94 protein-coding genes, 3 tRNA genes and 2 pseudogenes are annotated in these 115,343 nt (G+C 37.6%); 29 read left to right on the forward strand and 70 right to left on the reverse strand.

Annotated elements, in window-relative coordinates:
• The 3 genes and pseudogenes from ACFIKQ_RS02580 to ACFIKQ_RS02590 all read right to left on the reverse strand — a co-directional run.
• Window positions 1–76 (reverse strand): annotated as a pseudogene (locus ACFIKQ_RS02580) (elongation factor Tu); the annotation flags it as partial.
• A 180-nt stretch (window positions 77–256) separates the two neighbouring features.
• A tRNA-Gly gene (locus ACFIKQ_RS02585) sits at window positions 257–330 on the reverse strand.
• A 31-nt stretch (window positions 331–361) separates the two neighbouring features.
• Window positions 362–445 (reverse strand) — tRNA-Tyr (locus ACFIKQ_RS02590).
• Between the two features lie 205 nt (window positions 446–650).
• Here ACFIKQ_RS02590 and ACFIKQ_RS02595 point away from each other — a divergent pair.
• Window positions 651–1,481, forward strand: a complete 831-nt coding sequence (locus tag ACFIKQ_RS02595) for an RNA methyltransferase (protein WP_026500346.1) — start codon at window positions 651–653, stop codon at window positions 1,479–1,481.
• Between the two features lie 3 nt (window positions 1,482–1,484).
• On the opposite strand, the gene ACFIKQ_RS02600 is transcribed toward ACFIKQ_RS02595, so the two are convergent.
• The 6 genes from ACFIKQ_RS02600 to ACFIKQ_RS02625 all read right to left on the reverse strand — a co-directional run bounded on the left by ACFIKQ_RS02600 (window position 1,485) and on the right by ACFIKQ_RS02625 (window position 7,464).
• On the reverse strand, window positions 1,485–2,210 hold the full coding sequence (locus ACFIKQ_RS02600; RefSeq protein ID WP_375636474.1) for a rhomboid family intramembrane serine protease: 726 nt from the start codon (window positions 2,208–2,210) through the stop codon (window positions 1,485–1,487).
• A gap of 885 nt (window positions 2,211–3,095) precedes the next feature.
• The gene (locus ACFIKQ_RS02605) at window positions 3,096–3,521 is read right to left on the reverse strand and encodes a DUF2155 domain-containing protein (protein ID WP_375644920.1); all 426 of its coding nucleotides are present in this window, start codon (window positions 3,519–3,521) and stop codon (window positions 3,096–3,098) included.
• 89 nt (window positions 3,522–3,610) lie between these two features.
• Complete coding sequence (locus ACFIKQ_RS02610) at window positions 3,611–4,009, reverse strand: NADH:ubiquinone oxidoreductase subunit NDUFA12 (protein WP_012755018.1); 399 nt, start codon at window positions 4,007–4,009, stop codon at window positions 3,611–3,613.
• A 181-nt stretch (window positions 4,010–4,190) separates the two neighbouring features.
• Window positions 4,191–5,690 carry an Asp-tRNA(Asn)/Glu-tRNA(Gln) amidotransferase subunit GatB gene (gatB, locus tag ACFIKQ_RS02615; protein WP_375644893.1) on the reverse strand — a complete coding sequence of 500 codons (1,500 nt, stop codon included), beginning with the start codon at window positions 5,688–5,690 and terminating at the stop codon, window positions 4,191–4,193.
• Window positions 5,691–5,818: 128 nt separating this feature from the next.
• Complete coding sequence (gene tig / locus ACFIKQ_RS02620) at window positions 5,819–7,246, reverse strand: trigger factor (protein ID WP_375636480.1); 1,428 nt, start codon at window positions 7,244–7,246, stop codon at window positions 5,819–5,821.
• 135 nt (window positions 7,247–7,381) lie between these two features.
• Window positions 7,382–7,464 (reverse strand) — tRNA-Leu (locus tag ACFIKQ_RS02625).
• A gap of 134 nt (window positions 7,465–7,598) precedes the next feature.
• Between ACFIKQ_RS02625 and trmFO the strand changes: the two genes are divergently transcribed.
• Window positions 7,599–8,993 (forward strand): methylenetetrahydrofolate--tRNA-(uracil(54)-C(5))-methyltransferase (FADH(2)-oxidizing) TrmFO, encoded by a 1,395-nt coding sequence (trmFO, locus tag ACFIKQ_RS02630; RefSeq protein ID WP_375644894.1) that lies wholly within the window; start codon window positions 7,599–7,601, stop codon window positions 8,991–8,993.
• A gap of 1,118 nt (window positions 8,994–10,111) precedes the next feature.
• On the opposite strand, the gene ACFIKQ_RS02635 is transcribed toward trmFO, so the two are convergent.
• The 8 genes and pseudogenes from ACFIKQ_RS02635 to ACFIKQ_RS02670 all read right to left on the reverse strand — a co-directional run bounded on the left by ACFIKQ_RS02635 (window position 10,112) and on the right by ACFIKQ_RS02670 (window position 21,294).
• Entirely contained in the window at window positions 10,112–10,390 is a 279-nt protein-coding gene (locus ACFIKQ_RS02635; RefSeq protein ID WP_012231443.1) for an HU family DNA-binding protein, read from the reverse strand.
• A gap of 231 nt (window positions 10,391–10,621) precedes the next feature.
• Entirely contained in the window at window positions 10,622–13,048 is a 2,427-nt protein-coding gene (gene lon, locus ACFIKQ_RS02640) for an endopeptidase La (protein ID WP_375644895.1), read from the reverse strand.
• Between the two features lie 183 nt (window positions 13,049–13,231).
• On the reverse strand, window positions 13,232–14,506 hold the full coding sequence (gene clpX, locus ACFIKQ_RS02645) for an ATP-dependent Clp protease ATP-binding subunit ClpX (protein ID WP_012755013.1): 1,275 nt from the start codon (window positions 14,504–14,506) through the stop codon (window positions 13,232–13,234).
• A 183-nt stretch (window positions 14,507–14,689) separates the two neighbouring features.
• Window positions 14,690–15,322: an ATP-dependent Clp endopeptidase proteolytic subunit ClpP gene (gene clpP / locus ACFIKQ_RS02650; RefSeq protein WP_012755012.1), complete on the reverse strand. Its 633-nt coding sequence runs from the start codon at window positions 15,320–15,322 to the stop codon at window positions 14,690–14,692.
• Between the two features lie 146 nt (window positions 15,323–15,468).
• Window positions 15,469–16,275: pseudogene (locus ACFIKQ_RS02655) on the reverse strand (hypothetical protein).
• A 10-nt stretch (window positions 16,276–16,285) separates the two neighbouring features.
• The gene (gene trkA, locus ACFIKQ_RS02660; RefSeq protein ID WP_375655838.1) at window positions 16,286–17,662 is read right to left on the reverse strand and encodes a Trk system potassium transporter TrkA; all 1,377 of its coding nucleotides are present in this window, start codon (window positions 17,660–17,662) and stop codon (window positions 16,286–16,288) included.
• Window positions 17,663–17,666: 4 nt separating this feature from the next.
• Window positions 17,667–19,025, reverse strand: coding sequence for a sigma-54 dependent transcriptional regulator (locus ACFIKQ_RS02665; RefSeq protein ID WP_012755009.1), 1,359 nt, complete (start codon window positions 19,023–19,025; stop codon window positions 17,667–17,669).
• 1 nt (window position 19,026) lies between these two features.
• Window positions 19,027–21,294 (reverse strand): ATP-binding protein, encoded by a 2,268-nt coding sequence (locus ACFIKQ_RS02670; protein WP_375636489.1) that lies wholly within the window; start codon window positions 21,292–21,294, stop codon window positions 19,027–19,029.
• Window positions 21,295–21,466: 172 nt separating this feature from the next.
• On the opposite strand from ACFIKQ_RS02670, the gene rirA reads away from it, so the two are divergent.
• Genes rirA through ACFIKQ_RS02685 form a run of 3 tightly spaced genes read left to right on the forward strand, consistent with a single transcriptional unit; the run spans window position 21,467 to window position 23,610 of the window.
• On the forward strand, window positions 21,467–21,910 hold the full coding sequence (rirA, locus tag ACFIKQ_RS02675) for an iron-responsive transcriptional regulator RirA (RefSeq protein ID WP_273788340.1): 444 nt from the start codon (window positions 21,467–21,469) through the stop codon (window positions 21,908–21,910).
• A 24-nt stretch (window positions 21,911–21,934) separates the two neighbouring features.
• Entirely contained in the window at window positions 21,935–23,125 is a 1,191-nt protein-coding gene (locus tag ACFIKQ_RS02680) for a bifunctional 2-C-methyl-D-erythritol 4-phosphate cytidylyltransferase/2-C-methyl-D-erythritol 2,4-cyclodiphosphate synthase (protein ID WP_375644921.1), read from the forward strand.
• Entirely contained in the window at window positions 23,122–23,610 is a 489-nt protein-coding gene (locus tag ACFIKQ_RS02685; RefSeq protein WP_375655840.1) for a CinA family protein, read from the forward strand. Before ACFIKQ_RS02680 ends, ACFIKQ_RS02685 begins: the two co-directional genes overlap by 4 nt.
• A 540-nt stretch (window positions 23,611–24,150) precedes the next feature.
• Here ACFIKQ_RS02685 and ACFIKQ_RS02690 read toward each other — a convergent pair.
• The 13 genes from ACFIKQ_RS02690 to tpiA form a co-directional block, all read right to left on the reverse strand.
• Complete coding sequence (locus ACFIKQ_RS02690) at window positions 24,151–24,612, reverse strand: type II toxin-antitoxin system RatA family toxin (RefSeq protein ID WP_273788342.1); 462 nt, start codon at window positions 24,610–24,612, stop codon at window positions 24,151–24,153.
• Window positions 24,613–24,614: 2 nt separating this feature from the next.
• Entirely contained in the window at window positions 24,615–25,577 is a 963-nt protein-coding gene (lipA, locus tag ACFIKQ_RS02695; protein ID WP_273723360.1) for a lipoyl synthase, read from the reverse strand.
• A 67-nt stretch (window positions 25,578–25,644) separates the two neighbouring features.
• Window positions 25,645–27,105: a dihydrolipoyl dehydrogenase gene (gene lpdA, locus ACFIKQ_RS02700; RefSeq protein ID WP_375655842.1), complete on the reverse strand. Its 1,461-nt coding sequence runs from the start codon at window positions 27,103–27,105 to the stop codon at window positions 25,645–25,647.
• 222 nt (window positions 27,106–27,327) lie between these two features.
• Window positions 27,328–28,671: a pyruvate dehydrogenase complex dihydrolipoamide acetyltransferase gene (locus ACFIKQ_RS02705; protein WP_375655844.1), complete on the reverse strand. Its 1,344-nt coding sequence runs from the start codon at window positions 28,669–28,671 to the stop codon at window positions 27,328–27,330.
• 14 nt (window positions 28,672–28,685) lie between these two features.
• A complete protein-coding gene (locus ACFIKQ_RS02710; protein WP_375652973.1) occupies window positions 28,686–30,050 on the reverse strand; it encodes a pyruvate dehydrogenase complex E1 component subunit beta in 1,365 nt (454 codons plus the stop codon).
• A 16-nt stretch (window positions 30,051–30,066) separates the two neighbouring features.
• Window positions 30,067–31,107: a pyruvate dehydrogenase (acetyl-transferring) E1 component subunit alpha gene (gene pdhA, locus ACFIKQ_RS02715; protein WP_273788346.1), complete on the reverse strand. Its 1,041-nt coding sequence runs from the start codon at window positions 31,105–31,107 to the stop codon at window positions 30,067–30,069.
• A gap of 135 nt (window positions 31,108–31,242) precedes the next feature.
• On the reverse strand, window positions 31,243–31,554 hold the full coding sequence (locus tag ACFIKQ_RS02720) for a septum formation initiator family protein (protein WP_012754998.1): 312 nt from the start codon (window positions 31,552–31,554) through the stop codon (window positions 31,243–31,245).
• 915 nt (window positions 31,555–32,469) lie between these two features.
• On the reverse strand, window positions 32,470–32,877 hold the full coding sequence (locus ACFIKQ_RS02725) for a TM2 domain-containing protein (protein ID WP_012754997.1): 408 nt from the start codon (window positions 32,875–32,877) through the stop codon (window positions 32,470–32,472).
• A 111-nt stretch (window positions 32,878–32,988) separates the two neighbouring features.
• Window positions 32,989–34,260, reverse strand: a complete 1,272-nt coding sequence (gene eno, locus ACFIKQ_RS02730) for a phosphopyruvate hydratase (protein ID WP_375655846.1) — start codon at window positions 34,258–34,260, stop codon at window positions 32,989–32,991.
• Window positions 34,261–34,331: 71 nt separating this feature from the next.
• Entirely contained in the window at window positions 34,332–35,168 is an 837-nt protein-coding gene (gene kdsA, locus ACFIKQ_RS02735; protein WP_375655848.1) for a 3-deoxy-8-phosphooctulonate synthase, read from the reverse strand.
• 36 nt (window positions 35,169–35,204) lie between these two features.
• A complete protein-coding gene (locus tag ACFIKQ_RS02740) occupies window positions 35,205–36,833 on the reverse strand; it encodes a CTP synthase (RefSeq protein WP_375655850.1) in 1,629 nt (542 codons plus the stop codon).
• 127 nt (window positions 36,834–36,960) lie between these two features.
• Entirely contained in the window at window positions 36,961–37,413 is a 453-nt protein-coding gene (secG, locus tag ACFIKQ_RS02745) for a preprotein translocase subunit SecG (RefSeq protein ID WP_375647562.1), read from the reverse strand.
• An 82-nt stretch (window positions 37,414–37,495) separates the two neighbouring features.
• The gene (tpiA, locus tag ACFIKQ_RS02750; RefSeq protein WP_375655852.1) at window positions 37,496–38,260 is read right to left on the reverse strand and encodes a triose-phosphate isomerase; all 765 of its coding nucleotides are present in this window, start codon (window positions 38,258–38,260) and stop codon (window positions 37,496–37,498) included.
• Between the two features lie 152 nt (window positions 38,261–38,412).
• Here tpiA and ACFIKQ_RS02755 point away from each other — a divergent pair, with 152 nt between their 5' ends.
• Window positions 38,413–40,302: a peptidyl-prolyl cis-trans isomerase gene (locus ACFIKQ_RS02755; protein WP_375655854.1), complete on the forward strand. Its 1,890-nt coding sequence runs from the start codon at window positions 38,413–38,415 to the stop codon at window positions 40,300–40,302.
• Window positions 40,303–40,940: 638 nt separating this feature from the next.
• Here ACFIKQ_RS02755 and ACFIKQ_RS02760 read toward each other — a convergent pair.
• The 9 genes from ACFIKQ_RS02760 to tatA form a co-directional block, all read right to left on the reverse strand.
• Window positions 40,941–41,807 carry a phytoene/squalene synthase family protein gene (locus tag ACFIKQ_RS02760; RefSeq protein ID WP_375655856.1) on the reverse strand — a complete coding sequence of 289 codons (867 nt, stop codon included), beginning with the start codon at window positions 41,805–41,807 and terminating at the stop codon, window positions 40,941–40,943.
• Window positions 41,808–42,686: 879 nt separating this feature from the next.
• Window positions 42,687–43,073 (reverse strand): Mth938-like domain-containing protein, encoded by a 387-nt coding sequence (locus ACFIKQ_RS02765; RefSeq protein ID WP_012754989.1) that lies wholly within the window; start codon window positions 43,071–43,073, stop codon window positions 42,687–42,689.
• Between the two features lie 461 nt (window positions 43,074–43,534).
• Window positions 43,535–43,987, reverse strand: a complete 453-nt coding sequence (gene yajC / locus ACFIKQ_RS02770) for a preprotein translocase subunit YajC (RefSeq protein ID WP_375644901.1) — start codon at window positions 43,985–43,987, stop codon at window positions 43,535–43,537.
• 688 nt (window positions 43,988–44,675) lie between these two features.
• Window positions 44,676–45,857: a peptidoglycan DD-metalloendopeptidase family protein gene (locus ACFIKQ_RS02775; RefSeq protein ID WP_375636509.1), complete on the reverse strand. Its 1,182-nt coding sequence runs from the start codon at window positions 45,855–45,857 to the stop codon at window positions 44,676–44,678.
• A gap of 155 nt (window positions 45,858–46,012) precedes the next feature.
• Window positions 46,013–46,672 (reverse strand): protein-L-isoaspartate(D-aspartate) O-methyltransferase, encoded by a 660-nt coding sequence (locus tag ACFIKQ_RS02780; RefSeq protein ID WP_375636528.1) that lies wholly within the window; start codon window positions 46,670–46,672, stop codon window positions 46,013–46,015.
• 133 nt (window positions 46,673–46,805) lie between these two features.
• A complete protein-coding gene (serS, locus tag ACFIKQ_RS02785; protein WP_375636511.1) occupies window positions 46,806–48,083 on the reverse strand; it encodes a serine--tRNA ligase in 1,278 nt (425 codons plus the stop codon).
• Between the two features lie 61 nt (window positions 48,084–48,144).
• A complete protein-coding gene (gene tatC, locus ACFIKQ_RS02790; protein WP_375636512.1) occupies window positions 48,145–48,927 on the reverse strand; it encodes a twin-arginine translocase subunit TatC in 783 nt (260 codons plus the stop codon).
• Entirely contained in the window at window positions 48,924–49,328 is a 405-nt protein-coding gene (locus ACFIKQ_RS02795; RefSeq protein ID WP_375647555.1) for a twin-arginine translocase subunit TatB, read from the reverse strand. The genes tatC and ACFIKQ_RS02795 overlap by 4 nt, the downstream gene beginning before the upstream one ends.
• Window positions 49,329–49,383: 55 nt before the next feature.
• Window positions 49,384–49,695, reverse strand: coding sequence for a twin-arginine translocase TatA/TatE family subunit (gene tatA, locus ACFIKQ_RS02800; RefSeq protein WP_375636516.1), 312 nt, complete (start codon window positions 49,693–49,695; stop codon window positions 49,384–49,386).
• A 1,641-nt stretch (window positions 49,696–51,336) separates the two neighbouring features.
• Between tatA and ACFIKQ_RS02805 the strand changes: the two genes are divergently transcribed.
• From ACFIKQ_RS02805 to pgsA, 3 genes are all read left to right on the forward strand, one after another.
• A complete protein-coding gene (locus ACFIKQ_RS02805; protein ID WP_375644903.1) occupies window positions 51,337–52,200 on the forward strand; it encodes a 23S rRNA (adenine(2030)-N(6))-methyltransferase RlmJ in 864 nt (287 codons plus the stop codon).
• Between the two features lie 397 nt (window positions 52,201–52,597).
• Complete coding sequence (uvrC, locus tag ACFIKQ_RS02810; protein ID WP_375644904.1) at window positions 52,598–54,577, forward strand: excinuclease ABC subunit UvrC; 1,980 nt, start codon at window positions 52,598–52,600, stop codon at window positions 54,575–54,577.
• Window positions 54,578–54,649: 72 nt separating this feature from the next.
• The gene (pgsA, locus tag ACFIKQ_RS02815; protein ID WP_375647554.1) at window positions 54,650–55,231 is read left to right on the forward strand and encodes a CDP-diacylglycerol--glycerol-3-phosphate 3-phosphatidyltransferase; all 582 of its coding nucleotides are present in this window, start codon (window positions 54,650–54,652) and stop codon (window positions 55,229–55,231) included.
• A 297-nt stretch (window positions 55,232–55,528) separates the two neighbouring features.
• Here the strand turns inward: pgsA and ndk are convergent, their stop codons facing one another.
• From ndk to bafA (ACFIKQ_RS02835), 4 genes are all read right to left on the reverse strand, one after another.
• Window positions 55,529–55,951: a nucleoside-diphosphate kinase gene (ndk, locus tag ACFIKQ_RS02820; RefSeq protein WP_375628682.1), complete on the reverse strand. Its 423-nt coding sequence runs from the start codon at window positions 55,949–55,951 to the stop codon at window positions 55,529–55,531.
• Between the two features lie 391 nt (window positions 55,952–56,342).
• Entirely contained in the window at window positions 56,343–58,913 is a 2,571-nt protein-coding gene (gene bafA / locus ACFIKQ_RS02825) for a BafA family autotransporter (protein ID WP_375655858.1), read from the reverse strand.
• A 407-nt stretch (window positions 58,914–59,320) separates the two neighbouring features.
• Window positions 59,321–61,885, reverse strand: a complete 2,565-nt coding sequence (gene bafA, locus ACFIKQ_RS02830) for a BafA family autotransporter (protein WP_375655860.1) — start codon at window positions 61,883–61,885, stop codon at window positions 59,321–59,323.
• A gap of 362 nt (window positions 61,886–62,247) precedes the next feature.
• Complete coding sequence (gene bafA / locus ACFIKQ_RS02835; RefSeq protein ID WP_375655862.1) at window positions 62,248–67,812, reverse strand: BafA family autotransporter; 5,565 nt, start codon at window positions 67,810–67,812, stop codon at window positions 62,248–62,250.
• Between the two features lie 563 nt (window positions 67,813–68,375).
• On the opposite strand from bafA (ACFIKQ_RS02835), the gene ACFIKQ_RS02840 reads away from it, so the two are divergent.
• Window positions 68,376–69,665, forward strand: coding sequence for an MFS transporter (locus ACFIKQ_RS02840; RefSeq protein WP_375636532.1), 1,290 nt, complete (start codon window positions 68,376–68,378; stop codon window positions 69,663–69,665).
• Here the strand turns inward: ACFIKQ_RS02840 and ACFIKQ_RS02845 are convergent.
• From ACFIKQ_RS02845 to ACFIKQ_RS02855, 3 genes are read right to left on the reverse strand one after another with little or no spacing between them, the layout of a single operon-like run.
• The gene (locus tag ACFIKQ_RS02845) at window positions 69,662–69,925 is read right to left on the reverse strand and encodes a hypothetical protein (protein ID WP_375636533.1); all 264 of its coding nucleotides are present in this window, start codon (window positions 69,923–69,925) and stop codon (window positions 69,662–69,664) included. The genes ACFIKQ_RS02840 and ACFIKQ_RS02845 overlap by 4 nt on opposite strands.
• Window positions 69,915–70,109: a hypothetical protein gene (locus ACFIKQ_RS02850; protein ID WP_155914974.1), complete on the reverse strand. Its 195-nt coding sequence runs from the start codon at window positions 70,107–70,109 to the stop codon at window positions 69,915–69,917. The genes ACFIKQ_RS02845 and ACFIKQ_RS02850 overlap by 11 nt, the downstream gene beginning before the upstream one ends.
• On the reverse strand, window positions 70,091–70,537 hold the full coding sequence (locus tag ACFIKQ_RS02855) for a DNA polymerase III subunit chi (RefSeq protein WP_375636534.1): 447 nt from the start codon (window positions 70,535–70,537) through the stop codon (window positions 70,091–70,093). The genes ACFIKQ_RS02850 and ACFIKQ_RS02855 overlap by 19 nt, the downstream gene beginning before the upstream one ends.
• A 398-nt stretch (window positions 70,538–70,935) precedes the next feature.
• Here ACFIKQ_RS02855 and lptF point away from each other — a divergent pair, with 398 nt between their 5' ends.
• The 6 genes from lptF (at window position 70,936) to rsmA (ending at window position 78,475) form a co-directional block, all read left to right on the forward strand.
• Window positions 70,936–72,126, forward strand: coding sequence for an LPS export ABC transporter permease LptF (gene lptF / locus ACFIKQ_RS02860; protein WP_375647011.1), 1,191 nt, complete (start codon window positions 70,936–70,938; stop codon window positions 72,124–72,126).
• Entirely contained in the window at window positions 72,123–73,214 is a 1,092-nt protein-coding gene (gene lptG / locus ACFIKQ_RS02865; protein ID WP_375636537.1) for an LPS export ABC transporter permease LptG, read from the forward strand. Before lptF ends, lptG begins: the two co-directional genes overlap by 4 nt.
• Window positions 73,215–75,575, forward strand: coding sequence for an LPS-assembly protein LptD (locus ACFIKQ_RS02870; RefSeq protein WP_375652960.1), 2,361 nt, complete (start codon window positions 73,215–73,217; stop codon window positions 75,573–75,575).
• Window positions 75,576–75,684: 109 nt separating this feature from the next.
• Window positions 75,685–76,641 carry a SurA N-terminal domain-containing protein gene (locus ACFIKQ_RS02875; protein ID WP_375644909.1) on the forward strand — a complete coding sequence of 319 codons (957 nt, stop codon included), beginning with the start codon at window positions 75,685–75,687 and terminating at the stop codon, window positions 76,639–76,641.
• Entirely contained in the window at window positions 76,641–77,654 is a 1,014-nt protein-coding gene (pdxA, locus tag ACFIKQ_RS02880; protein WP_375644910.1) for a 4-hydroxythreonine-4-phosphate dehydrogenase PdxA, read from the forward strand. Before ACFIKQ_RS02875 ends, pdxA begins: the two co-directional genes overlap by 1 nt.
• Window positions 77,645–78,475: a 16S rRNA (adenine(1518)-N(6)/adenine(1519)-N(6))-dimethyltransferase RsmA gene (gene rsmA / locus ACFIKQ_RS02885; RefSeq protein ID WP_273788483.1), complete on the forward strand. Its 831-nt coding sequence runs from the start codon at window positions 77,645–77,647 to the stop codon at window positions 78,473–78,475. The genes pdxA and rsmA overlap by 10 nt, the downstream gene beginning before the upstream one ends.
• Window positions 78,476–78,505: 30 nt before the next feature.
• Here the strand turns inward: rsmA and gmk are convergent, their stop codons facing one another.
• From gmk to ACFIKQ_RS02920, 7 genes are all read right to left on the reverse strand, one after another.
• Entirely contained in the window at window positions 78,506–79,183 is a 678-nt protein-coding gene (gene gmk / locus ACFIKQ_RS02890; protein WP_375644911.1) for a guanylate kinase, read from the reverse strand.
• A gap of 299 nt (window positions 79,184–79,482) precedes the next feature.
• Complete coding sequence (gene mltG, locus ACFIKQ_RS02895) at window positions 79,483–80,592, reverse strand: endolytic transglycosylase MltG (protein WP_375644912.1); 1,110 nt, start codon at window positions 80,590–80,592, stop codon at window positions 79,483–79,485.
• Window positions 80,593–80,688: 96 nt separating this feature from the next.
• Window positions 80,689–81,951, reverse strand: a complete 1,263-nt coding sequence (gene fabF / locus ACFIKQ_RS02900) for a beta-ketoacyl-ACP synthase II (protein WP_375636547.1) — start codon at window positions 81,949–81,951, stop codon at window positions 80,689–80,691.
• A 101-nt stretch (window positions 81,952–82,052) separates the two neighbouring features.
• Window positions 82,053–82,289, reverse strand: a complete 237-nt coding sequence (locus ACFIKQ_RS02905) for an acyl carrier protein (protein WP_004860281.1) — start codon at window positions 82,287–82,289, stop codon at window positions 82,053–82,055.
• Window positions 82,290–82,550: 261 nt separating this feature from the next.
• A complete protein-coding gene (fabG, locus tag ACFIKQ_RS02910) occupies window positions 82,551–83,288 on the reverse strand; it encodes a 3-oxoacyl-[acyl-carrier-protein] reductase (RefSeq protein WP_375644913.1) in 738 nt (245 codons plus the stop codon).
• Window positions 83,289–83,307: 19 nt separating this feature from the next.
• Window positions 83,308–84,252 carry an ACP S-malonyltransferase gene (gene fabD / locus ACFIKQ_RS02915; protein ID WP_375655864.1) on the reverse strand — a complete coding sequence of 315 codons (945 nt, stop codon included), beginning with the start codon at window positions 84,250–84,252 and terminating at the stop codon, window positions 83,308–83,310.
• Window positions 84,253–84,329: 77 nt separating this feature from the next.
• Complete coding sequence (locus tag ACFIKQ_RS02920) at window positions 84,330–84,917, reverse strand: undecaprenyl-diphosphatase (protein WP_375644915.1); 588 nt, start codon at window positions 84,915–84,917, stop codon at window positions 84,330–84,332.
• Window positions 84,918–85,249: 332 nt separating this feature from the next.
• On the opposite strand from ACFIKQ_RS02920, the gene rpsF reads away from it, so the two are divergent.
• The 9 genes from rpsF (at window position 85,250) to ACFIKQ_RS02965 (ending at window position 94,155) form a co-directional block, all read left to right on the forward strand.
• Window positions 85,250–85,657 (forward strand): 30S ribosomal protein S6, encoded by a 408-nt coding sequence (gene rpsF, locus ACFIKQ_RS02925; RefSeq protein ID WP_273788489.1) that lies wholly within the window; start codon window positions 85,250–85,252, stop codon window positions 85,655–85,657.
• Window positions 85,657–85,905, forward strand: a complete 249-nt coding sequence (gene rpsR / locus ACFIKQ_RS02930; protein ID WP_012754957.1) for a 30S ribosomal protein S18 — start codon at window positions 85,657–85,659, stop codon at window positions 85,903–85,905. Before rpsF ends, rpsR begins: the two co-directional genes overlap by 1 nt.
• A 150-nt stretch (window positions 85,906–86,055) precedes the next feature.
• Window positions 86,056–87,036 carry a hypothetical protein gene (locus tag ACFIKQ_RS02935; protein ID WP_375655866.1) on the forward strand — a complete coding sequence of 327 codons (981 nt, stop codon included), beginning with the start codon at window positions 86,056–86,058 and terminating at the stop codon, window positions 87,034–87,036.
• A 25-nt stretch (window positions 87,037–87,061) separates the two neighbouring features.
• Entirely contained in the window at window positions 87,062–87,658 is a 597-nt protein-coding gene (gene rplI / locus ACFIKQ_RS02940; RefSeq protein WP_375636556.1) for a 50S ribosomal protein L9, read from the forward strand.
• A 593-nt stretch (window positions 87,659–88,251) separates the two neighbouring features.
• Window positions 88,252–89,742 carry a replicative DNA helicase gene (locus ACFIKQ_RS02945; RefSeq protein WP_375636558.1) on the forward strand — a complete coding sequence of 497 codons (1,491 nt, stop codon included), beginning with the start codon at window positions 88,252–88,254 and terminating at the stop codon, window positions 89,740–89,742.
• A 6-nt stretch (window positions 89,743–89,748) separates the two neighbouring features.
• Window positions 89,749–91,125, forward strand: coding sequence for a DNA repair protein RadA (gene radA / locus ACFIKQ_RS02950; protein WP_375644917.1), 1,377 nt, complete (start codon window positions 89,749–89,751; stop codon window positions 91,123–91,125).
• Between the two features lie 127 nt (window positions 91,126–91,252).
• Window positions 91,253–91,834 carry a CvpA family protein gene (locus tag ACFIKQ_RS02955; RefSeq protein ID WP_375636561.1) on the forward strand — a complete coding sequence of 194 codons (582 nt, stop codon included), beginning with the start codon at window positions 91,253–91,255 and terminating at the stop codon, window positions 91,832–91,834.
• 75 nt (window positions 91,835–91,909) lie between these two features.
• Complete coding sequence (purF, locus tag ACFIKQ_RS02960) at window positions 91,910–93,403, forward strand: amidophosphoribosyltransferase (RefSeq protein WP_375628701.1); 1,494 nt, start codon at window positions 91,910–91,912, stop codon at window positions 93,401–93,403.
• Window positions 93,404–93,405: 2 nt separating this feature from the next.
• Window positions 93,406–94,155 carry an SDR family NAD(P)-dependent oxidoreductase gene (locus ACFIKQ_RS02965; RefSeq protein ID WP_375655933.1) on the forward strand — a complete coding sequence of 250 codons (750 nt, stop codon included), beginning with the start codon at window positions 93,406–93,408 and terminating at the stop codon, window positions 94,153–94,155.
• Between the two features lie 70 nt (window positions 94,156–94,225).
• On the opposite strand, the gene pssA is transcribed toward ACFIKQ_RS02965, so the two are convergent.
• The 5 genes from pssA to cysS all read right to left on the reverse strand — a co-directional run bounded on the left by pssA (window position 94,226) and on the right by cysS (window position 100,115).
• The gene (pssA, locus tag ACFIKQ_RS02970) at window positions 94,226–95,065 is read right to left on the reverse strand and encodes a CDP-diacylglycerol--serine O-phosphatidyltransferase (RefSeq protein ID WP_375636563.1); all 840 of its coding nucleotides are present in this window, start codon (window positions 95,063–95,065) and stop codon (window positions 94,226–94,228) included.
• A gap of 8 nt (window positions 95,066–95,073) precedes the next feature.
• On the reverse strand, window positions 95,074–95,772 hold the full coding sequence (locus ACFIKQ_RS02975; protein ID WP_375636564.1) for a phosphatidylserine decarboxylase: 699 nt from the start codon (window positions 95,770–95,772) through the stop codon (window positions 95,074–95,076).
• 117 nt (window positions 95,773–95,889) lie between these two features.
• Window positions 95,890–97,773 (reverse strand): ABC transporter ATP-binding protein/permease, encoded by a 1,884-nt coding sequence (locus tag ACFIKQ_RS02980; RefSeq protein ID WP_012754947.1) that lies wholly within the window; start codon window positions 97,771–97,773, stop codon window positions 95,890–95,892.
• A 116-nt stretch (window positions 97,774–97,889) separates the two neighbouring features.
• Window positions 97,890–98,561: a DUF421 domain-containing protein gene (locus ACFIKQ_RS02985; protein ID WP_375636566.1), complete on the reverse strand. Its 672-nt coding sequence runs from the start codon at window positions 98,559–98,561 to the stop codon at window positions 97,890–97,892.
• A 45-nt stretch (window positions 98,562–98,606) separates the two neighbouring features.
• Entirely contained in the window at window positions 98,607–100,115 is a 1,509-nt protein-coding gene (gene cysS, locus ACFIKQ_RS02990; RefSeq protein ID WP_375644918.1) for a cysteine--tRNA ligase, read from the reverse strand.
• 498 nt (window positions 100,116–100,613) lie between these two features.
• Between cysS and ACFIKQ_RS02995 the strand changes: the two genes are divergently transcribed.
• On the forward strand, window positions 100,614–100,982 hold the full coding sequence (locus ACFIKQ_RS02995) for a TIGR02301 family protein (protein WP_208439587.1): 369 nt from the start codon (window positions 100,614–100,616) through the stop codon (window positions 100,980–100,982).
• Window positions 100,983–101,394: 412 nt separating this feature from the next.
• Here ACFIKQ_RS02995 and ACFIKQ_RS03000 read toward each other — a convergent pair whose 3' ends face one another.
• Window positions 101,395–102,723 carry a dihydroorotase gene (locus ACFIKQ_RS03000; RefSeq protein WP_375636570.1) on the reverse strand — a complete coding sequence of 443 codons (1,329 nt, stop codon included), beginning with the start codon at window positions 102,721–102,723 and terminating at the stop codon, window positions 101,395–101,397.
• Window positions 102,724–102,787: 64 nt separating this feature from the next.
• Between ACFIKQ_RS03000 and ACFIKQ_RS03005 the strand changes: the two genes are divergently transcribed.
• Window positions 102,788–103,660 (forward strand): YgfZ/GcvT domain-containing protein, encoded by an 873-nt coding sequence (locus ACFIKQ_RS03005; RefSeq protein WP_375655868.1) that lies wholly within the window; start codon window positions 102,788–102,790, stop codon window positions 103,658–103,660.
• Window positions 103,653–104,270 (forward strand): YfbR-like 5'-deoxynucleotidase, encoded by a 618-nt coding sequence (locus tag ACFIKQ_RS03010; protein ID WP_375636574.1) that lies wholly within the window; start codon window positions 103,653–103,655, stop codon window positions 104,268–104,270. Before ACFIKQ_RS03005 ends, ACFIKQ_RS03010 begins: the two co-directional genes overlap by 8 nt.
• Window positions 104,271–104,713: 443 nt before the next feature.
• On the opposite strand, the gene panB is transcribed toward ACFIKQ_RS03010, so the two are convergent.
• The 11 genes from panB to rpoZ form a co-directional block, all read right to left on the reverse strand.
• The gene (gene panB / locus ACFIKQ_RS03015) at window positions 104,714–105,529 is read right to left on the reverse strand and encodes a 3-methyl-2-oxobutanoate hydroxymethyltransferase (RefSeq protein ID WP_375655870.1); all 816 of its coding nucleotides are present in this window, start codon (window positions 105,527–105,529) and stop codon (window positions 104,714–104,716) included.
• The gene (gene panC, locus ACFIKQ_RS03020; RefSeq protein ID WP_375655871.1) at window positions 105,526–106,386 is read right to left on the reverse strand and encodes a pantoate--beta-alanine ligase; all 861 of its coding nucleotides are present in this window, start codon (window positions 106,384–106,386) and stop codon (window positions 105,526–105,528) included. The genes panB and panC overlap by 4 nt, the downstream gene beginning before the upstream one ends.
• Before the next feature lie 23 nt (window positions 106,387–106,409).
• Window positions 106,410–107,156, reverse strand: coding sequence for a DNA repair protein RecO (gene recO / locus ACFIKQ_RS03025; protein ID WP_375655873.1), 747 nt, complete (start codon window positions 107,154–107,156; stop codon window positions 106,410–106,412).
• Between the two features lie 25 nt (window positions 107,157–107,181).
• The gene (gene era, locus ACFIKQ_RS03030) at window positions 107,182–108,087 is read right to left on the reverse strand and encodes a GTPase Era (RefSeq protein WP_375655875.1); all 906 of its coding nucleotides are present in this window, start codon (window positions 108,085–108,087) and stop codon (window positions 107,182–107,184) included.
• Window positions 108,080–108,787, reverse strand: a complete 708-nt coding sequence (gene rnc / locus ACFIKQ_RS03035) for a ribonuclease III (RefSeq protein ID WP_375644889.1) — start codon at window positions 108,785–108,787, stop codon at window positions 108,080–108,082. The genes era and rnc overlap by 8 nt, the downstream gene beginning before the upstream one ends.
• Entirely contained in the window at window positions 108,768–109,580 is an 813-nt protein-coding gene (gene lepB / locus ACFIKQ_RS03040) for a signal peptidase I (RefSeq protein WP_375635832.1), read from the reverse strand. Before lepB ends, rnc begins: the two co-directional genes overlap by 20 nt.
• Before the next feature lie 79 nt (window positions 109,581–109,659).
• Entirely contained in the window at window positions 109,660–110,061 is a 402-nt protein-coding gene (acpS, locus tag ACFIKQ_RS03045; RefSeq protein WP_375635690.1) for a holo-ACP synthase, read from the reverse strand.
• A gap of 20 nt (window positions 110,062–110,081) precedes the next feature.
• Window positions 110,082–110,672: a DUF2062 domain-containing protein gene (locus tag ACFIKQ_RS03050; RefSeq protein WP_375647025.1), complete on the reverse strand. Its 591-nt coding sequence runs from the start codon at window positions 110,670–110,672 to the stop codon at window positions 110,082–110,084.
• Between the two features lie 93 nt (window positions 110,673–110,765).
• A complete protein-coding gene (pyrE, locus tag ACFIKQ_RS03055) occupies window positions 110,766–111,344 on the reverse strand; it encodes an orotate phosphoribosyltransferase (protein WP_375655935.1) in 579 nt (192 codons plus the stop codon).
• 16 nt (window positions 111,345–111,360) lie between these two features.
• Complete coding sequence (locus ACFIKQ_RS03060) at window positions 111,361–113,586, reverse strand: RelA/SpoT family protein (protein WP_375655877.1); 2,226 nt, start codon at window positions 113,584–113,586, stop codon at window positions 111,361–111,363.
• A 127-nt stretch (window positions 113,587–113,713) separates the two neighbouring features.
• Entirely contained in the window at window positions 113,714–114,112 is a 399-nt protein-coding gene (gene rpoZ, locus ACFIKQ_RS03065; protein WP_273791104.1) for a DNA-directed RNA polymerase subunit omega, read from the reverse strand.
• 546 nt (window positions 114,113–114,658) lie between these two features.
• On the opposite strand from rpoZ, the gene ACFIKQ_RS03070 reads away from it, so the two are divergent.
• Window positions 114,659–115,339, forward strand: coding sequence for a uracil-DNA glycosylase (locus ACFIKQ_RS03070; protein WP_375635834.1), 681 nt, complete (start codon window positions 114,659–114,661; stop codon window positions 115,337–115,339).
• Window positions 115,340–115,343 lie beyond the last annotated feature (4 nt).

Consider the following 115,343-nt stretch of genomic DNA (forward strand, 5'->3'; position numbering starts at 1 on the left):
TCTTCCCATGATCAACGTGACCAATCGTACCAATATTAACATGCGGTTTTGTTCGTTCAAACTTGCTCTTCGCCATCGCTATTAATCTCTTGTTTTATTCCCTATTCTTGTTAGCACCTAGGGACAGTCCTGCAAAACTCAATCCGACTAGGCTGTAACCAGCTCAATCACCACAACTCTTAGACGGAAAACCCCACCCAATCTATAAATGGAATAGCCTCCATCATACCTATTTGCCCAATCACCAACAACTATTTGGAGCGGGTAGCGGGAATCGAACCCGCATATTCAGCTTGGAAGGCTGCTGCTCTACCATTGAGCTATACCCGCATGACCCACATACTAACTCTCCTTCGATGAATGGTGGAGGGGGTTGGATTCGAACCAACGTAGCATACGCAACGGATTTACAGTCCGCCCCCTTTAACCACTCGGGCACCCCTCCATTACACCGGTAAAGTCGCGCAATGAGACATTACGAAAACCATCTTGAATACCCATTCAATTCAATCTGATTGCGAAGTGGTTATGACGATTACTATTGTATCTGTCAACAGAATAAATACAATTCTGTACAAATTTCCTGCTCATAACTTTAAATCACAGATTTTTTCTCTCTATTTTTCTTATTAACACGCTATAAAGAAGCTATGAAAGAAAAAACATCACAAAATTCTCATTATGCTCGTTTACGTCGCCGATATCGCGATACAAAAGGCTCTCCTTCTCGATCTTTTACACACCTAAAGAAGAAAGCTGCTTCTTTACAGCAAGGGATCATCCATCTTTATGGCATTCATTCTGTTCAGGCAGCTTTAGAAAACCCAAAAAGAATTTTAAAATGTCTTTACGTTACACAAAATGCCTTAAAACGATTAAATATATCCGAATCAGATTATCCTTGCTCTGTTACATTATGCACCCCCAAATATCTTGATTCGCTTGTTGGAAGTGAGGCTGTTCATCAAGGTATTGTTTTGGAAACTTTACCCCTCAAACCATGCAAACTTTCGGAACTAACCAATACTGATCTGGTCATTGTCATGGATCAAATTACCGATCCGCATAATGTTGGCGCTATTATGCGCTCTGCAGTTGCATTGAAAGCTAAAGCGCTTATTACAACTTGCCGTCACTCTCCCCACGAAAGCGGTGTTCTTGCGAAAGCGGCATCTGGAGCTCTGGAAATGATTCATTATATTACCGTACGAAACCTCGCTGAAGCTCTTCAAGAACTTCATCAAACAGGTTTTACAAGCTTTGGTCTCGATTCAGAAGGGGACAAACCTCTAGAAACAGCATTAACAGGGAATAAAATTGCTCTTGTTTTAGGAGCAGAAGGTAAAGGTTTACGTAAAAAAACACGTGAAACCGTTTGCGCTTTAACACGCCTTGATATGCCTGGAAATATTAAATCATTAAATGTTTCAAATGCAGCAACAATAGCGCTTTATGTGGCACATAAATATCTTAGATTCTAGTTTTTAATTTTTTTGTGAAACATCAAAAAAACCAACCAACAAAAAACCCGCAAGAAACCCGCCAATATGAGCTTCCCATGCTATTGAGATGCCATTTTCTTCAAACAAAATAGAAGAAATACCTATGATAAAATCAGCCGTCAGCCATACACTCATATAAACAAGTACCCCCTTAGAACACAGAGCTTTTTTGACGGACAATAAAGGTCCCAAAAAATTTTCGTTCTGCGCATTAACAGATAGATAACCACTAGAAAAACCGTAACGTGCAATAGCTCCCATCATTCCAGATACGGCACCTGACGCCCCAATAAGTGATATGGTACTTTCTTGATGAAATGTAAAATAAGTCAAAACAGAAATAACTGCCGTTAACACCCAAAAAATTAAAAAACGTAAAACACCAAAATGCCTTGCTAAAGGAGAGCCAAAAACCAAAAGCCAAACCATATTAAGAGCAACATGTTTAAAACTACTATGCATAAATGAATAACTCACCATGGTATAACAGAGTGCTACAGGATCCCTCTTAAACAATGCTGGTATAAATGAAAAAAATTCAAGACTTTCAACATAAACCTTATGAGAAAAAAAATACTGAGAAATGCAATAAAGACAAAAACAAAATGCTATCAAAACAACTATAATAAATGGAACATTCAACAAGGGTTCTTTAGGTTGTTTCGGTAATCGAGAAACATTATTATGTTGGTGACTAGAAACTTTCATTTTATAAAATCTCGTATTCTTTAGAGAATGGGTTATTCTTTATACAAAATAAATATACCACTCCCAGTGATGCAGAATCTTTTCAACGCCTCTTCGAAGCCCCTTTTTAAATTTTCAATAGCTCTACATGAAAACACGTGTATTTTATACAAAAGATTTTAAAAAGCACGGATATCAAGAATATGATTTACAAACTTAGCGGTATCCTGCTTATTTAAATGTGAAGTTATCATGTAATATACAAGAACTTACGAATAGACAAACTCACTTATGAGGTGGTGTATAATAAAAATATATAAACATTGTTTTTTTACTAGAAACATACTGATCATTGCATTTTATAACCAAACTATACTTCGATTGATAAACTTTAAATAATCTTAAATCTCAATTTTTCCATTAATATAGCTTGCATTGCTTCTACTCTTTGAATGAAAAACAACATCTCTATGAGAAAAAACTGTCAACACATCTTTCTCTAGATATACTCATTGGTGTTTTATGATGAACTACTCACTTGGTAGTCTGTTTCCCTCATAAATGTAAAAGCTTCAGTTCATCTCTTTAACAAATATCAACAAGCCTTTCATTTCAACCTCTAACAAATATAATTCAAGAACTGTCTCCTATGAAACACTGCAAAATATGTTGATTTTAATGATGCATCTTTGAATTTAAACAGTTCATGAAGGAAATTTTTATTCCTTATCTTAGAGAATCTTATCTGCACATCCGACACTTGTAATGCGCAAGAGAATAATTTGGATTAATTCAATATAGAAAAATTTTAAATGAGGCAATCATAGGAAATTGAACCTCTTATTAAGTTGTAAAACGATAAAGGACCATTATAAATCAATGTATTATAAATAGATAACACACTAATCATTGAAGAGGAAGATCTTGAGAATTCTGCTTGCAATCCTTTAACCACACATCATAAATAGGATGCTCAACAGCGTTCAAACCAGGACTATCTGCAAACATCCATCCTGTAAAAATACGCCGTACTTTTTTATCTAATGTCACTTCATTGACTTCAACAAAACCAGTTGTACGCGTTGGTTCATCTTTAGAGCTCGTATAACACGCACGTGGCGTTACCTGTAATGCACCGTACTGATAAATTTTACCAAGAGTAACTTCAAAACGTGTGGTCCGCCCCGTGATTTTGTCAAGACCTGCAAAAACAGCAATTCCATTGCTAATACGCTCAGCCCGCACTCCACTATTTAAGGATAAAAATACTAAAACTCCCATTAAAGAAATATATATAAAATGCTTCACCCCTAACAATAAAAAAAATCTCATCATATCAAAATCAATCGCATCTTAAAAAATAATTCTTTTCATAACATAGAGTCAAATAAGACAAAAATACACGCACACACTAAAATCTTTTATTTTTTAGGTGACCACGCATCATAATCTTCATGCACACAAGAACGCTCTCCATTGGAGGTGATAGCCCCCTTTGGTCGATAGTCCTCACTTGTTCCTGTCATATTTGCAACATGAGGCTTTTCCCATTCATAAGGATGATAATCCTCCTGTGTTGGTGGGCACTCACAGCGATGATGAATCCAGCCGTGCCAACCTGGTGGAATAGTAGAGGCCTCAGAATAGTCTTTATAGATAACCCAACGGTGCGGATAACCATCCTTATGAAGTCCCCCTTCATAATATATATTTCCAAATTGATCTTCCCCTATCCGCTTACCTTTGCGCCATGTGAAAAAACGCGTACCAATGGTATTGCCATTCCACCATGTGAAGATTTGCTTAAAAAAACGAGCCATCTGCTATTCCATTCATTTAGTGCGCTCATGAAATTAATCGTTGGAATAAAACTGTTAACGATTGAAATTACCGAAAAAGTTACTAGTAAATTCAGCTACAATTCCAATTGATAGGATAACGTGCTATCCCTTAATTTCAAGAAGATATCATATGTATGGCTTCTTCTCCACCCCATAAAATTTAATCTATGCCAAGTTTCATCTTAACCAATTCATTAACAGCTTGAGGGTTTGCCTTACCACCTGTTGCTTTCATTACCTGTCCAACAAACCAACCAGCTAAAGCGGGTTTCTGTTTTGCTTGCGCAACTTTATCAGAATTATTAGCAATGATTTCATCAACGGCTCTTTCAATTGCCTTTGTATCTGTCACCTGCTTCATATTTCGCTCTTCTACAATTTGGCGTGCATCTCCCCCCTCATTCCAAATAATCTCAAAAAGATCTTTGGCAATTTTTCCAGAAATAACTCCTTCTTTTATGAGATCAATAATGCTTCCCAATTGATTTGGCGATACCGGTGACTCTTCAATCTCACAATTATCTTTATTTAAAGCCCCTAAAAGGTCATTAATCACCCAATTGGCAACTATTTTGCCATCACGCCCACGTGCTACTTCTTCAAAATAATCAGCAATAGCCTTTTCTGTCACAAGAATGGAAGCATCATACACTGTCAATCCCATTTCCTTAACAAAACGTGCTTTTATAGCGTCAGGCAATTCTGGTAAGTCTGCTGCCAAAGCATCCACAAACGCTTGATCAAATTCTAATGGTAAAAGATCAGGATCAGGAAAATAACGATAGTCATGTGCTTCTTCTTTTGAGCGCATAGAGCGCGTTTCACCTTTAGCCGCATCAAAAAGCCGAGTCTCTTGATCTATGACGCCTCCATCTTCTAAAATTGCGATCTGACGACGCGCTTCATACTCAATGGCTTGACCAATAAAGCGAATAGAATTAACGTTTTTAATTTCACAGCGCGTTCCAAAATTTTCACCAGGACGACGAACAGATACGTTGACATCTGCACGCATAGAACCTTCATCCATATTGCCATCGCAAGTGCCCAAATAACGAACAATCGTACGCAATTTTGTCATATAGGCTTTGGCTTCATCTGATGAGCGCATATCAGGTTTGGAAACAATTTCCATAAGAGCAACACCAGAACGATTAAGATCTACAAAAGACATCGTTGGATGTTGATCGTGCATCGATTTTCCAGCATCCTGTTCAAGATGCAACCTCTCAATTCCTACTTCAATATCCTCAAATTGGCCATTCGAATCTGGACCAACAGATATGATAATCTTTCCCTCTCCTACAATGGGATAGCGAAATTGAGAGATCTGATACCCCTGCGGTAAATCTGGATAAAAATAATTTTTGCGATCAAAAACAGATTTTAAATTAATATGCGCCTTTAATCCTAACCCCGTTCGAACCGCTTGACGGACACATTCTTGATTAAGAACAGGCAACATACCTGGCATGGCTGCATCAATAAGTGATACATGATTGTTTGGCTCTGCACCAAATTTGGTTGATGCTCCTGAAAAAAGTTTTGAATTTGATATGATTTGCGCATGAACTTCCATGCCAATGATGACTTCCCAATCACCTGTAACTCCAGAAATAAAACGCTTAGAATCAGGAGTACGCGTATCAATGATGCTCATTGCCAATCCACTACCAATATTTTAAAATATACTCATGGCTTATCTAAAACCATTCTCTCAGTGCAATCCTAGGATATAAATCTTACAAAAAGCCCGATTCTATCGGGCTTTTTCTGTTTGCATAAATATTAAGCTTTTTTAGGAGCTTTTTTCTTAGCTGATGTTTTCTCTGTAGACGTTTCTTTCACTGCAGACTTTTTCTTTGCCGGCTTTTCTTCAGGGACATCTGATTCGTCATATTCTTTCATCAACTCTTCAACCGTCACTTCTTTATCTGTGACTTTTATCTGTGCTAATAAATGATCAATGACCTTTTCTTCAAAAATCGGAGCACGTAGATTTTCAACAGCTTCCGGAGTCCTGCGGAAAAAATCCATAATCTCTTTCTCTTGTCCAGGATACTGGCGAACCTGATCAAAAACGGCTGCTTTTAGCTCATCCTCACTAACTTTAACACCAACCTTCATTCCAATTTCAGAAAGCACCAAACCAAGACGAACACGACGTTGCGCAAGGACACGATATTCCTCCCGTGCCTTTTCTTCTGTAATACCTTCATCTTCAAAACTGCGCCCAGCCTTTTTCAAATCATCATTAACCTGAGCCCATATATTGTTAAACTCAATCTCTAAAAGTTCCTCAGGAATCTCAAAATTATAATCAGCATCTAAAGCATCAAGAATTTGACGCTTAACTTTTTGACGTGTCACTGAACCATATTGGCTTTCAATCTGCCCACGAACGACCTCACGTAAGCGATCTAGAGACTCTAAACCAACTTTTTGTGCTGCTTCATCATCAATTTTTAATTCATCTGGTTTAAAGACAGCTTTGACAGTAATGTCAAACTCTGCTTCCCGTCCGGCCAAATGTGCTGCACTGTAATCATCAGGAAATTTAACAAAAATCGTTTTTGCATCCCCAGCTTTCACACCAACCAATTGCTCTTCAAAACCAGGAATAAATTGTTTTGATCCAAGAATCAGTTGTGCATCACTATCTGCCCCACCTTCAAATGGAACGCCTTCAAGCTTACCTTGATAATCTATGGTAATACGATCACCTTCTTCAGAAGCCCCCTCTTTTAGGGAATAATTACGCGTAGAAGAAAGGACGCGATTGATTTGATCATCAATATCCTGTTCAGGAATAGTTGCAATTTCACGGATAACCTTAATATGTTCAAAATCTTTAATTTCAATTTTTGGTAAAACTTCATACTTTAAACTAAAAGTAAAATCAGCTTTGCCATCTAGAATTTTTTCATCTTCATCTATATCAATTTTTGGCTGCATCGCTGCACGTTCATTGCGATCTGCTAAAATAGACCGAGGCGCATCACTGAGTATCTCATTGAGAATCTCCGCCATAAAGGATTTACCATACATTTTTCGCAAATGCCCACTAGGCACTTTACCGGGACGAAAACCATTAAGCTTGATTTTTCCCTTGGTATCATCCAATCTTTCATTCAGCTTTTCTTCTAAATCTTTCGCTGGAACCACGATCTTAATTTCGCGCTTCAGTCCTTCATTAAGCGTCTCGGTAACCTGCATTAAACACCTTCATTTTCCTAAGGAGAGGGATAAACCCACTCTAATAATCATTACATTCTAACACTTCAAGTGTTACATTTACCATGAAGCGGAATTTCAGACACGTAGAAATCCGTAGCACTTAAGGGATTGCTTTGGTGCGGATGGAGGGACTCGAACCCCCACGGTCTCCCGCCAGAACCTAAATCTGGTGCGTCTACCAATTTCGCCACATCCGCTCAAACTTACAAGCTAATAACCTTATACAAGCGGCGTCTCTATACCATTAATTACGGGAAAAAAGCAAACAAATATATTAAAAAAAACAAAATCTATGCTTTTCATACATAACTGCTTACGCTAAAAGTCAATTATGTTAAAGACATTCGATATCCCAATTCATATCATCGGTGGTGGTCTTGCGGGGTGTGAAGCAAGCTGGCAAATCGCTCAATCAGGAATTCCTGTTGTTTTGCATGAAATGCGACCCGAAAAAAAATCCGATGCCCATAAAACCGATAATTTGGCAGAACTGGTTTGTTCAAATTCATTTCGTTGCGATGATTCATTAACAAATGCCGTAGGGCTTTTACATGCTGAAATGCGATTAGCGAAATCGTTAATTATGAAAGCTGCTGATGCCAACAAAGTTCCCGCAGGTAGTGCCCTTGCTGTTGACCGTGATGGATTTTCAAAAACCGTTACGACAGCAATCGAAAACCATCCTCTTATAACAATCAAACGTGAAGAAGTTCAAGAAATTCCTAAAGCTTGGAAACATGTTGTCATTGCAACGGGTCCCCTTACATCACCTGCACTTGCTCAAGAATTACAAGCAATAACCGGTATAAAAGCTCTTTCTTTTTTTGATGCGATTGCACCTATTATCCATACCGATAGTATTGATATCAACATTTGTTGGTATCAGTCTCGCTATGATAAAATTGGTCCTGAGGGAACAGGAAAAGATTATCTTAATTGTCCCCTCAACAAAGAACAATATAAAACATTCGTTGAAGCATTAAAAAATGCTGAAAAAACAGAGTTTCGTGACTTTGAAAAAACGCCCTATTTTGATGGATGCCTCCCCATTGAAATTATGGCTGAGCGCGGACTTGAAACGTTAAGACACGGTCCTATGAAACCTATGGGCTTAACCAATGCCCATAACCCTACAGTTAAACCCTATGCTGTCGCTCAATTACGCCAAGATAATAAACTTGGAACGCTTTACAATATGGTCGGCTTTCAAACAAAACTGAAATATGGTGAACAAATTCGCATTTTTAGAATGATTCCCGGTCTTGAAAAAGCAGAGTTTGCGCGTCTTGGTGGTCTTCACCGCAATACCTACCTCAACTCGCCAATTATTCTTGATCAAACCCTTCGTTTAAAACAAAAAAAACAACTACGCTTTGCAGGGCAAATTACCGGATGTGAAGGTTATGTAGAATCAGCGGCAATAGGGCTTCTTGCTGGACGTTTTGCTGCTGCCGAATATCATCATATTTCCCCTTGCCTACCCCCACAAACGACAGCATTCGGAGCCCTTTTGAATCATATTACAGGGGGACACATCATAGATGAAAAAGCAGAAACACAGTCCTTTCAGCCAATGAATATCAATTTCGGACTCTTTCCCCCTATTGCTTCTATTAGACATTCAGGAAAACGCTTAGCAAGTAAAGAAAAAAAATTAGTAAAAAAACAAGCCATCACAGCAAGAGCTCTCAATGATTGTACTCAGTGGTTAGCAGATAAAGAATAAAAGAGTTCCTTATAAAAATACACGATTCGCCTCTCATCTACTGAATAGATCTTTATGACTTTCGTGAAAAAATCATTCTAAAGCCTTTTAAAGACTGTCTCCCCCAATCAATAAATACTACTCTACGTTTCATCATTTATTTAATTATGTAGGTGCTTGTAAAATAACTTTTGGCTATAAAAAACCTTTACCGCTATCAACAATTTAATATGATTTAATGACTAAAAATAAAATAATCATATCAATATATTATAAATAATAAAAAATTAAATAGATGGAAAATAAACAAGCAATACTGTATTATCTCTATTAATATTTTTTATATTACGTAATATACATTATTTTATAAGAGTAATTTTTCTGTTTTTTAACTTCCTCCATCAAAATTTGTGATATTCTCTCACTTTAACTCTTGTGTGATGAAGAAAAAACGCTCGCTTGCATACCACAAGTGAAATAGGGATATGGAAAAAATATTTGTAGGATAGAGCTGGATCTATCTCTTCCCTCTCAAATGCCAAGAAAAATCAAAATATTGAAAGTGAAATCTGAATATCATAAGATTCTTTCATTTCAGAATCTCTTATAATAAATCAATAAAAATTATTCTCTTGGTGCGTCACAAGCAAGGTTGGCGTATAAGTAAAAGAATAAAACTATCCCTTATACACTCGTCTCAGATATTGAGGGCTAATTGCAACATTATAGGAACTGAGAAAAACAGTACGGCGGCACCAACATGCACTTTTATTAAGCGTAAATGGTGGTATATAATAACTTTTATAGAGTTTACAGAGTTTTTTGCCTCATACTATTTACGGATCTTGTTTTGAAATAAATACCGTAACACTTCAGCGTAATAAAAGTTAACATTACATTTTATAAGCCACACTGGTACTGCATTAATACAGTGCAATATTTTACTGAAAAGGCTAAAAAATATATTTTAAGCTGACAGTATTTTATACAACACTTAAAATTATTTTCAAAAATACAAGTAATACATGAAAATAAAAAATATCGCAAAGATCTCAACGTGTTATATGAAAAATGGGCATAATACATGTGTTAAAAAAAACCCGCTTATAAATAAATCGGGTTTTTTTATGTAGCTTAAATTATTTTTTATTAACTGCTTCTTTAAGGCTTTTTCCTGCAGAAAATTTGGGTACAGAACGTGCCGGAATATCGATTTCAGCACCAGTTGAAGGATTACGCCCCTTTGTTGCAGCACGATGAGAAACTTCAAAAGAGCCAAAACCTGGAAGACGAACATCTCCCCCTGAAGCCAAAGCTTCTGTTACAGAAGCCATAAAAGCATCAACAACAGCACCAGCTTGCGCTTTCGAAACACCTGCCTTTTCAGCAACGGAGCTAACCAATTCACTTTTATTCATAAAATATTTCCTTTCCCTATATTACCTGACAACATGACTTAATCATGTTATTGGTCAGTTTATTGAAAAGTACAGCAAACAGAAGTCTTATTTTTATCCAAAACATTGTTTTTTTAGCAATAATCACAGTTATTCACGGAATTTTTCACTTTTTCCAACAAAAAACAGAATAATAACCTCAACAACGCCTTCTGCCACCTAAAAAATGCCGTTATAAATGAGATAAGTGAATCAGTGTGCAATCTGTATTCCTTCACTATCACTTCCCTCTGACCGGATTGGGACAGCCACCGTAGAGGGTTCTTTCCATTCAATAGTGTCTGGAAAACGAACCAAAGCGTGTTTCAAAACTTCACTCACATGATTTACCGGAATAATTTCCATATTATTTTTGACATCGTCAGGAATATCAACCAAATCTTTTGCGTTTTCTTCAGGAATAAGTACCTTTTTTATCCCTCCTCGAAGAGCTGCTAGGAGTTTTTCTTTTAATCCACCAATTGGTAAAACGCGTCCACGTAAAGTAATTTCACCAGTCATTGCAATATCTTTATGCACAGCTACTCCTGTAAGAACCGAAACAATTGCTGTCACCATTGCAATCCCAGCAGATGGGCCATCTTTTGGCGTAGCACCCTCTGGAACATGAACATGGATATCGCGTTTTTCAAAAAGTGGAGGTTCAATACCAAAATCAACAGCACGAGAACGTACATAAGATGCTGCCGCTGAAATGGACTCCTTCATAATATCACGTAAATTTCCAGTTACAGTCATCTTACCTTTGCCGGGCATCATAACTCCTTCAATGGTCAATAACTCTCCACCGACTTCTGTCCACGCAAGGCCTGTCACAACACCAATTTGATTTTCTCCTTCAATCTGATTGTAATGATAACGTTTAACACCCAAGAAATCATGAATATTACTTTCTGTAACTTTTACAGATTTTTGATGCGTTTTGAGAATTTTTGTAACAGATTTGCGGGAAATTTTCATGAGTTCACGCTCAAGGTTACGAACGCCTGCCTCACGTGTATAAAACTGAATAATTGACCTTAGTGCTCCATCAGAAATACTGAGTTCTTTTTTAGACAAACAGTGATCTTTTAGTGCCTTTGGTAAAAGATGCTGTTTAACAATTTCCATTTTCTCACATTCAGTATAACCAGCAATACGAATAATTTCCATACGATCCATTAACGGACCTGGAATATTAAGCGTATTGGCAGTTGTGATAAACATGACATCAGAAAGATCATATTCAACTTCCAAATAGTGATCAATGAATGTACTATTTTGTTCAGGATCAAGAACTTCTAATAAAGCGGATGAAGGATCTCCACGAAAATCTTGTCCCATTTTATCAATTTCATCAAGCAAGAAAAGAGGATTAGATTTTTTTGCTTTTTTCATAGACTGGATAATTTTTCCAGGCATCGAACCAATATATGTTCGACGATGTCCGCGAATTTCTGCTTCATCCCGCACACCTCCCAATGAGATACGAACATACTCACGCCCCGTCGCCTTTGCAATAGAGCGCGCTAATGATGTTTTCCCTACACCAGGAGGACCTAACAAACAAATAATGGGACCTTTTATCTTTGACGCGCGACTTTGTACAGCCAAATATTCAATAATTCGCTCCTTAACTTTTTCAAGACCGAAATGTTCATTATTCATGACCTTTTCAGCAAAATCTAAATTGTTTTTAATCTTAGATTTTTTACCCCAAGGCATTGCTAATAACCAATCAAGATAGTTACGGACAACTGTCGCTTCTGCAGACATAGGAGACATATTCCGTAATTTTCTCAATTCTGCCCCAGCTTTTTCCTGTGCTTCCTTGGATAGTTTTGTATTCTTGATACGTTCTTCTAATTCAGAGAGTTCATCTCGGCTATCATCACCTGCCCCTAACTCTTTTTGAATAGCCTTCATCTGCTCATTGAGATAATATTCTCGTTGGTTTTTTTCCATTTGCCGTTTAACATGCGAACGAATACGTTTTTCAACCTGCAAAACAGAAATTTCTCCTTCCATGAAGGACAAAACACGTTCAAGACGGGCCCGTACAGGTAAGAGCTCTAATATTTCCTGTTTTTCTGCAAGTTTAATCATCAAATGAGAAGCAATCGTATCAGCAAGCTTAGAAGGATTATCAATCTGACCAATCGCATTAACAACTTCAGGAGAGATTTTTTTATTAAGCTTTACATAGTTTTCAAAATAAGCAATCACTGACCTTGAAAGAGCTTCAATCTCAACATCACCCTCTCTAGATTCTTCTGTAACAGTCGCATATGCCTGATGATAACCTTCACTTAAAGCAAATTGACTAATTTTTGCACGTGCAGTTCCTTCAACCAAAACCTTTACAGTACCATCAGGAAGCTTTAAAAGTTGAAGAATATTAGCAAATGTACCAATATGATAAATATCCTCTGATTTTGGATCGTCATCAGAAGCATTTTTTTGTGTCACCAATAGTATTTGCTTGTCAACCGCCATCGTTTCTTCAAGAGCACGAATTGATTTTTCGCGGCCCACAAAAAGTGGAACAATCATATGGGGGAAGACTACAATATCACGAAGAGGTAAAACAGCATAAACCCCATCTCTTACTTCATCTGTCTTTTCATCAATATATTGCATAACTCTCCTTTCTGGAGCCTATGAGCTATCTACAACAACCAGCCCACCTTTAGAAAACCTCAGCTCTTCACAATACATGAAGTGGTAATTACTAATACATAAATCAAGCATTATAATGATATTATTATAAACACCCATCAAATACCGTTCATTACCACCTTTCATATTGTGCTTAGCACAATATCATGCTGATACATTTTCTTTATCTTCTGCACGTTCTGAGTAAATATAAAGAGGGCGCGCTTTCCCATCAACGACATCACTCGAAATAACCACTTTTTGAACGCCTTCAAGAGCCGGTAGCTCAAACATCGTCTCAAGAAGGATCTTCTCCATAATAGAACGTAAACCACGAGCACCAGTTTTACGTTCAATTGCTTTCTTCGCAATAACACGTAAAGCATCTTCATGAAATGATAACTCGACATTCTCCATTTCAAAAAGACGCTGATATTGCTTTACTAAAGCATTTTTAGGTTGTGATAAAATTTGCATAAGGGCGTTAACATCTAAATCCTCTAAGGTAGCGACTATAGGAAGGCGCCCAATAAATTCTGGTATTAAACCAAATTTTATAAGATCTTCAGGCTCTAAATCACGAAAAATTTCACCGACACAACGCTCATCAGGAGCCTTAACGGTCGCAGAAAAACCAATAGAAGTTTTTTCACCACGCCCTGAAATAATTCGTTCTAAACCAGCAAAAGCTCCCCCACAAATGAATAAGATGTTTGTGGTGTCAACCTGAAGAAACTCTTGTTGCGGATGCTTACGTCCACCTTGAGGAGGAACAGAAGCAATCGTTCCTTCCATAATTTTTAATAACGCTTGCTGAACTCCTTCCCCCGAAACATCTCTTGTAATAGAAGGATTGTCTGCTTTACGAGAAATTTTATCGACCTCATCAATATAAACAATGCCACGTTGTGCACGTTCAACATTATAGTCAGCAGCTTGAAGAAGTTTCAAAATAATATTTTCTACATCCTCACCTACATAGCCTGCTTCCGTCAAAGTGGTCGCATCCGCCATCGTAAAAGGCACATCAATAATACGTGCTAATGTTTGTGCAAGATAAGTTTTACCACAGCCCGTTGGACCAACAAGAAGAATATTTGATTTAGCCAACTCAATATCATTGCTTTTAGACTGATGCGCCAACCGTTTATAATGATTATGAACAGCAACAGAAAGAACACGCTTTGCATGCTGCTGACCAATAACATAATCATCAAGAACTGTTATAATTTCCTGTGGCGTAGGAACACCATCACGCACCTTAACCCCAGAAGACTTATTTTCTTCCCGAATAATATCCATGCAAAGCTCTACACATTCATCACAGATAAATACAGTAGGCCCCGCAATGAGCTTACGCACCTCATGCTGACTCTTGCCGCAGAACGAGCAATAGAGAGTATTTTTTGATTCGTTCCCGCTATTGCTAATTTTGCTCATTTTTCTTTCCTTTCACCACGATATATGAATACTTTGCCTTTTCAAAGGAAGCTTTTCATCATGAAAACTAAAAGACATATAGAAAACCATGCATGTCTCAATATTTTTAGGTGTTTCTCTTATTTTGCGATATTTTTTATAAAACTCTGTGATTTAAAGTAGCTGTTTTTTCTATAAAAATTCTTAATCTTTTTCTTCTTTTTCAGTTTCTGCACGATATTGTATAACATCATCAACTAAGCCAAACGCTTTGGCTTCTTCTGCTGTCATAAAATGATCGCGATCGAGAGTTCTCTCAATAATCTCATAATCTTGACCTGTATGTTGAACATAAATTTCATTTAAACGCCGTTTCATCTTTATAATGTCTTGCGCATGTCGCTCAATATCTGAAGCTTGACCTTGAAAACCACCAGATGGTTGATGCACCATAATACGTGCGTTTGGCAATGTAAAACGATGACCTTTTGCTCCAGCTGTTAACAATAAAGACCCCATAGATGCCGCCTGCCCCATGCAAAGCGTAGAAACAGGAGGGCGAATAAACTGCATAGTATCATAAATAGCCATACCAGATGTTACGACACCACCTGGAGAATTAATATAAAGACTAATTTCTTTTTTAGGATTTTCCGCTTCTAAGAAAAGCAATTGTGCACAAACAAGCATTGCCATACCATCTTCGACAGGACCATTAATAAAAATAATCCGCTCCTTTAAAAGACGGGAAAAAATATCATAGGCCCGTTCACCACGATTGGTTTGTTCAATAACCATAGGAACAAGGCTTAATGCTGTTTTCATTGGATCACTCATATTTTTACTTTCCGTTCATATAACAACCGCTTTTTACACATTCAATGTTTTTATCCATACGTTAACATTACTCTCTTGCGCAAGCTACAATCAAGAGCTGTTTAAGATAGATTAAAATCCCAATAGTTAAAATAGCAATAATAACTCTACTTAAACAAATGATGAACATCAGGAATGCGAGATACCGCCCAATGGTAAAAACTTCCTTCCTGAGGTCTTTTCGTGGTCTTTGTCTTTCTGTGAATATGAAAGCCTATCAAGCGTGAATCTGTAAGCGGCTTTACGCCAAAAGCTGGTTCAAAATACGTTCAGCTTTTCGCCCAGTCCAATAATAAAAAGTTTCCTTTTCCTTTGCTTCATGAAAAAAACCATATCGTTTTGCTAATCGCGAAATACCATCATTGCCAAATATCGTAACGCCAAGACTTCCCGGCAAAATCGGCATTTTTTCCTCTTTAACCAGAACGGTCTCCAAACACGACGCTTAAACCCAAGCCAATGAGGAATAATTTCTGTGCCTGCCCAATAATCTTCAAATACTTTTATAATAGGGTTATTAGGCGGAAAATAAAGTGCAGAAACGCCTACTCTTGTATTATTTTCTCTTGCCAACCAAACCTTATCCGCATCTGGATGAAATTGTTTAACAAGGTAAACATCTGTATCTAACCAAACTCCTTGTTGATATTTCATCAGCATAACACGAAAAAAATCCGAAAACTGAACAATTGTGACCCTGGTTTGTCATCAGAAAAATCGGGGTCAAGGCGATAAATTGCTGAGCGTGGTAAAATTGATTCGGCTTCATGCAACTCAACACCGGCAGGAAGATTATCTATTTTTTTATCACAACTAAAAAGCTTAACGCGCTGTCCAGTTTTAACCATTGAGGACACACAAAGCCTATCCACCAATCTTAATTGTCCACTATACCAAAAAGTACAAATATCCATAGATAATATATCAAAAATATTCTAAACTTACGCGAAAGAGTTGTTCAACATCACGAACCCTATCAGCAAGAGCAAAAATCACTATTCTATCACCAGACAAAATGCGCGTATCTGCCGAAAGCTGTATTATTGTCTTATTGCGATAAATTGCACCAATTCTCAAACCATCTGATAAATTGAGCTCTGATAATGACTTACCAACCAATGAAGATGTTTGCATCACTTCAGCTTCAATAATTTCTGCTCGGCCATTAAAAACTGAATGAACAGAACGAATACGTCCACGGCGCATTTGTTGCAAAATTCTCGATATTGTAACGCTATGGGGATTAAGATATGCATCCACACCAACAGCACGACTAAATTCTTGATAGGCAACATTATTAATCAATACCATATTGGCTTTGCAGCCCAATCTTTTAGCAATAATAGCGCTTAAGAGATTAACCTGATCTTGATTGGTCAAGGTAATCATTAAATCGGACTGATCAATTCTCGCATCTTGAAGAATCACTGGATCTAACACGTTACCGTATAAAACTGTTGTTTTTTCAAGCTGATCAGCAATCGTGAGAGCTCTTTCTCTATGCGATTCTATAATCTTCAATTTTAATTTATGGAAACGCTTTTCAATAGCCTGTGCAACATAAAGGCCAATGTGACCGCCTCCTGCAATAATCATGCGGTGGGCATCTTGTTCTTTATGACCAAAAAGCCCAACAGCACGGCGCATTTGATCACGAGCAACAACAAGATAGGTTATATCACCAACGCGTAATTGCGTTTCTGAATGTGCAACCAATAATTCCGTACCACGTTTAATAGCGGTAACCGTCGTATGAAGATCTGGAAAAAGCTCTGTTAATTGACGCAAAGGTGTATTAATAACTGGACAATCTTCCATACATTCCAAGGCTAGCGCAACAATATCATCATTACAAAAATAAAGGACATCTATCGCACCAGGTAAGGCAATACGGCGCAAAACCATTTCCCCAACTTCAACTTCTGGCGAAATAACCACATCAATGGGAATATTCTCTCTGGAAAAAAGCGTCTTATAACGTGGTTCTAAATAAGATTGTGAACGAATACGAGCAATTTTTGTGGGCACATTAAATAATGAATGTGCTACTTGACAAGCTACCATATTGACTTCATCAAACAAAGTGACAGCAATCAACATATCGGCTTTATCTGCATCTGCAGCCAAAAGAACTTCAGGACGTGAACCGTGACCAACAAAACCTCTCACATCCAATGTATCGCGAATCTTTTCAATTAATCTCGTTTCAATATCAATAACAGTAACATCATGATTTTCAGCAGCAAGACGCTCTGCTATCCCATAACCAACCTGTCCTGCTCCGCAAATAATAACACGCATCGCTTTAAGAAACTCCAAGCGCTTTAAGTTTACGGTGCAAAGCTGAACGCTCCATGCCTATAAATTCAGCAGTACGTGATATATTTCCACCCAAACGCCCAATCTGTGCCACTAAATATCTCTTTTCAAACAATTCTCGTGCTTCACGTAACGGCAAATCCATTATACTTTCATCTGAATCCATTTGAAGACGTGGCAAAGAATCACTTACTTCACTGGGAAGAAAGTCCGCTGTTATAGGACCATCACCATCCCGCACAAGAATAAGAAGACGCTCAATATTATTACGTAATTGCCGCACATTACCCGGCCAAGCATGCGTTTGCAAAATAGCAATCACATCATCACTGATTGCACGCGGTTTAATCCCAACCTGCTGTGATATTGTTTTTACAAAATGATGTACAAGTTCTGGAATATCTTCACGACGCGCTGAAAGGGGCGGAACAGCAATAGGAACAACGGAAAGACGGTGGAAAAGATCTTCTCTAAAGCGCCCATCGGAAATGAGGTTTTCAAGATTTTGCGCTGTCGAAGAAATAATACGGACATCCACCTTAACACGTTTTGTGCCGCCAACTCTTTCAAATGTCTGCCCCGTTAACACCCGAAGAATCTTACCTTGAGTCTCACGTGGCATGTCAGCAATTTCATCAAGATATAATATACCGCCATGAGCTTCCTCTAAGGCACCGATCTTGCGCTCTCTTCCTTCCATTTCACTACCAAACAGCTCTATTTCCATTCTTTCCGGAGTAATCGTTGCAGCATTTATTGTAACAAATGGCCCATTCGAACGCGTTGAGAGCGCATGAATAGTTCGTGCAACAGTCTCTTTTCCTGCCCCTGAAGGACCTGTTATCATGACGCGACTATTGGTTGGTGCTACTTTTTCTATGATTTGACGCAAATTTTTTACAACTGTCGATTTTCCGAGCAACTCTAATGTCTCGTTCGAACGCTTTCGCAATTCTAAAAGCTCACGTTTTAAATTTGAGTTTTCAAGTGTTCTCTCTGCAACCAATACAAGTCTATCAGCTTTAAAAGGTTTTTCAATGAAATCATATGCCCCTCGCTTTATAGCGGAAACAGCCGTCTCAATATTACCATGACCAGAGATCATAACGACCGGAAGAGCCGGATATTGCGTTTTAATTTCATCAAGCAGTGCTAAACCATCAAGACGACTACCCTGTAGCCAAATATCCAAAAAAATGAGCTTTGGAATACGCTCACTAATTTGAGCCAATGCTTCATCAGAGTTACAAGCAACACGCGTTTCATAACCTTCATCATCTAAAATACCAGCAACAAGCTCACGAATATCTGCTTCATCATCAACAATCAAGATATCTGATACCATACTATTCCCCTATCTTATGATTTATGGCTTGTATAATACTACCCTGCTTACCCCCATCCGCCGGAAACATCAAACGAATCATCGCACCACGACCTTCATAAAAACTCTCCGGTGCATCATGAAGCTCCATGGAACCACCGTGATCTTCAATAACTTTGCGCACAATGGCTAACCCGAGCCCTGTTCCTTTTTCCCGCGTTGTTATATAGGGCTCTAATAACTTTTGTCTTTGCTCTTTAGGAAGTCCTTTCCCATTATCAACAACATCCACAACCACCCATTCCTCTTGACGATAAGAACGGATAAGAATATGACCGTGAATATTTTCCTCTCGCATAACTGAATCTATGGATTCGCTCGCATTTTTGATCACATTGCAAAAAGCTTGTACAATGAGACGGTTATCAAATGCACCCATAAGTGGTAGACTTCCTAAATCTTGCTCAAAATGAATATCATGTCGTGTCACTTCTATCAAGAAACATGCTTCGCGCAACAATTCTCGTATATCTAAAATATGCATTTGTGGTTTGGGCATACGTGCAAAAGAGGAAAACTCATCAACCATACGCCCAATATCTCCAACCTGTCGAATAATTGTCTCAATACACCGCTCAAAGACCTCTCTATCTTGTGTAATAACTTTGTTATAACGTTTACGAATGCGTTCAGCGGATAACTGAATGGGTGTGAGAGGATTTTTTATTTCGTGTGCAATACGCCGTGCAATATCCGCCCACGCCGCTGTACGTTGTGCTGCAACAAGGTCTGTAATATCATCAATTGTTAGGACCCAAGATTGCCCCTGTCCATCATCCTCTTCCATCGTAACTTGGACATTACAGACACGCTCTTTTCCTGCAACGTTTAAAGTAACCTGCTCACGATGATTTTTACGATCCAATGAACGTGCAAACTGAAAAACCTGCCAAATTTCAGCACTTAAAGATAAAAGACTTTGTCCAACAACGTGTTCAGAGCGAATATCAAACATCGCTTCAATAGATCGATTAATAATTGTAATATCACCATTATCATCTATACCCGCTACTCCTGCTGTTACACCCGATAACACTGCTTCAGAAAAACGCCGTCTCTCATCAATTTGATCACGTACTGCAATCAACTCATTGCGCCGACTTTTCAATTCACTGACCATGTAATTAAAAGTTTTGGATAATTGCCCAATATCTCCGTCCTTCGCGCGTACTGGCACAAAAATTTCCATATTTCCAGTAGCAACATCATCAGCAGCACTAATGAGAAGACGAATAGGACGTACTAAGCGATCAGCGACAGCAATAGCAGCCCAAATAGCCGATAGGAATAAACTAAAAAAAAGACATAAATAAAGCATACCAAATGCAATTTGCGTCAGCAGGCGATTTTCATTTAAATCACGATAACGATCTGTATTGACTTCTGTTAAACGCAAAGCAGATAAAACACCTTTATCAACGTCACGCACCAAATATAAAAATGTGTTTGGAATGTTGGTAAATTTTAAAATAATACCAAAATAATCATGCACGCCTGGTTGAAAAGAAAAAGGCCTCGCACTGGTTGCACGTTCAATAAGATTGGAAGGAGGAATTGGCAGTTTATCTTCATCACCAAGAGCACTCGATATAAAAATAGCTCCGCTAGAACTTAACAAAAATGCGCCACGCAAATTGCGTCCTATAGCATGACGCGTCAATTGCATCCTATATTCAGCCGGATTACGTTCTAAGAGTTTTTTGTTATCAAGTGCAAATGCCATCGCGTAGGATAAATTTTTTAAATTTTGAAGCATTTCATCTGCATAAGCATTTGCTAAATCAATAGAAGAGCCCACAATTTGCCGCGTTGTTGTATCAAACCATCGATCAAGTCCCAAATTTAGTGCTGGACCCGATACAAGAGCTACAGCAACAGCCGGCATTGTCGCAACAAGTGCAAACAATGAAATAAGGCGCACATGAAGACGCGATCCTGCACGCCTTGAACGCCAAGCACGAATAATCGGAATCATCTCATAAAAAACGATGACAATAAGCCCTAAAACCCAAAAACTATTAATCCCTATAAGAATAAGGGTTACTGTTCTACTGGGAACAACAGGGGTTAATCCAATAAGAATAATAAATGAAACAGAGGCCGTAAGTAACGCCAATACAATAATTGTAATCCCTAAAAAAATATATACCTTACTTAAACGATACAACTCATCGTTATAAGTATTTTTATCTATGTCTTGAAGATTCGTTACAGATGTTATATTCGTCATGAGCTTACATACCCTTATCCCATTATTCTCATATAACCTTTTGTAGCAAAAATTGACAATACTAATACTACATTTAAAATAGGGCAAATATAGTCAATGAGAAAGAACTTCTACATTTTGCAAAATATCTTAAAATAAACTGTGTTCGACGATACTTTACGAAGGAAATGAGATGCGATTAACAAAACAAACAAATTATGCTCTTCGAATGCTCATGTATTGTGCAGATAATCAGGGAACTCTCAGTCGTGTTCCAGAAATTGCTAAAGCATATGCCGTTTCAGAACTTTTTTTATTTAAAATCCTTCAGCTGCTTGTTCAAGCAGGTTTTATACAAACAGTGCGTGGACGCAATGGTGGAGTTAGGTTGGCGAAACCCGCAGCAGAGATTTCAGTCGCTGATGTTGTGAAAGTAACAGAAGACAACTTTTCCCTCGCAGAATGTTTCGATACTGCAGAACCGACTTGCCCCTTGATTGATTTTTGTGGTTTAAATACCGCACTTCAAAAAGCATTAAATGCTTTTTTTGAGGTGTTATCCGTGATATCCCTTGCTGATCTACAACAACCATCCTTTCAAAATCATTTTAAAATTAATGACAAAAAAGCAAACTAAGATTATAACACGAGGAGATTAAGTATTTCTATTGCAGCAATAATATTAGCTGCTGGACGCGGTGAAAGAGCAGGGTCTCCCCATAAAATTCCAAAACAATATCGGCTTCTAGGACAAAAGCCGATTATTTATCATACCGTGCATTGTTTTTTGCAGCATCCAGCTATCACAACAATTATCCTTGTTATTCATCCAGAAGATCGTCAAATCTGTGAACAAGCTATCGGCGATTTTAAAGAGCGCCTTATTATCGTTGAAGGAGGCAGGACACGTCAAATCTCTACCTTACATGGACTTCAGGCACTCAAAAAATTCAATCCCCAATATGTGCATATTCATGATGGTGCACGCCCCTTTATCGAAAACAAGCTTCTTGATAACATTCACAACACGATCACACCTCAAGAAGGTGTTCTTCCTGTTCTGCCCATCTCTGATACCCTTAAACGTATAAATAATCAGCATGTTTTAGAAACAATTCCCCGTACCCATCTTTATAGTGCACAAACTCCACAGTGTTTTCCCTTTGAACATATCTTAGCGGCCCATAAACAAGCAAAACAAGCTTGCAAAAAAGAATTCACTGACGATTCTGCGATTGCCGAATGGTTTGGAATTCCTATGCGTACCGTTCCTGGGGATCCTAACAACATAAAAATTACATGGCATGAAGATTTTAATACTGCACATTTATATCTCCAAAAGAAAATGCAAATATTTCCTGATATCCGCACCGGCAATGGTTATGATGTTCACTCTTTCGAGGATGGTGATTTTCTTATTTTATGTGGTATAAAAATTCCTTTTCATAAAAAATTGAATGGACACTCCGATGCGGATGTTGCTCTTCATGCGCTAACAGATGCCCTGCTCGCTACGCGAGGTGCTGGAGATATTGGCACACATTTCCCTCCCTCTGATCCTCAATGGAAAAATGCATCATCAGAAATTTTTCTCCGTCATGCTCTTGATATTCTAAAACAAGCAGGTGGTCGTATCGCCAATGTTGATATCACAATTATTGCTGAAAATCCTAAAATTGGTCCCTATCGTCATGCCATGACAGAAAATCTTATGACGATACTTTCAATAACACCTGATCGAATCTCTATCAAAGCAACAACAAATGAAAGGCTTGGATTTATTGGTCGCGGTGAAGGAATTGCTGCTCTTGCAACAGTGAGCGTTCTTTATTCAGGAGAACTTCCCCAATGACATATCTTTGTGAAAAACAAGCACATGAAGTCCTTAATATCTTTCGCCAAAAAGGTTTGCTGTTAACAACTGTAGAGTCTTGTACAGGAGGACTCATTGCTGCAAGCCTCACAAATATTGCAGGCTCGTCAGATGTTCTCGATTGTGGATTTGTTGTTTATTCAAATGAATCTAAAACACGCCTTGTTGGCGTTTGTGCTGAACTTATAAGAACCTATGGCGCCGTTTCAAAAGAAGTTGCTCTTGCAATGGCTGAGGGTGGATTAAAACATTCACAAGCTGACATTGCAGTCTCTGTAACAGGAATTGCTGGTCCAAGAGGAGCAAGTCTTGATAAACCTGTAGGACTTGTGCACTGCGCAGTTGCTTACAAAAATCATAAAACTCTGCACAAAGAAATGCACTTTGGTCATCTTAACCGCAATGCTATCCGCCATGCAACTGTTGAAAATGTTTTTAAAATGATTCTGGAATTGCTTCACTGAATTCCCCATACTAATTTCAAAGCTCTCTATTCCACATTGAGTCTATAATCGTCAACATCTTGAAAAAATGATTTATTGTGCCACAACTTTAAGTTGAATCAATCAAATTTATTCACTTGCACGCCACAAGAAAAAAACTGTATAAATAAAATAATTAAAGAAAGGGATACTTGTACCTCTCTCAAATGCTAAGAGCTCGCGCAACATCTTGAGAGATGGCAAATAAATGGTGCAGGCTGACTTTTTTATAAGTGTAAAGATGTTGATTTATATACTTTTACGAGTATCTCTACTATTTATTATGAAATGGGTATGACGCAAGCATGTCCTATTTGGGCGTTTTGTTTGGATATGCCTCTATTAAAAAAGAGAAACAAAAGCGTAAAGCTGTGCATCATCTTCATCATTTAAAATGATATTCCTTTAATATGCTTTTCAAAGCTGAAAAAGATGAATTAAAACAAATAGTAAAGATGAAAACCAGTTTTCACCTTCACGCTGTTATAAGCAATACGTATTGTTAAAAAATAACAGAATAGACTATGTTATCGTAGAGCCATAAATCTGATGCGCACGCTTCTCAAAAGCGTCGGTGAATTTACGAAACGCAATATCAAACATTGAGCCCATCACTAATCCAAGCGTTTTACTTTTAAATTCATAATCAATAAAAAACTCTACATTACATGCATTGGTATTTTCAATATCATGAAAAGACCAACGATTTTCAAGATATTTGAATGGACCATCAATATATTTAACTTCTATAAGATTTTTTTCCGGCTGAAGAAATACTTGAGTCGTAAAAGTTTCACGGATAATCTTATAGCCAACGGTCATATCCGCAAGAAGCAACATTTTTTTCCCATACTCTTTTCGAGAACGTACTATCAAAGACTCACACATTGGTAAAAATTCAGGATAACGCTCAATATCTGAAACCAGCTCAAACATTTCACTGGCACTATGGGTGATCTGCCGATGTATTGTAAAAATCGGCATAATTATCTCTGTAAGGAAAATTTTTCATCACGCGCTTTTTGCAAAATAGCAAAATCATCTCCAGCATGATGAGATGAACGCGTCAGAGGATTGGAGGCCATATGTAAAAATCCTTTTACTTTACCAATCTTGGCAAAAGACTCAAATTCTTCAGGAGGCACAAAACGAACAACTGGATGATGTTTTCGTGTAGGCTGCAAATATTGTCCAATCGTCATAAAGTCAACATCAGCAGAGCGCAAATCATCCATCAATTGCAAAATTTCATTTCGCTCCTCCCCAAGTCCAACCATAATTCCCGATTTTGTAAAAATTGTTGGATCAAGTTCTTTAACGCGTTGTAATAAACGAATTGAATGAAAATAACGTGCCCCTGGACGAACCTTCAAATATTTAGAAGGAACTGTTTCTAAGTTATGATTAAAAACATCAGGCTTAGCAGCAACAACAACTTCTAAAGCGCCATCCTTATGACGAAAATCAGGTGTCAGAACTTCAATTGTTGTTTTAGGAGTTTTTTGACGAATCGCATAAATAACTTTTGCAAAATGCTCAGCACCACCATCAGCAAGATCATCACGATCAACAGATGTAATGACAACATGTTTTAATTCCATCCGTGCAACAGCATCGGCTACGCGTTCTGGCTCATTATCATCAACGGCAAGTGGAATACCTGTTGCAACGTTACAAAAAGCACAAGCACGCGTACATATTTCACCTAAAATCATAAAGCTAGCATGCCGCTGGCTCCAACATTCGCCAATATTAGGGCAACCAGCTTCTTCACATACAGTCACTAACTTATGCGTACGTACAATACCATGTGTTTCCTTATAAATTGGTGATGTTGGCGCTTTTACACGAATCCAATCTGGCTTTTTTTGAACGCTTGTATCAGGACGATGTGCCTTTTCAGGATGACGCAAACGTCTATTTGTAACTCTATCAACAACCGTAACCATTTAAGCCTTTGCCTTATAAATACGAAGTAACAATCAAAAATATAAAATCTTTCACACAATCCAGTCATCAAGCGTTTAAAACTTGACCATAAGCATCCAATACACTTTCTTTCATCATTTCCGATAAAGTCGGATGTGGAAAGACAGTATGCATTAATTCTTCTTCTGTTGTTTCAAGATTCATGGCAATAACAAAACCCTGTATCAATTCTGTTACCTCAGCCCCTACCATATGGGCCCCAAGAAGCTGTCCTGTTTTTTTATCAAAAATCGTTTTTACTAACCCCTGATCTTCACCCAAAGCAATCGCCTTGCCATTCGCAGCAAAAGAATAACGACCAATACGTATATCATAACCTGCTTCTTTTGCTGTAGCTTCTGAAAGCCCTACAGAGGCAACCTGTGGTGTACAATATGTACACCCTGGAATTTTTCTTTTATCAAGCGGATGAGCATTCTTTAAACCTGCAAGATGCTCAATACATATCACACCTTCTTCTTCTGCTTTATGTGCCAACATAGGAGGACCTGCTACATCACCAATAGCATAAATGCCTTCCACCCCCGTCCAACTCCATTCATCGGTTACAATGCACCCGCGATCGGTTTTTATTCCCAAAGCTTCTAAACCAAGATTCTCAATATTACCTTGCACCCCAACAGCGGAAATCAATCGGTCAACAGTCATTGACTCTATTTTACCTTGAACATCAATATGTACAGTCACAGAATCAGAAGATTTTTCAACCTTTGTTACTTTTGCTTGACGAAGAATGCGTAAACCTTTTTTCTCTAACTGTTTACAAGCAAACGTTGAAATTTCAATATCTTCAGCAGGCATGATGTGGGGCATCATTTCAACAACAGTTACCTCAGCTCCCATATCACGATAAAAAGAGGCAAATTCAATGCCAATAGCCCCAGACCCTATAACCAAAAGCGATTTTGGCATTGCTGGCGGTATCATAGCTTCAAAATAAGTCCAAATGAGTTTTCCATCTGGCTCAATACCAAGAAGGACACGAGGACGCGCGCCCGTTGCAATAATGATATACTTTGCTTGATAAGTTCCCTCCCCTAACGTCCCTTTAGGGACTGGATTTTGCGGTTGCATAATCGGTTTTGAGGATGAAGAAACCATAATTTCCGCAGGATGGCTTCCCTTCGCTTCTTTGGTAAGCTTTGCTTCACCCCAGATAATATCAATTTTGTTTTTTTTCATTAAAAAATCAACGCCAGCATTTAAACGTGCTGAAACACCGCGTGAACGTGCCACAACATCTTTGATGTTTGCCTCAATTGAACCATTAATTTTTAATCCATAATTTTTTGCATGTTCAGCAAAATGTTTCATTTCCGCTGAACGTAGAAGGGCCTTTGTTGGAATACATCCCCAATTTAAACAGATCCCTCCCAAATGTTCACGTTCAACAATCGCAGTCTTAAAACCACATTGTGCTGCACGAATTGCGGTTACATATCCGCCTGGACCTGATCCAATCACAATTACATCATAAAGATTTGCCACAGTAATTCCTCCATGGATATATATATAAAACGGATATGCATTTTTTGAACTTAAGACTGCAAAACAACATCACAGAATTATCTTATGTCTTTTGCTTTAAGCTTCACGTAAATGCTTTACCCAAACCAGAAATAGCAATAACATTGCTCTTCAAACTCTTAAATTTGTTTTTATTCTCTTAACACACTCTCTCACAACTTACGTGAAGAACTGTTAAACAGTTCAAACTAACATTGCTAATGGATTTTCAATTATCTTCTTAAAAGTCCGCGCGAGCTCTGCGGCTAAAGCACCATCGACAGCACGATGATCCGCAGAAATTGTAACTGACATAACTGTCGCAACAACTAATGTACCATTTTTAACAACGGCGCGTTCTTCCCCTGCACCAATCGCAAAAATCGTCGCATGCGGTGGATTAAGGATAGCCGAAAAACTTTTTATACCATACATCCCCATATTTGATACAGCTGTTGTTCCACCCTGATATTCTTCCATTTTTAACTTGCCCTCACGCGCACGCTTTGAAAAATCCTTCATCTCTTTGGAAATAAGGGATAACGGCTTTTCCTCTGCATGGCGAATAATCGGCGTAATTAATCCATTGGGAATAGAAACAGCAACCCCAACATCACAATGTTTATGATGAAGCATTCCGCCTTCAAGCCAAGAGACATTCGCATCAGGAACAGCTTTCAAAGAAAGTGCGACAGCTTTGATCACCATATCATTAACAGAAAGCTTATAAGTAGGCTGAGTTTCTTCCTGCCCCTTAATCATTGGTGCAGCAGCATTCAGTTGTGTACGCAGTGCTAATAGCGCATCAAGTTCACAATCTACCGTTACATAGAAATGTGGAACTCTCTGTTTTGATTCCATCAAACGTGTTGCGATTGTTTTACGCATATTATTATGGGGTGCGAAGGTATATTCATCCTCTTTAAAGAGTTTCAGTATCTGTTTGTCAGAAGCACCTGTAGCTACTAGCTCCCCTATTTGTGATGAATAAGACACTTTAGAAATATCACTACTTACAGCTTTTTCTACATCGCGCTTGATAATACGCCCATGCGGACCACTTCCAAAAATAAGGGATAAATCAAGACCTTCCTGAGATGCTAATCGCCGCGCTAAGGGAGAGGCAAAAAGACGCGCTTCCTTTTTATCTTGCTGCATTAATTGCTGAGCTGATGATTCATGAGACATTTTTGTACCCTTTGAGTCCGTCTGTTTCAGAGAATCTGTCTGTTTTACGCCCTCTGGTTCTTGTCTTGTAGAAGAAGAGATTTCTTCTGAAACTTTTGCAGCTTCAGCTAAATCTTCACCTTCTTCTGCTAAAACAACAATTAAAGCATTTACTTTAACGCCTTGTGTTCCAGCAGGAACAACAATTTTGGCAACCCTACCTTCATCAACGGCTTCGACTTCCATTGTCGCTTTATCCGTCTCAATTTCAGCAATAACATCACCAGAGAAAACTTTATCTCCCTCCTTAATATTCCATTTTGTTAAATTTCCCTCTTCCATCGTAGGGGAAAGCGCTGGCATTGTAATTTTAATGGGCATTATGCTTTCCTCCGTTATGCTCTGTATGTCACAGCCTTAACGGCCTCAATAATTTCAGCAATATTAGGCAAAGCCAACTTCTCAAGATTAGCGGCATAAGGCATCGGAACATCTTTGCCAGAAATCGTAGCAATTGGCGCATCAAGATAGTCAAAAGCCTGCTGCATAACACGCGTTGCTATTTCAGTTCCCACGGATGACTGAGGAAATCCCTCTTCAATTGTTACCAAACGACCTGTTTTTTTAACCGAAGAAAGAATTGTTGGAAGATCCATCGGGCGAATGGTTCGTAAATCAATCAATTCAACATCAATACCAAGCTGTTCAATTTCCGGCAACGCTTGAACGGCATAATGCATTCCAATTCCACACGCGACAATCGTCACATCTTGTCCAGACTTATGAATACGCGCCTTACCAATAGGCAAAACAAAATCATCCAGTTGAGGGACATCAAATTGATGCCCATACAAAATCTCATTTTCAAGAAAAATAACAGGATTATCATCACGAATAGCAGCTTTCAGCAAACCTTTTGCATCTGCAGCACTATAAGGCATGACAACTTTCAAACCTGGTACATGACTGTACCATGCAGCGTAGCATTGAGAATGTTGAGCACCAACACGGGCAGCCGCACCATTGGGACCTCGGAAAACCATAGGAGCGGTCATTTGTCCACCAGACATATAACGTGTTTTTGCTGCTGAGTTAATAATTTGATCCATCGCCTGCATCGCAAAATTAAAGGTCATAAACTCAACAATGGGACGTAACCCTCCAAAAGCAGCCCCAACAGCCAACCCAGCAAAGCCGTGCTCTGTAATTGGGGTATCAATAACTCGGCGCTCTCCGAATTCTTCCAATAAACCCTGACTAACCTTATAGGCACCTTGATATTGCGCGACTTCTTCCCCCATGAGAAAAACTTTTTCATCACGCCGCATTTCTTCAGCCAAAGCCTGATTAAGCGCTTCACGAACTGTCATTGTAACCATTTGTGTTCCCGCTGGAATATCAAAATCAGGAGACGTATCAAAAGTAGGAACCTGCGGAACTGACGAAGGCAGAGAAAGAGGAGATTCCTTAGGTTTTTGTGCTGTATCCGTAGGTTGCGAAATATCCTCAGCACGCTCACCTTCTTCTAACAAAATCGCAATAACAGTGTTAACCTTTACGCCTTCAGAACCTTCAGGCACAAAAATTTTGCCAAGAGTACCTTCATCAACGGCCTCTACTTCCATTGTAGCCTTATCCGTTTCAATTTCAGCAATAACATCGCCAGAGCTAACCTTATCACCTTCTCTCTTGAGCCATTTAGACAGTTTACCTTCTTCCATAGTTGGTGAAAGCGCCGGCATCAAAATATCAATAGACATACTTGCTTCCCTCGCATCAAACTAAAATATCAGTATAGAGCTCAGAAGCATCTGGCTCTTGATCACTTTGTGCAAAATCTGCCGCATCAGCAACAATTGCACGAACCTCTTTCTCAATAGACTTTAAATCATCTTCGTTCGCCCAATTTTTCTTAAGAATCCGACTTTTTACTTGATCAATCGGATCGTGTTCCTCTTTTATTTTTTGGACTTCTTCCTTTGAACGATATTTTGCTGGATCAGACATGGAATGACCACGATAGCGATAGGTCTGCATATCAAGAATGATCGGTCCTTTACCTGAGCGTGCCCAAGAAATCGCTTCATCAGCAGCTCCTTTTACTGACCGAACATCCATGCCGTCAACAACAATACCTGGAATTTCAAAAGAAAGACCACGTCGGGAAAAATCAGTTTCTGCAGATGCACGTGAAACTGACGTTCCCATAGCATACTGATTATTTTCAATAATATAAACAACAGGAAGCTTCCAAAGTGAAGCCATATTAAAACTTTCGTAAACCTGCCCCTGATTTGCGGCACCATCACCAAAATAAACTAATGTCACATTATCTTTACCAAGGTACTGATTCGAAAATGCCAAACCTGAACCAATTGGAACCTGCGCACCAACAATACCATGTCCTCCATAAAAGTTCTTTTCTTTAGAGAACATATGCATCGAGCCACCTTTCCCTTTGGAAAAGCCACCTTGACGTCCCGTTAATTCTGCCATGACACCACGCGGACTCATCCCAACGGCTAACATATGACCATGATCACGGTAAGACGTAATAACCTGATCACCTTCTTTTGCCGCTTTCAATGTTCCTATAACAACGGCTTCCTGACCAATATAAAGGTGACAAAATCCCCCAATAAGCCCCATACCATAAAGCTGTCCTGCTTTTTCTTCAAAACGGCGAATTAAAAGCATTTCACGATAAGCATCAATTTCTTCTTCTTTTGTAAAGTCTGCTATTGGTGCTTTCTTTGTGGTGCTTGATAATGCAGTGCGCGCCACCGACGCAGAATTTTTTTTAAGTCGTTCTGCCATATTAAACTCCCTTTTATGATTATTTAGGAATAACCTTTACGAACAAAAGTTACAAGCCTTATCAATCGGCTTAAACAATATCATTGCTGATTGTTGTTTAAATTAAGCGATTTTTCATTTACCTTTGGTATCATTTCAAGGTATTAAGATTGTCAGTTCATTTGGCTTAGAAAAGTTCAAATTCTTTCGGACATACTCATCCAACATATCTTTTTCTATATGTCCATTGCGTAAAAGAGAAATACGCTTTTCCATGAATATCCGCTCAGCTTCTATTTTATGAAGCTCCTTTTCTAATTCGCTAATATGCTGATTAACTTCACTGCGTGAATACAATCCATACTCACCATGATAAATGTGATAACTGAAATAGCTTAAGACTCCCACCGTCATAAGAGGTAGTACAAAGCGCACTTTGATTGATCGACGTTTCTGCTTTGTCCACATAAAATAGCACAGTCTTTACAGCACAAATTTTTTAATATTTTGCCCAACTATGCACGATTTTGATTAATACCTCATTACCAAATCTACACCCAAATAATTTGTTATTTTCAATTTACCCTCATCTTTGTCCCTAAAATTTCCTGTTAAAATAAATATAAAATCAATCAATGCCCAAGGTATAGTTATCAAAGTATAGTTGTCAAAAAACCCGATCCCCCAAAATAGCAGACCTATTACACTTATAAGAAGCGTTATAAGTCCCGATACAACTCTACCAACCATAAAGTGATGAATCCCCAATGCACAAAAACAGGTAAACGATCGCTCGCATCACATTTAATTTTTGTGACTGACCTTCAACCGAGATAGGAAAAATAGATTTAATGGTATCCATTCATAGACAAAATCAATGGTATCCCCTACCTTTGGTGTTTTTTCCCTAACAAATCTTCAGGCGAAAATTGATAACGCTTACCATCATCTCCAAAAACGAGATAAACCCTTTGATCCTGACCAATAATCTTACCTTTCATCCTCGACCACCTATAAAGCTTCTCCTCATGTGTTATTCATAAAGAGATTATTTCTTTTTATAATATGTTGATTAACCTCACGGTATAAATAAAATTTGTAGCAGCCGTGATAAACGTGAAATTAAAATAGTTTTGATCCCCCCAATGAGCTAATGTTTTCTGCTGCTATAAGCAGCAATACAAAACACACCTTAGTGGATTTACGCCGTTGTTTTACTCACATAAAATAGCACAGTCTTTTTCAATACTTTTATTCAACTGTGCATATTTCTCTTAATATCTCACATTAAAGACATATAGTACAATAATTCGGCATTATGAACTTAATATATTGATAAAAATAACAAGAGAACTGAATTACTTTCTCTTTATTATAAAATTTTTAAAAATCTGTAATCTGATTCCCATCTTTATCCGTAAATCTTCCACCAAGAATGACTATAAAATCAACAATTGCCCAAATACCGGTAATTATCAATCCAAACAATGATAAGGATAGAACCAGCATTAAAGCACCAGTCCGAACTTTACCAACCATAAAGCGATGGACACCAAAGATACCTGAACACCAACAAAGGAGTGCGAACATTATCTTTGAGTTCTCTGTACCTGGTCTCAACAATGGAAAAACAGAACTGACAACACCCCCCTCACAAACAAAATCAACAGTACAACCGATCCTTGGCGGATTCTTTCCCATCCAATCCCAAGTCGCAAACTGATAACGTTTACCATCATCACCCGAAACGAGATAAGTTCCTTGATCTTGACTAATAATTATACCTCTCATCTTAATCCCTATAAATTTAAACACTTAAAAATTATTGCGTATATGCCTTTGATAAGAAATCTCAATTTCATAGTCTAAATGATCTCATACTTTTATATTTTGTGCTCACAACTATACACGATATAAATCACCAGCATAACGCGCTTGGGCTCCTAGCATTTCTTCAATACGAATAAGTTGATTGTATTTTGCTAATCTATCCGAACGTGCAAGAGAACCTGTTTTAATTTGTCCACAATTCGTTGCAACAGCAAGATCTGCAATAAAAGAATCCTCTGTTTCGCCTGAACGATGAGATATAATGGCACGATAACCTGCCTTATGTGCTACTTCTACAGCATCAAGTGTTTCACTCAATGTACCAATTTGATTAACTTTTATGAGAATAGAATTGCCTACCCCCATTTTGATGCCATCACGCAAACGTGCTGAATTCGTTACAAACAAATCATCGCCAACAAGCTGACATTTTCCTCCAATTGTGTCAGTGAGTAACTTCCAACCTTCCCAATCATCCTCAGCCATTCCATCTTCAATTGTAATAATAGGATAATTTTTCACAAGCTGCGCTAAATAATCTACCTGCTCTTGGATGTCACGGCATTTCCCCTCACCTTTATAAAAATACGAACCATTTTTATAAAATTCGGTTGAAGCACAGTCTAAACCAATGGCAATTTGTTCCCCTGGTTTGTAGCCACATGTTGTAATAGATTCCATAATAAAATCAATTGCTTGATCAGCACTTTTAAATTGAGGTGCAAAACCACCTTCATCACCAACATTGGTATTATAACCCGCATCTTTTAAACGCTTTTTCAACGCATGGAAAATTTCAGCGCCATAACGAATGGCTTCTCTTACAGTAGGGGCTCCTATAGGAATAATCATAAACTCCTGAAAATCAATCAGATTATCAGCATGAACGCCACCATTAATAATATTCATCATAGGGGTTGGAAGAATATGCGCTTGTGTACCACCAATATAACGATACAAAGGTAAATTTAATGAATCCGCAGCTGCTTTTGCAACAGCTAATGAAACACCAAGAAGTGCATTGGCACCAAGACGGGCTTTGTTTGGCGTTCCATCCAAAGCAATCATCGCTTGATCAATAGCGATTTGATTTGTTGCATCCCGCCCACCAAGTTCTTCAAGAATTTCGCTATTAACTGCAGCAATCGCTTTTTCAACACCTTTCCCTTGATAGCGCAAACCACCATCACGAAGCTCTATAGCCTCGTGTGCTCCTGTTGAAGCTCCCGATGGAACCAGAGCACGACCAAAAGCTCCATTCTCCAAATGAACATCAACTTCTACCGTTGGATTACCACGGCTATCAAGAACTTCACGTCCAATGATATCGACAATTATAGTCATATGTGTTTCCTTATCCAATAAAAGTCTTGATTCATTTCTAATGTCCTATTAATGGAATATTTTTTCTCTTCTCAATTCAACTTCTTTGACAGATAATCAAACTCCATTAAAGTCTCAAGCAATCTTTTTAAATTATCAAGTTTAACCATGTTGGGTCCATCAGAAGGTGCATTATCTGGATCTTGATGCGTTTCTAAAAAAATACCTGCTACCCCAACAGAAACAGCCGCACGTGCTAAAACTTCAACAAATTGACGCTGTCCACCAGATGAAGCACCCTGCCCCCCAGGTTCTTGAACAGAATGCGTTGCGTCAAAAATAACAGGAGCACCAAATGAACGTAAAATAGGCAACGAGCGCATATCAGAAATAAGTCGGTTGTAACCAAATGACGTGCCTCGCTCACAAAGCATAACATTCGGATTACCACTGTAAACAACCTTTTTTAAAACATTCTCCATGTCCCACGGCGCTAAAAACTGACCTTTTTTAATGTTAATAACACACTCTGTTTTGGCGGCTGCTACCAAAAGATCTGTTTGACGACATAAAAAAGCCGGTATTTGTAAAATATCAACCGTAGAAGAAACAATTGTACATTGCTCTTCTGTATGCACATCAGTTAATATGGGACAATCAAACTCCTTTTTTAAATCAGAAAAAACAGCCATTGCTTTTTCAAGACCAATACCACGTGCCGCCCCTAAAGAAGTTCGGTTAGCTTTATCGTAACTCGATTTATAAACAAACCCGATACCAAGCTGATCGGTAATTGTTTTAATGCGACCAGCCATTTCAAAAGCATGATCGCGACTTTCCATCTGACACGGCCCTGCAATTAATGAAAGAGGCATTTCATTTGAAAAAATAATATTTCCAACTTTCACACGGGCTTTTGGTTTAGTCATTTTATCCCTCAAAAGAAAAGTAACCCAATTTATGCATTAAACCAATCGACTTTGTTCTACAGCGGCTTCAATAAAAGAAGAAAAAAGCGGATGTGGATCAAAAGGACGGGATTTTAACTCTGGATGATATTGAACACCAATAAACCATGGATGATCTGCATATTCTATTGTTTCTGGTAAAATACCATCAGGAGACATCCCAGAAAAAATCAAACCACACTGTTCTAACTTATCCTTATAATCAATATTGACCTCATAACGATGACGATGTCGCTCGACAATCTTGGTCATCCCATAAATTTGAGCAATATGACTCTCTTCTTTTAATTCAGCAGCAAAAGCACCAAGACGCATTGATCCGCCGAGATCACCATTTCTTGTACGTTTTTCAAGAACGTCTCCTTTAAGCCATTCTGTCATTAAACCTACAATTGGATTTTCTGTTTCGCAAAACTCACTTGATGAAGCATTCTTAATCTGTGCAATATTGCGCGCGGCTTCTATACAAGCTAATTGCATTCCAAAACAAATCCCTAAAAATGGAACTTTACGCTCTCGCGCAAATTGAATTGCTCGAATCTTTCCTTCTGCTCCTCGTGCCCCAAAAGCACCTGGAACCAAAATTCCATGGGCTTTTTGTAAAGCTGAAACAGAATCTTCTTTTTCAAAAAGTTCCGAATCAATCCACTCAATATTAACTTTCACTTTATTCGCTAAACCACCATGCGCAATCGCTTCAATAAGAGATTTATAAGCATCCTTTAAACCCGTATATTTTCCTACAACAGCAATCGTAACTTCTCCTTCAGGATGGTGAATACGATGCGTAATATCTTCCCAACGATCCATCTGAGGGGAAGGTGCCGAATCGATTCCAAAAGCGCAAAGAACTTCAGAGTCCAAACCCTCCTTATGATATGCCATAGGAACATCATAAATTGTTGGCATATCTAATGCCTGAATGACTGCATTGGAGCGAACATTACAAAAAAGTGATAATTTGCACCGTTCTGTTTCTGGAATAGATCGATCTGCACGTACAAGCAAAATATCAGGAGAAATACCAATTGCTTGCAATTCTTTGACAGAATGTTGTGTTGGTTTCGTTTTTAATTCACCTGCCGAAGGTATATAAGGCATTAATGTGAGATGGACATAAACGACACTTTGTCTTGGTAGCTCATTGCGAAGCTGGCGAATCGCTTCTAGAAAAGGCATTGCTTCAATATCACCAACCGTTCCACCTATCTCACACAAAACAAAATCAAATTCTTCATTTCCCATCGTAATGAATCTCTTAATTTCATCCGTAACATGAGGAATAACTTGGACTGTTGCCCCCAAATAATCACCACGCCGCTCTCGTTCAATGATATTGCGATAAATACGCCCTGTTGTGATATTATCTTGGCTATTTGCAGAACGCCCAGTAAAACGCTCATAATGACCAAGATCAAGATCCGTTTCTGCACCATCATCGGTCACAAATACTTCACCATGTTGATAAGGTGACATCGTACCTGGATCAACATTTAAATAAGGATCAAGTTTGCGAAGACGTACACGATAGCCACGAGCCTGTAATAACGCTGCTAACGCCGCCGCTGCGATGCCTTTTCCAAGGGAAGAAACCACACCACCAGTAATAAAAATATAACGTGCCATGGGCTTATGATGATAAGCAATTTATAATGATTTTTCCAGCAAAAAATGCAAAAAGAAACAATTTTTCTTCTAAAATAAAAAAGGTGAAAAAATCACCTTTTTAAAAAGTCTATATTTTCTTAAAAAACTATTTCGTACTGTTATCCGGAACTGTATTTTCAAGAACCGGTGGAACTGGACTTTCTGCTTCAGGATTTGTGGACTGTTTCTGTTCCTGCGGAGAATTCGAATTGCCTCCTAGCTGTTCAAGAATAGAAGGGGAAGACTCACCATCTGATGATGGGACTGATTCTGAGCCTTTATTGCTAGAATTCTGCTCTGAATTAACCGGTATACGCTTTAAAATATCAGAACTAGAATTTGATATATTACCCACCACGGTAAGTCCAATAGACACAACAAAAAAACAACAGGCTAAAATAGCAGTCAAACGTGTTAAAGGATTTCGAGATCCACGAGTTTTCATCAACCCTGAGCTATTACTCACACCTAGCCCACCACCTTCTGAAGGTTGGATTAATATAACACCAACCAAAGTAATCACAATCAACAAATGAATAACTATAAGTACTGTTTGCATAAACCCTGCTCTTCAAATAACTCTTTCATAGCTATTTACACATAAATAACACACAATCCAAGGGGAAACTCAAATTTCTCTACTATAGTTTACGACAAACATCGCAAATAGTTAAAAAATCAATTGCTTTTAAGCTTGCTCCACCTATCAAAGCACCATTAACATGAGGAATGCTTAAAAGCTCAAATGCATTGGATGGCTTTACGGACCCACCATAAAGCAGGCGTATCTCATTGCCTTCACCACTAAAACGAGAACGCACCTTATCGCGAATGAAATGATGTACTTTTGCAATATCTTCTGGAGTCGCTGTATTGCCGGTGCCTATCGCCCAAACAGGTTCATAAGCGATAATGGTATTCTCTGCTGTTGCATCATCTGGTAAAGATTCTTCAAGCTGCTGCGTGAGAATGTCCAGCACTTTATTATTATTACGCTCCTCCAATGTTTCACCAATACACACAAGAGCCACAAGACCTGCTCGCCACGCAGCTTGCACTTTGGCACAGACAATCGCATCATTTTCCTGATACACTGTACGACGTTCTGAATGCCCAATAATGACATGACTTGCTCCTGCTTCTTTAAGCATAAAAGCTGAAATATCTCCAGTATAGGGACCATGATCATCAAAATGACAATTTTGTCCTCCCAAAAGGAGATTTTCACCATCCAGCATATCAGAAGCACGAGATAAAAGCGTTGCTGGGACGCAAATAAGTGCCTCAAAAAGATGACTGAGATCAGAGCTAACGCCTGTAGCAATAGCACGCAACTCTCCAAGCGATTCACTCGTTCCATTCATTTTCCAATTTCCAGCAAGAAAAGGCCGAGTATTTGGAGACATATTTTCACCTCAAGAGCTCTTACAATACATTGTTTATCTGTAGTTACCAAATTATAACATGAAAGCAAGTCTTTAAAGCTTGCATCTTTCATCTCTTTATTGCAAATTCCATTAGCTTTGATAATAATTCACATTAAAAATGGACTTGAACAATGCTTGACATCATAAGAAATGCTACAAATTCTTGGATTTCTAGAATTTTCCTTGCTATTTTACTCTTATGCTTCATTCTTCTATGGGGAATACCGCAATTACACAAAAAAAGTGAAAGAGATCTTATTACTTCTGGAAAGTCCAGAGTAACTGTCGATGATTATCGTCTTGCACTTGCCGATCAAAGCGCTCGTTTAGCACATGCTGCTCATCTTGGACGAATGTTTACAGCAAATGAAATGCAGCAATACCAAATTCCTGCTTTTGTGTTTAATCAATTACAACAAAATGTATTACTTGATGAACAAGTACGTAAAATGAAAATAAGTCTTTCAAAAGATACAATAGCTCATACGATTGGTTCTGATAAGATGTTCCAAGTAAATGGCACTTTTGATAAAAATTTATTTTATAACTATCTTCAGCATTTACGTATTAGTGAAAGTGCTTTTCTTAATTATTACACCAAACAAGAAAAGCGTAACCAACTTATTTCAGCTTTACTCTCTGATATGAAAGCACCCAATCTCTTTTATAAAGCACTTGCTCTTTATCAAGGAGAAATGCGTATTGCTGATTATCTTGTTATTGATCTAAAAGAAAAGGAAACAATTTCTGATCCTGATGACGAAACACTACAAAAATGGTTTAAAACACATCAAAGTCAATTTCGTGCTCCAGAATACCGCACTGTCTCTTTGCTATCTATGGAACTTAATGATTTTGTAAAACCTAAAGATATCTCAACAGATGAGGCAAAAGCCTATTATACACAAAATGCTTCACGTTTTGTAACGCCTGAAAAGCGTACATTCGAGGAACTGCAATTCCCCTCACGTGAAGAAGCCGATAATGCAGCAAAAAAAATAGCTGATGGATTGAGTTTTGATGAACTGGTAAAAGCTGAAAAAAAGACTCTTAATGACATAAAAAAAGGTCCTCTCGCAGAAAATGAACTTCCTAGTCATCTAGCATCTGAAATTTTTGAACTTCAACAAGGCCAAGTCAGTACTGTGATAAATGACTTACAGGGACCTATTATCATTCGCGTCACACATATTGAACCCTCAAGCTCTCTTCCTTTTGAAAGTGTCGAAGAAAATATTCGCCAAACACTTGCCAAAAATCGTGCTACTGATGATATCCGTAACAATTATGTAGCCATTGAAAATGCTCGTTTTGAGGGTGCTTCTCTCAAAGAGCTAGCTGACCAATACAAGTTATCTTTGCGCACAATTACCATTGATAAAACGGGAAAAACGCTTGAAGGTGCAATACTCACGGATTTACCTCAAAAAGATATTTTACTGAATGCCATCTATCAATCAAATGAAGGAATCGATCTTGATCCTCTCTCTTTTCAAAATGGTGGATATCTCTGGTATAAGGTCGATAAAATTATTCCTGCCCGCGATAAAACACTTGAAGAGGCTAAGTTAGATATTCTTTCTCAATGGAAAAGTGAGGAAATACAACGTCTTCTTGATGAAAAAGCCCAAAATGCTCTCAAACAGCTCACGGAAGGAAAAAGTCTTGTTGCTCTTGCTCGTACCCTTGGTGTTACAAAACAAACAACACCAGCCCTTCGGCGTCAAGACTCATCTGCCCCTCTTGGCGTTGAAGGGATTAAAGCATTATTTTCTGCTCCCAAAGGTCATTATGGCATCATAAAAGGTCCAGTTGCAACAAACCGTATCATTTATCAAATAAAGACTGTAACCATGCCTAAAGATATCACGCCTCATACTCTTTCAACTGAGGTCCGCGCCAATATAGATATGATGATAAGAGAAGATCTCAAGCTAGAAATGCTACAAGTTGCCAATAAAGAACATCCTTTGGAAATTAATAGCACAAATTATAATCAGATCTTTAACGCTCTCCAATAAAAAGGTTGTGCATAATTTAAAGAACTTATTTGATAAAGTTTCCATTAGCTCTTCGTCTATAGTTGAAGAGATAAGATGAATCTCTTGTTTGCCTATCTTAGGATCAACATTTGTATAATGATTAATTCTCTCGCAAATCAGTGCATGTATGGATTTGCGAGAAAATAGTCAATGGAATGTAGAGTCGTTTTTGCAACGCATTAAAAAATATTATCCATCCAAAGGTTGTAAAAGTTGTCGCACACTAAGCTATACCCATTAAGCTATAAACGTCATCCCTATCGTCATTCATTTATAGCTTATCATATTGCTACTCTTAATACTCATTCATAAGGAGCGTATTGCTTTTTCTTTAAATGATTTCATTTACACACCCAACTTATAGTATACAAAAAACTATTTTTAAAATTCATTATAAAAATGAAGAAATCTTTTTCTATTCAAGACTCTCATTCAATATGAGAAAAAACGAATTATCATTATAAATCAATATATTCATAAATCATAACAATCATCAATTATGATTTTATAATTTCTCAAAAATAAGAGTTTTTATAGACTTATAGACTGCCAAGATAACTTCTCTCATAAAATTTCTTATTCTTTTGCGCTCATAACAACCAAAACATCAACATTTTTTATAACAAAAAATGGTTTGGAAAATTGCCGCTTACTGCTGCCCTTGTTATCAACCAATAGCGATATATCAATGGCAACGTTGCACTCTCTTGAAAAATTGCAGCACCCAGCTGTATAGCTTTTTGAAGAGAAGCTGGAACAATGACCAATGGAAGAAAAGCTGGCTTAAGAACTCTAGGTAAAGCACAAGAATACTCGTAAAATTTGGTATAATGATCGCGCGATAATGCTACCATAGCTTCAACAATACGATCCTTTTGTTGATCACTGAGACGATGAGATTCCAAATCTTCCCTATTCACTCCTACAGCCTTTAATATATCAGTAGGTAAATAATATTGATATCGTGATTGCATGAATGATAAAAGACGCAATACACCGCTTAATCCTTGAGAAATCCCTCCATGTTCATAGATATCTGTAAACTCTTGTGCAGTATCAGGATCTAATATCTGACAAGAAAGCTGTAAAATTATGCTTGCTGTCTCACCACAATAATGCTCTAGATCATGAAGCGTTTCTATTGGATTGTGATAAAGATCTAAAATTTGTGCATTACAATAACGTAAAAAAGCTGTCTTAGGTAAATTAAAAAGAGTTATTGCTTTCAATAAATCACTCAAAATCGGATTATTTCCACTCGTTTGCATTTCACCATGAGCAATAGAATCATACCACCAACGTAACCGTATTTCTCCTATGAGTGGATCATGTACACTTTCGCGAATACGAGAAACTTCAGCATTAAATACATAAAGAGCAGCCAATGCTTGGCGCTTTTTTTTAGGTGCAAATAAAACCGATATATAGCGATCACGATCCATGGTACGTAAAATATCAAGACAATAAGGAAGAGAGCCTATCATTCTATGAACCTATTAACGTCCCTTTTTTAGTAATGAAATTAATATCCTCTTTTTATTCATATTAAAAAATGAGGGATAAGCAATTACAGTTTAGAAAATAAGATTTTTAAATATGTCTCTTAACTGTATTATGAATTAGAATTTCTTTTCTAGTCACTTTTCGTTTTAGAAAGAAAAAAATTAAATAAATAACTTTTCTGATAAAACTTATCTTATCGGGCTTCAAGTTTTCATTTGCAGTAAAAAAAGCTAAAAACTAATCGTAACATGCATAGTGAAACTTAGAATAACAAACAACGCAAAACACTTTTTCACTAAATAGATGACAATGTTATTTTATAAAAATGCACTGATCACAAAAACTTCATCAAATCATTAACCTCCTCCCCACCCTAAAGGACAAAGATTCTTACCAATACCAATTTGTAAAAAATCCAATTGCTCTCGGTGAGTTTCTATTACTATCAACGCATTTATTTATAATGATAATTCATTGTTTTATATGTTAAATTAGAATCTCAAATATCGTAGATATGCTTTCATTTCAAACCAATTCCATGTTGAATCAATCAAAACTATTCCCTTGCACGCCACAAGCGGGGCTGGCTTGTAGGTAAAAACTGTATAAGAAAGAATTAAAAATGCCTCTTATGAACTGTCTCAAGTGCCAAGAGTTGATCACTCATGTGATTCATTGAACTACGAACAAGCTCTGCCCTGAATACTTGCTACTGTATTTAAAAACACTTAATGTGTTAAGTTATGTATATTTTATTCCCCTTCTATCACCACTTTAAACGACGGTATTTTACGGCGCAGTAAAATAATCACACAAGTCTTTCATACTAGACGAGAGCATTTGTTTTATTAAACAATACTCTATTCTACCGCAAATAATAATGCCGCAACAGCGCGATCTTCAGCCAATAAAACATTAAATGTACGCACCGCCGCTCCCGTACTCATTGTATCTGATGAAATACGTTTTTCCCATAAAAGCACCCGTAACTCTTCAGGTAATCGCAATAATTCAATTCCAGTACCTATTAATAAAACTTCGATTTCAGAAGCTTCTTCTAAAATACGAGATAGATCCCCTTGAGTGGGAATAGGCCCTGCCATGTCAATACCATAAATACCCGATGGTACACAAATAATAGAACCTCTATGAGACATATCAGCAAAACGAAATCCACCATTTCCATAAGCATCAATAGGTGCGCGACTTGGAAAATGTGCTTCACGAATTTGAATTGCATCGAACATGAAAAAGCACCCTTTATTTTTGAATAATCCAATTGTCTTTGTTACTTCTTACCATAAAAATTAAAGGAAGACTGATACAAACATTGATATGTTAACCATAGCCTAGTATTGAAGTGAAAATTTTATATAAAACCTTAATCTTCTCATACAGCAAGTATATGAAAATTTGATAATAAACCGCGATCAAATGCTCTACCTGCTTAAATAAATCTACCTTTTAAAAAGTTTTCTCAGTTTATTTACTCACAAGTTTCTTTTTATAGAAACAATGATCTTGTTTAAAAAACAGAAAAAAATTGCGTAATATTCTATAAATAAAGCAACTATTTTAATAATCTCAAGGAAACAAAAACTCGATTTTCTGTATCCACTATAAAAGCCACTTTTCCAATGAAATTGTCTTGATCTTGCCAAGCTTTTTATAAAAATGCTTAAAAAATGTAATAAACTGCCATTACACCTTAAGATTCATTTTCTTTTGATATAGCTTTTTTCTCTTTAGAGACACTCATATTTTCTTTCGTTGTCGTTTTAGATTTAGACTTTTGTGGTGTTTCTGCTTTAGCATTAAGCTTTGATTTTTTTTCTGCAATCGGCTCACCTTTAACGCGCACATCAGCTAATGTTGAGCGAATAACACGAATATTCATACTCTCACCAATTGCAACCTCTAATTCACCACTCTCGTCGTGAACCTTCGTAACCTTGCCGATAATACCACCACCCGTTATAACTGTATCACCACGACGTACTGCATTAAGCATTTCTTGGCGTTTTTTCATTTGGGTACGCTGTGGACGAATGATAAAAAAATACATAATTGCAAAAATTAAAATGAGTGGGACAGCGCTAACAAATGAAAATCCACCGGAAACATCGCCTGCAACTTGAGCATAAGCGTTCGTAATAAACATTTTTATCTCCTATAGTTAAACTTCAGGTATTCCCCACTCTATTAAAATAAAATTCCGATTCAGAAAAAATTCTTAAAGAATTTATTATAAAAAGCAATAACTACATAATCTAATCACAGCTTTACAAAAATGCAATAAATCCTTAAGAGACAGAATACCAAAATACAATGAGAAAAATCTTTAAAAATAGATTCATTTTTCCCTATTATATATCCTACAATGTAAACCTTTTCACTAACTCAATAAATGATACAAGATAATTTTTCTAATGAAAAAACTTTAATTTATATAGATAATTTATCGTTTTTGATATCGAATGACAGACATAAATACAGTAAAATGCTCTCATTTCAAACCCTCTGAATTAATCAAAACGATTTTTTTGCACGTCTCACATATGAAATGAGCCTGTAGATAAAAACTTTTTAAGAAAGGCGTGAAATATCTCTTTTCATGCTTCTCTCAAATGCAAGAGCCGTTGAAACACTGAAAGCTGACAAATAAGTATGATACTATTGTTTTACACTTTCATAGACACAAAGATGGTAATATCTAACGACCCCAACGAACTGCTCTCCTTAAAGCAATGATTTTTTTGCTGCAGTGTTATTGATTTAAGAAAATCAATTGTTTTTCATGAAGTTTCTATAAACTATAAGACTATTTAAATTTAAAAATCATCAATAAATTAGTTTTCTAAATATTTAAGGGGATCAACAGGTAATGAATTCTTACGCATCTCAAAATAGACACGTGGCGTTTTAACATTTCCTGAAACACCAGATTTAGCAATCTCATCACCACGTCTTATCCTTTGTCCTTTGTTAACAACAAGCTTACTGTTACATCCATAAATAGTGATAATATTATTTTCATGTCGAATCATCACAACATTACCAAGCTCTTTTAATCCATCTCCCGCGTAAATAACAACACCATTTTCTGCCGCCTTTACCGAAGATCCTTCCGGCACTGCAATATCTATTCCTCGATTCATTACTGTTCCCTTTTTTTGACCGAACTGGCTTAATAAACGCCCTCGTACTGGCCAACGCATCTTAGAAATTCCTGTGGCTTGCGGAGTCGTCATATTATCGGTATTCGTAACAGTACTTGATAAACCAGTCTCATGATTCAATTGCGTCATCTGTTTAGAAAAACTTTTCTCAGAACTTGATTTGTTCATCTTTGCAGAAGGGGGCGTTGTTACAGGCGCTTTATATATAGGAGAGGACTTCTTGTTTTTTATAGAGGACATCACTTGAGATTGGAATGCAGATTCTGTTTTTGACACTGCCCAATCGTTATTAGTGTGTGCATTTGAAGCTGCTAATGTACGCCTGCTTGGAACAACAAGTACCTGACCGATATAAATGGAATTGCTGTTTATACCATTTGCTAATTTTAATGCCTCAACACTAACCCCTATTTGTCGTGCAATACTGAGCAGTGTATCTCCACTCTGGACAATATAAGAGTTCCGCCGAAAAATAGGAGATTTATCCATTTGTGAACGGGAAAGTGTTCCAAGATTACGTGGAGGGACTCCCATAACGCGACCATCAGAAGAAGTTATCCTACCTTGATGTGGAAAATTATAGGGAGAATTGTCATCTCCCCACGAATCATCGCTTGATTCCACAGGTGGCAATTCAGTGCTTTGTATCATACCGCTACCGTACGATAGCATTCGCGGATCTGTAGACATAGTACTCGATATATTTGATTGAGATGATACCGTACGATGAGAGACAATATTGGAAAAACGCTGTGTACCAGAACTACAACCAGCAACAATAGTTACCACCGCTAAAAAAGTTATTCTCTGAAAATTATGCTGGAAAATATTATCCAAAGCTTTTAAACGCATCGTTTTGCTCACTCATCAATAATCAACTCACTCCATTAAAGCTTTTTTAAATTACCGAAGAGTTAAAATGAGATGTTTTATTCATAAATATCTTTATATAAGATCAAAATGAATTTAACGTAGGCTATTTGCGGCTATTTCTTAACTTTTAAAAATTAAAGTATCTCCGCAATGCCTTTAATAAAAGGTTGGTAACGCACTTGAAACAGTTCTAAACACTCAAATCGACTACCAATTTTTGTATAGCGCGTCACCGCTTGTACCCCTTCGTCAGGTCCTATCGCCTGAATGAGAATTCCGTTTTCAGCTAAAAGTTCTAAAAATTCCTTGGGTTCATCAAAACGTGATGGCCAAATAAGAATGCGATCAAATGATCCCAAACCTGTCACACTATGACTTCCATCAATCTGCCGTATAATAATATTTTCAATTCCTAAAGTTTGAAATTTTTGGCGTGCCAAATCAACAAGCGTTTTATAACGATCAATCGTTGTCACACGGTCACTCAGACATGCCATAAGCGCAGTACAAAAACCAGATCCTGTACCGATTTCTAAAACGCGATGCCTTTTTTTCAACGATAATGCCGAAAGAATTAAGAGTTGTTCTTCCAAACGTTCCATATATTCACCACACTCAAGGGGAATAACTTTATTATCATAAGCACTATTAAACCAAGGAGCAGAAACAAACTGTTGACGCGGAATTTTCTCTAATGCCGAAAAAAATCGCACGTCATCAATGCCTTTGCTACGCATTTTCAGTACAAGAGCGGCTAACTCCTCACGAAATTGTAAAATACCCTTTTGCCCCATAGTATCATTCAATCTCCAATGGAGGTGCACTTTTATCATACTGACAAACTGCTTCTTTTAAAATGGCAAAAACTTGCGTTTGCATATCATCACCTCTTGGCAATAAACGCATATTGTCTCTCCTTTCGTAAAATTAAGCAGTAATACAACGCATGCCTCCCATATAAGGTTGTAAAACATCTGGAACAATAATTGATCCATCAGCCTGTTGATAATTTTCAAGCACGGCAATAAGACAACGTCCAACAGCTGTACCAGAACCATTAAGGCTATGAACAAAATGCAATTTTTTATCGCCTTCTTTACGATAACGCGCATTCATACGACGACCTTGAAAATCTCCACAAACTGAACAGCTAGAAATTTCACGATAACATTCTTGACCAGGAAGCCAAACCTCGATGTCATAGGTTTTACGTGCTGCAAACCCCATATCACCCGTAGAAAGAACCACTGTGCGAAAAGGCAAACCAAGTCGTTTTAATATATCTTCTGCACATTCCGTCATACGTTCTAATTCAATTAAAGACTGTTCTTCACTGGTAATTGAGACCATTTCAACTTTCCAAAATTGATGCTGACGCAACATACCGCGCGTATCACGACCGGCTGCTCCCGCCTCTGAACGAAAACAGGGAGATAAAGAAGAAAATCGCAGTGGTAAATCTGATATTTCAAGAATTTCATCGTTGACCAAATTGGTTAATGGCACTTCTGCTGTAGAAATAAGCCATCGACCATCTGTTGTACGAAAAAGGTCTTCAGCAAATTTCGGCAATTGTGCTGCTCCGTAAACAATCTCATCACGAACAAGAAAAGGTATTGAGACTTCTGTATAACCATGCTCATTGACATGCACATCAAGCATAAATTGGCCTAATGCTCGTTCTAGCCGTGCTAACGCCCCTGAAAGTATTGTAAAACGTGTTCCAGACAAACGACTAGCTCGTTCAAAATTCATCTGCTTGAGATCTTGACCAAGATCAAAATGTTCCTTTGGTGTAAAATTAAATGTTGGAAGTGTACCAAAATGTCGAATGACGACATTATCACTTTCATCTTTACCTTCTGGAACATCATCTAATGGAATATTTGGAAGTGCTGAAAGAATTTTCTCAAGACTCTCCGTCAGCTGTTTTTCTTCCGCTGTTGCAGAGGAAAGAAAGACTTTAATCTCTTCACCTTCAGCTCTAAAGCTTTCAGCCATTTGCTGATCAGATACCGCTAAAGCCTGTCCTATTTCCTTTGAAACCGCATTGCGACGTTCCTGCGCCAATTGCACCTTAGCAATATGCGACCGACGTGCAAGATCAAGTTGTATTAACCTTTCAGCTTGTGGCTCAAGACCTCTACTTACGAGTGCTTTATCTAATTTCTCAGGATTGTCACGAATCCACTTAATATCAAGCATAAAAATTCCTCATTTATATTGTTTTTATTCATTTCTTGTCGCATAAGATTATACACTTTTCTTAAGCGGATTTTCTTCTCTTTTCTATACTGTAAGCAATTAAAATTGAAATCTCGTAAAGTGCTATCGTTGGTAAAGCCACTGCAAACATCGTAAAAAAATCCGACGGCGTTATGATTGCCGCAATGATAAAAGAGAGTAAAATAGCCCATTTTCGTTTAGACACCAAATCATGAGACGTTAAAAATCCAACTTTTGTTAAAAGACTGATGACAAGAGGTAATTGAAAAATCAAACCAAAAATTAGGATAAACGATGTCATAAAGCCCAAATAATCAGAAATACGCACTATAAACTCTATTTTTAAATGAACATCTGGAAGAAATTGTTGAGAAAGGCTAAACCATAGTATTATTGGCGCCAATAGACCATAAACAAACGCTCCCCCAATACAAAATAAAATAGGCCCCCCAATGAGAAATGGTAAAAAAGCCATACGCTCATTTTTATAAAGCCCTGGTGCAATAAAACTATAAAACTGAAAAGCCGTATAGGGAAAAGATAAAATAATTCCCCCAAAAGCAGAAAGCTTCATCTTCGTTAAAAAAGTTTCCCATACTTGCGTTGATTGCAAACGAATACCCTCAGGATTACCCCCTGCTATTTTCATTGCCCACTGATATGGCCATAGTAAAAAATTTAAGATATAATCTTTAACAAGAAAACACATCATAAAAGCGATCATAAATGCAACCAAGGCAGCAATAATTCGCTGACGAAGTTCAATTAAATGTTCCAAAAGTGGTGCCATATGGGCATCAACTTCATCTTTGTTAACATTCATGACACATCTTCTTTATCTTTAGAAGCTATAGATCCTGTCATATCTTTATTGGTTACGTTGTGATCGCATTCCAAAAATTCTTTACCTTTTTCTGATTTATGGTGTGTTGCCTTAACATCCAAATTATCGTGGATATCTTCTAATGTATTTTGAATGGGATCAAAAGTTTCTGTCAACTTCTTGCTTGAATCGCTAATATCTGAATATGTTTTTTGCAAATCGTCGAGCTCGATTTGTTTTATTGCATCTTCAAACTGATGACGAAGTTCATTTGCCATTAAACACATATGAGCTCTTACCTTTGCTATTGTCTTTAATATTTTAGGTAAATCTTTCGGTCCAACAACAATGATGAGAATAAGTAAGATTACGACAAACTCTGGTCCATCAATCCCAAACATCTCTTAATTCGACTTCCTCATCAAAAAATAACGCACAATGATGATTACGTTTTTGTTATTTGACACGCTGTTTTTTAGCAACAGATGTTTTGCTTCTTTTAGAAGCAGAAGAAGCCTTTCTGCGCGCTGTTACATGTTTTACCGATAACGGCTGAGATTGTTGAGATTCTACATCAACTATTTGGGAAGTAGTAGCCATTTCAACTTTATCCTCAATGCCGTCATCTTCTTCCTTCATATTTTTTTTGAAGGCTTTAATTCCCTTAGCAACATCGCCCATTAATTCAGAAATCTTACCGCGACCGAAAAGCACAAAGATAATCAGTAAAATTATAATTAAATGCGTTGGTGAAAAAATATTACCCATTACTCTCTCTAACTTTATGCTTGTAAATTCGATTTCATTTATTCATGCTTCCTCTGAAGAATGTATCAAATATAATATCTTACTTATATATTTTCTTCTTAACTTAAAAGCAATCACACGCTTTTATTGCAAAAGAACTTTTTATCCTCTCATCCCTTTTTAGCGTATTATAACACAAACCATTCAAAAATGATAAACCGCTTCATACAAAATTCAAAAGGCTTAAAAACTTTTCTAAAATAACTCCATCTGATCTCTTAGGTTACTCATCTTCCTGTAAATACTATAGCTCATGTCTTTCCTTTTAAACAAAGTTGTACGTATCATTACAAACATTTCCTCCAAATTATCCGTTACTGATAAAGATCATAACATGCTGTAAAAAATTTTACGTATTTAATTAAAAAAAATCAGAAAGAAAAATCTCTAAAAAACTTTCTTGACACATCATCAGTCTCTTTAAAAACTATCATCTTACGCATAATATTTATTCTTTGCGTTGGTGGGAATTTTATCATCCATTATTCCATATACAATACGAAATATAAGCTATCATCGCATTCAATTAAATATCTGTCGTGTGGATAAAAACTATTAGCGGAAAGAGTAAAAATGCACTTTATGAATCAGGTCAAGTGGCCAAGAGGTATGGCAATACTGCTAAAAAATAAAAATGGTACCAGCTTGCGCCTTTATTCAGTAAAATACCTCCATATAACCAGCTCTTTGAACCGCTGCATGCCCTAACTATTACAAGTCTCCGGATTCTGGGCATGCGTTCTCATAATATCATGTGCTTAACTTATCTCAGTATTGAAAACAGAATAGGCATTAATAGAAAATTACATTCAATCAAAAGCATGGAATCGAAGCATAATCCATGTAAAAGAATTTCTTATCCTAGTCTTTTTATAAGATTATCTCATAAAGCCGCTAGATAATACAGTGTTAGAAATAGATAAACCTATTTACTTTAGTTAAAAATCGCTCATTTTATTGAGATCGCTTGCAGAGAGCATATCACTTTTCAAAAGTTTTGTTTTAGCACCATACACAATAATCTAGCCATTTAGCGTGTATAATGTAAAGCTTGGGCTCCGCTTAAACCAATGAGATTCATCCACACTTTTACAAAAATCTATCACTATAATACCAGCACTTTATTGCTCTATCCATAATTTTACGCTCGCTAAAAAAACTGATAAATGTAATAATGTTTTTATCAAGCATTTTAAATTCTTTAATCTTTAAACAAGTAAATTTATGAATGAATTTGAAAGATAACCTTAATTTTTTTAACAAACTTCACTAATATTCTCGTTAATTGCTTGTCTTTTATAGTTTTCCTGAAAGAGTCCGCGATCATAAGAAACTTCTCTTACAACATAACTATCTCTATTGAAATGTTTGCCCTCTTCCTATCTATTTTTCATATAAAAAATTAAAATCTTAACGATGAATCTCATAATATAAAAATAGCCCAGTGAATAAATGCTCCCATGACATTAATATTTTTTCTGTAGGGTATTATTTGGGAGTGAGGGTATTATTTGATTTCTATAAGAGTATTTTTATGGATATCAATTCTAATATTCTATGCTAATAATCCGGTACAGTTATACATATGATAGAGTTTATTCCATGAATTATCGGCATATTTATCATGCTGGCAATTTTGCTGATGTTTTTAAACACATTATTGTCACTCGCATTGTAGAATATCTCAAACGCAAAGAAAAAGCTTTTCGCGTTATAGATACGCATGCTGGAATCGGTATTTATGACCTTTCTTCTTTAGAAGCACATAAAACAGGAGAGTATCGCGAAGGTGTCCAACGACTTTTTTCAACTCCTATCCCAGAAGATTTAAGAGCACTCCTTTGTCCATGGTGTAATATCATTGATGCCCTCAATAAAGGGGAAAAAGAAATTGTATTTTATCCTGGCTCTCCTGTTCTTATTCGTCAATTATTACGGAAACAAGATCGCCTCACCGCAATAGAATTGCACAATGAAGATTATCATATTTTAGCAAAAAACTTTGCCGGAGATTATCAGACAAAAGTTCTGCATTTAGATGGTTGGCTTTCCTTAAATGCTCATGTACCACCAAAAGAAAAACGTGGGTTTATCCTTGTTGACCCTCCCTTTGAAAAAACTGGAGAATTTTTCCGCCTTATTGAGGGATTAACGAAAGCCTATCGTCGCTTTTCTGGAGGGATCTACGCTTTATGGTATCCTGTTAAATATGACAAAGAAATTGAAAGTTTTCTTCACGCGCTTTATCAAACAGGAATTCCTAAGATTCTACAGCTTGAAATGCGTATCCGAAAAAGTTCAAGTCCACCGACAATGAATGGAAGTGGTATGATTATTATTAACCCTCCCTACCTTTTGGAAGAAGAAATGAAAAAACTCAGCCCCTTTCTTATCAATCGCCTGGGACAAGATGAAAATGCCCAAATAACGCATAAGTGGCTTCAAAAAGAACATCTATTATGTTAGATCTTTCTCTGTATTTTTTCTAAATCAAATATCATGTTGTAAGATACAAACGCATTAAATGATAAAGTTCTTTGATTTTTTGAATAATATCAACACGTTATAATGATAAGCTAATAACGATCAGCGTGAATTAATTTTTTCCCTTTTAGAACGTCTATCTTCTTAATCATCATGAATTTCCTATTCCAATCATTTTAATGAATAAATTGGGCAAATTCATAAAGCTGTTTTAGAATAACAACTCTCATATTTTTTATGAAAAATCGGCTCTCTAAAATCATACTCTTATGCTATAAGATGTTATTTATAGAAAAAATTATAAGGATATAAATAATCATTATTTAATAAAAAAGAATATTTCATATATTAAACAAAAAACATATTCTTAATAAACGGAATGGTCCTGAAAAATAATACAAATTGTCCGAAAAATGAGCGGGAAAAGCTTTCTTTTCTCTCTAACATTACATGGAATAATGCCAATCAAAGTAATGAGAAAAATCAATTCCAAGGTGTAAAATTCATACAAGAGTTTGTTAGACACCTTCCGCATAAGCCAGGGGTTTACCGGATGATTGGTAAAAATGGTGATATTCTCTATATTGGCAAAGCTCGTAATCTCAAAAAACGCGTTTCAAACTATACACGTGAACAGGGACACAATAATCGTATTACCCGCATGATTCGCGCAACATATCATATGGAATTTATCGTCACCCATACAGAAACAGAAGCACTCCTTTTAGAAGCCAATCTCATCAAAAGATTGCATCCACATTTTAATGTATTACTACGTGATGATAAAAGTTTCCCTTATATTATGATTACAGATGATCATCGAGCGCCTGGACTTTACAAACATCGTGGTGCCCGAACACGAAAAGCTCACTATTTTGGTCCTTTTGCTTCTGCTGGTGCAGTGACACAAACAGTTCATGTTTTACAACGCGCCTTCTTATTACGAACCTGTACTGATTCAGTTTTTGAAAACCGTACACGCCCCTGTTTGCTTTATCAAATTAAGCGATGTTCTGCACCTTGTACCCATGAAATTAGTGACAGTGATTATAAAGAACTGGTGAGAGGAGCAAAAGCGTTCCTTTCGGGAAAAGATCAATCTGTTAAAAACGATATGGTTCAAGCTATGCATAAAGCCGCAGAAAATCTTGATTTTGAACAAGCCGCTTCCTATCGTGATCGCTTATCAGCCCTTTCTCATATACAAAGCCATCAAGGTATTAATCCTCAAACGATAAAAGAAGCGGATGTATTTGCAATTGCGCAAAAAGAAGGAATGACCTGTATTCAAGTGTTCTTTTTTCGCATGGGGCAAAATTGGGGAAACCGTGCCTATTTTCCTAAGGCAGACCTCTCTTTTTCCCGTACTGAAATTTTAGCGAGTTTTCTTGCCCAATTTTACGATGATAAACCACTTCCCAAAAGCATCCTTTTATCTGAAGAAATTGAAGAAAGGACACTTCTTACAGAAGCATTGAGTCTCAAAGCAAATCACAAAGTGTCTCTCTCTTTACCCAAACAAGGTGAACGGAAAACTCTTGTTAATCATGCCTATCTCAATGCTCATGAAGCACTTGAACATAAGCTTTCTGAAACAGCCACCCATACAAAATTGCTTCAAAGTCTTGCTAAAACATTCCAACTACCTTTTCCTCCACGCCGGATAGAAGTCTATGACAATTCTCATATCATGGGAACAAATGCTGTAGGGGCTATGATTGTTGCTGGTCAAATGGGCTTTGTTAAAAATCAATATCGCAAATTCAACATTCGCTCAATAGATATCACGCCTGGCGATGATTTTGGCATGATGAAAGAAGTGATTAAACGAAGATTTTCACGCCTTATAAAAGAGCATGATCAGCCAAATAGAAGTCATGACATAAAAGATGATGATCTTTTTCCCATTTGGCCTGATCTTATCTTAATCGATGGTGGTGAAGGACAAATCAACAGTGTACATGCAATACTTGCTGAATTACGATTAAATGACCTCTTCACAGTTGTTGGAATCGCCAAAGGTGTCGACCGTCATGCGGGACGTGAACGATTTTTTATAAAAGGTACCCCCCCCTTTACACTTCCTCCACGTGATCCTATCCTCTATTTTTTGCAACGTCTGCGTGATGAAGCACACCGTTTTGCGATTGGAGCTCATAGGATAAAACGAAAAAAAGCAACATTCAAAAACCCACTTGATGAAATCGAAAATATCGGTCCGACAAGAAAGCGTGCGTTGCTTCATCATTTTGGAAGTGCCAAGGCTGTTGCTAGTGCCTCACTTGAAGATTTAAAAAAAGTTACGGGAATCTCTATGACAATTGCACAAAAAATTCATAACCATTTTCATGAAAAATAGGCTTGTTTCATAACCTTTGCCTTGTTACGTTTAGGAAATATATTCTCTTTCACAAGAATTAAAAATGGCTCCATGAAAAATCATACTTTTTCTTTTCCAAATATTTTAACTTATGCACGAATTGTTGCAGTCCCAATGGTTGTTGCATGCTTTTTTTTAGAAGGGCGACTACAATCAAGTGATATCACTCGCTGGATTGCTGTTTCCATTTTTATCATTGCATCTATTACTGACTTTCTTGACGGTTACCTTGCTCGTATTTGGGAACAAACATCCAATATTGGTCGCATGTTAGATCCAATTGCTGATAAACTTCTCGTCTCTGCCTGTTTGCTCTTGCTTGCCGCAGACAGTACCATCGCTGGGTGGACACTATGGGCAGCTATTATCATTCTTTGCAGAGAAATTCTTGTATCAGGATTACGTGAATATTTGGCTGAGTTAAAAGTTAGTGTTCCTGTCTCTCGTCTTGCAAAATGGAAAACTTTTGTACAGATGATCGCTATTGTATTTCTTTTAGCTGGACCAGCCGGTAATAAAATTTTCCCTTACACAGTAGAGTTTGGCATTACTATGCTGTGGATTGCTGCCCTCCTTACATTGTGGACAGGATGGGACTATTTTCGTGCAGGTTTAAAACACGTTATCCCATGAAGAGTATGGAGATTTATAATGATAATTTATCTTTTTGTACTTAAATAAGAGATGAGGATAGCATAAGACTAATTTATTTTAAATCTATTAATGATAAATCAATAAAACACTTTTTTGCACATTACAAGTAAGGGTAGCATGTAGATAAAAGCTCTTCAAAAAAATAGTAAAAAGCTAAAAAAACGATGAATGCTCCCTATGCTTTTAAAAAAGTCTATAATCTTATAAGCAAAAAACCGAAATATAGTGTTTCGGATTTTTGCTTCTTATATACGCTTTATTATTATAAACGCTTTATTAACCAACAATTTCTACCTCAGAAAACCAAAAGGCGATTTCTGTTTTTGCCGTTTCAGCGCTATCGGATCCATGGACAGAATTTTCGCCAATCGATAAAGCATGAACCTTACGAATTGTCCCTTCTTCTGCATCACTAGGATTCGTAGCCCCCATTACTTCACGGTTTTTAGCTATTGCATTTTCGCCTTCCAAAACTTGTACAACGGTTGGACCAGAAGACATGAATTCCACCAATTCACTAAAAAAAGGGCGTTCTTTATGAACAGCATAAAAATTTTCAGCCTCACGTTTGCTCATCCAGACACGTTTAGACGCAATAACACGTAGCTCCGCATCCTCAAGCATTTTAGTAATTGCGCCAGTCAAATTACGACGGGTTGCATCTGGTTTAATCATCGAAAAAGTACGCTCTAAAGCCATTTAACCACCTTTATTTCATTTATAACATTCTCTCGCCATTTCTATAGCGAGCAAGAAGCCCTTTGCCAAGTGACTCTGCAAAAATCTACACAAATTCTCAAAAATATAGAATGAATTATAAAAAAAACTTTAATAGAAATACCTTTAATTTCTCATCCCATCATAAAGATGCGCTACCGACTCTCAATAAATATTGAACCTTCTTACATAATCTTAAATGCCTCTCATCAAATTTATCATTGAAGCAATAAAGAATCATAAGAAAAGCCTAACATGCAAAATATATCTTTTTGAAAGCCTTCTTCTTTAAAGAGGATGAACCTAGATACTCCGATCTAGGTTTGAAAATCCTTCTACACACATTGAGATCTATCAAAAAATAACCATATAATTAAAAACTATAGCGTACACCTAAAATACCCTGAAGGGACTGTTTTGTTTTACGTCCTTTAACATAATGTGCCTCACCATATAACTTTAACTTCTCACTCACTAAACTGCTCAAACCGATTCCTAACTTACCTGCATTACCCGATAAGTCAGTGGTAAATGAATGCCGTTGATTAATCAATGTATGGTTGTCATTTTTATTCTCACGCAACCATGCTGCTGTAATATACGCAAGTGATGAGGAATCCATACGAGAACCAAATTCATATCCTAAAGATATGCCAACCTCACTGCGTAATGAAGTGAATGGACGCATGTCACCTATCATGTCATTCGATAACTTGATTTCTTTACCCTCAACTTGCAACCATGTAAATTGTCCATAAGGCTGCAACCAACTGCTCTTTGACGTCTTAAGTCGATAACCTGCTTCAAAGGAAGTGCCCACCGCCCATTGCCTATAGCTTCCTTCAATCCCTAAACCATTCGTTGAAACTGCCTTTAGAGTATTCTGATAATGATTATATTTTAAAATACCATCTAAATACCATCCACTATGATCCAAATAAGTGACATAAGCGCCAATGCCATAAGCATTGATAGCGCTCATACCACCCCGTGCATGCGCAATGCGTGCGCGGTCATAACTGCCAAAACCACCTATATAAAATTCTCCATTTTCCCACTCGCTTAAACTATTGATCCCTAAAACAATACCTGTCTGATCCAACTTAAAATCTATATGCTCTGTAGCAATACTCTCTTTAGACTTGATCGCATAGCTCCATAAAGCTGCATTCTTGTTACTTTTATCTAAAATTCCTCTTCCCGCACGCACGGTTTGCATTTCATTGTGAAAAACCATCGCTGGAGCCACAGACATAGACAATACCGCATCTGTAGAGGGAGTGGTTAAAAAATGAGAAACTGAAAGCGTTTCTCTCAATTGTGGAGAAGGCTGTTCTTTATGAACTGGACGCAAAATCATCTGATCGGCTAAAGATTGTGAAGATTCTGAAACAATAGCCTGTTGCTTTCCATCAGAAAAATGAAGAGAACTTGCTGGGGGAGACTTCACATGAGTGCGATTTTCTTGAGAGGGAGATACCGAAACACTAGAGACATTCTGTCTTTCTCTTAAATGACGTGGAGGACGTGGCTTGGATTGCTCTTTTTTAGTAGGTTTACGAGGACCAGTATTTTTTCCTCCAGAAGGAGAACTTTGATCAGATAATGCAACAGAGTCCTTTGTTTTCTTGTTTACACACTGTGTTTTAGTATTAGAATGTTCTGCATTTTCAGAGACTCTGCTTAAAGACCAAATTGTAGCACTACCACTAGAACTAGCACACCTTTCTCTCTTCAGCAATTGATACTGATAGGTTCCACCATCGACAACTGTAATGTTCTTGCCCAAAAAATCTGCCAGAGTAAAATTAGCTCCTCCATCTTGGCTTCTATCGGTAATTAATGGAAGTTCAGTAACCAAACTATTCCTTTTTGACAGAGAGCCTGTGATTTCAGCACCAGAATCTGCAACGCTTATTTTGTGATTACCTGCACCATCGCCAATCGACAAGTAATCACTCGCATCCCCCGTAGCACTAATATTGAATCGAAAATGTAAATCCCCTGAAAGTTTTTCAACATGAAGTGAAATATGACGTGGATCATACGGAATAGAAGTAAAAATAACAGTTCCATTATGCCCCCCTAAATCTTCAATTTCAATCTGAGGTTTTTCTCCTATATTTCGTTCACCAACCTCAAATATTATTTCATCAACTCTTGCCTCTATAGGAATCTTTTTCTTAGTGATATGGTTTGTCCTATCACCAGCAAATAAATAAAGTTCTCCGTGATCATTGACCCTTACTTCTCCCACGACTTTTTGAACACCAGAATGAAACCATGACCTAGCAGAATCCGTAATTGTTAAAGTATCCACAAACCCTTCAGGATATACAACTTGAATAGCCTGCCCCTTCAAAGTAGTAGCATAAGACCCAGCATGCGCTAAGACGTGCTGTCTGCCATTCCCAGAGACCTCTGTATCCATTGCGCTCCCACCTTCTTTTCTTTGTCCCGCATAAAGATTTTGTTCTCCGTTATCTCCCACTTTCGTATTCCAAACCCACGCTCCATCATACACATTCTGCTGTCCCACTACTCCACCATCTCCTGTAACTGTGGAATTATATGCACTACTTTTTCTCTCCACGCTTGTAAGATCAAGATTTGGCTCTTCATGAATAAACTGCTTACCACCAAGGATTTTGGTGCCTATCGCAGTTCCTCCGCGTGTAACTATTTGCATTCCCCCTTTTTTAATAGTGGAACCTATAGAAGTTGCCCCATTTTCAACAATTTCAGCACCGCCATCTCCAATTTTACTATTACTACTGGGAAAATTATTCGTAATCAGTGCTGAACCTTTTGGTATCTCTGCTCGATTTCCTACATGTTCTACTATTGTTAGCTCTCCATTCCTGTTTTCAACTGCATTCGCAACTTGTACAAGACAACTACTGATCATCAATACTGAAAAACTTAACTTATGTTTATACTGCATTATCGACACTCCACTCTCAATTATTTAGAAAAATATCCCACGGCTACGTAGGTAACTCGCTTTAGATTGTATCGTAATGTGTTTTATTTATGTTTAAAAACACTTTTAAAGTGTATTTTTTAATACAAACAACTTTAAGTTGTGTATTTATAAGCAGCTAGAAAGTTCTAACTTAAGGCAGAAAATCTGAATAAAATTCAAACTGTTCACTTGAGTTCAAGGAACAATTTTCAATATTTGAAGTTATAGATGAAAAAAAAACGCTCGTGCCTTCAAAGGAGAGTATAAAGATATCCTTACTGTTTGAGAAGATCTCTACACTCTCGAGAAGATAAAATCGAGCATTATCTGTTTAAGCTTGCAAAATAATTACATTCATAAAGTTAATCAGCCGCGTACACACATATTTAGAAACTATAGCGTAATCCTAAAATAGCTTGAAGAGCATTCTTAATCTTATGTCCTTTTAGATAATGTGCTTCCGCATAAAGTGTCAGTTTATCATTAACCGAACCGTTTACACCAATTCCCAATTTACCTGCATTACCCGATAAGTCTGTAATAAATTTATGCTGGTTATTAATTGTCGTATAATTATTATTTGTATTCTCACGCAACCAAGCTGCCATAATGTAAGCTGTTAATGAAGTTTCTGAATTCACAAAGAATTCATGTCCTGCAGTTAATCCAACTTCACTGCGAAATGAGACCGATGGGCTTAGATCACCTATCATTCCATTTGAAAGTTTTATTTTTTTACCTTCAACCTGCAAACCTGTTAGCTTGATATAAGGCTGCATCCAAGTATTCTGTGCCGGTGTAAAATAACAACCAATTTCAAATGACCCACCTATCGCCCACTGATTGTAATGACTTTGAATAGCTAAATCATTCGTGGAGATAGCTTTCAAATTATCTCGGTAATAATTATATTTCAAAACACCATCCATATACCATCCGCGATGATCAAAATAAGTTGCATAAGTTCCAATGCTATAAGAGCTCAGATCACTATTACCACCTCGTGCATGCGCAATACGTGCTTGATCATAACTACCGAAACCACCAATATACAACTCTCCATGCCTTAATTCACTCAACTGATCAGCACCAAAGACTAAACCTGTCTGCCCCAGCTTAAAGTGTGTATGGCCTGTCGCAATACGTTCTCTGCTCTTAATTGCATAAGTCCATAGTTCGATATCTTTCCTATTTCTGTTCCAAATTTTTCTACCATTCCTTACAATTTGCAACTCATTGTTAAAAACAAGTCCAGGAACTACGGACAACGTTAACACTGCATCTGTAGAGGGTGTCGTTGTTGTTTTACCAGGAACAAAAGGATTTGACGGATCTGGAATAGAGGTTTCTGGTCCACTGAGGCGGTCTGCAGATAAAAACCAAACTTTTCCATTTTCATCCTTTCTTTCTTTCAAATCATACATATAAGTTCCACCATCAATGGCGTTAATTTTGTCACCCTTAAGATCTGTCAGCGTAAAATGTGCTCCACCACTTTGATCCATAATTAAATCACGCTTATTTGAAAAAGGATCCGTGATTTCAACTCCAGAATCAGCAACACTTATCGTATGCTTCCCAGCACCTTTCTCAACCAAGAGATAATCACCACGGTTATGGGCAATCGTGGTATTGAATGCGAAATGTAAATTTCCTGAAAGATTATTCACATGTAGCTGAGAATAATATGGATCAGAACCTGTAAACGAAAAAATAACACTCCCTTCACCACTTAATTTTTGTATCAAAGAACTTTTTCCATCAAACTCATCAGTAATAGAGTACAGTTTTGTATCTTTTCCATTTAAAATAATATCTTCTACTATGGTACGATGTTGATCATTCCCAGCATAAAGATGAATCTGCCCAGAATGATTTACCTGTGTCTTGCCTTCTAATGTTGCCCCAGCATGCACCCATGATTTTGTTTCATCATTCATTGTTAGATTTTTTACAGATCCATCAGCATATATTTCCTGAATAGCGCTCTCATTTAAAGTAACTCCAATAGCATTACCGCCTTTTAAGATACGCTGTTTACCACCGCCAAAAACTTCTGTGTCAAATGCAAAACCACCATTTTTAGCACTTTGAGATTTTTTTCCAACCTCTTGTACGCCCCCTCGCATAACTTTCGTATCCCAAACTTTTCCGCCATCATATACTTTTTGTTGTCCTAGTGTTTCATCTTGACCATAAATGACAATATGAGAAGCACTACTCCCTTTAACCTCTCCTCCAACATCCCCCTCCCCGAAAACAAGTTGTTCACCACCATAAATTTTAGTCCCCTCTACCTTTCCTCCATTTCCAACACTTTGTTGTCCACCTTCTTTAACGACAGCATTTTTCGAAAAGCCTTGTTTTCCATTTAAAGCCTCAACATTTTCAATTCCACCATGTTCAATTTTACTATTCTCACTGAGACCTCCTGCATACACATAAAGCTCTGCACCATTCCTTACAGTGTTATTAATGGATCGCCCTGGGCTATCACTCTCGCCATCATTTGAAATGTATGCTTTACCTTCATTATCAAGGACATAATTTTCTAACAGTGCCCCATCTTTAATGAAGATAAGTTCAGGTTTTTTAAGAAACGCAATATTTTGTTTTTGTAAATTATATCTGACATTGTCACGACGACTGCTGTCAAGCTCCTGTTGACTCGCAAACACTCTAGCGCCCTTATCCTCAGTAAAATCGCTAGGCTTTTTAAAAAAGTCTAATTCATTGCGCGTCCTTATAATAACATCATTAGATGCTCCAAGTATGCATCTTCCTGTTTTCATATCCTCATTGTATTGATCCTCAATTTTTTTGCCATTTTCATAACTTGAAGATTGACAAAAAAGTGATATTCCCCCCTCATTTGCAGCAGCAGCTTGCACAAAACAGCTGCTCAACATGAGTATCCAACAATGTCGTTTCCATTTATATTGTAGAGCCATATCCTCCCCCCTTCACGCCTGCATAGACACCAAACGTAATTAGCTCTATAAAACATATTTTCAACCTTAGATTGTAAAGAATCCTTCTTAAACATTCTCCTTATCTCATAAAAAACTGTTTTTTACAGTCTTTTAAATGCTTTTTTTGATCAAGAATATAAGAACGTTTTTATAGTGCTTCTTTAGCATTTCCTCAGAGTTTTCTTATCAAAGAAAAAAGTAATGCATAATAAAGTATATAAGGGTATACAGCTATCATGAAAAGCGAAGCGGCATGCTCTGAAAAATTGTTCTCTGAACCTTCATTAAAGACCTTTAAAGACAACCATACATTTAAAGATAACTAAAAAATAACCATATAATTAAAAACTATAGCGTACACCTAAAATACCCTGAAGGGACTGTTTTGTTTTACGTCCTTTAACATAATGTGCCTCACCATATAACTTTAACTTCTCACTCACTAAACTGCTCAAACCGATTCCTAACTTACCTGCATTACCCGATAAGTCAGTGGTAAATGAATGCCGTTGATTAATCAATGTATGGTTGTCATTTTTATTCTCACGCAACCATGCTGCTGTAATATACGCAAGTGATGAGGAATCCATACGAGAACCAAATTCATATCCTAAAGATATGCCAACCTCACTGCGTAATGAAGTGAATGGACGCATGTCACCTATCATGTCATTCGATAACTTGATTTCTTTACCCTCAACTTGCAACCATGTAAATTGTCCATAAGGCTGCAACCAACTGCTCTTTGACGTCTTAAGTCGATAACCTGCTTCAAAGGAAGTGCCCACCGCCCATTGCCTATAGCTTCCTTCAATCCCTAAACCATTCGTTGAAACTGCCTTTAGAGTATTCTGATAATGATTATATTTTAAAATACCATCTAAATACCATCCACTATGATCCAAATAAGTGACATAAGCGCCAATGCCATAAGCATTGATAGCGCTCATACCACCCCGTGCATGCGCAATGCGTGCGCGGTCATAACTGCCAAAACCACCTATATAAAATTCTCCATTTTCCCACTCGCTTAAACTATTGATCCCTAAAACAATACCTGTCTGATCCAACTTAAAATCTATATGCTCTGTAGCAATACTCTCTTTAGACTTGATCGCATAGCTCCATAAAGCTGCATTCTTGTTACTTTTATCTAAAATTCCTCTTCCCGCACGCACGGTTTGCATTTCATTGTGAAAAACCATCGCTGGAGCCACAGACATAGACAATACCGCATCTGTAGAGGGAGTGGTTAAAAAATGAGAAACTGAAAGCGTTTCTCTCAATTGTGGAGAAGGCTGTTCTTTATGAACTGGACGCAAAATCATTTGATCGGCTAAAGATTGTGAAGATTCTGAAACAATAGCCTGTTGCTTTCCGTCAGAAAAATGAAGAGAACTTGCTGGATATGCCCCTTCAATAATTTGACTTCCAAGAGTTGAAACAGTTAGAGATACAGAAGCTGGAGATTTTTGCCTTAAGTTTTGGCGGTTTTCTCTTCGATGTAGCAACTTAATAGCATGCTCTTTTGTAACTGTAATAGTTGAAAGAGAAGAAGCTGATTGATTTTGATTTAAATGCCACGTAGATCTACTCCTACTACGTGGCAAACTGTTGAGAAATGAAACATTATCAATAAATACCGCAGATAAATACCAAACTTTTTCACCCCCATCCTCATCAATTCTCTGTTTTAAACCATACATATAGGTTCCGCCATCAATAGTTTTAACATTTGCACCAGAAAAGCTTCTCAGAGTAAAATGTGCTCCTCCACTTTGATCAACAATTAAATCAAGTTCTGTTGAAGAAGGATCAACAATTTCAATACCGGAATCTACAATACTTATTGTGTGAGAACCACGGCCATTCTTGATAAAGAGATAATCACCCTCTCCTTCTGCAAGGCTGACATTAAAATCGAAATGTAGACTCCCAAAAAGATTATCAATATAAAGCTTAGAGTAATGTAAATTGGATTCTGTAGAAGTAAAAATAATATTTCCCACACCGCTTAGCTTCTTAATATAGGTTTCTGTGTTTCCATATCCAGTAGAAATAGAGTATAATTTAGCGTTTTCTCCCTCTAAATTAATATCGTCTACTGTTGTCTGATAATTTTTATATTCAGTATAAAAGCTATTATTTCCAGCATAAAGGTGAACTTGTCCAAAATCATGAATCTTTATTTTTCCTTCCAACATCGCACCAGCAAAAACCCATGAATTGGCTCCTTCTTTAATTGTTAGATTTTTTACAATGCTACCAGCATGAACTTCTTGAGCAGCATGGCGGTGTAAAGTCACAATATCCGCCTCTCCCCCTGCTAATACCCGCTGTACCCCACCCGCGAAAACCTCAGTATTCACGGCTAAGCCACCACTTTTTTGTACAAAATCATCATCATCTGCGAACCATTTAGCAAGAGTTTGTATTCCTCCACTCATCACTTTTGTTCCCACAGCCATCCCATCATCATATACATTCTGCTGTCCCGGCGTGTCACCTTGACCATAAAGTGTCGTGTTATAAGTGCTGCTCCCCACAATTTCACCATTTACATAACCCTCTCCGAAAACAAGCTGCTCCCCACCATAAATTTCAGCTCTCAATGCGGATCCTCCTCCCTCCACTCTTTGTTTTCCACCCTCGTAAATAATCGTAAATTCTGAGATCCCCTGTTCCCCTACAATCTCTGAACCACCATTTTCAATTGTTGTATTCTTACTAAAACCACCAGTCTCAACATAGAGTGTTGCAGTTTCTGGAACTGTATTATTAATGGATAATTTAAAATCATCCGTTTCTCCATCACCAGCAATATAAACTATGCTATTGTCACCAAGTATGGAGTTTTGTAAAATTTTTTCACCTAGACCAGTAATGAAATCCTCTGCATAAAAATTGAAATCACCTGTATAAGAATCGGCTATAGAATCTTCCGAAGGAGAAACAGTATTTTCTTGCTCAAAAGAGTTATCTATAGGCAACTCCGTATGAGATGGAGAAAAGATAGGAGTAGAAATTTTTTCCGATGTAGATGATGTCGATAAAGACCAAATCTTTCCACCGTTATGATCTTTTTTCTTTAGAGCGTACATGTAGACTCCATTATCAACAGTAGCTATCTCTTCACCCCCAAAATCTATCAGAGTAAAATGCGCATTTCCACTTTGATCATGAATTAAATCAAGCTCCAAAACTAAGTTCTGATTTTGTAGAAGAGAATTGGTCATTTCAGCACCAGAATCGATAACGCTGATGGTGTGATGACCTGCTCCTTTTTTTATAAGAAGATAATCACCGCGCTGTTCTGCAAAATTAGTATTAAACCTAAAATGTAAATTACCTGAAAGATTACCGACCTCAAGTTTAGAGTAATGTGGATTAAACACGGTAGAAGTAAAAACAACGCGTCCATCCCCGCTTAGATCCTCAATCAGAGAGCTTTCACCATCCATCTTGGAAGCAATAGAGTATAATGTGGTATCTTTACCATTTAAAACAATTTTTTCTACTTCAGTATGAGATTGCTCAGCACCAGCATAAAGATAAATCCGTCCAGAATCATGAATCATGGTGTTTCCTTCTAATGTTGCACCAGAATGCAACCACGATTGTGCTTGATCCTTAATCGTTAAATCTTTTACATAGCCTCCTAAATCTATTGCTTGAAAAGCATTCCCTTGTAAGAGAACACCAATCGCGATTCCTCCTGCTAAAACGTGTTGTTCTCCACCAGAAAAGATCTTCGTATCAAATGCAAAACTGCTATAATGGTCTAGATCTTTTTCCACAAAAAGATTTTGTACCCCTCCTTCCATGATCTTTGTGCTAAAAACCTCTCCATCATCATACACATTCTGGTATCCTAGCACTCCATTTTTACCAGAAACGACAGTGTTATAGGCGCTACTCCTTACCATCTCACCTTTGATATCAAACTTTCCTGAAACAAACTGCTCACCACCGTAAATTTGAGCCCCTTCAGCTTTCCCCCCATCTTCAACCTTTTGTTTTCCCCCTCTCTTAACTGTACTATCCTGTGAAAGACCCTGTGTTCTAATAAGTTCAGTACCGCCTCTTTGAATTGTCGTATACAGGCTAAAACCACCGTTATAAACCGAAAGCTTTCCAGCATCTTTAACTATATTACTAATTGAAGTCTCTCCATTGCTATCAACTTTCTCACTGTTACTATCAAAGCTAGGATCAGCAATCGTAACAATCATTCCCTTTTCAATTGTGCGTTCTGTGAGATCATTCGATAATGAAGCCATCGCAGATGGTTGCAAGTTAAAATCAGAAAATAAAGAGGTATTTTCCTCATCAAGAGCATAATTCGCATCTAAATACCAAATTTTACCATTGCTCTTATTTTTTCTATGTTTCAAACTGTGCATGTAGGTTCCGGCATCAATAGCTCTGATTTTTTCACCAAAAGTATTTGTCAGAGTAAAATGAGCGTTTCCACTATGATCAGAAATTAATTTAAGCTTTTTGTGGGAAGGGGTTGTAACCTCACCTCCAGAATCAGTAACACTTATTGTATGATAACCTGAACCACTTTTTTTAATAACAAGATAATCACTAAGATGCTTGGCAAAGTTGACATTAAACTCAAAATGTAAAGAACCTGATAGATCATCAATATTAAGCTTAGAGTAATGCTTATCAGCCCCCAAAGATGTAAAAATAACTCTGCCACTTCCAGTTAAATTCTGGATATTAACCTGAGAGAGAGTAGCGTTATTTTTAGTTGCAATAGAGTATAACTTGGCATCTTCTCCATTTAAAATAAGATTTTCTACTTCCGTAACAGCTTCACCATTCCCAGCATAAAGATAGAGGTTGCCAAAATCATTAACATTTGTATCCTTATCTAATATTGCACCAGCAAAAACCCATGATTGTGCTTGGTGATTAATTGTTAGATTATCCGCGTATCCAGAATCATATATCTTCTGAGTAGCTCTATCATATAAAGTAACTTCGCTCGCATTCCCTCCTGCTAAGATATTCTGCGCACCATTTTTAAAAAGTTCGGTACTAAGTGCAAAAGCCCCCTCATTGATTGTAAAATCCTCATTTTCTGTATCAGCTGTATCAGTATCTTCTGAGAATCCATTATTAAAATTCTCTTTACCATCAAGATTCTGGACACCTCCTTTCATAACCTTTGTGTCAACAACCATCCCCCCACTATAGACACTTTGTAGTCCTAGGATTCCATCTTCAGCATAAATTTCGGTGTTATAAGCACTACTTTCCTTATCTTTACGCAACAAACCAGTTCCAAGAACCCCCTTACCAAAAATAATCTGCTCACCACCATAGATTTTAGCCCCCTCAGCATTTGCACCACTCTCAACAATTTGTTTACCACCTTTTTTAACAGTGGCATATTCTGAACTGCTCAGATTTTGGACGAATTCAATACCACCACTCTCAATTGTCGTATCCCTGCTAACACTTGCTGCATCAATGTAGAGTTTTCCACCTTCTTGAACCGTATTATTGATGGAATAGCCTGCATCTTCATATTTAAAGCTATTTATTTCAGAATCTTCAGAATCTTGATTAGTAATATAGATAGTAGCACCATCACTTATTATTGAATTTGTGAGTACTTCAAAGAATAGGTTTTCTAATCTCTCCCTTTCCTCTTCTGAAGACTTGCTTCCTTCTACTATCTGTTTATTCTCTATCCTTTTTGATCCCCCTTTTTTTTCTTTTAATCCCCTCACTTCCAATAACAATTTTTTTGTCTCTTCTAGATGTTCACTGATACTTACTGGTGTTAATAACTTTTCTTTTGGTGTCGCTACTCCATCTGCACTCGCAATCTTGACAAAAAAACCACTGGTCATTAATGCACAAAAACTTAATTTCAATTTGCGTTGCATTATTCACACTCCATAATTTCAAATTTAAATTCCCCCATTTAGAAAAAAGTGCATAGACCAAAACAACTCAATGCAATTGCTCAACCTCATGTTTTTTAAGATAATAAAGCATTCGATGGACTACACTCTGACAGATCAAATATACACCCTGTGTTTTAAAATGCATGCACAACCAAAAGGTTTAATTTCTTTTTGATACGCTTAAAAAGTGTTATAATTACATCTATGGAAAAATATTTTTGAGATACCAAAGGCTGGTCTATAAATAAGATTGATCCCTCAATAGATAAAAATGGCATTAAACATTAAAGGAAACAGTAATGTTAATGAGAGCGGCCTTTATATCCACATATTTCTTCCTCTACAGCATTTAAAACAGTGTCTTTATTCTACTTAACTTGGGTAATCTAAAGAACACTTATTCATGCTCATCAAGCCATAATCATTGTTCTAATATATAAGAAACGTCATAATATCGACTCGACAGTGATTTGAAATTTTTATAATTATAGTCAGTTAACTCATCATTTGATTTGTCATATACTGAAAGGGACATTCTATTCATGTCTATAAACTTAGAAATGCAAGGTACAAGAAACAGAAATTCCCCTCGTCGCATTTTGTTTGCAAGCCTTATTGGCCCAACAATTGAATTCTTTGATTTCTATGTCTTTGCCACTGCCGCAGCTCTCATATTTCCTCATGTGTTTTTTCCAACACAAAATGATCAGATTGCCATTTTACAATCTTTCCTGATCTTTGGAGCAGCCTTTTTTGCCCGCCCCTTTGGATCAATTGTTTTTGGACATTTTGGAGATAAAATTGGAAGGAAAGCAACACTTATCGCTTCTCTTCTCACAATGGGTCTTTCAACAGTCATTATTGGTTTTCTTCCTACTTATGAAACCGCTGGGTGGTTTGCCCCTTTCCTCTTAACCTTGTGCCGTATTGGACAGGGAATGGGATTAGGAGGAGAATGGGGAGGTGCTGTTTTGCTCGCAACAGAAAATGCCCCTCCAGAAAAGCGCGGCTGGTATGCGATGTTCCCCCAATTGGGCGTTCCAATCGGTTTATTTTTATCTATTGCTGTTTATTTAGGTCTGTTGCATTTCCTTGATCATGAGGAACTTTTAGCTTGGGGATGGCGCATTCCTTTTATTGCTTCAGTTGTTTTTATGATTATAGGATTATGGGTCCGTCTTTCAATCAATGAAACTGTTCAATTCAAAAAAACTCTTGAAAGTAAAGAACGTGTCAAAGTTCCTATCATCGATGTCTTTTTAAAATGTCCACGAATCCTATTTCTTGGAATATTTTCTGGTATGGCAACATTTGTTTTGTTTTACTTGGTCACTGCATATTTGTTAAGCTACTCAACAAACCATCTGCAATTGCCATTTTATCAAGCTCTTCAAGTCGAAATTGTTGGTGCTATTTTCTGTGGAATTTTTACTGTCATCACTGGAAAACTCGCTGATCGTATTAGACGTAGAACTTTGATGATTTGGGTTACAATCATCACCGGTATCTATTCTTTTGCAATTCCTTATTTCTTAAATTCTGGAGTTATAGGAGTCCTTGCAATGTCTGTTATCGGTTTGTCTATCATGGGGATGATATACAGTCCTCTTGGTGCTGTTTTGGCTTCACCATACCCAACAGCAATTCGATATACTGGTTCTTCTATTACTTTCAACTTATCGGGTATCGTAGGAGCCTCTCTTGCGCCTTATATTGCAGAATATCTGGTACAACATTTTGATACATCTTATATCGGCTATTATTTGCTTCTTGCTTCTTTTATTTCACTGATTTGCTTCGTCGGATTTACAGATGATGAAATATCCAACTAAAATATAATAAAGAAGAATAAAATAAGTACTGGCAGCAAAAATGCTGCCAGTTTCGTTTTTAAAGACATGGGTTGCGGTATTTTCCACCACAATATTCCTGCGAACAAGGCACTCAAAAAGAAAAATAAAAAATCTGCAATATTGCTTATATAAGCAACAGTAAACATTCCTGATAGGATATGTGTTGTTCCCAACCACGAAACGCAAAAAAAAGCCAATATCACAGCCCATAAAACAAGCAAAATTCGATCAATTATCATGATGCCGTTTCATTTTTTTAATTGTAGGCCATATCTTTAATATGCCTAAAAGAAAAATCACAATAAAAACCCAACGCCCTCCCCCTGATCCTTTCGCAATAAAAAGCGCTGGATTTACTATTCCTATCAATCCTATAAAAATCAGAACAACAGAGATGAGACGCATTAAACCTGTTTTTCCCAACAACGATCTTCAGTCTGTTGCCAATACGTTAAATTATGATTTTCCATTTTATATTTTTTCCACTGTGCACGAACAAGACTCAACTGCTCATCATCTCTACCATCAAATATCACAACAAGCCGTTGATAAGTATCAATATTCGAACATACGGCTCCCTCTATGAGAAAACGAATCTTTGAATCATTCGGATTTTCTTGTCCTGTCGTCAAAAATACAGGCTGAAAGTTTGAATATTGATCACACTCAGTTCCATGTCCAATAAATGATTCATCCGCATAAACCCATAAATGCATATCTATAGAATCGCGTTGTTCTTCACTTACACATTGTATTGTTACCTTCCCAAAACGAGCCAATGCACGCTCTACAAGCGTTGGCAAAATATCTTTCAGCGTTGACTGCGTCAAATGATAGAATAGAATATCCAACCTCTTAAGCCCTTATCACCCTTTTATAAAAAGCTAACATCTTTTTTAGAGAAACTTCCATACCCACAGTATAAAAGGAAACGGTTCAAGATATAACCCCTCTTTTTTGATTGAGATGCATTATCTTTTTGCACGTGTCTTTAAAAGACAAAAAATTTTAATTTCAACGTTAATAAAAAATTTTTTTAAGTTATTTTCTAGATTCTTTGTAGACTATAGTTGAAAATAAAATATAATGTACGGAAAATTTAAAGAGGACCTCATAGGCAATTTTATATTATTTATTTGGTTAAAATATCCAATTCATAGAAGGATATTTTTTCGAACTTTATTACATTTTAACCGAAAGCAGTAAAATATTTGCTATCGAATTAAAGACTGAGGATTTTCCCCAATTTATGCGTATTATTGAGTTCTACATCCTGAAACGTGTCCTTGTTTTGTTTAGTTCTGTTATGATTGCAGCAGTGGGCGTTAGTTGGACAGTACAAATTCTCGCACGGATAAACTTTCTCACAACAAGTAAACAAACACTCCTCACAGTCTTACAATTTTCACTCTCATTGGTTCCTTCTGTTGTTTTTCTTGTCATTCCATTTGCATTAGTAATCGCAATTACAACCATCCTTTCAGCAATGCATCAAGACTCAGAACTTGCTGTCATCAATGCCTCTGGTTTTGCTAAAAGTACTGTTTGGAAACCTATTCTTCTTCTTGCTATTGTTGCATCCTGTATCTCCTTTTCTATAGCTAATTTTGTTGTTCCTCAAGCGCGTCTTCATATGCGACAAATGCTAGCAAGCGCTCATTTTGATCTTATTAATCTATTCATTAGTGAAGGAAGCTTCCAAAAACTCGCTAATAACCTTTACATAGAAATTGGCGAACGAAATCCAAATGGAGCACTTAAACGCCTTTTCATTGCCGACCAGCGTGATCCTAAGACTGATCTTTTTTATTATGCAACAGACGCATCCATTGTGAGCAATAAAAACGGCAGTTTTCTGGTTCTCAATAACGGTGAAATAGAAAGAGTTAACCATCAAAATAACAGTGTTTCAATCGTTCAATTTAGCTCATATACTTTTAGCCTAGGGGAGTTTATCCCCAGTGATAAAGCACCTACTCTTTATCCAAAAGATCGGTCTCTTTCTTATTTACAAAATCCTGATCCAAAAGATCCCTACTATCAACGAAAACCACTCCAATATAAAGCTGAGTTTCACCGCAGATTAACCCAATGGCTCTACCCTATTGTTTTTTCACTTATTGCATTAGCAGCGGCAGGGGATGTATGCTCCCATCGACAAGCTCGTCATTCCGCAAATTTCTCGGCAATTACCCTTTCTTTTCTGGTGTATTGGATAGGATATTTTTTTGCAGAAAAAGCAAAGAACGATCTTGCATACGTTCCTCTCCTTTATATTATGCCCATAGGGACAAGTGCATTTGTTTTTTTTATGCTTTTAACGAATCATAAAATTGGGCTCCCCACAAAAGTTAATGAGATTATTCAAATCGCTTTTCAAAAAGTAATGAACAAATTTGAACATCGAAAATCTCAAGATTCCTCGGATGAAATATCATGATTGGGTGGACACTTGGACGATACTTTTTTATACGTTATCTTAAAATAACTTGTTATTTCTGGGGAAGCATTTTTGTCCTTGCTCTTTTAATCGATTTCACAGAGAACTCCGGTAGGCTGTCCTCCATTCCGCATCATACAGCAAAAGATGCATTTTTCCTCTCTGTTTTACGCATCCCTTTTATCATGCAACAACTTATCCCTTTCATTGCACTCTTTTCTGCAATGGCAACGCTTATCTCGCTCAACAAAAAACTTGAACTTGTGGTGACTCGTTCAATCGGTGTTTCTGCATGGCAATTTCTTATGCCAGCTTGTTTGGGAGCTTTTCTTTTGGGATTATTTTCAGTTCTTCTCATTAATCCACTTGCTGCATGGGGATTTTCTCAAGCAGAAAAAAAGATGACTGAATGGCGCAATAACAATATACTAACACCTCTTCATAATACAGGTATCCACTGGTTAACACAACGTACAAATTTAGGCAGAACAACCATTGGTGCTAAATTTATCACCGACCAAGGACTTTCTCTTATCGATGCAACCTTTGTACAATACAATGACAACGCAACCGTCAAAAATTGGATTAACACCCCAAAAGCAACCTTGAGTAATGGATCTTGGCTATTAACAAATGGAACAATCTATAAAATAGGGCATCCTCCTGAAAAAATTACCGTGTTGCAAATAAAAACCAATCTAAAACCTGAATTTTTAACGGAACGTTTAGCGAATCCCGCGACTATTCCATTTTACCAATTGCCAAAAAAAATTATGATTGCACGTTCATTTGGCTATTCTGCTAATAATTTTGATATGTATTTCCAATCTTTAATTGCATTACCGGCATTACTTGTGGCAATGACCCTCATTGCAGCAACTGTATCTTTAAATTTTACGCGTTTTGGGCAATCTAGAACGTTGATTCTTGGTGGAGTAATAGCTGGGTTTACGCTTTATGTTATTTCCGTACTCGTTCAAGCTTTTGGTAATGCTGGATATATTCCACCAATTATTGCAGCTTGGACACCCGTTGTTATTGCGTTATTCTTAGGAATCTCTTTTTTACTTCATAAAGAGGATGGCTAAGTGAAAGCATTAACACTTAAAAAAATTATTTTAACAAAATTAAGTGCTCTCGCTTTTACAAGTGTTATGGGGGTTATTTTAGGAGGCGCTTTGTCTTATTGTGCGCACGCTCAAAGCCTTATGTCTCCTTCCCAAAGTCGCATTCGAAATCCGGAACGTCCTCTTTTGCTCTCTGCGGATGAACTCATCTACAATCGTGATGAAAACACTGTTTCTGCACAAGGTAATGTCCAAATCGAATATGATGGCAATAAAGTTGTCGCTCAAAAAATTATTTACAATCAAAAAACAGGACGGCTTATAGCACAAGGGAACGTTGAAATTACTGAAAAGGATGGTAATAAAATCTATTCCAACCAAATTGATATGACCAAAGATCTTGGCGAGGGTTTTGTAAACGCCTTACGTATTGATACAGCCAACAATGTTCACTTTTCAGCCCAAAATGCTACACGCAAAAACAATCACATAACAGTCTTTGAAAATGCAACCTATACAGCCTGTGAACCTTGCTCTTATAAACCAGATAGAGACGTCCTATGGAAAATTAAAGCAAGAAAGATCATATGGAATAATAGCATCAAAAAAATTCGGTTTGAAAATAGCAGTTTTGAAGTTTTTGGTGTACCGATTATAAAATTTCCAAATTTTGAGATCTATGATCCAACTGTCAGGCGTGCTAGCGGTCTGCTTACTCCTCATTTTTTTTATACTGATTATCTCGGTATGGGGATAAAGAATTCTTATTTTTGGAATCTCGCCCCTCACTATGATTTTACCCTTTCTTCTACTGTTTATACCCAACAAGGGCTTTTAACCGAAGGGGAATGGCGTCAACGTTTTAAAATGGGCAGTTATAATATTCGCTTTGCTCATATATACCAAATGAAACGGCATAGATTTGATAATGATACGATTGATGCACAGCATAAAAACCGTTATATGCTGTCAACAAAAGGGGACTTTCGTATTAATTCACACTGGACTTATGGATGGGATATCCTTGCACAATCAGATCGGCATTTTAGTCGTGCCTATAAACTTGAAAACTATAGCAATCCTACACAACTTTCTCAGATCTATCTGAATGGTCTTGCAGGAAAAAATTATTTTGATATGCGTTTTTATCATTTTAAAGTTCAAGATTCAATATTGAATGATCCTCATTATGAACGTCACTCTCGGCAAGCTTGGGTCCTACCGCGCATCGATTATTTTTTCACACCAGATGAACCCATTTATAATGGAGAGCTTACCTTCCATAGTAATATGCAATCAATTTATCGTCGTCATACTGACTTCAGTTCTACCGACCAGAACGGAACCCCTCTCAACATAGTAAGACTTTCTGGTATGGCTGGAAATAGTTTGCGTTTAACAAACGAGCTTCAGTGGAAAAAGCGCTTCAACACGCACAACGGACTCATCTTAACCCCCCTTCTCTCTCTACGAGCTGATATCATTACAACCAATGCAAGCGAAAATTATACAGCTTCTACAGAAAAAAATTCCTCATCCGCAATTCATGGTTCAACAATTCGTGGCATGGCAACAGCAGGGTTGGAACTACGCTATCCCTTCCTTATTACAGCGGATCATTCTACACATATTATAGAACCAACCGCACAAATTTTTATACGCAATAATGAACAATATATTGGACAAATTCCTAATGAAGATGCTCAAAGCTTTGTCTTTGATGCAACCACTCTCTTTCAACGAGACAAATTTTCTGGTTATGATCGTGTAGAAGGTGGCACAAGAGCCAATATAGGTCTAAGATATTCTGGAAGCTTTAATGACAATTGGTCTCTTTATAGTCTTGTTGGACAATCCTTTCATCTAGCAGGAAAGAATTCTTTTGCAGAAAAGGACTTTGTCAATGTCGGTATTCATTCTAGCTTAGAGGCAAAACGTTCAGACTATGTTGCAATGTTTGGTGCAACCCATAAAAGTGGTTTTTCCTTAGAAACGCGTGGACGCTTTGACAAAAAGACAGGAAAAATCCGCCGTAGTGAAATCGAAGCATCACAAAAATGGCAAAATTTTTGGGCGGCTCTACAATATGCCTATATCGCAAAGCAACCAGATTATGAATATCCTCAAGAGCGCCAAGAAATTTCTTTTCAAACAGGACTTAAACTAGTAGATTATTGGTCTATTAATAGCAACGCCGGTTATGATTTAGTATCTGGTACATTTGTAAAGCGAGGAATTAGCTTGAATTATACAGATGAATGTTTCGGGTTAACATTCGGTTATCAACAGGTAACGAATCCAGGCAGGAAAACACCCTTGCAAAACTTTAATTTCTCTCTTTCATTGCGTACGATTGCAGATATCGGAAAAAAGATAGATTAATTTATAAAGAGAATGTATCAGTCATTTAACTTATCATTGTTTTTATGAAAGAAAGAGTATATTTTAAGTTGTTGATGAGAATTAATAAACAATGCGAAAGCCTATTCACATGAATAAATTGAAAAAGCGTGTTCTTGCTTTATTTTATATTACGTCTTTGAGCGTAAGCAGCCTGCTAATAAATGGATTTTTGATTCCGACAGTCTTTGCGCAGACTTCTATTGTTGTTACAGTTAATGGCAACCCCATCACAAATTATGATATACAAAGGCGCCTTGCTTTTCTCAGATTACAACAAAAGCAAGGCAATTTGGTGGCACAGGCTAAAAAAGAGCTTATCGATGAAAAGCTAAAAAATATTGAAATAAAACGTCGTAATATTGAAGTAAGCAATGATGAAGTTGATAGAGCTTTTGAGAATTTTGCGACACAAAATAATATGACGATTGATCAGCTCAACCAGATTCTGATCCAAACTGAGATCACTGTGCAACACTTTAAAGATTACATCCGTGGACAAATAGGATGGGGGCGTCTTGTTAGCGCACGCTATCAAGCTGAAACAGGTATGATTAGCGAACAAGAAGCTGTACGCAGGATATTAAAAAATGGTGGTGTAAAACCTTCAACCAATGAATATACATTACAGCGAATTGTTTTTGTCATTCCTGCACATCGTCGTTCAGAAATTTTTGAAAGACGTCAAAGAGAAGCAAGCAATTTTCGTGCACATTTCCGTGGATGTGCCAATGCTCACAATCAAGCAAGAGGTATTTTAGACGTTACTATCCGCCACTTAGGAAAGTTTCTGGAGCCCCAACTTCCCAATGCATGGGAACAAGCTATTCTTGCAACGCCTGCTGGAAAAATGACAAAATTACAAGAAACATCTGATGGAATCGAAGCAATTGCTGTCTGCAAAATAAAAAGAGTTTCTGATGATTATGTCGCTCGACTAATATTTTCTCTTCAAGATAGTAAAAAAAGAAGCCCGCAAAAACTTGAAGAATTAAGCGACAAATATTTAGGAGAACTGCGGCGAGTGGCGCGCATTAAAAATTCATAATGGCTGCTCTTATTGTTAGCGGTGGTGATCCTGCCGGAATTGGTCCTGAAATAGTACTAAAAGCGTGGAGTTTGCGTGTTACGCGCCAAATTCCACCTTTTGTGCTTCTTGCTGATCCAGATGTTATTCGTTCGCGCGCTCGTTTTTTACAGATTGATGTTGAGGTGCAATCTGTTTTAATCAATAATTCCGCAAAAAATTTTCAAAACGCTCTTCCTATCATACCGTTAAAAAACAAACAAAGTGATCAATTAGGTATACCTTCATCGAATAATGCCGCTGGAATCATTGAAGCAATTCAACGCTGTGTTCAATTGATTCAAAATGGCCATGCATGTGCACTTATCACTTGTCCTATTGCAAAAAAGAATCTTTATGATGCCGGTTTTCAATTTCCAGGTCATACAGAATTTTTAGCCGATTTAGCCCATAAAGCTTTTCATAAATGTTATCATCCAGTTATGATGTTAGCAGGACCTCGATTAAAAACAGTACCAATAACTGTTCATATTCCATTTAAAAATGTTCCTTCACAGCTTACCCGTGATTTAATTGTTCAAACGGTACTTATTACTGAATGTGACTTAAAAACACGGTTTAAAATAACGTCACCCCGACTAGCTGTTGCTGGTCTTAATCCTCATGCTGGAGAAGGAGGTGCAATGGGAAAAGAAGATATTGAAGTTATCACTCCTGCTATTGAATATCTTAAAAAGAAAGGACTCAATATTGCAGGACCGCTGCCTGCCGACACAATGTTCCATGAATGCGCAAGAAAGGCATATGACGTTGCCATTTGTATGTATCATGATCAAGCCCTTATCCCTGTTAAAACATTAGACTTTGATAGCACTGTTAATGTCACGTTAGGTCTCCCTTTTATTCGCACGTCTCCAGATCACGGAACTGCTTTTGACATTGCTGATAAAGGGATAGCCTCTCCCGAAAGCTTTATTGCTGCTCTTAAACTTGCAAATCAACTTGCCGAAAATAGTTTAATACCATGCCAATAGATAATCTCCCTCCTCTACGTGAGGTCATTGATATATATGGATTACAAGCGCATAAATCTTTGGGGCAAAATTTTCTTTTTGATCTTAATTTAACATCTAAAATTGCTCATCACGCAGGTAATATAGAAGGAAAACCTGTTCTTGAAATTGGTCCTGGTCCTGGAGGTCTCACACGTGCCTTGCTAGCAAAGGGTGCCATTGTAACAGCAATAGAACGCGATGAACGCTGCATACCAGCTCTCTTAGAAATAGAAAAACACTATCCTAAAAAATTAAAAATTATTTGTAATGATGCACTGAAGCAAGACTTCTCAAAACTCTTTGAAACAAGCCCCGAAAAACCTCGCATTATTGCAAATCTTCCCTATAATATTGGGACACAACTCTTATTAAATTGGCTTTTGACTGAACCATGGCCTCCTTTTTATGAATCAATGACATTGATGTTTCAACGTGAAGTTGCCAAACGGATTACAGCTAAACCCCAATCTACTCATTATGGACGTCTTAGTGTCTTAACTGGCTGGCGTACCACTGCTAAAATTGCTTTTGATGTGCCCCCTCAAGCCTTCATACCAATACCTAAAGTAACTTCTTCCGTTGTTCATATTATTCCGCGAATACAACCTCTTGCCTGCTCTGCACAAAAACTAAGCCTCGTCACAAAAACCGCCTTTGGACAAAGACGAAAAATGCTTCGTCAAAATCTCAAAACACTTGGAGGTGAAGTGCTATTAGAAAAAGCTGGAATTGATGGAACACGCCGTGCTGAAACGCTCTCGGTTTCAGAATTTGTAACTTTAGCGCATCTAGTGCTCTAAAAAATTGCACTTTTTGTTATGCAACCTTTTTTAATCAAGACATTTATCGATCTTTTCAGCAATAAGCCCATCAACAAAAGAGTCAAGATAAGAACAGCGCTCGCGTTTTACGGTTTCAGCTAAATAAATTGATTTAATAAAAGATAAAGACTGATCTAAATCTTCGTTAATCACAACATAATCATAAGAACGCCAATGCTTTAACTCCGTTCGTGCATTTTCCAATCGTAAATTGATGATATCTTGACTATCTTCTGCTCGACGATGTAAACGCGAAACAAGCTCTTTCATTGATGGTGGAAGGATAAAAACAGATACAGTGTCTCCTAGCATCTTTTTTTGCAGCTGCTCGGTACCTTGATAATCAATATCAAATAACATATCACGGCCAGTACTCAATGCGTTCTCAACAGTTTCACGTAAAGTGCCATAATAATTCCCGTGAACTTCTGCCCATTCAATAAATTCATCTCTATCACGCTTATATTCAAACTCTTCCTTTGAAATAAAGTGATAATGCAGTCCATCTACTTCACTAGGACGCCTTTTCCTTGTGGTCATACTTACGGAAAGCTCTAATTTTCCATCTTTTAGAAGTAATCGAGAAATTGTTGATTTACCAGCACCTGAAGGAGAAGAGAGAATAAATAAAAAACCGCGGCGTTGATTTATTTTTATAGCACTCAATTTACTTTCGAAGACTGTCATTACATCACTCTACTTTGTTCATAAATGTTTCTCCAAAATTTGAATTATACATTATCTCAACCTTTCCCCTAATCAATGTGTTTTCTTAGCAGTTATCAATGTTATTCTGCTCTTTTTTGAGATAAGTTATTAGCAGTGTATTCACTGCTTTCTTAAATATTTTTATCCATACGCTAATCCCACTTGTGACAGACAAGAAAATGATTTTTTATCATTCTCATAAAAAGTTTAAAGAGAAAAATTTTACTATATTTTGCATTCTCATTTACGATGCAAAAAGATGTATTATCATTATAAATTCAATGTCTTGCCTTTAATTCTCGCCACTTGCGAACATTCACATTATGTTCCTCTAAAGTTCGAGAAAAAACATGCCCTCCTGAACCATCAGCAACAAAATAAAGTGCATCACTGCTTGGTGGATGTGCCACCGCTTTCAAAGAATCTCGACCTGGATTTGCAATAGCTGTTGGAGGCAAACCATTAATTTTATAAGTATTATATGGTGTTTGCTTCTCAAGATCTGAACGATAAATTGCACGACCTGATGGTTTTCCTTTTCCTCCAAAGAGACCATAAATAACTGTTGGATCCGATTGAAGACGCATATGCTTTGTAAGGCGGTTATAAAATACCGCGGCAACCATTGGTCTTTCTGCTGCAATTCCCGTTTCTTTCTCAACAATTGAGGCTAATATAACAAATTCATCAATTGATTTAATGGGTAAATCAGGTGAACGCGTAGCCCATATAGCATGAATTAATTTTGTCTGCCCTTCACGCAATCTGTTTACAATCTCTTTACGCGTTGTCCCCCGAATAAAACGAACAGTATCCGTCATTAAACAGCCCTCTGGAGGCAAAATTTTTGGAAGATCTCCAATCAAAATTTCATTCGCAGCTAATCGATCGAAAACTTGCTGAACCGTTAAACCTTCAGGTACTGTAAATGTATATTCAATAGATTTTCCTTTCACAAGAATATCCATAATATCCTGCATCGAAGAATGTGCCGGAATTAAATATTCACCAGCCTTCAGATGCGTTGTTTTTTGGTGATAACCAACCCCATAAACAAAAATATCTGATGATCGAATGAAACCACGTTTTTCTAGCAATGAAGCAATTTCACGAATTCCTGTGCCAGGATGGATAAGAACAATTTGTTCTTCCTCAATTTTTCCCTTTTCTTCAAAAATACTTTTTCCAATATAAAGAGGAATACTTATGGCGAAAAGAATAACCACAATCAGCATAAGAAAAAAATGACCGAGAATAACCAACGGATTACGGACGATAGATGATTTCTTTCGTTTTTTATGTACTAACATGTCATAACTATCTGCTAAATGATTCGAAGAGGAATCACTTACGTCCTTTAATGATTTTCCATTTTTCACATCGGACATAACCCCTCAATAGCGATTAAGGACAATATTATAATTTCTCATTCACCTTATAACAAAGTAGAAAACTCAAAAGCAGAAATTAAATAAAAATACTTATTATCCCCTAAAACGTCGCATCACCAACGATGCATTTGTCCCACCAAATCCAAAAGAATTAGAAAGAATCGTATCAATCTTTCGTTCACGCGGTTTGTGTGGTACAAGATCGATTTTCGTTTCAATCGATGGATTGTCAAGATTAAGTGTCGCTGGGGCTATATTATCCCGTATAGCTAGAACAGAAAAAATAGCCTCAGCGGCACCGGCGGCACCAAGTAAATGCCCGATAGATGATTTCGTTGATGACATGGATACTTGTGGTGCATAATTCCCTAAAACACGCTCAACAGCTGCTAGCTCTATGGAATCAGCCATCGTTGATGTACCATGAGCATTAATATAATCAAGTTCACTCACATTCACTTGTGCACGCTTAAGAGCAGCCATCATACTACGCTGAGCTCCTTCACCGCTTTCTGAAGGCGCTGTAATGTGGTAAGCGTCACCAGATAAACCATAGCCAATAACCTCAGCATAAATACGCGCTCCTCGTTTTTTGGCGTGTTCCAGCTCTTCTAAAACAACAACTGCTGCTCCTTCCCCCATCACAAAACCATCACGATCAGCATCATAAGGACGTGACGCCCGTTCAGGATCATCATTGCGACAAGTAGAAAGAGCTCTACAAGCTGCAAAACCTGCAAGAGATATCCGATTTATCGGAGACTCGGTCCCCCCTGCCACCATGACATCTGCATCACCAAACATAATCAAACGTGCCGCATCACCAATCGCATGCGCCCCTGTCGAACAAGCTGTTACAACAGAATGATTAGGCCCCCGTAAACCATATTGAATAGATACATAACCAGAAGCAAGATTAATCAAACGACCTGGAATAAAAAAAGGAGAAACACGACGAGGTCCCTTATCACGAAGCGTATAACCAGCTTCAACAATGCCCTCAACTCCCCCAATTCCCGAACCAATTAACACACCTGTACAAATCTGATCTTCATCACTCTTAGGAAACCATTCGGCATCTGCAAGCGCTTGGTTAGCAGCAGCCATTGCATAAACAATAAATGCATCAACTTTACGTTGCTCTTTAGGTTCCATATACAAATCAGCATTATAGGTTCCCTCTGTTCCATCCCCTAAGGGGATACGCCCAGCAATCTGGCATGGCAAATCTGACACATCAAACTCAGTGATACGTCGGACACCACTTCTTCCTTCAAGAAGTCGTTTCCAACTATATTCAATATTACCAGCTAATGGAGATACCAATCCTAAACCAGTAACAACAACACGTCTCATAACTTCTAACCTTGAACTAAACTTCACATCTCAAAGCTCTCTTTTCAAAAGAGCTCCGAAGAATATAGGCAAAAGCAATTTATGCCTTTGCCCTTTAGTAATCATGCAGAAGCTTTATCAATGAACTTGACTGCATCACCAACTGTAAAAATCGTTTCAGCAGCTTCATCTGGAATTTCTACCCCAAACTCTTCTTCAAAAGCCATAACGAGTTCAACCGTATCAAGGCTATCAGCCCCTAGATCATCGATAAAGCTTGCATTTTCTACAACTTTATCAGCATTAACCCCAAGATGTTCCACAATAATTTTCTTAACGCGCTCTACTGTATCACTCATGTTGAAATCCTCGAATTTATATTTTCCTATAATTTGGTTAACTATATCGGCTCATCTAATCAAGCAATAGATGCATTACTTTAAAAGATTTTAGCAATGATTTAAAACATCCTGTGGATATCCCCTACAAAATGAACTAATTTGACATTCCGACATCAATTGATCAACGACCATGTTCAAGAAATAGATGCATCTTTCTATTTCAATCGTTACTATCTAAAATAATACAAATCATAAATCAATGTGGAATAAAATAAATACTCAAATCATTGCCATTCCACCATTGATATGGAGTGTTTGACCTGTCGTATAGGCTGCTTCATCGCTTGCTAAATAAACAGCAGCAGCAGCTATTTCTTGCCCACTCCCCATACGCTTCATTGGAATCGCAGCCATAATTGCTTCTTTTTGCTTTTCATTAAGCTTGTTTGTCATTGCAGATTTAATAAATCCTGGAGCAATACAATTGATAGTGATGTTTCGCGAAGCAATTTCTTGTGCCAATGCTTTAGAAAAACCTATCAATCCTGCTTTTGCAGCACAATAATTCGTTTGTCCAGGATTTCCCACAACACCAACAACAGATGTAATGTTAATAATCCTTCCATAACGGCGGCGCATCATAGAATGTATTAATTCACGCGTCAAAAGAGAAGCTGCTGTTAGGTTAACTTCTAAAACATCATCCCAGTCTTTATCTTGCATACGCACAAAAAGACCATCCCTAGTGATTCCCGCATTGTTAACCAAAATATCGACGCCATCCATTTCTCTTTCTGCAACTTCAGCCAATTGTTTAATCGATTGGCGTTCAGAAAGATTAGCGGGGAATACAAAAACATTCTGCCCTAATTCTGCCGCCACTTCTCTAAGCTTTTCTTCACGTGTTCCATGAAGTCCAACAATGGCTCCTTGTGCATGAAAGCAGCGTGCAATTGCCTCACCAATTCCTCCCGAAGCCCCCGTTACAAGAGCTTTACGTCCTGTTAATCTAAACATTTTTTTAACTCCTTATAGATTAAACGCCAAGCATGCCTAGCGCTGATTCTATTTCATCAACTGTTCCAATTGTTACCCCCTTTATATCTTTGTTAATACGACGCGTTAAACCTGTTAATACTTTTCCAGAACCAACTTCAAAAAGCGTATCAACCCCATTAGCAGCGATCCATTCTATTGTTTCACGCCATCGCACTCTCCCAGTCACTTGTTCAACAAGAAGAGTAGTAATACGCTCTGGATTGCTCTCAGGTGCAACAGAAACATTAGCAATCAAAGGAACAATAGGGGGCATTTTGTTAACAGTCAAAAGTGCTTTCTTCATGGCATCAGCAGCAGGTTGCATTAAAGATGAATGAAACGGTGCAGAAACTGGAAGAAGAAGTGCACGTTTTGCACCTTTTGTTGATGCAATCTCTACCGCTGTCTCAACTGCTTTTGCTTTACCTGAAATAACAATTTGCCCACCACCATTATCATTAGCAATCTGACATAGTCCTTCTCCAGAAACAGTTTTGCAAATTTCTTCCACAGTGTGCTCTTCCAAACCAATCAGTGCTGCCATAGAACCTTCACCAACCGCGACAGCAGCCTGCATAGCATTGCCACGAATACGCAAAAGTCTTGCCGTATCTGTGAGAGTAAATGTACCAGCAGCACAAAGGGCCGAATATTCGCCTAAAGAATGACCAGCAACAAACTTTACCTTTTCTTCTATACAAAGCCCTAATTGTTGCATCACACGAATGACAGCCATGGATACAGCCATTAATGCCGGTTGTGCATTTGCTGTTAACGTTAAAACATCTGCTGGTCCTTCAAAAATGATCTTTGATAATTTCTCACCCAAAGCATCATCAACTTCCTCGAAAACCATCCGTGCGGCAATAAATTGCTCTGTAAGCGCCTTCCCCATACCAACAAGTTGACTTCCCTGCCCTGGAAAAATAAAAGCTGCACCCATTTATCAACTCCTAAAATTGTACAATTAAATCATTCTCTTTTGACCTTATTCATCCGCACAAATCAAGATAAAGCCCTTTATTTAAAACGAATACCACTCTTAAAATTATATTTTAAAGGCGGAATTTGATATAAAAACTTAGGAAAGTAGGGAGCTATAAACTGAATAACACCCAAACTTATGAGACTTCCTAAAATTGCACCTGCTAAAATATCAAAGGGATAATGTACACCCACAAAGATGCGCGCCCAACAGATCAAGCACAAAAACACCGTGGCAAATTTAAAAGCAACCTTGTATCGGTAAAAATAAAAGTTAGCTGCATAAGATGCAATGGTCAAGGCATGATTACTAGGAAAAGAAGCTGTTGCACGATGTTGAATAAGCGGTGTTGTCAACCCTACCACGAATGGGCGAGGATGAAAATAAAAAAGAGAAATGAGATAACCTATGAAAAGAGCAGCACAAATACTCATGCAAATGCTTAGCACGACACATCGTTCCCTCTCCCCACCACAAAACCACAATGCACAAAGATGGAGAGGAATAATATAAATTAAAAACTTTGCACAAAAAATACTAAACAAAACTACAATCGACCAAGCTTGATGATTGCCGACAAACATTTCAAAGAGTGTAACATCAATCTGGTTTAAAAAGTCCATTTTTCTCTCCTTTATGTTACAGTACTATCTTTTTGTAGAAGAGGGAAATATATCAAGATTTAGCAAATCAATTTTTTTATGTGCATAAACTTGCTATTTTAAAAGATAAACTGTAGATATGAAATATTCGTTGCCGGCACTTTAGCTGGAGGTTGAACGGAGGGCTGTAAAATATCAGTAGGAAATACAATGTTTCCGGCCTCCCGTGTCTCCGCTCTCGGATGTCTCGAATCGTAAACGCGTCCTTTCTTCTTTGGATTTCCAAAAAAGACAAGTCGCAGAGGCTTTGCGCTAAAACCGGTAAGATTTAATTGAAGAAAGGCAAAACAACAATGGCTCTTTATGAACATATGTTCCTTGCCCGACAAGACATTACACCGCAGCAAGTTGATGAACTTTTGAGTCTCTACAAAGGTGTCATTGAAGCACATGGTGGGAAAGTTGGGCGTATAGAAAATTGGGGACTTCGTCCTCTTGCTTACCGCATTCGTAAAAACCGTAAGGCTTATTATACCTTGGTCAATATTGATGCACCAGCTTCGGCAATTGCTGAAGTGGAGCGTCAGATGCGCATCAATGAGGATATTTTGCGTTATATGACCATTCGCGTAGAAAAACACGAAAAAGAAAAATCTGCTATGCTCTCACACCTTGATCGCAATAGTCACATTGGACACGATGAAGAGCGTCCTCGTTTTCCACGTCGTCAACGTGAAAATGCTATAGAAGGGGTAGAATGATGACTGATACCAATCAAAACTCTGCACGTCGCCCCTTTCATCGTCGTCGTAAAACATGTCCTTTTTCAGGGACCAATGCTCCCAAAATTGATTATAAAGACATCAAGTTGTTACAACGTTATATTTCCGAACGTGGGAAAATTGTTCCTTCACGGATTACTGCTGTTAGTCAGAAAAAACAGCGTGAATTAGCTAATGCTATCAAACGTGCTCGCTTTTTAGGCTTACTTCCGTACGTTATAAAGTAAACGCTCAATACGCTATGCAACTGGAGAGTTTCTCCAGTTGCTTTTCTTATATGATTAAAAAAATAGCTTGTTGCATCCTATGTTAAGCTATTACATGTCAAAGTTGGGGTATTGACACGCCCCTAACTGCAGAAAGCAGGACAGCAATAAATGAAAAAAAATCGTACCTATGAGATATTAACCGGTATTTTAGCAGGATTATTTGCTGTTGTAATAGGAATGGCAATCATCAGTGTTGCAAATATCGCGCCTTTTTTTTCTCTTCTTCTTGGCTGCTTTCTTTCATTGCCAATTTTTATTGTTGCGTTCGGTCAAGGAACATTAGCCAGTCTCATCGCCCTCATAAGTGCCACTGTTGTTCTTATCATAACCACTAATACCTATATTGCTCTTGGCTTGATGTTCTTATTTTTCCTTCCTGCTGTCTATGCTTCTTGGCTTCTTGGACTTGCACGACCAGCGCAAAAAGAAAACGAACTGATATGGTATCCATTATCATCGGTTATTTTTCATTTAACTAATTTTATCGCTCTTATAGCAACTTTCATTGGGCTCTATGTTCAAACCCGTCCTTCCACGCCCGTCATTGCAAAAAAAATCACCGAAAACATAGCACAAACTCTGCAACAATCACAGTCAATAAAAGAAGACAATATACGCGCTTTTAGTGAGCTTTTAATGACGCATACAGCAACTTTTACTGCTGTTTCTTTGACTCTTTATAGTTTGGTTTTTCTCATTGGTAACCTTTACTTTTCCATGATAGCAGCCCAACACATGAAATGGCTGAAAAGACCCCGTGATGATTGGAGCCAAACCCTCCGCCTTCCAATTTCTGGAATTGTTATTTTCATTATTGTTTGCATAGCATCGATGGTTGAGTTGAGCGCTTCTCTTAACTTGAGTACCTGTGTCTTTAGTACTGCATACACTGTCATCATATTAATTAGCGGTCTAGCATATCTTCACAATATTACAAAAGGGGTAAACGGTCGGATTATTATACTTTCTCTTGTTTATATTGCTATTTTAACAGTTGTTTTTGCTCCACCTATTGTTTTCATGATGCTTTTAATGGGAATTTGGGCTGCTATTCAATACGATTTTCAATCACGCAAAAAACTCCACTAAATTTATTTGTTCGAAAGGAAAAACTATGGATATTATTTTACTTGAGCGCATTCCTCGTCTTGGTCAGATGGGTGATATTGTCTCAGTTAAAGATGGTTATGCGCGTAATTTTCTCTTGCCTCAAGGTAAAGCTTTACGTGCAAATGAAGCCAATAAAAAGCATTTTGAGATACAACGTGCACAACTTGAAGCACGTAATCTTGAACGCAAAAGCGAAGCGCAAAAAGTTGCTGAAAAACTTGATGGACAATCATTCATTGTTGTTCGTTCTGCTGGTGAAACAGGACAACTTTATGGTTCTGTGTCAACACGTGATATTGCTGAAATTATAACAGATGAAGGCTTTTCTATTGGGAGAAATCAAGTCGAACTTAACCATCCAATAAAAATGATTGGTCTTCACACTATCACTCTTAGCTTACATCCTGAGGTTCAAATTTCTGTGATTATTAATGTTGCGCGTTCTACCAGTGAAGCACAACGCCAAGCAGAAGGTGAAACTCTCACTTCTGCTAAAGAAATATATAATATTCAAGAAGAATTATTAGAAGAAAGTCAGGAAGAATTACTGGCAGAAGAAATTAATGACAACGATATAAACAGTTCTCATCAAGAAGCTTAATTGCTATTTTTGCTTTCTGTTTTATATTTTTTATTCCATTTTAAATATTGCTCATAAAATACTCACACTTTAAAAGTGAGTATTTTATGGCCATCATACATAAAGAACCTAATTTTTATGAAAGAATTAGCAATATATTATTTAAAGGCATTACATGCCGAGAATGATGATATCACTAAGAGGAAATATCTTTTGTTTCCAGCATATAAAGCAAAAATAATTTAAAGTTCTACCTTTCAGGGTAAGGCTTGTATGAGCGGTAAGTTGATTGTATCCTCATATGATCTGAAATAATTTCAGTTATAAAAGAGTAATTCTGCTTACACAGATATTGGAATCTTAAGGTCATGTAACTTCAAAATACTTAAATTTAGAGTACCAAAACTTCCACTTTAAAATTACGTATTATAAAATAAAATAGATAGACGTAACACAAATAATATACAAATGATAAATGAGCAACGAAAAGAGAGCTTTGAAAAATTATATAATTTTAACTTAAAATGAAGGTTTGTAGCTCTATTCTTTTAATTATACGATTTTCAATTTATCGCCTAAAGTAGCTAGACTTGGAATTTTAGTGGAAAAATATTATGGAAGAAACTAACGTTGTTAATGTAGGCTCTTCAAAAAAAGAAGATTCTCCTTCTTTTCGGCAACTTCCGTATAATATTGAAGCTGAACAGGCATTGCTTGGTGCCATCTTTATCAACAATGATTCTCTTGACCGCGTTTCAGATTTTCTAAAACCAGAACATTTTTTTGAACCATTGCATCAAAAAATTTATCATGTTTTATCTCACCTTATTAAAACAGGAAAACGTGTAGATCCAGTTACAATCAAGCCCTATATCCAAATGGAAGAAAAAATTGGAGATATTACTGTCTACCAGTATGTTGTTCGCTTAGCCACAGAGGCAGTCACTATTATTAACGCTGAAGATTATGGACGCGTTATTTACGATCTTTTTATCCGCCGGTCTTTGATTAACCTTGGAACTCAAGTTGTCAATACAGCCTTTGATGCTCCTGTAGAGCTCACGCCTACCCAACAAATTGAAACTGTTGAAAATCAGTTATTTGAGCTAGCAGAAAAAGGGAAATATGGAGGTGGATTTGAAAATTTTAATGAGGCTATCAAAAAAGCTATCGATATGGCAAGTGCTGCGAAAAAGCGCTCTTCACAATTATCCGGGATAGCCACCCATATTAAAACACTTGATGAAAAAATGGGAGGATTACAAGCATCTGACTTAATTATCCTTGCGGGACGCCCTGGTATGGGTAAAACCTCACTGGCTACCAATATTGCCTTTAATATTGCTAATGCTTATAATCGCAATGCCAATATTCAAGAAAATGAAGGCGGCATTGTAGGTTTCTTCTCACTTGAAATGTCCTCAGAACAGCTTGCAACACGTATTATTTCTGAACAAACAGAAGTCTCTTCTTCTGATATTCGGCGTGGTAATATTTCAGATGAACAATTTTCAAAAATTATTCGTGCGGTGAACCAACTACAAAAGGCACCACTTTATATTGATCAAACTGGGGGAATATCAATTACGCAATTAGCTGCTCGTGCGCGGCGTCTCAAGCGACAACATGGCTTAGATATCTTGTTTATTGACTATATCCAACTCATGACAAGCAGTTCAAAGCGTTCATCAGAAAATCGTGTTCAAGAGATCACAGAAATTACCACAGGATTAAAAGCATTAGCGAAAGAATTGAACATTCCTATTATCGCTCTCTCTCAACTTTCACGTCAAGTAGAAAATAGAACAGATAAACGTCCACAACTTTCAGATTTACGTGAATCTGGTTCAATTGAGCAAGATGCCGACATTGTTCTGTTTGTCTATCGCGAAGAATATTATCTCAAAAATGAAGAACCAAAGTTAGGTAGCTTGGAACATACAAAATGGCAAGAAATAATGGACAAAGCTTTTGGAAAAGCTGATGTTATTATTGCAAAACAGCGCCATGGGCCGACAGGAATCGTGCCACTTGCCTTTCAATCTGATTTCACACGATTCAGTGATCTGGCCGATAGCAATTATCTTCCAGAGCAAATTGGTTAAATCAACATGGCGCGTAATCGTATTCAATTTATCTGCCAAAATTGTGGAACGGTCCATTCTCGTTGGGCGGGAAAATGTAGTGCTTGTGGAGAATGGAATTCCCTTATCGAAGAAACTATAAATGGCGGCATAGGAAGTGCTCCTAAGCAGAATGCTCGTAAAGGACGCATCGTCACACTCACATCTCTTTCTGGAAATATCGAAGATGCTCCACGTATTCATTCTGGTATTGCTGAACTTGATCGTGTTACCGGTGGAGGCTTTGTCCGTGGATCGGCACTCCTTGTTGGTGGTGACCCGGGTATTGGTAAATCAACATTGCTGACACAAACAGCCGCTGCTTTATCACGTAAAGGATATAATGTCATCTATGTTTCAGGTGAAGAGGCTATTGCGCAAATTTGTCTGCGCGCACAAAGGCTTGAAGCTAACAATACAGAAGTGAAACTTGCTGCTGAAACCAATGTTGAAGATATTCTGGCAACCTTAAGCGAACATAAAAACCTTGATATGGTGATTATCGATTCGATTCAAACCCTATGGTCAGATACAGCAGATTCATCACCAGGCACTGTCACACAAGTACGTATCGGTGCTCAAGCAATGATCCGCTTTGCCAAGAAAACAGGAGCCGCCGTTGTTCTTGTTGGTCATGTTACAAAAGATGGGCAAATTGCTGGTCCTCGAGTTGTTGAACATATGGTTGATGGCGTTCTCTATTTTGAGGGTGAAGGAGGACATCATTATCGCATTCTTAGAACTGTAAAAAATCGCTTCGGACCAACAGATGAAATTGGTGTCTTTGAAATGTCTGATAAAGGATTACGCGAAGTGATAAATCCATCCGAATTGTTTTTAGGAGAACGTAATGAAAAAGCACCAGGTGCTGCTGTTTTTGCGGGAATGGAAGGGACACGCCCGATACTCGTAGAAATTCAAGCGCTTGTTGCTCCTTCTTCCCTTGGGACACCAAGACGTGCGGTTGTCGGATGGGATGGAAATCGCCTTTCTATGATTCTTGCCGTTTTAGAAGCCCATTGCGGCATTCGTTTTGGACAGCATGATGTCTATCTGAACGTAGCAGGTGGATATCGCATATCAGAACCCGCTGCTGATTTAGCTGTAGCCGCTGCTTTGGTATCCTCTCTTGCCAATATCGCATTGCCAACGGATTATGTATATTTTGGTGAAGTCAGTCTTTCAGGAGCTACCCGCGCTGTTTCACATTCAGCACAGCGCATCAATGAAGCAAAAAAACTCGGCTTTCAAGGAGCATTTCATCCCACAACAACAACCGAAATGATGAAGTCGCTCAATTTTCAACAAAAAACTTTCTCCGACCTTCCCGAACTCGTTGCTACTCTTACCGTAAGTAAAAAATGATCTGCACCACAGATATGATAATATAGAAAAAACTCTATAAAATACAAAAGATCCTTGCTATAAGAACAAAAAATATATTTGTACACAGACTTATAAGAACACAACTTTATGTATAAGGAACAAACAAATGATCATAACAATCCTTGATGGAATTGTCGTAGTAATCATCCTGTTGTCCGCTTTTCTTGCTATGCTTCGAGGGTTTTCACGTGAAGTGTTATCGTTGATTTCTTGGGCAGTTGCAGCTATTACGACACTGTTTTTATTCAAGCCTGTCTTACCTTTCTTTGAACACTATCTCTCTAATAAAATGATTGCATTGATCACAACATTGGTCACGATTTTTATTATTGTTCTCATTATTACTTCAATTATTACAATGAAGATCTCTGATTTTATTATTGATAGTCGAATTGGTATCCTTGACCGTGCTATTGGTTTTATTTTTGGAGCACTTCGCGGTTTACTTATCATGGTCATCGGTATGTTGCTGATTAATGCACTGATTAAACCCGAGCTTCAAGCGAATTGGTTAAAAAATGCAAAAACAAGGCCTATTTTAGATTCACTAGGACAAAAAGTTTGGGAAATACTCCCAAAAGATATTGGATCTGTTCTCGAAAAGGCGGAAAATTTGTTTAAAGACAGCAATAAACATACGTATGAGCAACACTCTCATAAAAAGATAATTTTAAAAAATAAAGAATAGTTTTTCATGAGGAAAGAGAACTAAATGATGTAAAATGTGATATTAATGATTCCTCCGTATCACAACTGAAAGAATATGATGATAAAAAGTGATGTTTTCTGTCAAGAATTTTCGTTAGATGATGATACCCTTCATGAAGAATGTGGCGTTTTTGGTATTCTTGGGCATGAAGATGCAGCAACATTAACAGCTCTTGGACTCCACGCACTTCAGCATCGTGGGCAAGAAGCAGCTGGTATTGTTTCCTACCATAATAAAATGTTTCATCAAGAAAAGCATTTAGGTCTTGTTGGTGATCACTATACAAATCCTACAACACTTGCACGCTTACCAGGAAATCGCGCTATTGGACATACCCGTTATTCAACAACTGGAGAAGTAGCATTACGCAATGTTCAACCCCTTTTTGCTGAATTAAAAGCTGGAGGCATTGCTATTGCTCATAATGGTAATCTTACCAATGGTCTTACATTACGCCGTGAACTCATCGCTTCTGGAGCTATCTGTCAATCAACATCAGATTCAGAAGTTTTTCTTCATCTTATTGCCCGCTCACGTTATGAATCGTCCTCTGATCGTTTTGTTGATGCAATTCGGCAAGTAGAAGGTGGGTATGCTATGTTAGCGCTCACACGTACAAAGCTTATTGCTGCACGCGATCCAACAGGGATTAGACCCCTTGTGATGGGGGAACTTGATGGTAAGCCTATTTTTTGTTCTGAAACTTGTGCTCTTGATATTATTGGAGCAAAGTATGTCCGTGATGTTAAAAATGGGGAGATCATCATATGTGAAATACAAAAAAATGGGGAAATTACTAAAAAAATTATAAAACCCAAAAATGAAAAACCAGAAAAACTTTGCTTGTTTGAATATGTTTATTTTGCCCGTCCGGACTCAATCGTTGGAGGGCGTAGTGTCTATGCAACACGCAAAAATATGGGAATCCGTTTAGCACAGGAAGCCCCTTGTGAGGGTGATGTTGTGGTTCCTGTTCCTGATGGAGGAACTCCTGCCGCAATTGGCTATGCACAAGAAATTGGAATTCCCTTCGAGCTTGGTATTATCCGTAATCACTATGTTGGCCGTACTTTTATCGAACCAACACAACAAATTCGTGCTTTTGGTGTCAAGTTAAAACATTCTGCAAACCGTCCTGTGATTGAAAGAAAACGTGTTATTCTTGTTGATGACTCTATTGTACGTGGAACAACATCTCTTAAAATTGTGCGAATGCTCCGTGATGCAGGAGCAAAAGAAGTTCATATGCGCATTTCTAGCCCTATGATTTTCTATCCCGACTTTTATGGTATTGATACACCTAAAGTTGAAAGCCTTTTAGCAAATCAATATCCAGATTTAAAATCTATGTGTGATTTTATTGGAGCAGATTCATTAGAATTTCTTTCAACGGATGGATTATATCTTGCTGTAGCAGGGGAAAAACGGAATAACGCCGATCCACAATTTACTGACCATTATTTTACTGGATATTATCCTACGCAACTGGTTGATCAAGAAAATCTCTCCAAAACTCATCAATCATCTGTTCTTAAAACAAGAGATTAATGATGACAAAATGTGACTTTAGTCTCCATGGGCGTGTTGCACTTGTTACTGGCGCATCAAGAGGAATTGGCTATTATTTGGCACTCGAGCTTGCTGCACGCGGCGCTCATATTATTGCTCTTGCACGAACAGTCAGTGGACTTACTGAATTAGATAATCAAATCCGAGAAAAAGGGGCTCATGCAACCCTTGTTCCCCTTGACTTGCATCATATGGAAAACATCGATACTCTTGCTATCTCAATTGCCAAACGCTGGAAAAAACTTGATATTATCGTTGAAAACGCAGGAATCCTTGGAACACTCTCACCAATAGCGCATATAGAAAACACGGTATTTGAAGATGTTTTTCAAATAAATCTTTTCAGCCAATGGCGCTTAATGAAAGCTGTTGAGCCTTTATTACGTGAATCTGATGCTGGACGAGCCATTCTGTTATCCTCAAGCGTTGCGCATGCTGCGCGCCCTTTCTGGGGAGCTTATGCAGCCTCTAAAGCGGCTTTAGAGATGATTGCCCGCTGTTGGGCAGAAGAACTCAAACAAACCCCTATTAAGATTAATTGTGTCAACCCTGGTGCCACACGCACTGCCATGCGCGCTGAAGCTATGCCCGGTGAAGATCCACAAACTCTCCCTTCACCACAAGAGGTTGCAAAAAAGATAGTACATTTGTTATCACCTGATTTAAAGGAAACTGGAAAACTCTTTAATGTTCATAAAAATCGGTTTGTAGATTATCATGTACCTGATTGATCATCATCGGAGAAGTAAATCGTTTAACTCTCTCTTTTTCCTGTGCTTCTCAACAGAAGAATGAAACACTTTATGATTCTTGGATAGATTTAGCATCAGCCTTTTTCTCTTCTAAAGTAGCACGTTTATTATAAGCGATAAAACTACAGGGGAGAAAAATCATATAGCTAACAGCTGTAATCAATAAAGTTTTCCATGTGTAAGTCGCAAGAAAACCGACATAAATAACAATGACCAACATGCACGGTATAACGATATCGCGCCTTAAATTTTGATCAATTGTTTTTGCATTCCATACTGGTAAACGACTAATCAAAAGAAAAGCAATAATTACAGTATAAAGACTAAAAAATAATGCCCACCCCCAATTGGGGACCAAACCAAGAGCGCCTAAATAGGTAGGCAATAAAAGGAGTAATGCTCCTGCTGGTGCTGGAACACCAACAAAATAACTTTTCTGCCACTTAGGTATATTGGTGTTATCCAACATCACATTAAAACGTGCTAACCGCAAACAACAAGCAACACAATAAACAAGGGCTGCAACCCAACCAATGTGATTTGCTTGATTCAAGATAAAAGAATAAACAATAAGTGCAGGGGTAACACCAAAATTTATAACATCAGCAAGAGAATCCATCTGTGCCCCAAAAGATGAACTACCATCTATTAAACGGGCAATGCGACCATCAGCACCATCTAAAACTGCGGCCAAAAGCACCATTAAAATAGCAGCTTCATAGCGATGTTCAAAAGCCAAACGAATGCTGCTCATCCCTGCACAAATTGCTAAAATAGTAATGATATTGGGAATGACATACCGCATTGATGTAGGTGAACGCCGCCGACTTGCAACATCATCATGCTGCCCCTCAGGATTGAATGAAGAAAATGGCGAAAAATTTTTCATTGTGAGTCCTAATCGTATCTGAAGTCCGTTGTGGCACTCTTATCATCAAAAGAACCCAAAACTGTTTCTCCAGCAATTGCGGTCTGTCCAACTGCAACACGCAATTTCATTTCAGTTGGTATATAAATATCAAGGCGAGAACCAAAACGAATCAATCCAAATCGCTCACCAGTCATAACGGCATCGTTTTCTTTTGACCAACAAACAATCCGGCGTGCAACCATTCCCGCTATTTGTACGATACCGATTTTACCATGTTTGCTATCAATTACCACACCATTACGCTCATTAAACTGGCTAGCTTTATCAAACTCAGCATTGGTAAATCGACCTGGATGATAAACGATAGACTCTACTGTACCACTGATAGGAATACGATTAATATGGCATGAAAAAACATCCATAAAAATGGAAATACGGATCATTTCATCTTTCCCTAATCCTAATTCTTCAGGTGGAACACATGATTCCACAAATGAAATACGCCCATCTGCAGGCGACATAACCCAATTTGAATTTAAAGGGATCACACGATCTGGATTACGAAAAAAGTATATACACCACACCGTGAGAACGAGACCAAACCAAAACAACGGACTCCATATCCAACCAAGAATGAGCGAAATAACAAAAAACGCTACAATAAAAGGATAACCCTCTTTATGAACCGGTACAAAGCTATTATGGAAAGATTGCAGAATACTCATATAATTTCCTATTCATCGTAAACTCAAACAAGCAACAAATCTTTTTGTTCCTCTTGTGTCTTTTTATGTATTTAATCAATCACTCCATATAAAGATATAGATTACATTTTGCCCTATTTATTTTTTACGATTAACAACACTCGTCTCATCTTCTTCACGTATTTTACGTAATTTTTCTTCAGCTTTCGATGCTTCAAGCTGCTTATTCCACATTGAAGCATATAAACCTTTCTTGCGTAAAAGCTCTGTATGCGCCCCATTTTCAATAATACGACCACTTTTAAGAACCAAAATTTCATCAGCATTGATGACAGTAGAAAGACGGTGAGCAATAATCAGTGTTGTACGTCCACGGCTTACAATATCCAATGCTTGTTGAATTTCCTGTTCAGTCGCCGTATCAAGAGCCGATGTTGCTTCATCTAAAATAAGAAGTGGGGGGGCTTTTAAAAGTGTCCGTGCAATAGCCACACGTTGTTTTTCACCACCTGATAATTTGAGACCTCGCTCTCCTACCATAGACTGAAAACCTTCCGGTAAAATTTCAATAAATTTTGATATTTGTGCCATTTCAGCAGCTTTGCGCATTTCTTCATCTGTAGCACTTGGACGCCCATAGCAAATATTATAGGCAATTGTATCATTAAATAACACTGTATCTTGTGGGACCATGCCAATCGCTTCACGCAAACTCTTTTGTGTTACGTCACGAATATCCTGCCCGTCAATTGTGATAGAACCCGCGTCAACATCATAAAACCGAAAAAGCAACCGAGAAATAGTTGATTTACCTGCACCAGATGGACCGACAATGGCGACTGTTTTTCCTCCAGGAACTTCAAAATCAATATCTCTGAGAATCTGACGTGTCGAATCATAGGAAAACTTTACCTGATGAAAACGAATGGTCCCATCCCTTATCTCTAACGGTTTAGCATCCGATTTATCAACGATCTCCTTCTGAACATCTAAAAGATCAAACATTGCTTCAATATCCGTCAAACCTTGTCGAATATCACGATAAATTGAACCAATAAAATTCAGTGGAATGGAAAGTTGCATTAAAAGTGCATTAATAAAAACAAAATCACCCAAAGTTTGTGTTTTATAAAAAACTTCATAAGCTGACATCAGCATCATGATCGTCATTCCAATACCAAAGATAAGAGCCTGACCAAAATTAAGCCAGCTTAACGATGTCCAAATCTTTGTTGCGGCTTTTTCATAACCTACCATAGAAGCATCAAATCGATCGGCTTCTAGAGTTTCATTGCCAAAATATTTCACCGTTTCAAAATTCAAAAGAGAATCAACTGCACGCGTATTGGCCTCAGTATCTGCTGTATTCATTTGTTGCCGAATACGAATGCGCCAATCACTCGCCTTAATGGTAAACAAGATATATAATCCAACCGTTGCAACAACGATGAGAAGATAATGCCACCCATAACTTATGTAAAATACAAGTGCCGTTAATATAAACTCTAGAACTGTCGGTACTGTGTTCAGAATTGAAAATCTTACGATCGCTTCAATTCCTTTTGTACCACGCTCAATCACACGAGAAAGCCCACCAGTTCGGCGTTCCAAATGAAATCGCAAGGATAACTCATGCATATGTACAAAGGTTTTATAAGCCAATTGACGAACAGCATATTGACCAACAGTGGCAAAAAGAGAATCGCGTAATTGATTTAATCCAGCCTGCATAATACGTGCGACATTATATGCCAAAACGAGCATGATGGGAATAATCAAACTGGATGGGAACCATTCAGGTAGCTGAAAGCTTGAATCAAGCACATTCGTAGAATATTTAAAGAAATACGGTACAGATATGAGAACGAGCTTAGCCAAAACAAGATAAAATATTGCCCATAGCACACGTATTTTTAGATCACGTCGCCCTACTGGCCACATATAGGGCCATAAATTGTAAAGTGTGTGCAGAGTTCTGCCTGTATCTGATGATACAGTCTTTGTCATTTCATTGCGTTTCATAAAGTCCTTACTTCTCTATCATCCACACGAAAAAGGCAAAATACCCCCCTGTGGTTGTTTATAGATTTATCTCTTCATTACGCTTCCAATAAGCTATACCCACTCGTTATTTAAAGTTAGACTGTTTTTGAAAAAGGAACAAGAAATAATCCACTATACAATTTATTATTTTTATCTGTATTTTCATACCACTCTGCTGCAAATAAATTTTCAACTTTTACATGGTTTTTTTTCAATTCTGCCTGAAGCCACTTTTTTGTTTTACCAATCTCTTTAAGTCCATCATCAATAACTTCACCATTTTCTATTAAAATCGTCGATTTCTTCCCTTCTTCCTTTTTAATGACAGTGAAATCACCATTGGTTTCCAAACGAACAAAAGCGGCTTCATGTAAGTGACACCCTTTAAGACGTAACATCGTAATGAGATCATTAACATTGATCCCTAAGTTCTTAATCTTATCTATTTGGAAAACCCCATCTAAAACTAATGTAACATTCCGCCCTGCAATAAGACGACGAAAAAAAACTGAATAGCGTGCAAAAAAATTAAAAGATGTAATCAAGGTTTGCCAGATGAGTAAAACAAGCAATAATTGAATGCTACTAATACTCTGATTATAAATAACGCCTCCAATAATACCTCCCATAACAAAATTACTGACCAAATCAACTGGTGTCATCTGACTAAGGCTCCCCCGCCCCGTCGTTCTTAAAATAAATAAGAAGGCAACAAGACCTACAGCCAGCTTAAGCGCGATATACCCATAATGATATAAAAATTCCATCAAATTTTCCTCCCTTTATTTATGTAAGCTGCTGGAATAGGAAAATTAAAATCGTTTTATTTCCCACACAGTTATGCGCTCACCACTCTGCGGATCCTTACTGTCTTTTAAAAGAACCCCCTCCGCTGCAAGCTCATCACGAATTGTATCCGCTGCTTCCCACTCTTTATTATGGATAAGTCGTAGTCTTTCAGCAATACGTTGATCAATAAATTTTGAATCAAGAAAAGTTTTTTTTATAAATAATGGGCAGTCTATTTCTTTAATCCATTCTTGTCGTAACAGTCCTAATAAATTCATCCCATTAGCAAGAGCCAGCGCATTCCCTTCTTTATAAAACTTTCGCAAAAGAGTCAGTGCTTTTGGAGTATTAAGATCATCACTGAGTGCATCTATCAAAGTATCATTAATTGCTTCATTGTTTTCCATCTCACTTTTTTTGCTGCGAAGCAATTCATACCAACGATATAGTTCGCCACTCGATTGTATTAAACGCTGCGCTGTCCAATTTAATGGTTCACGATAATGCGTTTGCAACATCGAAAAACGCGCAGACAAACCAGCCCAATTTTTCTTCATTTCATCGATTAAAATACCATTAAACTCCAAAAAATTATTCTCTAAAACAGAACGAATAGTTATGAAATTGCCAAAGCTTTTCGACATCTTTTTGCCTTCAACTTGTAAAAAACCATTATGCATCCAAAAATTTGCCATTCGCTCCGTCCCAAAAGCTGAACAACTTTGTGCAATCTCGTTTTCATGATGAGGAAAAATTAAATCAAGTCCACCACCATGGATATCAAAAACATTCGCGGTTGGATCATCACAAGTTAAACCACCGCCATAGGGCGCTAATAACTTTGCCATTGACATCGCAGAACATTCAATATGCCAACCTGGACGACCTAAAACAGGAATTCCGGCCGGCGATTCCCAACCTGGCTCCCCTTCCACAGAAGGTTTCCATAAAACAAAATCCATCTCTTCCCTTTTATAAGCAGCAACATCAATACGCGCCCCCGCCCTCATTTCATCTAAAGAACGATTTGCAAATGCCCCATAGTGGGGAGGATTTTTTATGCTACTTACAGAAAATAATATATGATTTTCCGCTTTATAAGCGTGCCCCTTTTCAAGCAATCTTTCAATTAAAGAGCGCATTTCCTCTAAATGCTCGGTTGCGCGCGGCTGACTGGTTGGTAATAGACAACCAAGTGCTATTGTATCTTGTTGAAACTGGCAATATGTACGTTCTGTTAATTGACGAATGGCGTCATTCAATGACAAGTTTGGATATTCAAAAGCTGCTCGTGCATTAATTTTATCATCAACATCTGTAATATTACGCGCATATAGAACATGCTCATTGCCATAAACATGACGCAATAAACGAAATAAAATATCAAAAACAATGACAGGGCGTGCATTTCCTACATGCGCATAATCATAAACTGTCGGTCCACAAACATAAAGACGTACTCTTGTCGGATCTATTGGTGTAAAATTTTCTTTTTTACGTGTCAGCGTATTATAAAATCGCAACTCTTTCATTATTGACTCCATAGACGATATTATGCACCGCTCCTTTTAGATGCATCTTATCTCAAATTATCGTATTACGCGGTTTAGGCTAAAAACTTTTTTCTTATAGTAAATTCTTCTTACCATTTTCCCATTGTATTCACGGCTGTATCCATCATTTATCATAAAAACAATCTATTTTATTTGATTGAACAAAAGCATTCTATCATTAGAGATGCTTTCCCTTCTTAAAGAAAACGAGCTTAGAAAAAATTCTATAGGCAACACAATATAAACCTATGTGAAAAATAGATAGCTTTCAGGAAGCAAATCTTAAATTTTTAACCACACAAAGCTTCGTCAGTATTTTCAATATTCCACAATGGGTTCCTTACTGCCTCTTACGCCCTATATTTTATAATCAATAATTGAGAATAATGTAGCAATTAACTCTATTTTTTTACACAGTTCTCATGACAAAATTATTTTATCTGTACAGAGTTTTATTCAAAGAAAGCAATAAAAATAATGCGTAATAGATTGATGAACATCATTATTTTAATATTTCTTGTCATTTCAATGCCAACCTTTGCGCAACAATCTCCACCTTATGAAAAAAAATTACTCCGACTAGCAGAAATTTTGGGATCATTGCATTCTCTCCAAAATCTTTGCGAGCCTCCAACAAACCAATGGTATGATTATATGAATGCACTAATTGAAGCAGAACACCCCATTCCACAAAGACGTGCTTATTTTTATGAAGCGTTTAATGAAGCGTATCGTGCTTTCTCAGAAAATTATCACCATTGTACCCAAGCAGCCATTGAAGCCAATCAAAGATACATAGAGGAAGGAAGAATTTTATCTGAAAACCTCCTCATGCATTATAAATAATTAATCTATGCAAAAAGTATCTTTCTCCATTTTAGCGATATCAATGATATTCCTCTCACAAATGGGGGGAGCAATAAACCAGCTCTGAAAATAGAGAAACTTTTAAAGAATAATGTCTCGATACGCTTTTATTCGTATGAGCGCCTTTTTCCCCATACAAAATCGTTCTTTGGCTTCCTCCCCACACCTCAAAGGATGAAGATTGTTAACTAAATTTGCTCTGTAAATAATCTAGGTTCTTGTTGAACAAGATTCCTCTTGGCTTCCCACTCATGTAATTTGCTTCATAGTTTCTACAAATAAGCCTAAGAATATTCACCACGCATAAAAAACACTTATGTGCCAAAGAGGCTGACATACCCTATATCATCACTCTAAAAGATGATATTTTACGGCATACTTTTTAATCTGTTTACACCAAAGTTTCCATAAATTTAACAGGCTCTCCTTGTGAAGGTGTGACAATTTCACCTTCCCACATAACGCGCATACCACGGATAATAGTCCCAACAGGCCAACCTTTAACTTTTTGACCATCATAAGGTGTCCAACCGGCACGCGAACCAATTAAGCCATTCGTAATAATTTCTTCTCTCTTAAGATCAACAATGGTTAAATCAGCATCGTACCCAACAGCAATGCGCCCTTTACAGCTTATACCAAAAATACGACTAGGGCCATGTGAAGTGAGATCAACAAAACGTTCAAGAGATATTTTTCCTTCATTCACATGTGTCAACATAATTGCTGCTGTTGTTTGCACCCCTGTCATTCCTGAAGGTGAAGAGGGATAAGGTTGAAGTTTTTCTTCAAGAGTATGAGGCGCATGATCTGAGCCTAAGACATCAATAATTCCTTGTTGAACACCGTACCAAAGAGCTTCACGGTGGCGCGACTCACGAATAGGCGGATTCATCTGAATTAATGTACCAAACTTCTTATAATCATCAGCCGTGAGAGTCAAATGATGTTGTGTCACTTCAATTGTTGCAACATCCTTATGTTTTTTTAGAAAATCAATTTCTTCTTCTGTCGAAAGATGTAACACATGAATCCGTGCTTTCGTCTCATGGGCAATTTTTACCAAACGCTGCGTACATTTTAATGCCGCAACTTCATCACGCCAAATCGGATGTGACGATGCATCCCCTTCAATACGCAATATTTTACGCTCTTTGAGCCTCGCCTCATCTTCAGAATGAAAAGCTGCACGACGGCGTGTATTCTTCAAAATAAGGCGTACACTTTCATCATCATCAACCAAAAGATCACCGGTAGAGGCCCCCATAAAGACTTTAATTCCAGCCGCACCGGGAAGTCTTTCTAACTCAGAGAGTTCATGGGCATTTTCACGCGTTCCTCCAACCCAAAATGCAAAATCACAATGCATTCGATGAAATCCGCGTTTAACCTTATCGTTTAATGTTTCTTCTGATGTTGTCAACGGATTGGTATTAGGCATTTCAAAAACTGCCGTAACACCCCCTAACACAGCAGAATACGAGCCACTTTCCAAATCCTCCTTATATTCATTTCCTGGCTCACGAAAATGCACTTGGCTATCAATAATTCCTGGTAAAATATGAAGCCCCGTACAATCAATGACCTCACTAGCCGATGCACATGTAAGGTTGCCTATTTCAGCAATACGACCATTTGTAATACCAATATCACGCTTGCTTCTTCCATCATGATTCACAAGTGTTGCACCTTTAAAAATTGTATCAAATGTTTTAAACATAGCCACGCTCCTTACATATTGCTCACTTATCGATTATGTAACTTTGAGCAGAAAGGCAAGAACCATGATTGAAAAACAAAATGCCATTTGCTTAAAAAACCGCGGGCTTATTCAAATTACAGGCGAAGAAGCAACAGATTTTCTACAATCCTTGATCACGACAGATGTAAAAAAAATCAGTCCACAGGAACTTTTCCCTGGAGCCCTTTTATCCCCACAAGGAAAGATTCTTGCTGATTTTCTTATCGGAAAAAAAGAAAATGGTTACCTGATTGATATCAGAATGCCTTTAGCTGATACGCTTCACCAACGTCTGTTGCTCTATAAGCTGCGTAAAAAAGTAGAAATTACACAACCATTACAAGAGCTTGTTACGGTTTCTTTGAATAATGAATCAGATACTTTAAATTTTGATTCAAGTTTTGTTGATAAACGCTTCCCACAAAAAGAAAAAATAATACGAATCTATGGAAAAAAAACTTTTTTGACTTCAGAATATCATGATACATGGAATCAATTGCGTATCCGTTATGCAATTGCGGAAAGTGGTCAAGACTATGAAGTTGGCAAAGTCTTTCCTCATGATATTAATTACGATCAAATCAATGGACTCTCATTCAATAAAGGATGTTATATTGGACAAGAAATTGTTTCACGAATGCACCACCGCCGTGCAGCACGTCGCCGTATTTTTATTGTAAAAGGCCAGTGTGAATTAACCCCTCAATCTAGCATTGAAGCAGGAACAAAAGTGCTTGGCTACTTGGGAACGTGTGTAGAAAATGAGGCTCTCGCTTTAATGCGTATTGATCACGTCAAAGATTCTATGGACCATAACATCCCCTTTACTGTAAAAAACATTCCTGTCACTATAAACATTGCTGAAAATATGAATTTTACCTTTCCTGAAAATACTATAGAAAATACGCATGGCTAAAGCTGAATTATTAAAAAATGGAGAAGCACGCGCTTGGCAAAGAATGCTCTCTGGACGCAGACTTGATCTTCTCAACCCTTCTCCTTTTGATGTTGAAATTGAGGATATTGCCCATGGACTTTCTCGCGTGGCACGTTGGAACGGTCAAACACGAGGGGAGCATGCCTATTCTGTTGCACAACATTCACTTTTGGTTGAACAAATATTTCAAAAACTTTTTCCACAATCGGGAAGCAACGAATGTCTTTATGCTCTTCTTCATGATGCTCCAGAATATGTCATCGGCGATATGATTTCCCCCTTTAAAGCTGTCATAGGAACACAATATGAACGCATTGAAAAGGGCATCCAAGATGCTATCCACATGCGCTTTTCTCTTCCCGTTGATCTTTCTCAAAAACTTTTAAAAAAAATCAAACAAGCCGACCGTATCGCTGCATATTATGAAGCGATTACGCTTGCTGGATTTAGTACAGAAGAAGCCCTTCGCTATTTTGGCTCTCCCAATAATATTTTACCCGATGATCTTAATTTATACCCCTATTCTACCCAACAAATTGAAAACGCATTTTTAACTCGCTTCAATGCCTTGGATGCCCAAAGATTATAGACTCTTCGCATTGTTGATTCCCTATCATTAAAGACTCATCACACTGATTTATAATAATAATTCATTATTTTTTCATGTTGAATGAGAGCCCCTAATATCGTGAGATTCACTCATTTCAAATCTGTTTATATTGAATCAATCAAAATCATTCTCTTGCACGTCATAAGTGGGACCGGCATATGGGTAAAAACTTTTAAAGAAAGAATTTAAAATGTCTCTTATGAAGCGTAAAGATGCTAGTGCTCTGTAAATTGTACATTTCATAGGAGCTTTACCGTTATACCATTCACAGACGCCGTCGCGAAATAGGAGTTGAGTTCCTTAAGAAAGCTTTCTTAAAAAAAAGCACAGCTCAAATTGCATACAAAATATATGAAATAATGCACTTTCATTATCAAAACAACAAATGTTCCCTTGTCAAACTTTTCATCTTAAACTGAAGTTTATTTTAGTTTATAAACTTCATTATCCGCTGGGAAAGCACGAGATGTGACATCCTTTGCATAATTCTTTATTGCAGTTTCCATGGCTTGTTCAAGGTCTCCATAACGGCGTACAAATTTTGGCACATGAGCACCATAGCCCAACATATCTTCCATAACCAATACTTGTCCATCGCACTGATTGGATGCACCAATACCGATCGTAGGGATAGAAAGCTTTTCTGTAAGTTTTACTGCTAAAGGTTCGACAATCCCTTCTAAAACAATAGCAAAAGCACCGGCCTCCTCAATTGCAGTCCCATCGGCTTCAATTCTTTGCCAATCACTCTGTTTTCGTCCTTGTGTTTTGAAACCACCAAAACGATTCACCGCCTGGGGTGTAAGACCGATGTGCCCCATCACTGGAATGCCACGTTTACACAAAAAATCAATTGTTTCCGCTATATAAACACCACCTTCAAGCTTAACTGCACCACACCCCGTTTGAGTAAGAATACGCGATGCATTTAAAAAAGCTTGCTCTGGACTTTCCTCATAAGAGCCAAAAGGCATATCAATAACCACAAGAGCTTTTTGAGATCCACGCACCACGGCTTGTCCGTGTAAAATCATCATATCTAAATTAACAGGAAGCGTTGTCTCAAATCCATACACAACCATACCAACGCTATCACCAACCAAAAGGATATCGCAATATGGATCAGCAATCCGCGCAGTATAAGCTTGATAAGCTGTTAAAGAAACAATTGGCTGTTGTCCCTTTCTTGTACGTATTTCGGAAGATGTTATACGCTTTACGGTTTTATGTACACTCATTTTCCGCCCTTCTCTTGCAATATATATTGATCAATCAGCCTTACCTCTCCAAAGCGAACAGTAAGAAGTAAAACTGCTGGTTTATTCAATGTTCCTTTAATCACGCATAAAGTTTCCATATCCCGTAAATCTATTGCTTCAATGATTGCACGCGTTTCTTGTTGTAAAATATCACGAACAGTTTTGCATAATTTATCAACCGACCGTTCACCTTCATGGTAAAGCTTTTCAGCAGCTTTCCCACTTTCAGGAATAATTTTGGCAGCTTTACGATCTTCTAATGTTAAAAACTGATTGCGTGAAGAACAAGCGACACCATCTGACTCCCGTAGAATAGGAACTCCAACAATTTCAATAGGAAAAGCCAAATCTTCAACCATACGCCGAATAATTAAAATTTGTTGAAAATCCTTTTCCCCAAAAAAAGCCTTTTCTGGTTGGACAATGTTAAAAAGTTTAGCAACAACGCTTGTTACACCACAAAAGTGCCCTGGACGTAATTTTCCCATCAAAATACGTGATAATTTTTTCACTTGCACAATTGTATCATTTCCCAGTGGCCACATTTCATCTACAGAAGGGGCAAAAACACATTCAACACCTGCTTCTTTTAACAAAGCACAATCGCCCTTCAAATCTCTTGGATATTGAGAAAAATCTTCATGAGGTCCAAATTGCTTTGGATTGACAAAAATAGAAACCAATACGCGATCACACATTGCTCTTGCATACTGTACTAATGCAAGATGACCATCATGCAATGCCCCCATTGTTGGAACAAAACCAATCGAAAAACCTAAACGTCGTTCCTCTGAAGTATATTGGCGGACTTCAGCAATTGTCTTTAAAACTTTCATTTTCCCATTCAATTATCATCAGATCAACAAATTAATGCTTGTATACCAAATTGGCGCTCAAACAATTGTATCAAATTCATGCGCACTGACGGCTGCTTTATATCTCGTGGCTCCCAGACATGACGCATAAGAAAAAAACCCGTCAGTATAAAACCATTTATTATGTCACTAAAATCAGTAGGACGAGTCGTTCTTTGCACAAGAAACTGTGGTAGAATGAGAAGCTTTTTTTTCCAAGGTTCCCCTGCTTCTTCACAGACAGCCCGTCCAGATTTTGGTGATACGTAATGAAGCCTTTCCTGACGACCTGTTGCAGCACAACAAGATAAATCAAGACCAAAACCAAGTTCTTCAAGAAGCCGCATTTCAAAACGTACAAGCAATTCTGCATTTACAAATGGTTCATCAAAATTCTGCATAAAAAGGTGTAAAATATCATATAAAACGGGGTGCGGATCACGTTCGGGAAGAAGCCGCAAATGAAAAGCTATCAATTGCAAAGCATAAAGTGCTTCTGGTAGACAGATTAATCGTGCCGCATGTAGATCAAGAGCTTCAAGCCGAAAAAGTCCCAAATGTTCTTCTAAACGAGCCCACCATTCAGCCTCCACAAAATTTCCAAGTTGAAGAAGAGCTGCCATACGACGTGATCGCCCCCCTTTTACCACTCCCATATAACGACCATGTTCACGTGTCATAACCTCAAGAATAACACTTGTTTCACCATATTGGCGTGTACCAAGAATAACAGCTTGTTCTTTCCACTTCATTTTACTTTAATTATTTTAAAAAATCTTATTTTAAAAAATCCAATCCCATTTCGCGATAACGTTCTGGATCGGTATCCCAATTATCGCGCACTTTCACAAAGAGAAAAAGATGAACCTTTTGATCCATAATTTCCATGAGTTCTTTACGTGCTGATTGACCAATCGCTTTAATTGTATCGCCTTTTGCTCCTAAGACAATTTTTTTCTGACTCTCACGCTCGACATAAATAACTTGATTAATTTTAACGGAACCATCTGAACGCTCTTCCCAGTTTTCTGTTTCAACCGTTGAGGAATAAGGAAGTTCATCATGAAGACGAAGAAAAAGTTTTTCACGCGTAATTTCAGCAGCAAGATGACGCATGGGCATATCGGAAATTTGATCTTCCGGATAATACCATGGTCCCTCCTGCATCATATTACTCAACGCATGAAGTAAATCCTTGCAACCAGAACCGTTTAGAGCAGAAATCATAAATGTTTGCGCAAACTTTACACGTTCATTTATTTTAGTGGTTAACGCTAGAAGAGATGATTTAACAACTGTATCAACCTTATTAAGAACAAGAACTTTTTCTTGTTTCATGTTGTTTACAATATCTAACATCATATCAACTTCATCCGAAAGACCACTTTGAGCGTCAATTAAAACGAGCAGAACATCCGCGCTCTTAGCCCCTCCCCAAGCAGCAGAGACCATGGCACGTTCTAAGCGCTTATGGGGACGAAAAACACCCGGTGTATCGACCAACACAATTTGCACATCATCATGAATGACAATACCGCGGATTAAAGTTCGTGTTGTTTGTACCTTATGCGTTACAATTGAAACCTTTGTTCCAACCAATTGATTAACCAATGTCGATTTACCGGCATTAGGCATCCCAATAAGTACAACAAACCCAGAACGCGTTTTTATAACGTCACTCATGATCATTTTTTCCCACTGTTTTCCATACACCCTCTCGTCGCAAAATTTTTTCAGCTGCCATTCTTTCGGCATATCTTTTGGAACTTCCCTGCCCAATCTCTGAAGCAAACCCAGAAATACTTACCTCTACCATAAAAACAGGATCGTGATCTGGACCTGAACGTTTTATAACCTGATAATGTGGTTGTGCATTGCCTTGGATATGCGCCCATTCCTGTAATTCGGTCTTGGCATCACGCCGACCAGCATCCATTTTCTTTGCCCGACCGTGCCAATATTTTTGAATAAAAGGGCGAACGCTTTCCAATCCTCCATCGAGATATATCACGGCAATCAAAGCTTCCACGACATCTGCATGCATATTGATGAGTCGACGCCCCTCGAAATTTTTCATCTCAAAACCAACACGGATCATATCAGGCAGCCTCATTTCACGCGCAATATCAGCACATGTCTGCGCATTAACCAGATGATTCAAACGGACTGATAATTCACCTTCACTTGCCTGAGGAAAAAGTTGATACAGCATTTCTGCAATCAAAAGCCCTAAAACCCGATCCCCTAGAAACTCTAGTCGTTCATAATTCCCCTGTTCCGAATCTTGTACACTCGAGTGTGTTAATGCCTTCTTTAACCTCTCTTCATCTTTAAAACGATGCCCCGTCAGCTTGAAAAGCTGATCAATCATTAGACGTTTCATCGTTGTTTCCTTGCTTGATAAGCGGCAAATCATGAACCGTATTTATGAAAGAAAACAAACGCTTCCAACGCACATCAAATGGCCAGCGCCAAACCTGCCAAGCACTTGAACCGTTACTGATAGAAAAGAAAATCACGCTCGCGCGACCAATAAGATTTTCTTCTGGAACATAGCCTACATCTAAACGACTATCATCTGAATTGTCGCGGTTATCTCCCATCATAAAGTAATGTCCTTGAGGAACTTCAAAAACTTTTGTATCATCAACTTTCGGGATGAAAGCTAAATCAAGTGTATCATAACTAACACCGTTAGGCATTGTCTCGCGATAAACCTCAACAGGATAGTTAACCTCTGTTATATCAGAATTATCAATCTCCCCCATAAAGTGACGTGAAACAGCCTCATCATTAATATAAAGAACACTTTGACGGACTTGTATACGATCACCTGGTAGCCCAACAACGCGTTTTATATAATCAATCTTCGGATTACTTGGTAAGCGAAAAACGACCACATCTCCACGTTGAGGTTGAGATGCCCAAATCCGTCCAGAAAAAAGAGGAGGAGAAAAGGGGATGGAAAAACGAGAATACCCATATGCATACTTAGAAACAAACAGATAATCTCCCACCAACAAAGTAGGACGCATTGAACCGGACGGAATACTAAAAGGCTGGAAAAAAAGTGTCCGAATAACCGCCGCTAAAAGCAGAGCCTGTACTAAAACAGAAATAAATTCACGAACCCCGCCTTTTTTTTCTTTTTTATGCACTTTATCTTTTTGGATCATCACCAACTGCCTTCTCATCACAGATATAATTTATTTCATCATAATATTCAAATAACAAAAGCACAATCTCTCACACCATCTATCCACGTGGAAGTGCTTCGATAATAATAAATGCCTGTGCCCAAGGAAAATCATCTGTTATGCTAAGATGAATAACTGCATCATGATGAGGAGGTAATAACTTTTGAAGTTGCACTTGCGCACGATTTGTTAATTGCATTATTGGTTTACCAGATGGCAAATTAACGACCCCCATGTCTTTCCAATTGATACCACAAGCGATTCCCGTTCCTAAGGCTTTAGCGCATGCTTCTTTAGCAGCAAATCTTTTTGCATAGGAAGAGGAGCTTTTTTTGAGATTTTCGGATCTATTCCTTTCAATATCCGTAAAAATACGTTGGGTAAAACGCTCACCATAGCGAACCAACATTTTCTCAATACGTCGTATATCAACCAGATCATTTCCAAGACCAACAATCATACCATATTACCCGATCTTTCTTACGATGAACGCTTCTTTAAAAGCCTTTTTTTTATAATCTTTTGATATCGCTTTTGTTTAAAACGAACCGTTGCTCTGTAAACACCTATATAAGATAAACCACCAAAAACAATACCTAAAAGAGTTCCACCTAAAATCATAGGACTCATAATTGTGTCCCATGCGCCTTTAAAGAGGAGAGAGAGATTTGACAATGTCAAACCATTAAATAGAGCACGAATTTGCGAAAGAGAAATCTCTTTGACATCGCTAAAAAGTGATAAACAAAAATACCCTACTTTATAATCAGCCATGACAATCAATAAAAATGTGAGTGGATTAGAAAAAATCGTCCCAATGATTGCGGCAGCAAAGTTTGCACGCAAAAGCCAAGAAAAAAATATTGCCAAAATAATATGCAACCCAAAGAAAGGGGAACAAGCTAAAAAAATGCCAACAGCAACCCCTAATGCTACTTCATGCGGTGTTGCTGATATACGCAAAATACGTTTATGTATGTAGCAAAATGAGCGAGAAAATGAACGACGTGGCCATAACCAAAGTCGAATACGCGTTACAAAATCTATTGGTTCTCGACTACGAAAAAGCATATGACTCTCAATATACATCTTTTGATGATGAAATAATTTATATCATCCAAATTAATCTTTTTAAGCTTTTGCACAAAAAAAATAGAACGACAATTAAATATTTCGACTGCCTAGTTTAATCGCTGGAAGAACAGAAAGCTCTGCAGGAAGTGCATCACTAGTATAAGAGGTTATCTCATATTCAGCAAGCGCAATCAATGGAACTCCAACATTGACCTTACCACCAGAACGATCAAGGATACATGCACTGGCCAATACCTCTGCTCCTGCTGCAACAAGCGCCTCAATAGTCTCACGAATGGAAAGACCCGTTGTCACAATATCTTCGACAATAACAACCCGTGCACCCTTCTTGATTTCAAAACGACGCAATTCAAAGATGCCATTTACACGCTCTACCCAAAGAGAAGGAACACCAAGGTGACGTGAAGTTTCATAGGAAGGAATAAGGCCGCCAATTGCGGGACCAACAACATAATCAATTTTTCCCTCGATAGATTTTTTGATTTTTTCAGCCAATCCACGACATAACTTTTCCGTCAAGTCAGCATGCATGAATACTTTCGCTTTTTGCATATAAGTCGCACTATGGCGCCCCGATGTTAAAATAAAATGCCCTTCTAGAATAGCATCTGCTTGTTTAAAAATATCAATGACATCTTGTGTATTCATTGCAAAATCTTTCTTTTTATCCATGAACTCGCCGTACTGTACTTACTGAACCGGCCTCTTTTAACTGAGAAAAAATACGATTCAAATGTTTTAAATCCCACACTTCCAAATCAATCATAATTTCTGTAAAATCCGGTGCTGTACGGATAAAAGATAAATTTTGGATATTGGCATCGTTAGCAGAAATTATTTGTGTAATTTCAGCCAAAGAGCCAGGACTATTTACAACCAAAATATTTATCCGTGCAGGAAAACGTTCATTCATTTGGGCATCAATATCCCAGCGGACATCAATCCATCGTTCTGGCTGATCATCATATGCCATCAAAGCTGAAGACTGTATTGGATAAATAACGATCCCAGCTCCGGGCTGCATAATACCAACAATCCGATCTCCAGGTACTGCTCCTTCCGGTGAAAAACGTACGGGTATATCTCCACGGGTTCCTCTAATAGGCAATGCTTTAGATTGATGATTCTCGACCATTGCATTTTTTTCATTTTCTGGAACTTTAAAAATCATACCTTGAGCATTCTCAATATTAAACCAACCTTCTTCCCCAGGCTTAAAAGATGACTTTTGTACCACACGGTGATCTTGATAATCAGGATAAACCGCTTTAATCACATCAGCGGAAAACAGCTCTCCACGCCCAACAGCAGCCAATACATCCTCTACATCTTTACGTGCTAAACGTGGCAAAACTTTCTTCAAAACGTCTTTTGAAAATTGTTTTCCCATATATTCAAATGAACGCTCGAGAATACGATATCCTAAACCCGAATATTGTTTACGTACCGCGGCACGACTTGCTCGTCGAATAGCTGAACGTGCTTTACCTGTGACAACAAGAAATTCCCATGCAGCTGGCGGAATTTGAGCGTGTGAACGAATAATATCAACCTCATCACCATTTTTTAATTTGGTCATTAAAGGCATAATACGACCATTGATTTTTACACCCACACAAGAATCACCGATGTCTGTATGGACGGCATAAGCAAAATCAATAGGCGTAGCTCCTTTAGGAAAAGCAATTAATCGACCTTTCGGCGTAAAACAAAAAACTTGGTCTTGAAAAAGCTCAAGCTTTGTGTGTTCTAAAAATTCTTCCGGATTATCTCCATCTGACAAAGATTGAATCGTTTGACGCAACCATGCATACGCATTTGTTTCATTTGATAACCTCGAAACCGAATAATTAGAACCTTGCTCTTTATAAATGGAATGTGCCGCAACGCCATATTCAGCAATTTCATCCATAGCAGCAGTTCTAATCTGCAATTCAACACGTTGTCGCGATGGTCCCACAATCGTTGTATGAATGGAACGATAATCATTCTGCTTTGGTATAGAAATATAATCTTTAAAACGACCAGGAACCATTGGCCACGTCGTATGAATGACACCAAGAGCGCGATAACAATCATGCACTGTTTCAACAATCACACGAAATCCAAAAATATCGGATAATTGTTCAAAAGAAAGCGCCTTGCTTTCCATTTTGCGAAAGACGGAATACGATTTTTTCTGACGGCTTTTAACATTCGCTTTAATGCCATGCTCGAAAAAAAGTTTTGTCAACTCGTTTTCAATTGTGGAAAGCAAATCACGATTGCGTTTTGATAACTCAGAAAGACGATTGGTAATCGTACGATAACCTTCTGGATTTAAATAAAAGAAAGAAAGATCCTCTAATTCCTCGCGCATATCTTGCATACCCATACGACCAGCAAGCGGCGCATAAATATCCATCGTCTCCTCAGCAATTCGCCGACGTTTATCATCACGCATAACACCAAGGGTGCGCATATTATGAAGACGATCAGCAAGTTTGACTAAAAGAACACGAACATCATCAGAGATGGCAATAAGAAGCTTACGAAGATTTTCTGCCTGTACGGCTTTCTTTGATACAAGATCAAGCTTATTAAGCTTTGTAAGTCCTTCAACCAACTTCCCAATTTCAGAACCAAAAAGCTGATCAATTTCTGCTCGTGTAGCGCTTGTATCTTCAATTGTATCATGCAAAAGAGCAACAGCAATCGTCGCCTCATCCAACCGCATATCTGTCAAAATAGCAGCAACTTCTAAAGGATGAGAAAAATAAAGATCACCTGAAGCACGCTTTTGATGTGCATGCTTTCTCATTGCATAATCATAGGCCCTGTTTAAAAGAGCCTCATCTACGTCAGACTTGTAACGTTGAACACGTCCAACAAGCTCACACTGACGCATCATACGAGCATATCCTTTATCTTTTCACACCCCTAATCCTTATTGAACACGTCTTATCAATAAAAGACAAGAAAAATAACTGCTCCTTACAGACAAGGTATCTTTACTCCTGTAATATAAAATGCCGCAATTAATAATCGTCACTTTTTTCTGGAACAACCAAACCCTCAATACCCGCTAAAAGCTCTTCCTCTGACATATGATCAAATGAAGTACCTTCTTCTTGCGACGACGTATTAAAAACACTTTCAGCTTCACCTGAATGGGTAATAAATTCACTTGCCATTTCTGGCTCATCTACTTCCACATGCTTTTGCAGCGAATGAATAAGGTCTTCCTTTAAATCAGCAGGCGACAATGTTTCTTCTGCTATTTCACGCAAAGCAACAACTGGATTTTTATCATTATCACGATCAACCGTAATCTGCGCTCCTTGTGAAATCTGACGCGCCCGATGACCTGCTAAAAGTACCAATTCAAAGCGGTTGTCAACTTTATCAATACAATCTTCTACCGTTACGCGGGCCATTTATGCCTCTTTCTCAAATAAAAAAATTTAATAGCGGATAGAGGAGTATATACAATAATCAAAATAAAACACAAGAAAAACAACACAAACTTTTATATTTTTTGATTAAAGAACTTATTTAAGAAAATTCTTGGAAAATTTATAAAAATGTATAACCTATTCATGCTCGTTATCAAAGCTGCTCTTAAAAGCATTCCAATAGATTGGCTTCAAACAAGGGGAGGTCTTTCTTGACAAAATACTTGTCTGGAGTCTTCATCCTTTTAAAAGGAACACCAGCTGTTTAAAATCCTTTGCAATAACGACAGCCTTATGCATACTTTTTATGATAATATCTTTATTTAAAGAGAGAACTTTTTTTCTTTGAACATCATGTGTATTGTACTCTTATTCATCAAATAAATTACTGAAAGATTACCTCTCTGTACATAATAATTAGCAATAAGTTTATATTAAACTTTATTTATATTCATTATAGATTGTTTATCAAAACATAACCCGTCATATACGCTATACAAAGACTCAAAAAAATAGAAAAAATGATTGATGCCTAACACCACGAATAGCCAATTAACATCGCTTTGCCCAGAACCACCCCAAAATTGCAATTTATGTCCTAGGCTCCATCAGTTTATCGCTGACTGGCGTATCAAAGAACCAAGTTGGTATAACGCACCGGTGCGCCCCTTCTTTCCTTATAAAGGAGCAGACACAACGCGCCTTCTTATTGTCGGGCTTGCTCCTGGATTACGCGGAGCAAATCGAACTGGACGTCCATTCACTGGTGATTATGCTGGGCACTTACTTTATTCAACTTTAAAAAAATTTGGTTTTGCCCAAGGAACCTTTGAAGAAAGAGCAGACGATACTCTTGAGCTGATTGATGCAGCAATCGTCAACTCTGTTCGTTGTGTTCCCCCAGAAAATAAACCCACCGGTGCAGAAATTAACACGTGCCGCTATTTCTTCTCACCTCTTTTAACAAATCTTCCCAAACTTAAAGCCGTTATTACCTTAGGCACCATTGCGCACCATTCAACGATACGTGCCCTTAATGCAAAAGTTTTAGCTCACCCTTTTGGACACGGCGAAATTCATAACATCGGCAGATTACGCATCTTTTCGAGCTATCACTGTTCTCGTTATAATACAAATACTGGACGCTTGACAGACGCCATGTTTCACCAAATTTTTCAAGCAGCAAAAACATACTTAGATCAATGCTAAAACT

This window comes from Bartonella sp. MR63HLJHH, assembly GCF_042194155.1.
Lineage (GTDB): Bacteria > Pseudomonadota > Alphaproteobacteria > Rhizobiales > Rhizobiaceae > Bartonella > Bartonella grahamii.

Bases quoted from the DNA above. Each gene is read 5' to 3' on its own strand.
- bafA (WP_375655858.1), bottom strand. From the start codon at position 58,913: ATGCAGTATAAACATAAGTTAAGTTTTTCAGTATTGATGATCAGTAGT.
- ACFIKQ_RS02740 (WP_375655850.1), bottom strand. From the start codon at position 36,833: ATGGCACGTTATATTTTTATTACTGGTGGTGTGGTTTCTTCCCTTGGA.
- ACFIKQ_RS02965 (WP_375655933.1), top strand. From the start codon at position 93,406: ATGACAAAATGTGACTTTAGTCTCCATGGGCGTGTTGCACTTGTTACT.
- rpsF (WP_273788489.1), top strand. From the start codon at position 85,250: ATGGCTCTTTATGAACATATGTTCCTTGCCCGACAAGACATTACACCG.
- ACFIKQ_RS02670 (WP_375636489.1), bottom strand. From the start codon at position 21,294: ATGACGAATATAACATCTGTAACGAATCTTCAAGACATAGATAAAAAT.
- ACFIKQ_RS02840 (WP_375636532.1), top strand. From the start codon at position 68,376: ATGTCTATAAACTTAGAAATGCAAGGTACAAGAAACAGAAATTCCCCT.
- rsmA (WP_273788483.1), top strand. From the start codon at position 77,645: ATGCCAATAGATAATCTCCCTCCTCTACGTGAGGTCATTGATATATAT.
- ACFIKQ_RS02995 (WP_208439587.1), top strand. From the start codon at position 100,614: ATGCGTAATAGATTGATGAACATCATTATTTTAATATTTCTTGTCATT.
- cysS (WP_375644918.1), bottom strand. From the start codon at position 100,115: ATGAAAGAGTTGCGATTTTATAATACGCTGACACGTAAAAAAGAAAAT.
- ACFIKQ_RS02905 (WP_004860281.1), bottom strand. From the start codon at position 82,289: ATGAGTGATACAGTAGAGCGCGTTAAGAAAATTATTGTGGAACATCTT.
- ACFIKQ_RS02775 (WP_375636509.1), bottom strand. From the start codon at position 45,857: ATGCGTTTAAAAGCTTTGGATAATATTTTCCAGCATAATTTTCAGAGA.
- ACFIKQ_RS02605 (WP_375644920.1), bottom strand. From the start codon at position 3,521: ATGAGATTTTTTTTATTGTTAGGGGTGAAGCATTTTATATATATTTCT.
- ACFIKQ_RS03000 (WP_375636570.1), bottom strand. From the start codon at position 102,723: ATGTTTAAAACATTTGATACAATTTTTAAAGGTGCAACACTTGTGAAT.
- uvrC (WP_375644904.1), top strand. From the start codon at position 52,598: ATGGTCCTGAAAAATAATACAAATTGTCCGAAAAATGAGCGGGAAAAG.
- pdhA (WP_273788346.1), bottom strand. From the start codon at position 31,107: ATGGCAGAACGACTTAAAAAAAATTCTGCGTCGGTGGCGCGCACTGCA.
- rpoZ (WP_273791104.1), bottom strand. From the start codon at position 114,112: ATGGCCCGCGTAACGGTAGAAGATTGTATTGATAAAGTTGACAACCGC.
- clpX (WP_012755013.1), bottom strand. From the start codon at position 14,506: ATGAGCAAAATTAGCAATAGCGGGAACGAATCAAAAAATACTCTCTAT.
- tatA (WP_375636516.1), bottom strand. From the start codon at position 49,695: ATGGGTAATATTTTTTCACCAACGCATTTAATTATAATTTTACTGATT.
- radA (WP_375644917.1), top strand. From the start codon at position 89,749: ATGGCGCGTAATCGTATTCAATTTATCTGCCAAAATTGTGGAACGGTC.
- pssA (WP_375636563.1), bottom strand. From the start codon at position 95,065: ATGAAAAATTTTTCGCCATTTTCTTCATTCAATCCTGAGGGGCAGCAT.
- acpS (WP_375635690.1), bottom strand. From the start codon at position 110,061: ATGATTGTTGGTCTTGGAAATGATCTGGTTGATATACGACGTATTGAG.
- ACFIKQ_RS02760 (WP_375655856.1), bottom strand. From the start codon at position 41,807: ATGATAGGCTCTCTTCCTTATTGTCTTGATATTTTACGTACCATGGAT.
- rnc (WP_375644889.1), bottom strand. From the start codon at position 108,787: ATGAAACGTCTAATGATTGATCAGCTTTTCAAGCTGACGGGGCATCGT.
- pyrE (WP_375655935.1), bottom strand. From the start codon at position 111,344: ATGAATACACAAGATGTCATTGATATTTTTAAACAAGCAGATGCTATT.
- clpP (WP_012755012.1), bottom strand. From the start codon at position 15,322: ATGAGTGATCCAATGAAAACAGCATTAAGCCTTGTTCCTATGGTTATT.
- fabF (WP_375636547.1), bottom strand. From the start codon at position 81,951: ATGAGACGTGTTGTTGTTACTGGTTTAGGATTGGTATCTCCATTAGCT.
- trkA (WP_375655838.1), bottom strand. From the start codon at position 17,662: ATGCGTGTTATTATTTGCGGAGCAGGACAGGTTGGTTATGGGATAGCA.
- mltG (WP_375644912.1), bottom strand. From the start codon at position 80,592: ATGTCCGATGTGAAAAATGGAAAATCATTAAAGGACGTAAGTGATTCC.
- ACFIKQ_RS03070 (WP_375635834.1), top strand. From the start codon at position 114,659: ATGCCTAACACCACGAATAGCCAATTAACATCGCTTTGCCCAGAACCA.
- recO (WP_375655873.1), bottom strand. From the start codon at position 107,156: ATGAAGTGGAAAGAACAAGCTGTTATTCTTGGTACACGCCAATATGGT.
- ndk (WP_375628682.1), bottom strand. From the start codon at position 55,951: ATGGCTTTAGAGCGTACTTTTTCGATGATTAAACCAGATGCAACCCGT.
- trmFO (WP_375644894.1), top strand. From the start codon at position 7,599: ATGTTAAAGACATTCGATATCCCAATTCATATCATCGGTGGTGGTCTT.
- ACFIKQ_RS02985 (WP_375636566.1), bottom strand. From the start codon at position 98,561: ATGGAATTTTTATATCATTATGGGTATATCGCGCTTAAGCTGGCTGTA.
- purF (WP_375628701.1), top strand. From the start codon at position 91,910: ATGATGATAAAAAGTGATGTTTTCTGTCAAGAATTTTCGTTAGATGAT.
- ACFIKQ_RS02795 (WP_375647555.1), bottom strand. From the start codon at position 49,328: ATGTTTGGGATTGATGGACCAGAGTTTGTCGTAATCTTACTTATTCTC.
- ACFIKQ_RS02935 (WP_375655866.1), top strand. From the start codon at position 86,056: ATGAAAAAAAATCGTACCTATGAGATATTAACCGGTATTTTAGCAGGA.
- lipA (WP_273723360.1), bottom strand. From the start codon at position 25,577: ATGGTTACGGTTGTTGATAGAGTTACAAATAGACGTTTGCGTCATCCT.
- ACFIKQ_RS03060 (WP_375655877.1), bottom strand. From the start codon at position 113,586: ATGATGCGTCAGTGTGAGCTTGTTGGACGTGTTCAACGTTACAAGTCT.
- ACFIKQ_RS02845 (WP_375636533.1), bottom strand. From the start codon at position 69,925: ATGATAATTGATCGAATTTTGCTTGTTTTATGGGCTGTGATATTGGCT.
- pgsA (WP_375647554.1), top strand. From the start codon at position 54,650: ATGAAAAATCATACTTTTTCTTTTCCAAATATTTTAACTTATGCACGA.
- ACFIKQ_RS03010 (WP_375636574.1), top strand. From the start codon at position 103,653: ATGGCTAAAGCTGAATTATTAAAAAATGGAGAAGCACGCGCTTGGCAA.
- ACFIKQ_RS02875 (WP_375644909.1), top strand. From the start codon at position 75,685: ATGAATAAATTGAAAAAGCGTGTTCTTGCTTTATTTTATATTACGTCT.
- panC (WP_375655871.1), bottom strand. From the start codon at position 106,386: ATGAAAGTTTTAAAGACAATTGCTGAAGTCCGCCAATATACTTCAGAG.
- rirA (WP_273788340.1), top strand. From the start codon at position 21,467: ATGCGATTAACAAAACAAACAAATTATGCTCTTCGAATGCTCATGTAT.
- rpsR (WP_012754957.1), top strand. From the start codon at position 85,657: ATGACTGATACCAATCAAAACTCTGCACGTCGCCCCTTTCATCGTCGT.
- bafA (WP_375655862.1), bottom strand. From the start codon at position 67,812: ATGCAACGCAAATTGAAATTAAGTTTTTGTGCATTAATGACCAGTGGT.
- ACFIKQ_RS02780 (WP_375636528.1), bottom strand. From the start codon at position 46,672: ATGGGGCAAAAGGGTATTTTACAATTTCGTGAGGAGTTAGCCGCTCTT.
- ACFIKQ_RS02975 (WP_375636564.1), bottom strand. From the start codon at position 95,772: ATGAGTATTCTGCAATCTTTCCATAATAGCTTTGTACCGGTTCATAAA.
- ACFIKQ_RS02690 (WP_273788342.1), bottom strand. From the start codon at position 24,612: ATGCCGATTTTTACAATACATCGGCAGATCACCCATAGTGCCAGTGAA.
- lepB (WP_375635832.1), bottom strand. From the start codon at position 109,580: ATGATCCAAAAAGATAAAGTGCATAAAAAAGAAAAAAAAGGCGGGGTT.
- ACFIKQ_RS02685 (WP_375655840.1), top strand. From the start codon at position 23,122: ATGACATATCTTTGTGAAAAACAAGCACATGAAGTCCTTAATATCTTT.
- ACFIKQ_RS02945 (WP_375636558.1), top strand. From the start codon at position 88,252: ATGGAAGAAACTAACGTTGTTAATGTAGGCTCTTCAAAAAAAGAAGAT.
- fabG (WP_375644913.1), bottom strand. From the start codon at position 83,288: ATGTTTAGATTAACAGGACGTAAAGCTCTTGTAACGGGGGCTTCGGGA.
- tig (WP_375636480.1), bottom strand. From the start codon at position 7,246: ATGCAGGTTACCGAGACGCTTAATGAAGGACTGAAGCGCGAAATTAAG.
- fabD (WP_375655864.1), bottom strand. From the start codon at position 84,252: ATGGGTGCAGCTTTTATTTTTCCAGGGCAGGGAAGTCAACTTGTTGGT.
- ACFIKQ_RS02920 (WP_375644915.1), bottom strand. From the start codon at position 84,917: ATGGACTTTTTAAACCAGATTGATGTTACACTCTTTGAAATGTTTGTC.
- ACFIKQ_RS02765 (WP_012754989.1), bottom strand. From the start codon at position 43,073: ATGTTCGATGCAATTCAAATTCGTGAAGCACATTTTCCAAGTCGCGCA.
- serS (WP_375636511.1), bottom strand. From the start codon at position 48,083: ATGCTTGATATTAAGTGGATTCGTGACAATCCTGAGAAATTAGATAAA.
- rplI (WP_375636556.1), top strand. From the start codon at position 87,062: ATGGATATTATTTTACTTGAGCGCATTCCTCGTCTTGGTCAGATGGGT.
- lptF (WP_375647011.1), top strand. From the start codon at position 70,936: ATGCGTATTATTGAGTTCTACATCCTGAAACGTGTCCTTGTTTTGTTT.
- era (WP_375655875.1), bottom strand. From the start codon at position 108,087: ATGAGTGACGTTATAAAAACGCGTTCTGGGTTTGTTGTACTTATTGGG.
- ACFIKQ_RS03050 (WP_375647025.1), bottom strand. From the start codon at position 110,672: ATGCTTTTTCGTAGTCGAGAACCAATAGATTTTGTAACGCGTATTCGA.
- ACFIKQ_RS02705 (WP_375655844.1), bottom strand. From the start codon at position 28,671: ATGCCCATTAAAATTACAATGCCAGCGCTTTCCCCTACGATGGAAGAG.
- ACFIKQ_RS02720 (WP_012754998.1), bottom strand. From the start codon at position 31,554: ATGTGGACAAAGCAGAAACGTCGATCAATCAAAGTGCGCTTTGTACTA.
- ACFIKQ_RS02805 (WP_375644903.1), top strand. From the start codon at position 51,337: ATGAATTATCGGCATATTTATCATGCTGGCAATTTTGCTGATGTTTTT.
- tpiA (WP_375655852.1), bottom strand. From the start codon at position 38,260: ATGTCTCCAAATACTCGGCCTTTTCTTGCTGGAAATTGGAAAATGAAT.
- eno (WP_375655846.1), bottom strand. From the start codon at position 34,260: ATGACTATAATTGTCGATATCATTGGACGTGAAGTTCTTGATAGCCGT.
- secG (WP_375647562.1), bottom strand. From the start codon at position 37,413: ATGCAAACAGTACTTATAGTTATTCATTTGTTGATTGTGATTACTTTG.
- ACFIKQ_RS02725 (WP_012754997.1), bottom strand. From the start codon at position 32,877: ATGAGAGGTATAATTATTAGTCAAGATCAAGGAACTTATCTCGTTTCG.
- gmk (WP_375644911.1), bottom strand. From the start codon at position 79,183: ATGACAGTCTTCGAAAGTAAATTGAGTGCTATAAAAATAAATCAACGC.
- yajC (WP_375644901.1), bottom strand. From the start codon at position 43,987: ATGTTTATTACGAACGCTTATGCTCAAGTTGCAGGCGATGTTTCCGGT.
- ACFIKQ_RS02980 (WP_012754947.1), bottom strand. From the start codon at position 97,773: ATGAAACGCAATGAAATGACAAAGACTGTATCATCAGATACAGGCAGA.
- panB (WP_375655870.1), bottom strand. From the start codon at position 105,529: ATGAGTGTACATAAAACCGTAAAGCGTATAACATCTTCCGAAATACGT.
- ACFIKQ_RS03005 (WP_375655868.1), top strand. From the start codon at position 102,788: ATGATTGAAAAACAAAATGCCATTTGCTTAAAAAACCGCGGGCTTATT.
- ACFIKQ_RS02600 (WP_375636474.1), bottom strand. From the start codon at position 2,210: ATGAAAGTTTCTAGTCACCAACATAATAATGTTTCTCGATTACCGAAA.
- lon (WP_375644895.1), bottom strand. From the start codon at position 13,048: ATGCAATATATTGATGAAAAGACAGATGAAGTAAGAGATGGGGTTTAT.
- ACFIKQ_RS02635 (WP_012231443.1), bottom strand. From the start codon at position 10,390: ATGAATAAAAGTGAATTGGTTAGCTCCGTTGCTGAAAAGGCAGGTGTT.
- kdsA (WP_375655848.1), bottom strand. From the start codon at position 35,168: ATGACTAAACCAAAAGCCCGTGTGAAAGTTGGAAATATTATTTTTTCA.
- gatB (WP_375644893.1), bottom strand. From the start codon at position 5,690: ATGAGCATCATTGATACGCGTACTCCTGATTCTAAGCGTTTTATTTCT.
- ACFIKQ_RS02665 (WP_012755009.1), bottom strand. From the start codon at position 19,025: ATGGTATCAGATATCTTGATTGTTGATGATGAAGCAGATATTCGTGAG.
- lptG (WP_375636537.1), top strand. From the start codon at position 72,123: ATGATTGGGTGGACACTTGGACGATACTTTTTTATACGTTATCTTAAA.
- ACFIKQ_RS02710 (WP_375652973.1), bottom strand. From the start codon at position 30,050: ATGTCTATTGATATTTTGATGCCGGCGCTTTCACCAACTATGGAAGAA.
- ACFIKQ_RS02955 (WP_375636561.1), top strand. From the start codon at position 91,253: ATGATCATAACAATCCTTGATGGAATTGTCGTAGTAATCATCCTGTTG.
- tatC (WP_375636512.1), bottom strand. From the start codon at position 48,927: ATGAATGTTAACAAAGATGAAGTTGATGCCCATATGGCACCACTTTTG.
- ACFIKQ_RS02595 (WP_026500346.1), top strand. From the start codon at position 651: ATGAAAGAAAAAACATCACAAAATTCTCATTATGCTCGTTTACGTCGC.
- ACFIKQ_RS02755 (WP_375655854.1), top strand. From the start codon at position 38,413: ATGCTTGACATCATAAGAAATGCTACAAATTCTTGGATTTCTAGAATT.
- bafA (WP_375655860.1), bottom strand. From the start codon at position 61,885: ATGGCTCTACAATATAAATGGAAACGACATTGTTGGATACTCATGTTG.
- ACFIKQ_RS02610 (WP_012755018.1), bottom strand. From the start codon at position 4,009: ATGGCTCGTTTTTTTAAGCAAATCTTCACATGGTGGAATGGCAATACC.
- pdxA (WP_375644910.1), top strand. From the start codon at position 76,641: ATGGCTGCTCTTATTGTTAGCGGTGGTGATCCTGCCGGAATTGGTCCT.